A 115,343-nucleotide genomic window follows, 5' to 3' on the forward strand; every position below is an offset into this window, starting at 1 on the left:
CACATTGAAGAGAACGCTTTTAAGCAAGGCTACAAAATCATCTATTGCAGCACAGAGAACAAGCTTGACAAAACCCGGGAGTTGATTAAAATGTTCAGGGAACGGAATATTGACGGGTACATCATCTCCCCGCCGGAAGGAATAAAGGAGGATATCCAGTCGCTGTTGGATGACAACCTGCCGGTAGTTCTTTTTGACCGCCTTGTTCCGGGGCTTCTCACCAACCATGTCATGATTGACAATTTTGATGCGACCTACAAGGCCGTACATCACTTACTAGAGCAGGGCCATGAAAACATTGCCTTTGTAACCCTTGACTCCAATCAAACCCAGATGAGGGATCGGTTAGGCGGTTACCAAGAAGCTATGAAGGTTCATCAACTCAAAACCAGTATTCTGAAAGTAAGCTACCAAGAAACGTTTGAACAGCACTCTGACCAGATTGCTTCTTTCCTGAAAAAGCAAAAAGGGTTAGATGCGGTTTTGTTTGCCACCAACTACCTAGCCACCCGGGGCATTGACGCGTTAAACAAAGTAAATCTCAGCATCCCCACCGATATTGGAGTGGTCGCCTTTGATGACCTGGACTTCTTCAAGCTATACAAACCTACCATCACCGCTATCGCGCAGCCGATAGAGGAGATGTCGAAAAAGCTGATTGAGATTATCCTGAGAAAGCTAGAAGGTTTGCCGGAGGAGGAAAACAGGTCAGAGGTGGTTTTACCCACCAAGCTGATCATACGGAACTCGTCTGTCATTATTAGCCAAAACCCTTCCTGAATCCGAAGTACTCCCATAACGTTTTAAGCCTCATTTTACCAAAGGAGCCTGTAAATGGTTCCTACAAGGAAGAATTTTCGCGGGGTAGCTTTACCGCTGCGGCAGAAAAAGTAAGAACCGGGTACCTTGCCCTACCTGGCTGGTTACCTCCACGTGGCCGCCCATGGCATCAAGGTGGCTTTTGATAAGGAACAATCCCATGCCTCTTCCCTCCTGCTTGGTGTGGAAGCGCTTGTAGAGTTTAAAGACGTTTTCCTTTGCTTTATCCATGTCAAAGCCGGAGCCGTTGTCTGCGAAAGAGATGACCACTCCTTTCTCGGTGTAGCCGTAGCATTTGATGGTAATCTCCAAGCTTCGCTCTTCTGCCCTGTATTTAATGGCGTTGGAGAGTAGGTTGTAGAAAATGCTGTGCAGGTAGGCCTTGTTGGCTTTCACTCCAAGCCCTTCTTCCAAATCAATGATCACCTTCGCCCCGGAGGAGGCAAGTAACTCCTTACACGAGGAAAGGGCCTGATCTAACACACTGAGAAGGTCTACCCGTTCTAACTCTAGATTGCCTTTGCTGTCCCGGATGCCTAGGATGGTATTCACGTCTTTGAGCACGGCGTCCAGTTTCTCCACGCTTTGCCGGAGGAACAAAAGTGATTTCCCAAACAGGTCAGAGTCCCTTTCCATGTGCAGGAGCAGATCGGCTAACCCCAAGGCGTTGGCCACCGGCCCTCTTAGGTTATGGGAAATGATGTAGGAAAACTGCTGCAGATCGCTTTTCTGCCTATACAGGTCATTGGCTAGTTTGGAGAGCTCCAGTTCAGAGTTTTTCAAATCAGTGATGTCTGTCTGGACCACCACAAACCTGGTTATTTCTCCGCTGTCATCCAGCACCGGGCTTACCTCTACACTCACCCACACCCCCTCTCCATCCTTTTTGCGGTTCAGGATCTCAAAGAAGACGGGCTTTCCTTGAACCAGATCCTGCTCAATGGGGCCGTAAACAGTAGGGTCAGCGTCTGGGTGGTGCAGCAGTTCGGGTGGTCTTTTGCCAATTGACTCTTCCATGCTGTACCCGTGCAGCCTGGTAAAGCCTTCGTTCACCCATTCAATAACGCCGGTTTTATCGATGATAATGACGCCGCTGTTTGACTTGCTGGCTACCAACGAAAGTTTCTCTAGTTCATGCTGCGCGGTAATCTTGTCAGATACTTCATCAAAATAGATGGAAAGCCCTTCATCAGAGGGATAGGCCTTTACCTGGAACCACTTTTCGTGCGCCGTCAGGTAATGGGTAAACGCCACGGTCTTACCCGTTTCCAAAGCCTGTTGAAATTGATTGTAGGAGTCTGTTCCTACTTCCTCCGGGAAAAGCGACCACAGGTTTACGCCAATGTGCAGGTTCCTGTCAAATGGCAGCAGGCGTTCGGCTTCTTTGTTGAGGTAGGTAATGTGCCAGTTTCGGTCAACTGTCAGAAGCCCATCGGTGATACTTTCTAAAATGGTATTGAGTTTTTTGGCCTGCTGCTGGATGGTCTCGTAGGCAAGGGCCATAGAAGTGATGTCTTTGCCAATGGTCTGGGCACCTATGACTTCGCCGTTCACTACCACCGGGTACTTGATGGTGTCAAACACCCGCTTCTCGTTTCCTACCACCAACTCCAAGTTTCTTCTGAGAGTATTACCAGCCAAAACCTCTTGCAGGGCTTTCCTTGCCGCCAAAGCAACCTCCGGAGAAAAGAATGAGGCAGAGGGGCGGTTCACGGCCTCTTCAGGAGAGATGCCCCAAGTTTGGCAGAAACCTTTGTTCACCTCGGTGATCAACCCTTCCGGGTTCTCCAGGAATACAACATCTGGATTTTTCTCAAACAGCGCTTTATACTTTTGCTCACTCTCCTCCAGTTTGCGTCGGCCTTCTTCCAACTCAGTGATGTTGCGGGCTACGCAGTATAAGGTGTTGTCTTCTTCAGACCAGGCCGCCGACCACAGAATGTACACCACCGTTCCGTTTCTATGGATAAGCCGGTTTTCAAAGTTTCGGCGTTTTGTTCCGCTAATGGCTACCTGGATAGCAGCTTGCGTAGAATCAAAATCATCTGGGTGAAGCACTTCTGTAAAATGCCGGCCCGCCAACTCACCGGTTTCATAGCCCAGCATGTCGGCACTTGCCTCACTGGCATAGGTATAGAAGCCACTGCCGTTCAAGGTGCAAATCATGTCAAGCGAGACTTCCGCCAGCTTTTCCCATTTGATGGCACTGCCCTCTGCTTGCAATGATGGTATCACCTTATTGGTCACTTTCTTTCTATTTTTTACTTAAAGGTACAAAAATAGGGAGTTTCTAATACGTGACCAGCCTTATCACGGCATTAAAGGCGACATAATAGGGTTTGAGGAAATGAAGGGTTTTGCCAAAACCCTCTTAGGTTAGAAGTGGTTTTGCTTTACCGGCAACACTCAACCAAAAGTGAGGTAACGGATAATGAACAAGTTAGCCTCTGTTCCCAGAATCAAGCAGCCACTACCGATTCTTTGGGTTGCTTTATCTTGCTTTGGATGGAAAGCAGCCATCGCTCTGCCGCCAATTGACTATCAAAGATGGCCACCTTCACGTTCTGGACATCCAGCCTTGCTCCATAGTCGGCGGTCAGGTTGCTTTTGGGCGGTTTCACCCAGGCAAAGTAGGCGCAGGTAGTTTTGTCTAGTTCCAGAAAACCGATAGTAGCCGCCCAGATAGCGGTGGCTTTCCAGTGGGCCGTTACATTGGCGTTGTTATTCAGGATCATATTGCATCGCTCTTGCCCCAACATGTTTAGCAATAAGCGGCACCCATCCAGCACGTTTTGCTTGGTGACATCTCCCCACCAATCTACGTGGAGAATGTTTGTATCAGAATCCACCGAAATTGTAACGTAAGGCTCAATAAGCAAGACTGTTCTACCCATAACACCAAATAAATTAACGTGACCACTCCCTTAAAAAAGTGTTATTAAATATAAGATACTTTATTCAACACTTCAAAACTTATCCTGCTATTTCTATTCTTTGGCAAACCCCTAAAGTTGAACACTCTCTTTGAACCTAATTAGAGGTTCTTTTTCAGAAAACAGACCTTAAATAAGCCCTTGCAAATTCTTGCCAGGCTCCTGATTAACTTGAGATTAAGATGCCATTTTTCCCTCTAACCTCTTGTTTTCTTAATTACGTGGCAGAGAAAGCTTTGTCCTTCTGTTCTTAAAACCATTAAAATCTCTAGAGCTCTCCTTCTTAACAATTACATAACATACCAGTAATATTCAGGCAATACGACCGCTCTACTTTTGCACCAGAAAATGATTGCGCCTTCTGCCGAGACTACAGTTAGCTGCTTTTGTTTTTAGGAAAAATGCAAGAAGCAGGCCATTAGGCGGGCTTATCGCATACTTCCACCCTCTCAATCTTGTATTCTGACTAAATTCAGGAAAGAGCCTCAATAACTTTTTAACTTTTGACAACCGCTTTTTGCTTATGTTCTCACCCATAAACAAAAAAGTATCGACTCCTTATTTCAAGAAAATAAGTGCTATTGCTGCTTTTGTTCTTTCCGCTTCTATGTCACAGGCGCAGGTAACGGTTACTTCTGCTCAAGATTCAGTTGTAGCTCAGCCCAAAGCTCCTGAGGCGCCAAAATCACATTGGTACGATAAGATTTCCTTACGGGGATACGTACAAATACGTTATAACCGCCTGTTAGAAACCAACCCCAACCTAAAAACTGAATATGACCGCTCAGTTGGCGACAAGGGCGGTTTCCTGATCAGAAGGGCACGCATGGTGTTCAGCGGAAACGTGCACGAGCGGGTTTACATCTACATCCAGCCAGATTTTGCTTCCACCCCATCCGGAAGTTCCACCATCCACTTCGTCCAGCTGAGAGACGCCTATTTTGACTTATCGCTGGACAATAAAAAAGAATTCAGACTGCGGGTGGGCCAAAGCAAGATTCCTTACGGCTTTGAGAACATGCAGTCCAGCCAGAACCGGCTCACCCTTGACCGAGCCGATGCCTTGAACACCGCCCTGCCCAATGAGCGTGATTTAGGGGTAATGTTTTACTGGGCTCCGGAGCACATCAGAAAGAGATTTAGTGAACTGGCCAATGGTCGCTTGAAAGGTTCCGGTGATTACGGAGTATTTGGTTTGGGTATCTACAATGGCCAGACCGCCAACCGCCAGGAAGCTAATAACAACCAACACATCGTAGCCAGGCTCTCGTATCCTTTCGCGTTCAAGAACGGGCAGATTGTGGAACCCGGCATCCAGGCGTATACCGGGTTGTACACGGTTACCTCAGATCAGTTGAGCAGCAGCGCCATAAAAGGAGGCGACTTTGATGACAGCCGGGTAGCCGCCAGTTTGGTCGTGTATCCGCAGCCTTTCGGGTTTCAGGCCGAATACAACGTGGGCAGAGGCCCTGAGTTTGATCCCGCCACCAGCACCATCCAGACCAGATCGTTGAAGGGAGGTTACGCACAGGCCATGTATGCCTTCAAATTAGGTGAGCATAACTTGATTCCGTTTGTGAAAGCCCAGTATTATGATGGGGGCCGGAAAACAGAAACCGATGCCCGTTACAGCAAAGTCTACGAAACCGAGATTGGGGTAGAATGGCAACCGCTCGCCAATTTTGAGCTAGCCACCCAATACACCATCTCTGACCGGACCACCCGTGACGCCCGAAATCTGGACAACCGTCAACACGGACAATTTCTACGGGTACAAGCACAATTCAACTTTTAAGCCGAATACAAAAATCTGACGTAAAAACGTGAAAACTAATCCCATGAAATCAATCAAAACCCAAGTAAGCAGCTTCTTGATAGCTACATTATTTCTAGGAGCCTGCGGTGGTGGCGGAGACGCAAAAAAAGAAAACACAGAGGCTGACAAATCAGCTACTGGTGCCACTACCATCACCATTAAAGGGAGTGACACGGTTCTTCCGTTAGCACAGCAACAGGCTGAGAAGTACATGGGTACAAATAAAGGTGCTGCCATCACGGTAGTGGGCGGTGGTACTGGTGTGGGCCTATCAGCGCTACAAGAAGGCACCACAGATATCGCCATGGCTTCCCGCGGCTTGAAAACTGAGGAGAAACTGAAGCTGAAAGGTGCCAAGAAAGACGTGAAAGAAGCGCTTATTGCCTATGACGCCCTTTCTGTGATTGTGAACCCCAGCAACAAAGTTAACCAGCTGACCCGCGAGCAATTAGAGGGCATCTTCACCGGCAAGATCACCAACTGGAAAGAAGTAGGTGGTGCCGATGAGAAGATTGTAGCTTATTCGCGTGAGACTAGCTCTGGTACCTATGAGTTCTTCAAAGAGCACGTAATGGACAAAAAGAACTACGCTAACGGAATCCTTATGATGCCAGCTACTGGTTCCATTGTGCAATCGGTGAGCCAGACAAGCGGCGCCATTGGCTACATTGGCTTAGCGTATGAGAGCAAGGAAGTGAAATCATTGGCGGTGTCCTATGACCAAGGCAAGACCTTCGTGGCCCCTAGCGTGGAAGCTGCCAAAAACAAAACGTACCCTATCTCCCGTCCGCTGTTCTTCTTCTATGACGCCACGGCAGAAAGTAAAGTGAAACCGTTTGTAGATTACGTACTTTCAGACGAAGGTCAACAGACGGTACAGGCCATCGGGTACATTCCATTGAGCAAGTAATTTTTTAGCGCCTAATCCAACTCTCTTGAAACGGTACTTCCACAATTTTGGTGAAAGAGTAATAGAAGGGTTGATCACCCTCAGCGGCACGGTAACCAGTATTACTGTGCTGCTGATTGTGTTTTTCCTCTTCAAAGAAGGCTTGGGCGTTTTCAGCCAGACGCCGGTAGCGGAAGGGTCCGTGATCGCCGTGAACAAGCAAAACCCGGTGAAAGAGCTTTCTGCCGCCCAGGTGAAAGACATCTTTGACCAGGAAATTACCAATTGGAAACAGGTAGGTGGCTCCAATGCTCCCATCAAGCTGTTTGAGATTGATGACATCACGGATTACTACACCGAAGAACAGATTGGTGCCAACTTTGAATACCTGCCTCAGCGCTTGAACGAGCTGGTAGCCAAAGACCCCAACATCCTGGCTTTCTTCCCGGATGAATACTTGGCCAAAGACTTCGCTGGTCAGCGGATTGAACTTGACAACATCTCAGTAGGTGGATTTTTGGGCGGACGGGAATGGTATCCTACCATTCAACCGGCGGTGCAGTTAGGGGTTCTTTCTCTGATTCTGGGTACGCTTTGGGTAAGTTTAGGCGCCATTGCCATTGCCCTTCCGCTGGGTTTAGCCACCTCCATTTACCTGGCTGAAATTGCGAACCCTAAAGTCAGAAACTTCCTGAAACCGGTGATTGAGCTTTTGGCCGGTATCCCTTCGGTGGTGTATGGCTTCTTTGGATTGGTGGTGATTGTGCCGCTTATCCAGGATGTGTTTGGCTTGCCAGTGGGCGAAACTGCCTTGGCCGGTAGTATCATCCTGGGCATCATGGCCCTACCTACCATTATCTCGGTATCAGAAGATGCCATGCGCACCACGCCCCGGGCCATGAAAGAAGCCAGCTTGGCCTTAGGCGCCAATAAGTGGCAAACTATTTACCGGGTCATCATCCCTTATTCTATCTCGGGCATCTCAACGGCCGCCATTTTGGGTATTGGCCGTGCCATTGGCGAGACCATGGCCGTGCTCATGGTGACGGGTAACGCCTCGGTGATTCCGCATACGTTTCTGGAGCCGGTTCGAACCATTCCGGCGACCATTGCCGCAGAATTGGGCGAGGCGCCTCAGGGCGGCATTCACTACCAGGCGCTTTTCGCGCTGGGCTGTATCCTGTTCCTGATGACCCTGGCCATTAACCTGACGGTTGATTTAGTATCGGCTAAAAAGAAAGCAAACAGATAAGCCATGAGTTTCGGAGAAACATCATCTGCCCACAAAAGCAAAAAGCTTTCCCAAAGCATCGCTTTTTTCATCTTCCGGTTGCTCAGCTTTGCCGTGGTAGCCATCCTTCTTATCATTCTGGGCTTTATTCTGGTGCAGGGCATCTCGGTGATCAGCTGGGATTTCCTTACTGAGGCGCCTCGTGAGGGCATGACCGAGGGCGGTATTTTCCCGGCCATTGTGGGTACGCTCTGCCTGGTAGCGGGTAGCATGCTGTTTGCTTTCCCTATCGGTATTCTTTCGGGGATTTACATCAATGAGTACGCCAAAGACAGCTGGTTTAAGCGCTTCGTGAAACTTATGACCAACAATTTGGCGGGTATTCCTTCTATTGTCTTCGGATTGTTCGGGATGGCTTTGTTTGTAAACCAGTTTGGTTTCGGGGACTCCATTCTGGCGGGTTCCTTGACCTTGGGATTACTGGCTTTGCCGGTGGTGATCAGGACCACCGAGGAATCTTTGAAAGCCATTGACAATTCTTTCCGAATTGGCTCCTTAGCGCTAGGCGCCACCAAATGGCAGACCACTAGCCGGGTGGTGTTGCCCATGGCCTTCCCTAACATCATCACGGGTCTCATTCTCTCTATTGGCCGGGTTTCCGGCGAGACGGCACCTATCCTGTTTACCGTAGCCGCTTACTTTTTGCCAAAGCTACCCACCAGCATTTTTGACCAAGTGATGGCGTTGCCGTATCATTTGTACGTAATCTCCACCAGCGGCACAGACATTGAAGCTTCCCGCGCCATGGCGTACGGAACGGCCTTCGTCCTGATCATGATTGTGTTGCTGGCAAACTTGCTGGCGAACTGGTTACGCCGGTATTTCGGTAAAAAGGTAAAAATGAATTAATTTCCGTTTTGAGGTTCTTTTTCCCCTAAACAACCTTAAAACAAGTAATAGCTTCCCTCTGACCTGCCTTCTTTTAGATTGATATGAATAGTGTAGAAACCAAAGACGTTCACCTTTATTACGGCGACTTCCATGCCCTGAAAGGCATTACCATGGACATGAAGAAAAATCAGGTAACGGCATTCATTGGCCCCTCTGGTTGCGGTAAATCTACGTACCTGCGGTGCTTTAACCGCATGAACGATCTTATTGACGGCGTACGGATTGAAGGCGACATCTTGATTGACGGCGTAGACATCTACAAAACCAACATTCAGGTAGACGACCTGCGTAAGCACGTGGGCATGGTGTTCCAGAAGCCCAACCCGTTCCCGAAGTCTATTTTTGAGAACGTGGCTTACGGACTGCGGGTGAACGGCACCAAAGACAAGAAATTCATTGAGGAGCGGGTAGAGCGTTCTTTGCAGCAAGCCGCCCTCTGGGATGAGGTGAAAGACAAGCTGAAGAAATCGGCGTTTGAGTTATCCGGAGGTCAGCAACAACGCCTTTGCATTGCGCGGGCCTTGGCCATTGAGCCATCGGTGCTGCTGATGGACGAGCCTACCTCGGCCCTGGATCCGTTGTCAACCGCCAAAACCGAAGAACTCATTCACCAGTTAAAAGAAAATTACACCATTGTGATTGTTACCCACAACATGCAGCAGGCGGGCCGGGTAAGCGATTACACCGCCTTTTTCTACTTAGGCGAACTGGTGGAATACGCCAAAACCAAAACGCTCTTCACCAACCCCAAGGATCAACGCACCCAAAACTACATCACGGGTCGTTTTGGTTGATTAGCTTTAAGAATATGTTTTAGCGCCTGTTTCCGGAAAAGGTGCTTGAAACAAAAGAGATCGTTTACCGCTATTTTCGGATTAGCATCACAGGAGAAATCCTTTCGCTTAGTTACCTTCCTTTAGCAGAACCAGGTTATATATGAATCAATTAGATAAAGAACTTCTTCGGATTAAAACCAAGGTGGAGGAGATGTGGGATTTGGTAGATTTCCAGCTGGCTTCTGGCAAAGAGGCGCTGCTTACCTCCAATGAAGACTTGGCAAAGAAGGTGATCAAAAGCGGGAAGAAAGTGAATGGCTATGACATCAAGATTGACCGCATGTGCGAGAACATTTTCGCGCTGTTCAATCCGGTGGCGGTAGACTTACGCTGGGTGCTGGCTATCCTGAAAATAAACTCCAACCTGGAGCGCATTGGAGATTACGCCGAGAGCATTGCCCACATGCTGAAAGAAGCTAATCCGCCCATTGAGCCCACCCTTCTGGCCGAGAGCCGGTTCCTGGAAATGTACGACGCCTGTGAAAACATGCTCAGAAACGTGCGCCAAGCCTTTCTGGAAGAAAACACTGAACTAGCCCGGCAGGTGCTTAAGCAGGATAAACTCCTGAACAAGATACACGCGAAAACCGACAAGGTGCTGATGCGCTATTTTGAAACGCACCCAGATAACATCTACCAAAGCCTGAAGGTAGCCGGGATCATCAGAAAACTAGAGCGGATTGGGGACCACACCACCAACATTGCCGAAGAAATTGTATTCTACGTAGATGCCAAGGTGGTAAAGCACAAACAGAAAAAGAAGAAAAACAAAGGCACCGAATAAGTGGTCTAGGACTTGGCCCAGGTACAACGGGCTGATTCACCTCTAAGAGGCGGCTCCCCTTTTAGAGGTACTTTTCTAGAAACGCCTGTAAATCGGGTTATTGGCTTTGGCCTGAGCTGTATTACCTAGGCAGACGGCAAGCTAGGACCAGATACTAGATCATTCTAAAGGCTTGCTCTCGCGGTAGGTTACACCTGCTAGAAGCAGCTTGGCAGGAGGTCGGTCCCCGTAGAACTACGGCAACAACTGGTAGCCTGCTGCTGTCATTTCAAAACCTAACTGCTTGCGGTACATCGCTTTCAGGTACTCCAGTTTGGCATAAGCCAACTGAATCAACTGCTCTGGAGTCTGGAATCCGTCCTCTCTTTCCTCATAAAGCTGGCTTTGAGGAGTTATATTTTCCACTGCATCAACACTGTTCATTTTTATACTTGTTTAAGGCAGAAACATTGATTCTCGCATGATTACAGTGCAATTATAAAAGCTTCTTTGGGGCAAAATGGATATTTTAGTCCTAGTCCGCTCTGCTCCCGGTGAACCTGCCCAAAGAACCGTTGAATTGATAAATTACAATTCTGCTTTTTACAACCTTCATTGGTTTGCGGCCGCTTTCTAAAAGCCTTATTTTTGTATCCTCCTGCTGCATACAAAGCTGGTGAAGAATTTTATGCCGCTACTTCCCTCTCGCTTCCAGAACCGCCCCCGCCTTCTTTTCAACGGGCATCTACAAACCATTTTTCCCAGTACTATGCGCCGTAACCCGCCGGTGACGTACCTACGAGAAAGGATTGTCACCCCAGACCATGACTTCCTGGACCTTGACTGGTCAAAGATAGGCTCAGACACCCTGGTAGTTGTTTCGCATGGATTGGAGGGAGATACCCACCGGCCTTACATGACCGGGATGGTACAGGCCATGAACAAAGTGGGCTGGGATGCCCTGGCCTGGAATTTCAGGAGTTGCAGCGGCGAACCCAATCACTTGCTTCGGTCTTACCACATGGGGGCCATAGAGGATTTGGACCTAGTCGTGCGGCATGCGTTGAACCTGGGGTATAAAACCATTCATCTGATAGGATTCAGTATGGGAGGCAACCTCACGCTCAATTATCTGGCACAATGGTCTGACAAGATTCCCGCGCAGGTATCCCGGGCAGCGGTTTTTTCGGTGCCGTGCCATATGAAAAGCGCCTGCATCCAGTTGGCTAAGCCCGGTAACCGCATTTACATGAGGCGGTTTCTGAAATCACTGCACGAGAAGCTGAAACAAAAAGCCCTCCGGTTTGAGCTTGACCTTACGGGCTACGAGAAGATCACCACCTTTGAGGAGTTTGATGACAGGTACACCGCCCCTCTCCATGGCTTTAAGAACGCCGAAGACTACTATGAGCGCTGCAGTTCTGTGGCGCACCTGCACCGCATCCAGGTGCCTACCCTGTTGGTAAACGCCCTGAATGATCCCTTCCTGTCTAAGGAGTGTTTTCCCGTGGAACAGGCCCGGCAGAACCCTAACTTCTACCTGGAGATGCCCGAGGAGGGTGGTCACGTGGGCTTCTCCGAAGATTTCCTGAAAGGCCTTTATTATTCAGAGCGCCGCGCCGTGGAATTTTTGCAGGGGCACCTCTAAAAAATTTTCTTTTCGGGGCTCTTTTTTTTAAACCAGCGTCAAAACACCGGTTGACGGTGAAAATCGCCCTAGAACCCAAGAAAACTAAATTTCACAGGGAAAGAACTGAGGCTCAGAAGCATACCTACTACACCTGCTTGGGTTGCATTTTTTTAGATACTGTTCTATCATTGCAGGCGTTACCATAGGGGTCTTCAGTAAGTCAGGTGTCTACTGAATACTTTTTTGTTGAACGGAGGGGTAAGGTTAGAAACTCATTTTAGGAAAGAAGTTGAACGCTTTATCTTTGATTGATATTAAGATGCGCCTACAGAAGAAAGCTTTGAGCAACGTAACTAAAACATCTTCCCTTTTCCTTTTAAGCCTGACCCTGTTCCTGGGTTCCTGCGGAAAATCTTCCTACTCCACTTTCAGCAAACCAGATGAGAAGTACCGTTCTGCCAGAGAGATTGCAGAACTGAAGCGCAAAGAGCGCATGGAACGCCGCCGTTCCGGGTCTTCCGGCAAACCTGTCAAGGAAATCCACCTCTCCAGCCGGAGCAGAAAATCGCCCCGTTCTATTCATATCTCCGGCAGCAGCAATAGCAACCGGGCTGTCAGACGCGACATTGAGACCGTGATCAACACCGCCCGCTCTTATACGGGCACCCCTTACCAGTTGGGCGGCACTAGCCGCATTGGTATGGATTGCTCTGGCCTGCTTTGCACCTCTTTTCAGGAAATTGGCGTGCAATTGCCACGCACCTCTAATGAGCAAAGCCAGTTTGGTTCTACCGTTTCTCCTCAGGAGTTACAGGCCGGCGACCTGGTTTTCTTCAGCTCCTCTAAGAGTGCTTTCAACATAACGCACGTGGGCATGGTGACTGAGGTGAAAGGCCAGGCAGAGATCTGGTTTATTCATGCCTCCACCTCCTTGGGCGTGAAAGAAGACAACCTGTTTAGCCCTTATTACCAGAAAATATTTGTGAAGGCAGTACGCCCGTACATCTAAAATATCCTTTTTCTATAAAAGGTTCTTTTTGAAAAATCGCTAGAAGTACTACGTATTTTTACTAAACCCCTAATGAAGTCCTGAATAGGATAAGTGCTAATTAACAACTTTAAAAAAGCGTTAGCAAAACCTTAACTATAGGGTGTTAACCAGATTCCCTTCCCGCAACTTACTTTCAAATTGGGTTGCAAAATTAAAGAATTAAGTCTCTATCTTTGCGGCGTCAAATCACTGACCGCCAATAAAATGTTTTCCTCCTTCAGGAATTTTGCATTTTCTCCTCCCCCAAATTCTGTTGACATTCTTAATGTTAACTTAACAGTAGCCTTACCCTCTTTTCTTTTCACCTTTTCTATTTTTGCACAAAAAAAACCCTTTATGAAAAACCTGATTACCCGATTGATGCTCATCGTGGTGATGTGTTTGCCTATGCACCTTAGCTGGGGGCAGGGAGCAACAACTGCCTCTATGAATGGTGTCATTACCGATGCAAGTGGAGCTGGCCTGGCTGGTGCTACCATTGTGGCGGTACACACACCTTCTAACACCCAGTATGCGGCCAGCGCCGACGTAAACGGTCGGTATAACCTACAGAACATGCGTGTAGGTGGTCCTTACTCTATCACCTCTACGTATGTAGGTTACCAAGACCAAAAAAGAGAAAACGTATTCTTGTCTTTGGGTCAGAACCTGAAATTAGATTTCAATTTAGCCCAAAGCGCAGTTGGCTTGAGCGAAGTACAAGTAGTAGCTGATCGCGGTGCCGTGATCAACGCTGACCGTACCGGTGCCTCTACCAACGTGTCTCGTGAGCAGATTGAGCGCCTTCCTACCTTGAACCGCTCTTTGCAGGACTTCACCCGCCTTACGCCACAAGCCTCTGGTAACTCTATTGGTGGCGCCAACAACCGTTACAACAACATCACCATTGACGGTGCTGTGAACAATGACGTGTTTGGTTTGGCTGGTACAGGTACCCCAGGCGGTCAGGCTGGTACGCAGCCGATCTCTCTGGATGCCATTGACCAGATCCAAGTGGTATTGGCTCCTTACGATGTGAAGTTCGGTAACTTCACCGGTGGTGGTATCAACGCTGTTACCCGCTCTGGAACAAACAACGTGGAGGGTTCTGTGTACGCCTTCGGTCGTAATGAGCAAACTGTTGGCAAAGACCCAATCACTGACCAGAAAGCAGCTGACTTCAAAGACTACCAGACTGGTTTCCGCGTAGGTGGCCCAATCCTGAAAGACAAACTGTTCTTCTTCCTGAACGGTGAACTTACCCGCAGATCTGAGCCTCTTTTGAACAACTTAGGAGATGCCAGCTCTATTGTACCAGAAGCCGATGTGAGAACGATCTCTCAGACGTTGATCAACAAGTACGGATACGACCCAGGTACTTTTGGAAACATTGACCGTCGTACAGAAAGTAACAAACTTTTCGCCCGTTTAGACTGGAACATCACTGATCGTCATCAATTAACGCTTCGTCACAACTTCGTTGACGCGTTTGATGATAACATCACCCGTACCAACAGCACCTTCCGTTTCGGTAACAACGCTTATGAGTTCTCTAACGTGACGAACAGTACCGTAGCTGAGCTTAGAAGCCGTTTCTCTGAGAGCGTTTCTAACAGCTTATTAGTTGGTTACTCTAGAATCAGAGATACCCGCGACACGCCAGGCGCATTGTTCCCGCAAGTAACCATCCGGTTCAACAATAGCGGTTCAAACACCATCACTGCTGGTACTGAGCGTAGCTCGGCTTACAACGAACTGGATCAGGATATCTTAGAATTCACAGACAACCTGACTCTTTTCAAAGGAGCACACACCTTCACTTTCGGAACGCACAACGAGTTCTTCAGATTCAGAAACTTGTTCATCAACAACGGAACGGGTTACTACCAATTCAACAGCCTTCAGGATTTCTTAGACGAAAGACCTTTCCAGATTGAGCAAACCTATGTGAATGCCAATGCAGAGCCTGCCGCTAAGTTTGATGCAGCACAACTTGGCTTCTACGCACAGGATGAGATCTCTCTTACAGATAACTTCCGTGTAACTGTAGGTCTTCGTTTGGATATTCCGGTAATGCCAGACACCCCTGCCCGTAACGAGAAAGTGGAAACTGCTTTTGACAGATATCCAGAGTACACAGACTTGAGAACTGATGAAACGCCAAGCGGCCAGTTACTTTGGGCTCCACGGGTTGGCTTCAACTGGGATGTGAAAGGCGACAAAACTGTACAGTTGCGCGGTGGTACCGGTATCTTCACGGGTCGTGTACCGTTTGTATGGTTGTCAAACCAGTTCACCAACAATGGTATCACGTTCAGCACTCTGAACCTTCAAAACCAAACTGCTACTGGTCAATTTGAGACCAATATTGATGAGATCCGCAGCTTAGGAACTGCCGGTTCAACTGCTGAGATTAACCTTGTTACGTCAGATTTCAAGATCCCACAGACATTCCGTACTAACTTAGCGTTAGACTACACGCTTCCTTTTGGTATCATTGCTACCGTTGAAGGTATCTACACCAAAACTTTGAATGACATTGTGTACAAAGACATCAACTTGGTAAACCCACTTACCAGCTTGACTGGCCCAGACAGACGTCCATTGTATCCATCTTCTGCAAACAGAAGAATCAGCCCAGACTTCACTAACGTAATCTTGTTAGATAACACCAACAAAGGTTATAGCTACAACCTGACTGGTCAGTTACAGAAGAACTTCAACAACGGTATCAACACCATGGTTGCCTATACTTATGGCAAATCTGAAGACGTGAACAGCGGAACCAGCAGCACGGCTCGTTCTAACTGGCAGTTCAACCAAGTGGTTACTAACCCTAACAACCCGGAGCTTTCTTACTCCCGTTTTGACATCCGTCACCGCGTGATTGCTTCAGGAGGTTACACTATCAACTGGTTAAACAACTTCAGCACTTCTATCTCCCTGTTCTACGAAGGTCAGTCAGGTACTCCATTCACCTACCTGTATGCTCAAGACTTGAACAGTGATGGTAACACTGGTAATGACTTGATGTACGTTCCACGTAACAGAGAAGACATCACTTTAGTTGACTTGAAAAACAATGCCGGTGTAGTAACCCGCACGCCTGATCAGCAATGGGAAGACCTGAACGCTTTCATTGAAGGTGATGAGTACTTGAGAAGCCGTCGTGGTCAGTACACAGAGCGTAACGGTGCCCGTACTCCTTGGACACACCGTGTAGACCTTCGTGTAGCACAAGACATCTTCGCTAACTTGGGTGCTAAAAAACACACGTTGCAGTTAACCTTTGACGTGTTCAACGTAGGAAACGCCATCAACAAAGACTGGGGACGTAACTACTTTGTAAACAACGCAGCGGTTGAATTAGTAAGATTCTCTGCCCGCGATGCAAACAACCGTCCTTCTTTCACCTTCAACAAGCCAGCTGCAGATGTTTGGTCTTCGACCTTCTCTTCAAGATGGCAAGGACAAGTTGGTCTGCGTTACATCTTCCAATAATCACTTAACATCATCAAGCATAAAAAAGGCGGACCTTAGGTCCGCCTTTTTTATGCTCCCTACTTTAGCAAAGAGGGTGCCGCCCAGAGGCAAGCAGTTGGATAAACGTCTTAGGCCTACCCCTAACCCTTCTAGATTACTTTAAGCGCAAAAGCCAGGCAGAAGATAGCTGCCTGGCTTCTGCGCTTTAGGGTCATTTTCCCCAAATCAGCCCTAAAGCACAGTTAAACCTGATTCTACCTATTCTACTATTCAGGTAACACCTACTCACTTCCTGAGTTTCACTCTCCTTTTAAGGGCCTACTAGCCGAAATAAGTTTTCTACAGGCATCAACTTGTCTGTTCTGGCACCGTAAAGGAAACCATCTAACTATATGATATTCTTATAGTTATTATTCAAAATACGCTATATAAACGCTGTCCCTCTCCGGGTTTTCCAGACCTGGCCGCCTCCACTGCTTTTCCAAGGAGGAGTATTCTGCCGCAAGCTGCTCGCATTCTCTGCTAAACCCGGATTCGCTTTTCTTCTGCCTCGTTTTTCAGCAGTATTGACCAAACAATCCTTTTATGAAAAAACTTTGTACCCCCCTGTTATTGATTTTCCTGCTGTGTTTGTCGGTTCACGTTAGTTGGGGCCAAGGAGCCACCACCGCCTCCATGACCGGTGAAATCACTGACGCAAGTGGTGTTGGCCTGGCCGGTGCTACCATTGTGGCTGTCCATACGCCTTCCAATACCCAGTACGCCGCCAGCGCAAATGAAAATGGCCGGTACAACCTACAGAACATGCGGGTGGGTGGCCCTTACACCATCACGGCTACCTATATTGGTTACCAGGATCAGCGGCGCGAAAACATCTTTCTCTCATTGGGCCAGACCCTTAGACTGGATGTAAACCTTGCCGCCAGTGCCGTAGGCTTGAGCGAAGTACAGGTGGTTTCTGAACGAGGTGCCGTGATCAACGCAGACCGCACCGGGGCTGCCACCAATGTATCCCGCGAGCAGATTGAGCGCCTTCCTACCTTGAACCGTTCTTTGCAGGACTTCACCCGCCTTACCCCGCAGGCTTCCGGTAATTCACTAGGCGGCGCTAATAACCGTTACAACAACATCACCATTGACGGTGCCGTGAACAACGACGTGTTTGGTTTGGCGGGCAGCGGTACCCCGGGCGGCCAGGCCGGTACACAGCCGATCTCTCTGGATGCGATTGACCAGATCCAGGTAGTGTTGGCTCCCTATGACGTAAAGTTCGGGAACTTCACCGGGGGCGGGATCAACGCCGTAACTCGGTCTGGGACCAACATTGTAGAAGGTTCTGTGTATGCCTTCGGCCGAAATGAGAACACCGTGGGCAAAGACCCGGTAACAGAACAAGAAACTGCGGAGTTCAGGGACTATCAAACGGGTTTCCGGGTGGGAGGACCAATCATCAAAGACAAATTATTCTTCTTCCTGAACGGCGAGATTACCCGCCGCACCGAGCCCCTGTTGTTTAACCTGGGAGACGCAGGCTCCATTGTTCCTGCCACGGACGTCAGAAACATAGCAGACACTTTGCGCATCCGGTATGGGTTTGACCCGGGCACCTTGGGGCCCATCAATCGCCTGACGGAAAGCAACAAGATCTTCGGCCGGTTAGACTGGAACATCACCGATCGGCATCAACTAACGCTTCGGCATAACTTTGTAGATGCCTTTGATGAAAACATCACCCGCACTAACACTACGTTCCGGTTTGGCGGTAATGCTTACCAGTTCAATAGTACTACCAACAGTACGGTGGCAGAGTTACGCAGCCGTTTCTCTGAGACCCTTTCCAACAGCTTAATTGTGGGGTACTCCAGAATACGGGATAACCGCGAAACGCCAGGCGCTCTTTTCCCGCAGGTGACCATTCGGTTTCAGGGCAGTGGTAGCAATACCATCACCGCCGGTACTGAGCGGAGTTCGGCTTTCAACGAGCTGGACCAGGATATCTTTGAATTCACCGACAACTTGACCATTTTTAGAGGCCGCCATACCATTACTTTAGGTACGCACAATGAGTTCTTCAGCTTCCGGAACCTGTTCATCAACAACTACAACGCCTATTACCAGTTCAACAGCCCCGAAGACTTTTACGCCGGAAGGCCTTTCCAGATTGAGCAAACCTACTCTGCTGATCCCAACAACCCTACACCAGCCGCCGAGTTCAACGCCATGCAGTTAGGGTTTTATGCCCAGGATGAAATGGATGTGCTGCCTAATCTGCGGGTGACCTTAGGCTTGCGCCTGGATGTACCCGTAATGCCAGACACCCCCGGCCGAAACCCAGCCGTGGAAACTGCTTTTGAAAGCTACCCCGAGTACACAGACCTTAGAACAGATGAAACACCCAGCGGCCAGCTGTTATGGGCTCCTCGCTTAGGCTTCAACTGGGATGTAAGAGGCGATAAGACCATTCAGGTGCGCGGTGGTACGGGTATTTTCACGGGTAGGGTACCGTTTGTCTGGCTCTCTAACCAGTTTGTGAGCAATGGCCTTCTCTTTAATTCTTTGCTTCTCCGCAACCAGACGGCTCCTAACAGATTTGTAACCGACATCAACCAAATCAGAAATCTAGGGCCTGCTGTTAGCACCACGGAGATCAACCTTATCACCGATGACTTCAAGATACCCCAGACGTTCAGGACCAACCTGGCGGTAGACTACACCCTGCCATTGGGGATCATTGCCACCGTAGAGGGGATCTACTCCAAAACCATGAACGACATTGTGTACCGGGACATTAATCTCCTGGCGCCAACGGGCAACTTGACCGGGCCAGATCAGCGCCCTCTGTATTCCTCGGGCCGGGTCTCCTCTGCTTTCACCAACGTTATCTTGCTGGATAACACCAACCGAGGCTACACCTATACCATCACCGGTCAGTTGCAGAAGAACTTCAACAACGGCATCAACACCATGGTGGCTTATACCTACGGTCGGTCTGAGGACGTCAATAGCGGGGCCAGCAGTACTGCCCGGTCTAACTGGCAGTTCAACCAAGTGTATCGGAACCCGAACGACCCGGAACTCTCCTTCTCCCGGTTTGATATCCGGCACCGCATTATCTCCTCCGGAGGGTACACCTTTAAGTGGCTCAACAACTTCTCTACTTCTATCTCCGTGTTTTATGAAGGACAGTCTGGCCTACCCTTCACTTATTTGTATGCGGGTGACGTGAACAATGACGGTAGCAATGCCAATGACCTGCTCTACGTACCGCGCACCATTGAAGAAAGCGGACTGATAGACCTGACCACCTCGGCTGGCGTGGTGACCCGCACGGCAGCGCAGCAATGGACAGACCTGAATGCCTTCATTGAGAACGATGAATACCTGAGAACCCGGCGCGGCCAATTTGCTGAACGTAACGGCGCCCGCACCCCCTGGACTCACCGGGTGGACCTACGTCTGGCGCAGGATATCTTTGCCAACCTAGGGGGTAGAAACCACACGTTACAGTTAACCTTTGATGTTTTCAACGTGGGTAACTTATTCAACCAAGACTGGGGCCGCAATTACTTTGTCAACAACGCCGCAGTAGAATTGGTCCGGTTCCAGCGCCGTGATACGGAAAACCGTCCGCTCTTTACGTTCACCAACCCTACTGGCAATGTCTGGACTACTACCTTCTCCTCCAGATGGCAAGGGCAAGTAGGTTTGCGCTACATTTTCCAATAATCGCTTTAAGGCATCTTTCATAAAATCGGGGCGAAAACAGATTTTGTCCCGATTTTATTTTTTCAAAAAGATGCTGCCTGTCCTCACCTCGCGTATTAAATTAAACCGAAGTCACTCAATCACTTACCAACTCCTCAAGCCATTAAGGACTAAAGTGGGCTCACCTAGGTGCACATCAAAATAAAGAAATGGTCAGAAAAGATTTTGTAGTTATCAGAAAGGCTATTACTTTTGTAGCATCAAAACGGGGGATTAGCTCAGCTGGCTAGAGCGCTTGCATGGCATGCAAGAGGTCATCGGTTCGACTCCGATATTCTCCACACTGATTAAGAGGCACTTACGAGATAAAACTTGTAAGTGCCTTTTCTTTTGAATTACACGGTAGCCCACATAACTTTTAGACTGGCTGGAGATACTGCAAAACATCTTGGCTGGCCTGCTCCTTTTAGGACATTTTTCTTAAAATACTCCCAAAACCTAGCCTCTACATACAATACTCGGCTGTGTGGATAAATATATTAGCAAAATATAGCTATAAACTATATCTACTTACCTCATTTTGTTCGTAATTGCCAATATTTTTAGTAATTACAATTTGGTATGGAAGCAGCGATCATCCCCTTGCACCCCATTGAGGAGCAGCGATTCCTCGTCATCATAGACCAAGGCAACTCCTTACCCCTCTACACCACCACGGTGCAGGCCGGGTTCCCCAGTCCGGCCACTGATTACTCAGCGGAGCCCATTGACCTGAACACCTATGCCTCCAACCATCCCGCCTCCACGTTTTTAGTGAAGGTGGTGGGTGACTCCATGATTGGGGCGCACATCATGCCAGGCGACCTGGCCATTGTGAACCGGGAGATCAGGGCGACGAGCGGCATGGTGGTGCTGGCCTTTGTGGAGGGCGGGTACACCATCAAGCGGCTGGAGGTAAAGCCAGATGCGGCCTATCTGGTGTCGGAGAACGAGAAATACCCGCCTATCAAGATCGACTCGCCGGAGGGCGGGCTCATCTGGGGCGTGGTGGTGGGCATTCACCGTAAGTTCTAGGGCCATGACATCGCTCTTTGCGCTGGTAGACTGCAACAACTTCTACGCCTCCTGCGAGCGGCTCTTCCGGCCCTACCTGAACGGCCAACCCATTGTGGTGCTCTCCAACAACGATGGGTGCGTGATCGCGCGCAGCAACGAGGCCAAGGCCTTAGGCATTAAGATGGGAGCGCCCATGTTTGAGATCAGGGATTTAGCTCAGCAGGAAGGCATTCACGTGTTCAGCTCCAATTACGAGCTCTACGGTGACATGAGCCGGCGCGTGGTATTGGTACTCTCTGAGTACTCTCCCAACGTGGAGGTGTACAGCATTGACGAGTCTTTCCTGGACTTGGGCAATTTCAAGCACGTAGACATAGGGCAGCACGCCCGGGCAATCTGGGAGCGGGTACCCCGCGCCACAGGCATTCCTGTGGCAGTGGGCGTGGCTGCAACCAAGACCTTGGCAAAATTAGCCAATAGGCTGGCCAAGAAATCAAAGAAAGCCAACGGGGTGCTGGTGCTCACCGATCCCGTGCACATTGAGGCGGCCCTGAAAGCCACTGAGGTGGGAGACGTGTGGGGCGTGGGGAGAAGGTATGCGAAGAAACTGGCGCAGTACGGGGTGCACACCGCTTATGACCTCGCGCAACAGACAGACAGTTTCGTGAAGAAGCACTTGACCATTGTGGGCCTCAGGACCGTGAAAGAACTGAGGGGCGAGGCCTGCATTGAACTGGAGATGGTGCCGCCGGCCAAACAGAACATCTGCACTTCCCGGGGATTTGGAAGGCCAATGACGGAGCTAACCGATATTGAGGAGGCACTGGCCACCCACGCAGTACGCTGCTCCACCAAGCTCAGGAAGCAGAAAAGCTGTGCGGCAGCCTTCACGGTCTTTCTGGAGACCAGCCGCTTCATAGACAAATCTCAGACTTACTTCAACAGCCGCACGGTGAAACTGGACAGCCCCAGCAGCAGTGAGTTGGTCATTGTCTCCGCGGCTCTTAAGGCGCTCAGAGCCATCTTTCGGCCCGGTTATCGGTACAAGAAAACAGGCATCATTCTCTCAGGCATTGTACCAGCCAGTCAAGTACAGCAAAGCCTTTTTGAACCTACTTTCAGGAAAAGGGACCAAAACCTCATGGATACGCTGGACATCCTCAGAAATAGGTTCGGGTACAGTGCCATCAAATACGGCGTGCAGGGTACCAACGCCAATTGGCAGATGCAGACCAATAATCTCTCGCCCTGCTATACCACCAGGTTAGATGATTTGATTCAGGCCCGATGATCAGGTTGAGCGGCTTGGCTGGTTGTAGGTAGAGTCAGGATCAGTTCTAGGTGGGGAGAAAGCCTTTTTCCTTTCTGATCCGGATGGAGGCCATAAAACGCATTAGGGGTACTTCCACCAACTTGTAGAGAGGGATGCTCACCAGAACAGAGACGAAGGCACAGAGAAGAATAAACAGATCTGCCGAGATAAGTGTGGTACCTTCCAATGCTCTTATGTAAACAGGAAAGAGCAGGGTGTGCAGGAGGTAAGCCGAATAAGATGCGTTGCCTACCTGCGTTAGAAAGGAAGGAACTTGATACTGCTTTGCCTTTTCTAGAAGAACTACCCCAGTGAGCAAAAAGGCAGACGGCACACCCCAGACCAGCACTCTTGTAAGGGCAAGTCTATTATCGGCGATGATTAGCACTGCTTCGCTCACCTGATGGTACCCAGTAAAAATTGTTCCAACGCTGCCCACCGCCCCTAGTGCAATGAGACCCATGGGCAGCATGGCTGATGCAGAGGTAAATCTCTGGTAGATCATCCCTGCTCCTAACCCCAACACAAACTCAAGCAGAAGTGGACTAGTCATAAACCGGAGCATGGCTATTTCAGAACTCAGAACAGCTCCACAAGCTGCAAGAAGGCAGATAACCAGGACCAACCAGTAAAGCCTCCTTTGGTTAGGCAATAGCAGGGAGAGTCCCATTAAAAGGTAGAAGTAGATCTCAAACGAAAGCGACCAACCTACACTTAAAACAGGCACCACAAACTCTTTATCGTCAAGAAAAGGGAAAAACAAAAAGGACTTGGCAAGCGACAGGCTATCGGGTACTCTACCTTGAATGATCAATTTAAGAATCACTAGTAAAGTAAGCCCAAAGTACAAAGGGGTAATTCGTACTACCCGCTTGGTCAGAAAAGTTCTTAGGCTACCAACTCCAGCATAATTAGAGGTCACAATGGCCATGATAAACCCACTGATGACAAAGAATAAATCAAGGCCGATGGCACCCCAATTCTCCAGAAAATAAAACCTGGATTGATGGGCACTATGATTTCCAAATAGGGCATGAGAAAGATCTATGGAATGAGCATAGATAACCAAAAAGACCGCCAAAGCCCTAAGCATCTGCAAAGATTCAATCTTTCCTTTTTTCTTCATTAATCCATTAATAGTAGACCAGAAAGATAAAGCAATCTTTCTATAGAACGCCTCTGAAATCCTGCTTCGTTGAGAACTACCATCAGCGCTCCACAGAAAGCTATCACAAAGAGGGCCCCGTCTTGCTCTCTGAAATCAGTTTACAAGCAGCTAGGCAAGACCTCTTTAAGTGCTTACGGGCATAGAACCAAGGCCTGCACCACACGTACAGAACTGCAGGAACGCAACAAAATGCGTTCTCATTTGCACTGGTTACACCTATTCATATTCTAGCCTTGACAAAGCCATGTCTAAAAAGAAGAAAAAAGGACAAAAGCACCAAACGTTTTACAAAGCCGTAAAGCCGTACATTAAAGACAACCGGGTTGTGTTGGCGCTACTGGGCGCTGTGGGTGTGGGCGTAGCGTTAGCGAAAGCAATAGGACCAGACAGGGCCGGGAACCTTATAGACGGCATCACGGCAACCATGAAACACTTAACGCACCACAAACCAGAGGAAGAAAAAACCAAATCTCCCAAAAAAAGCAAATCTCTGAAAGAGGCAAATACTGACACAGCGGCCGTTGAAGTAAGTTAAACCATTCTAAAGCCGGTATAGCTATTAGTTTCTGTTACGGAGCAGAGGGTTGCCATACGCCGCTTCTTACGGCAATTCTCTCCGCCGGAAACCTAAAGCAAAGACTGGCGTAAGTTCTACTACAAGAGTAAACCACATTTTATCTGAGTATTTACCGAATCGTACAGATTCACTACAACTAAAACTATGTCAAAGGCTAAGAACAAGGACAAAAAGAACAAAGGGACGAAAGAAAATAAAAACAACAAGTCTCTGCTAAACGGAGTGAAATCCCTGACGAGTAACAAAAAAGTATTGTACTCCCTGTTAGGAGCGGCAGGTGCCGGAATCGCGATTGCAGCGTTAGGCAAAGACAGACGCCGTTCTATTACTGATTCTGTAACCAGTTCTGTACAAGGACTAGGCGGCACCTTAGGCCTGGGTGGTTCAGGTAATGGCAATACCTCAGGCAACGCTTCTGGCAATGGTTCAAATAAGCCTGCTGGCCAATAAATAGCTAAGGGGCGTATCAACTGCTTCTTCTTGCCCATATTTTGCAAAAGGCGAATCCTTATAAAATAGGGTTCGCCTTCTTTTTTGAGCAGTTTCAAGAAACTAGCTCTAAAACAAAGCCGCCCTTGCAGATGCAAGGGCGGCTTCTTTTTAGAGGAAAAGCAATGGCTATACGAACAAGCCTTCTACTGATAGGTAACGCTCACCAGTGTCATAGCAGAAGGTAAGGATACGGGCACCTGGTTCAACCTCGGCAATTTTCTGTGATACGGCCGCTAAAGAACCTCCGGAAGACACCCCAATAAAGAGTCCTTCTTCTCTGGCAGCCCGGCGGGCATACTCAAACGCATCTTTCGGGTCTACCTGAATCACACCATCCAGCACAGACATGTCCATGATCTTCGGGATGAACCCTGCTCCCACGCCTTGGATAGGGTGCGGACCAGGGGCGCCGCCGCTCAATACCGGAGATAAAGTAGGCTCTACGGCAAACACCTTCAGGTTAGGAAATTTCTGTTTCAGAACCTGGCCTACGCCGGTAATGTGCCCGCCGGTTCCTACACCGGTGATCATGTAATCAAACCCATCGGGGAAATCACGCAGAACTTCCTGCGCAGTGGTTTCTATGTGGATGCGGGTATTGGCTTCATTATCAAACTGCATGGGAATCCAGGCGTTCTCGTTTTGAGAGGCCAGTTCGTTGGCGCGCTCAATAGCGCCTTTCATGCCTTTCTCCCGTGGCGTCAGTTCTAAATGGGCACCGTAAGCAGCCATCAGACGGCGACGCTCAATAGACATAGACTCTGGCATGACCAAGGTAATTTCATAGCCTTTCACGGCCGCCACCATGGCCAAACCAACCCCGGTGTTTCCCGAAGTAGGTTCAATGATATGGCTATGGGGCTTTAACAGACCACGCTGCTCGGCGTCCTCAATCATAGACAGGGCAATCCGGTCTTTGATGCTTCCACCGGGATTGGCACGCTCCAGTTTCATCCAAACCTGGGCATCTGGGCCAAACAACTTGTTGATACGCACGACTGGGGTATCCCCAATGGTCTGTAATATGTTTTCTGCTTTCATATCGTGTGGTTTACGTTAGAACGAGTACCAGCTTCAAGCAATTTGCCTTGCCTTGGGCTTGGTACAAATGTAAAATTATTTTGATAACCCTAGTAAGATGCTAGACTAGATAGAGAAATCCAGGATGTCTTCTGGCGCCTCTGATCTGCTCACCTTTATCTGGGCGCGGTGATACAACCTTGAATAGGCTGGTACGCTCTCGGTGAGCCATACGTTACCACCAATAATGCTGTGCGCCCCAATGACCGTGTTACCGCCCAAAATAGTGGCCCCGGCGTAGATGATCACGTTGTCTTCCAGCGTAGGATGGCGTTTTAAATCCATCATATACTTGGCCACACTCAAGGCTCCCAGCGTCACGCCCTGGTACAACTTCACGTTTTTGCCGATGACGGTGGTCTCGCCGATGACAATGCCGGTACCATGGTCAATGCAGAACGGATAATCAATCTGCGCTCCTGGGTGGATGTCAATACCAGTGCGACTATGCGCGTATTCAGTTAAGATGCGCGGCAGCAAAGGAACTCCCTCTTGGTACAGCAAATGCGCGATGCGGTACACCGCGATGCCGTAAAAACCGGGGTACGACCTCATTACTTCCTCTATGTGCCGGGCCGCCGGGTCTTCCTGCAAGATAAACTGGGCATCAGAAATCAGGCGCTCGTGCAAATTAGGCAACTGGCTCATGAACCGGTCTACGGTCTCAGCGGCCGAGAACGCGCTGATATGCTGCACTCCTTCCAGCAAAGATTCCAGTTCCTGCTCCAGAAACGTGGCTTCTTGAGCCAGAGCCTGCGCATCTCTAAAAGGCTGCTCCGCTAACGGCGGAAACAGCATTTGCAGCAACCGGTTCAAAAACTGGCAGAGCAAACCGGTAGGTATGCGGAGCTGGTTCTGCTGGTGCAAACCCCATAACCGCTGTAAAAATGATTCTTCCATACTTCTCAACTACGAAAATATATTGGCGAGGGAAACAAAAAACCGATTCCATTTCGCAAACGGCAAAGGTAAAGCCCAATCGTCAGGATGAACAGCTCCTTTGGTACCCTAAAGGATAGCGCTCCCTTTTGCCGCTGTTTTCAGAAAACAAAACAAAAACCGTCTTAAAAGGATTTCCTTTAGGATAGAAGCAAGTACCTTTCACCGCATTTTAACTAAGGTCCTTTCCTTACGTTTTTACACCACGGGCGTAAGTAAAAGGCTTTCTAGTAAAACACCGCGTATGGCATTTTGGGATAATCTATTTGGCAAGAAAAAGAGACGCGAAGGGCAACCGCAGCTGTCGGTAAAGGAGCGGGTAAGTGCGCTTAAACATTTGCCGCCGTTCCTGAAAATGGTCTGGAAAACGAACCCGCGCATGGCCTTCATGAACGTAGTGCTGCGCCTGCTGCGGGCGGCCGTTCCGCTGGCCATGCTGTACGTGGGCCAGCTCATCATTGACGAAGTAGTACGCCTTACCCAGACCAACGACAAACTGCTGGGCTACCTGTTCACGCTCATCGCGGTTGAATTTGGGCTGGCGGTACTCTCTGACTTCCTGAACCGGGGCATTGCCTTGCTGGATGGCCTGTTAGGCGATTTGTTTGCGAACCAGTCCTCGGTGCGGCTCATGGAGCACGCCGCCGAGCTGGACCTGGACCAATTTGAGGATTCTGCTTTCTATGACAAACTAGAACGCGCCCGCCGCCAAACTCTGAGCCGAACCATTCTCATGAGCCAGGTCTTGGGCCAGATGCAGGACATTCTGACCATGATCTTCCTGGCCGCCGGTCTTATTGCCTTCTATCCGTGGCTGTTGCTGTTGCTGTTGGTGGCCGTATTGCCTGCTTTCCTGGGAGAGTCGCACTTCAACGAACGCAGCTACTCCCTGGTGCACGGCTGGACGCCTGAGCGCCGCGAACTAGATTACCTCCGCCAAACCGGCGCTAGCGATGACACCGCCAAAGAAGTCAAGATCTTCGGGCTGTCAGGCTTTCTGGTAGACCGTTTCCGTACACTTTCCAATCAGTTTTACAAAGACAACGAGAAACTGGCCATCCGGAGGGCCGGTTGGGGTAGCGTGTTTGCCGCCTTAGGCAGCGCCGGTTACTACGGAGCGTACGTGTACCTGCTCATGCAGACCGTGCAAGGACAGGTTTCTTTAGGACAATTGACGTTTCTCTCCGGCTCCTTCATGCGCTTGCGCGGATTGCTGGAGTCAGTGCTTAACCGGTTCACCAGCGTGGCCGAGGGTGCTTTGTACCTGCAAGATTTCTTTGATTTCTTTGAACTGCAACCCCGCATCCGGCGCATGGCTTCGGCCCCGGCTTTTCCGCGGCCTATCCAACACGGCTTCACCTTTGAAAACGTGGGCTTCCAGTACCGCAACTCCGAAAAATGGGCACTTCGTCACCTCAACTTCACCTTACATGCTGGTGAGAAACTGGCCTTAGTAGGCGAAAACGGCGCCGGCAAAACCACTATGGTGAAACTGCTTTCCCGCCTCTACGATCCTACCGAAGGACGGATTCTGCTGGACGGCATTGACCTACGCGAGTACGACCCCGCTGATTTGCGCCGGGAGATTGGCGTTATTTTCCAAGATTTCGTGCGGTTTCAGATGAGCGCGGGCACTAACATCGCCATCGGCCGGATTGAAGAAAAAGAGAACCGACCACGCATCCAGACTTCGGCGCAGCAAAGCCTGGCAGATACCGTCATCGCCAAACTCCCTGAGGGATATGACCAGATTATCGGCCGCCGGTTCAACAAGGGCGTGGATTTATCGGGTGGCGAGTGGCAGAAAATAGCCTTGGGAAGAGCGTACATGCGCGACGCCCAGCTCCTGATTTTGGATGAACCTACCGCTGCCCTTGACGCCCGCGCTGAGCACGAGGTCTTCCAACGCTTCGCGGAACTGACGCAGGGGAAAACTGCCGTGCTTATCTCCCACCGCTTCTCCACCGTCCGCATGGCCGACCGGATTTTGGTCATCGAGAACGGGCAATTTGTAGAAATGGGCTCCCACGAAGAACTCATCGCCAAAGGCACCCGCTACGCGGAGCTGTTTAGATTACAGGCCAAGGGATACTTGTAAAGAAGTTCTGAGTCTTGAGTTCTGAGTTGGAAAGTTTAGGAAAGTAAAGCTGGCTCACCCCATAGAAGGAGAAAACGTGGCATTTTCTTAAAAACGGCCCGAAAACAGTTAAGCTTCTACCCTCTTCGGAAACTTGCCAAGCACCACAAACAGGAACGCCAGGAAGCACAAGGCAGCGGCTCCCCAGAACACGTAAGGAATGGCCCCTATCTCGTTTCCATAAATCCAGCCAGAGGCAAAGGCACCGATGCCAATACCAGCTTCCAAAGCAATGTACACTGTGGCCATAGCGCGGCCGCGGCGCTCTGGGTGGCTCAAGTCGATGGCCCAGGCGTAGAGGGTGGGCGAGTTCATCCCGGTTCCGAAGCCGTACAACACGGCCGCTCCCAGGAACATGGCTTTGTTTTCGGCTAGTCCTAACGCCACCATGGACAACGCCATCAACAAGGTGGAGATACGCAGGATAAGCACCCGGCCGAAGCGGTCTGAAGCGCGGCCTGCCAGGAACCGCACGCCAATGGAAGAAACGGTATAGAAGGTAAAGAACAGTCCTTTGTTCTGGATGCCCAAATGCTCGCTGAAATCTGGCGTAACGGTGAGCACCGCGCCGTAGCAGAACAGCGTGAGCAACATCACAATGAAGGTGGGCATTACCCGCGGTTCAAAGATTTCATCCTTCTTGATGCGCAGCAAGCCCAGCTTAAATTTCTGCGGACTGGGTAGCGTTTCCTTCAGGTTCACCAAGACCAGAATAGACAACAAGGCCATGCCGGAGGAAGAATAAAAGAGCGCATTCAAAGAGAAATGCCGGCTGAACTCTCCGCCAATGGCTGGTCCGGCCGCCAAACCTAAACTTCCGGCCAAGCCGAAAATACCAATGGCGGCGCCTCTTCGCTCCAGCGGCACGATATCGGCAATATACGCTGCTTCGCCCGTGGGCGTAAAACCGGTGGAAAAGCCATGGATGAGCCGCAGCAGCAAAAACGCGAAAACGGTGGTGAGCAGCGGATACAGCAGGCTACACAAAATGCAGACCGCCACCCCAAAGTACATGACAGGCAAACGGCCCACGGTATCGGTGAGTTTGCCGCTGAAGGGGCGAGAGAGTCCGGCCGTAAGGGTAAACAACCCGATGATGTAGCCTTTGTAATCGGCGCCGCCCAGGTGGGTCAGGAAGTTGGGCAGCTCTGGGATGATCATGTTGAAACTGGCCGAAAAGAGAAACGAACTCAGGCACAGCATCCAGAAACGAAACGAGTAAGTAGTGGTAGCGGGGGCAGCGGTAATCATAATGGGCGCAAAGGTCTGCATTTTTAAGACAATCACTTCGTGTTTCTCCCCCATTTTCCCCAAAGCAGGACCAAAACAACATTTCATGTTTCTGCGGCCTAAAGGCTTTATCACAGACTCAGGACAGTTTTGTATCTTCCGTGCTCAAGTGCTCTTTATGAAAAAACACCTCAGAAACGCCGCTGCTTTAGTTCTATTGGCTGTCGCCTGCCGACAGCCCGCCCAGCAAAGTGCCACTAGTGGCATGAATAAATTCAGTGACGCGACCCTGCGCAAAATCTACACGCTCCAGGACGAACGCAAAACCCAGGACTTGCTTGCCTTCCTGAACCGCCCCGAAACCATGTACCGCCGCGAGGCTGCTTTGGCCTTCGGCTCGGTACAGGACAGCGTGGCAATCACGGCGCTAACGCCTTTGCTACAAGACCCGGAAGCGGAAGTAAGGAAAGCCACGGCGTATGCCTTGGGGCAGATTGGGAATGTGGCTGCGGAAAGTGCATTGATGGAAGCCTACCAGAAAGAACAACACGTACCTACCCGTGCCGAGATCCTAGAAGCCTGGGGCAAATGCGCCACGCAGAACGGACTGGACATGATCTCACGGTACACGGCCCAACCCGAGATGCAAGTCGCGCAAGCCTGGGCCATTTACCGGGCCGGACAACGCAAACTGAACTATGCGGGAGCCATCACCAAGGCTGCGGACCTTCTAAACTCAGGTCAGGAAGAGGCCCGTTTAGGCGCTGCCCATTTTCTAGGCCGCACTGCCAAAGTAGACCCAAGCCCAGCCAAAGCACAGGTCTTTAAAGTAGTGCAGCAAGACCCCAGTGCTAATGTACGCATGGCAGCGGCACTAGCTTTAGGCAAAATGACCGATACCGTGGGCATTGCCGCGGTTGTAAACAAAGTACTGAGCAAAGACGCTGATTACCGCGTGCGGATCAATGCGGTTCGTCCTTTGTACCAATTGCCCTACGCTGCCGTGCAAGCCGCCGCCTGGAACGCCTTGTCAGACAAACATCCACTGGTGGCCCTCAGCGCCGCCGAGTACCTGACCGCCAAAGCACCTGCCACAGAATCTGCAAGGTTGTTGGAAGCGGCCAACAAGCAGCAAGATTGGCGGGTACGGGCTACGTTGTTTGGCGCGGCGTTGGCCTCGGCTATTGCAGAGCAGAAAGGGGCCATGAGCCAGCAGATTCAGCAACGGTTTGCCGCCGCGAAGAACCCGTATGAAAAAGCAGCGCTGCTCACCGCCTTGAGCAAAGACCAGAGCCAGTTTTCCTTTATTGAGCAGCAGACGTTTAAAGCAGCCCATCCAGCCATCAGCACTTCGGGCATTGAAGCGTTGGTATCCATCAGAGGACAGAAAAACTTTGACACAAGGACAGCTTCTACCTTCAACCAGTTATTTCAACGGGCTATACAATCAGGTGATGTGGCCATGGTAGGCATTGCCGCCGGTGCCATCCGGAACCCTGACCTGAACATGAAGGATGCCTACGCCGACCGTTCTTTTCTGACTCAGGCTCGCGACAAACTCACCCTGCCCCGCGACATTGAAACCTACCTGGAACTGCAGAAAACGCTGGATTACCTGGAAGGCAAGACCTCCGCTCCAACTCCCGCTACTCCGTTCAGCCATCCTATCAACTGGGCCACTGTGAACAAGCTGCAGAAAAATCAGAAAGCTAGGTTAAAGACCTCTAAAGGCGAGATCACCTTTGAACTGCTGGTGGAAGACGCACCGGGCTCCGTGGCCAACTTTGTGGAGCTACTGGAGCAAAGCTTTTACAACGGCAAGAACTACCACCGCGTGGTGCCCAACTTCGTGGCCCAGGGCGGCTGTCCGCGCGGCGACGGCTGGGGCTCTACGGACTATGCCATCCGTTCTGAATTCGCAGACCTGAATTACCTGGAAGGTTACGTAGGCATGGCCTCGGCGGGCAAAGACACCGAGAGCTGCCAATGGTTCATCACCCACTCTCCCACCCCACACCTAGACGGCAAGTACACCATCTTCGCCCGCGTGGTGAAAGGAATGGACGTGGTGCATCAACTGAATATTGGGGATACCATTGAGAAGGTGGAGTTGGTGAAATAGAAGCAAGACACAAGTATTAGGTCGCAAGACTTCTTCACCTCTACTAATTCAAAATGGAAATCAATCTATTTGGCTTTATTAAATTCGGACAGAAAGTTCATATGGAACAACTCTACAAGAACGGAGTAATTTATATGAATCATTTAAGTGAGTTCGTGAAGATTGAGGATAACGAGTTAAGAGGCGATAAGCATGAAAGTCTTTCTGAAATCAAAAAGATAACTAACATTGAAATATCTCACAAGGGAAGAAAGATAGGTTATGCTGAGACGGGTAGACTCTCCCTATGGCATAATGAACTTAATGGGAATATTTATTCCATGTATGCCTTATACAAAACGCCTAGACCAGAAGAGATATTAATAGATAATAGGTGCAAAGATTTTGGGGATGCCTTTGTCATTATCACGAATGTTGAGGAATTTATTTCTAGGATTAAAAAAGAAGCGATCAATCAATCTGTTAAGGTAATATATGGCCCTGTTGATTATGTGAACACAAAGGAGTATTTAGGAAGTTGGTCTGTTTTCAAAAAGCCCTTAGAATATTCTTATCAACAGGAATTCCGCTTTTTCATACAGAACGACAACTCAAGCCCCTTTTGTCTCACTATTGGCTCTTTAGAAGATATCGCAATAATACTGAACAGTGATAGTCTAGATAAACTAACTTTTAGAAGAGGTTAAAAAGCACTACACCAACTATTTTTCACGTCTAATTATAAAACATAAAAAGCAGAAGCCTCTTCACTTGAAGAGGCTTCTGCTTTTTATGTTTTTACCCTTTTTCCCAAAAGTAGACTCTAAACCTTTACGCGGTTGGATGCAGCGGCACGTATACCACTTTTTTCGTTTCGAAGAACTCTTCCTGGAAATAACTGCTCAGATCAAACACCTCGTGTATCAATCCAGACTCAGCCAACTCTTCCGTCAAGTCGCCGCCTTTGAGGTAGTATAGTCCTTGGTTGGGCACTGATTCCTTTTTGTAGCTGAACTGAATCCACTGGTAAAAAGTAGCCAATCTTGCTACGGCACGGCTGACAATGAAGTCATATTTTTCATGTACCTGCTCAGCACGGGTGTGGGTTGCTTTCACGTTGTGCAGGCGCAGTTCCTGGGCAATCTCCTGCACCACATGAATCTTCTTGCCAATGGAATCTACCAAGTGAAACTTCACCTCAGGGAACAGAATGGCTAGGGGTAAACCTGGTAAGCCGCCGCCGGTTCCTACATCCATCACCGAGGTTCCCACCGGAAACTGCACCACTTTGGCAATACCCAGAGAATGCAACAGGTGGTTCACCATCAGATTATCCATGTCCTTTCGGGAAATCACGTTGATTTTGGAATTCCACTCCACATACAACTCGGCAAGGCGTGCAAACTGGTGCTGTTGCTCCTTGGTGAGTTCTGGGAAGTAGTGAACTAAGATATCGGTGGATGTTGGGTTCATAGGCTCAAAGATAAGGAAAGGAGTCCTGAGTTCTGAGTCTTGAGTCCTGAGTTAGAAATTGGCCTGTTCCCTTTTAGGTCTGTTATCTGGAAAAGAGGCTTAAAACTCAACTTGTCTCATAGTTCAAGTTTGAGCGAAGCGGTAACTTGGAGTAGCATTGACCGCCAGTTTGCAACTGGCGAAACACACTATTTGATTAGAACAAAAGCCAGTTACCAACTGGCACAAAGGCACCCGCAAGTTACCGCTGCGCTCAAACTTGCGGGATTTTTCTAGTTAGCAGCAACTTTTCCAAAACAGCTTTAAAACACAAAAAGCAGCCACATGGACTGCTTTTTGCTAACATTTCAATTTTAAAATCTTGGGCACGCTTGATCCTAGATCAGGTGCTTTTTGTTTTTCACCATGTCATACAGCAACTCGCGGGCGCGGTGCAGCTGGGCCTTTACGGTTCCAAGCGGGGCGCTGAGTTCGGTGGCAATCTCCTCGTAAGACAGCTCATCAAAGTAACGCAGGGTTACTAGGCGCTGGTACTTGTCGGGCAGCTTGCTCACGATGTACTGCATGATCTCAATCTTCTGGTTCTTGATGGCAGACTCCTGCGGGTTCAGGTTGTTGTCTTTGAAATCAATGGTGATCTCGTCGCCGTTATCGATCTTGATAGCCGAGTCAATGCTCATGGTCTTGATCTTGTTCTTCCGAATGAAGTCAATACAGTTGTTGGTGGCAATGCGGAACAGCCAGGTACTGAAGGCGTACTCCGGGTTGAATTTGTGCAGGTTGCGGAAGGCTTTTGCAAAAGCTTCAATGGTGAGGTCCTCCGCATCATCTGCGTTGCGCACCATCTTAAGAACCACGTGGTAAACCGGCTTTTTGTAGATCTGCATCAGCTCGGCGTAGGCCTTCTCATCTCCGTCTTCTACCGCTGACTGGATCAGTTTAAAATCGTGTTTCGCTTTCGCGGAGAATTGTTTATTTACTTCCATCTTACCTTTTTAGTCGTTAAAACAGAGATCCCGATCCCTATATAATTGAGGTAATACCCCAGTTCCAGAATCGGCAACAGCCACCAGGCCAAGGGTTCTCTCAGGCGGCGCGCTACTGGCAAATAAGTGCCGTAGAGACCGGCATACCTCACCCCAATAATGAGGCCAACCCATAACATCTGGTACTGTAACCCTAAAAGAACAAGTGATATTACATAAAATAGCCCATTTGACAAGACAAAAAGTCCGAGTCTGAACTGTTCCTTCTTTTGGTACTGCCGCCCTGCCGCCAAATGTCTCCGTTTTTGGCGCCACCAGTCGCGCCACCGGGTTTCCGGGGTGCTGTTTGTCTGGGCGCCTTGGTCAATGACAATCTGGACGGCAGAGTGTTTGGCAGCTTCCTGCACAAATAAATCATCGTCCCCTCCCAAGGACCTGATGTGGGAGGCAAAGCCTTTGTTACGTAAGAACGTTGATTTGGTATAAGCCAGATTCCTCCCCACTCCCATATATGCCTGGCCTCTCTTGGCAAACGACAGATACTGCATTGCCGTCAAGAAGGTTTCAAACCGGATCAAATGATTTAAGAATCCATATATCTGCATATACGGAGAAACGCCCAAAACGATGTCCTTTCCCCCTAAAAACCCGCTGGCCATTTGCTGCGCCCACTGGGTTGAGAGGGGCCGGCAATCGGCATCGGTGAGCAATAAGTGCTCATACTGAGCGGCTTTAATTCCCAGAAAAAGCGCATATTTTTTGGGGCTCATGAGGGCAGGCGTTTCTTTTATTTGCAGCAGGCGCACGTTGGGGTGTTCCAGGGCATATTCTTTCACTAGTACATGGGACCCGTCCCAGGAGCGATCGTCTATCACTATTATTTCTAACGGCGCCGGGTACTCTTGTTGTATCAAAAGCGGCAGTAATTCCTGCAGATTCTCTACTTCATTGTGGGCGGCTACCAAAATAGACAAAGGCGGCAACGCCGATGGGTTGATGTCCTGCTGCTCTTTATGGAAGGACAACGGCAGGAAATAATAGAGTCCATAAAATAGTTGCACCAGCACACAGGCAATCAGCAGGCAGAACAGAGCGGCAATAAGGTAAAATGTAAGATCCAAGGCGAAGAAAACTGAATCCAAAAATAGCACAAATTTCTGGGAGAGGCATACCTGCGGGGCGGCAGAACAAAAGGTTGTTTGTATCTTTGCTGTTTGGGGAAGCGCGGGTTCTTGATTGGCCTTTGCTTTCTTCTGTAAAGAAGGCTTCTCCAGCACTTTACCTATTGTCCATGACCTTTGATTTAGTAGCGCAAGATCCCGCTTCAAAAGCCCGTGCCGGTGTGTTGACCACCGCCCACGGCACCATACAAACCCCTATTTTCATGCCGGTGGGCACCGCCGGTACCGTAAAGGCCGTGCACCAGCGCGAGCTGAAAGAAGACGTAAAGGCCCAAATCATCCTAGGCAATACCTACCACCTGTACCTGCGCCCAGGCCTTAACGTGCTGGAGAAAGCAGGTGGTCTGCACAAATTCAACGGTTGGGATAGACCCATTCTCACCGATAGCGGCGGATACCAGGTGTTCTCCCTTTCAGGCACGCGCAAGATTATTGAAGATGGCGTGAAATTCCGCTCGCACATTGATGGGTCCAGCCATCTGTTCACTCCTGAGAACGTGATGGACACGCAGCGCACCATCGGCGCCGATATCATCATGGCTTTTGACGAGTGCACGCCTTATCCTTGTGACTACAACTACGCCCGTAACTCCTTGGAGCGCACGCACCGCTGGTTGCAGCGCTGCATTGACCGCTTTGACAGCACAGAAGGCAAGTACGGCTACGAGCAGACGTTGTTCCCTATCGTGCAAGGCAGCACCTACAAAGATTTGCGCATCCAGTCAGCGGAGACCATCGCGTCTAAAAACCGCCCCGGAAACGCCATTGGTGGCTTGTCGGTGGGTGAGCCCGCCGAGATGATGTACGAGATGACCGAGCTGGTCTGCGACATACTGCCCGCTGATAAACCGCGTTACCTCATGGGCGTGGGCACACCGGCCAATATTCTGGAGAACATTGCTTTGGGCGTTGATATGTTTGACTGCGTGCTACCAACCCGCAATGCAAGAAACGGGATGCTGTTCACCACGCAAGGTATCATCAACATCAGGAACGAACGCTGGAAAGAGGACTTCTCTCCTATTGATGCGGAACTGGGCGGCTACGTGAGCACGTTTTACTCTAAGGCGTACCTGCGTCACTTGATGCACGCCACCGAGATGCTGGGTGCCCAGATTGCCAGCGTGCACAACCTTACCTTTTACCTGTGGTTAGTGGGTCAGGCACGCGAGCAGATTCTGGCTGGAACGTTCCGGACCTGGAAAGACCAGATGGTGAAAAAGTTAATGACACGGTTATAAAACCAGAAAGTAGAAATTATGAATTAGAAATCAGGGATGCTAGCCTTTGGGTTGTCACTAACACTTTAGGCCATTCCTACTTTCTAATTTTGAATTCATAATTGAATAAGTGTGAAACTGAAACTCTTAGATAATTACATCCTCAAGAAGTTCCTGACCACGTTCGTGTTCGTGGTAATCATCCTGATTGCGGTGATCTGCGTGATTGACTTCGTGGAGAAGAATGATGACTTCATTCAGCACAATCTCTCCGTGAAGATCATTCTGGTAGATTACTACATGAACATGATTCCGCACTACATCAACATGTTGAGCCCCATAACGGTGTTTATTGCAACCGTGTTTGTGACGGCCAAGCTGGCGTCGCACACCGAGATTGTGGCCATTCTGAGCAGCGGGGTTTCGTTTAAGCGGATGCTAGTGCCCTACATCATCGGGTCAGTCATTATCGGGATTTTCATTTTCTTTTTCGCGTCGTACGTGATTCCTACGGCTAATAAAACGCGGGTGGCTTTTGAAATCAAGTACGTGAAGAACCCCTACACCTTTGAAGGCCGAAACGTGCACTTCCGCATCGGTCCAGACTCTTATGCGTACCTGGAAAGCTATAACAACCACGCCAACGTGGGCTACAAGTTCACCCTGGAAACCATCCGGAAGCAGGAGCTCATCAGAAAACTTTCCTCAGAATCTATCCGCTGGGACAGCACCAAACAGAAGTGGCACATGGATGCCTACACCCTGCGCACCTTCAACGGCGACAAGGAAACTGTGGTACAAGGTGGTGCTATTGACACCACGCTCAACCTGCTGCCCAAAGACTTTGCCAGCACCTACCGCCTCAAAGAGACCCTCACCAACGCCGAACTGAACAAGCTCATAGACGAAAAAATCCTGCGTGGCGCTACCGACGTGGAGATGTACATGACGGAGAAGTACGAGCGGATGAGCTATCCGTTCGCTATCACCGTACTCACCATCATTGGGGTTATCCTGAGCTCCCGGAAGGTACGCGGCGGGGTTGGTTTGCAGATAGCCCTGGGCTTTGTGCTCGCGTTTATCTTCATCATTTTCGTGATGATGAGCCGAAGTTTGGCCTCCGTGGGCGGTATTCCGCCGCAATTAGCGGCGTTCGTGCCGCTGGCGGTGTTTACAGTCATCGGCATCGTGCTCTACCGAACTGTTCCCCGATAATCTGATGTTCTTACGGCTTCTGGTACCGTCTTTATAGGCTGTGCCAGAAGCTTTTCTATTTAAGGGCTGTTTTCTCGAAAACTGGCTCAAAACCTATCATTTTTAATTTTTACTTCCTTTGCAAACCCCTCGGCTCAAAGATTTCTTGGAACTTCACTTCATCATTATACTTTGGGGTTTTACGGCCATTTTAGGAAAATTCATTTCTATTCCGGCAGTGGAACTGGTGTTTTACCGGACTATTCTGGCAGCAGTGGCTTTGGCAGTGGTCATCAAACTCCGGAAAGAATCGTTCAGGATAGGTCGGCGAAACATTGCCAAAATCCTGAGTGTGGGGTTCCTGATTGCCGCGCACTGGATTCTGTTTTTCGCCTCAGCACGGGTCTCTTCGGTGTCTATCTGTTTGGCGGGTATGGCAACGGCCAGCCTCTGGACGTCTATTTTAGAGCCGATTTTCACAAACAAGAAGATAAAACCCCATGAGGTGGCGCTGGCATTGCTCATTATTGTTGGGCTATACGTCATCTTCCGGTTCGAATTTGACCATGCGGTGGGAATTGCCATGGCCGTGGGATCGGCGTTTCTAGCCTCCTGCTTTACCATCATCAACAGCAAACTCACCAAGCAGCACGCCGCCACTACCATCACCTGCTACGAGATGGCCGGCGCTTGGGTAGCCACCTGCCTGTTCCTTCCCTTCTATCGTGAGTGGATGACCGATACCGGTGAATTACAGTTAACCTTGACGGGACTGGATGTGTTCAGCATTGGTATGTTAGGCCTGGTTTGCACGGTGTACGCGTACACGGCGGCCGTACGGCTCATGCAGAAATTCAGCGCCTACACCATGAACCTGACCGTGAACCTGGAGCCCGTATATGGCATCCTGTTGGCCTGGTTTATCTTCAAAGAAGGCGAAAAAATGTCTGCGGGCTTTTATTATGGAGCCGCGATCATCCTGTTCAGCGTGTTTCTGCACCCTATCTTGGAAAGTGTCCTGAACCGGCGACAGCGAAAATTAAAGGACGCCCTGCCAAACTGAGTACTCCTGGGGGAAAGGCAAAGGACCAGCAGGTGGCGTCCTAAACAAACCGTACATGGTAGACCCTGAGCCCGACATAGACGCGTACACAGCACCCATCTGGTATAATTGTGTTTTCAGGTCTGCCAGTATTTGGTATTTAGGGAACAGGCTTACCTCAAAATCATTCACCACCGCTTCTTTCCAGCTGGAGACATCCTGGGCGAGCAATGTTTTAAGGTCCTTTTCTGGAAAACGGGGCGAAACCCCGGCATAGGCTTCGGCGGTACTGATGGCCAAGTTTGGGTACACCAGCAACAGGTGCCACCCGGTTAAATTAGGTGAAATAGGCTCAAACACATCACCTTTCTTTACCGCCAGCACAGGTCTGTTTCTGATGAAGAACGCGCAATCGCTGCCTAATTGGCGGGCGTAATTTTCCAGTGCCTCCTCAGTCAAATCTAGCCCGAATTGCTGGTTCAAAATCTTGAGCGTAAAGGCCGCATCGGCGGAGCCGCCGCCTAAGCCCGCTCCCATAGGAATCACCTTATGCAGGTGCATTTGTATAGAGGGCAGGTCAAAGTCCCGGCGAAGCAGTTCGTATGCTTTCCAGCAGAGGTTGGCGGTGGGGTCGCCGGGCACCGGAAGGCCCGAGAGCGTGAAGGCAGATTCTGTGTCTGAGGGCAGAATTTCCAAAGCATCGGTCCAGCCTACGGGGTAAAAGCAGGAGACAAGGTTATGGAACCCATCGGGGCGTTTTTCTACCAGTTGCAGACCAAGGTTTATCTTCGCGTTCGGGAATTGAATCATAGGCGCAAATTAATAGAATATGCCCAGAGAATCGTACTTTCGTTTCAGCACTGGTTTTCCAAAATCAGAAGTAAAACAGGATTCTGTCAACCGTATTCTTTCTACCGGTTCCACTTTATGTCTTATTTGCCCCACGGGAAACGCCTCTTAGATCTTTTGTTGGCCGGCACTGCCTTGCTGCTGCTTTGGCCGGTGATGGTGCTGGTGGCGGTGGTGCTGTGGCTGGGCTTTGACGGGCACGTTCTCTTCCGGCAACAGCGGCCGGGTTTGCACGGAAAGCCGTTTCCGTTTTACAAGTTCGTGACTATGACGCAGGCGCGGGATAAGCACGGAAACCTTTTGCCTGATGCTCAACGCCTGACACCTCTGGGTAAATTCATCAGGAAAACCTCCTTAGACGAACTACCTCAGTTGCTGAATGTGTTACGAGGTCAGATGAGCATCATAGGTCCGCGTCCGCTGCTGATGGAGTACCTTCCGCTGTACTCGCCGGAGCAGGCGCGGCGGCACGAGGTAAAGCCCGGCATCACGGGTTGGGCGCAGGTCAATGGTCGCAATCTGTTGCGCTGGGAAGAGAAATTCAGGTATGACCTCTGGTACGTAGAGCATCTTTCTCTGCGGGTAGATGCGCTCATTTTGTGGCGCACCTTGAAGCACTTAGTAAAGCCTGAAGGCATCTCGGCCCCGGGCACAGCCACCATGGAGCGCTTCACCGGCTCCACCAACTCATCTTCCTCATGAATACTGGAAAACAGAAAATTGCGATTGTGGGTGCCGGCGGATTAGGCAGGGAAATCCTCATGCTGCTCCACCAGATAAACCACGTAACTCCCAAGTGGGAAATGATTGGGTTCTATGACGATGCTCCTCCGGCCACCCCTACCATCTGCGGCTGCCCTTACCTGGGCACGGTAGACGACCTAAACGATTGCAACCACCCGCTGAACGTGGTCATTGCCATCGGCAACTGCGCTGCCAAAACCGACGTGGCCGACCGGCTGATCAACCCCATGCTGCAGTTTCCGGTGCTCATCCATCCTTCGGTACAAATCCTGCCCGAGCAGAAAATCCACCTGAACGAGGGCGCCATCATCTGCCAGAACTGCATTCTCACCAACAACGTCACGTTGGGTCGGCATGTATTGCTGAACTTGGCCTGCACCATTGGCCACGACACGGTACTGGGAGACTTCTGCTCTCTTATGCCCCAGGTAGCGGTGAGCGGCGGTGTGAAATTAGGCATGGGCGTTTACGGCGGCACCAATAGTTGCATCCTGCAGAACCTGGAGGTAGGCGCCTTCACCGTCATTGGGGCGGGGGCTGTGGTCACCAAAGAACTACCCTGCTACTGCACCGCCGTGGGGGTACCGGCCCAGATCATCAAACAAACAGCATGAGTCAACCTTTGGATTTCATTTACCTTTCGCCCCCGCACATGGGCGGCACCGAACAACAATACATTCAACAGGCTTTTGATCAGAATTGGATTACCACGGCCGGGGCTAACGTTAATGGCTTTGAACGGGAACTAGCCACGTATACCGGGGTTTCTGCGGCAGCGGCTTTAGTTTCCGGAACTGCCGCTTTGCACTTGGCTTTGCTAGCTCTAGGCGTTGGCTCAGGCGATGAGGTTTTTTGTTCCACTTTCACGTTTGTCGCCAGCACCAACCCCATCCGGTACGTGGGCGCCACACCCGTTTTAATAGAAAGCGAACCTACTACCTGGAACCTCTGCCCTTCGGCTTTGGAGGATGCCCTAAAAGACCGTCAGAAGAAAGGAAAGTTACCTAAGGCGCTGGTGTTGGTGCACCTGTACGGTATGCCTTCGCGCATGCAGGAAATTCAGGAACTCACCTCTCAGTACGGGGTTCCTATTATTGAAGACGCCGCCGAAGCATTGGGTTCAAAATATCACGGGCAGTTTTTAGGCACTTTCGGGAAAGCGGGCGTTTTTTCGTTTAATGGCAATAAGATCATCACCACCTCGGGTGGCGGGGCATTGGTGTCTGATGATGCTGAAATGGTAGAGCAGGCCCGCTGGCTGGCTATGCAAGCCAAAGATAACCTGCCGTATTACCATCACACAGCTATGGGCTATAACTACCGCATGAGTAATGTCTCAGCGGGCATTGGCCGGGGGCAATTGGAAGTGCTGGAAGAGCGAATTCAGCAGAAAAGAAAGGTATTTGCTACCTACCGGCAGCTCTTGCAGGATGTGGAGGAATTGGAATGGCATTTAGAGCCGGAAGGATTCTACTCTAACCGTTGGCTCAGTTGTTTCACCATCAAGCAAAATAGCTCCATCACTCCAGAAGCGCTCCGTCTCCAGTTGCTAGCCGAGAACATTGAAAGCCGTCCACTATGGTATCCTATGCACTTGCAGCCTTTGTACCGCGATTGTGACTATTTTGGTGCCCATGTGAGCAATGACCTTTTTGCCCGGGGGCTATGCCTTCCTTCTGGCTCCAATTTATCCTATGCAGATCAGGAGCGGGTGGCAGCAGTGGTAAGGAAAGTGTTTAAAGCCTGATTTTAGGAAATAGGCTTAGAAACAAACCTTTTAGCTCATCATTGGGCAAGCACAGGTGATTGGCCCAAATAGGGGCTGCTTTGTCCAAAACAGCCGTAAAACAGAAAATCCTGCCCTGCCAGGGGCAGAACAGGATTTTCAAATACTTCAGAAAGCCAAAGACTATTTCTTGCCTTTTTTCTCCTCGGTTTGAGCGCTTTTCAGAGCTCTTGGGATGGTTACCGTAGCCACTGGGGAAAGTGGGTTCGTCAAGATAGTGTAGTCCGCAGGAGCGATCTTATTCACTTTGATTGACTTACCTAACTCCAGGTCAGAGATGTCCACCGCGATTGAATCTGGCAGGTTAGCTGGAAGAGCCTTCACGCGCAGTTTACGCAGTTTGGTAACCAGTTTACCACCGGCCATTACACCTGGTGAAGTACCCACGAAACGTACTGGAACATCAACTTTCACTTCTTTCTCGTCTTGCAATAAAAGGAAGTCCACGTGAAGCAACATTTCGTTTACTGGGTGGAACTGCAGGTCTTGCATGATGGCTTTGTAGTGTGTGCCTTCAATGTTCAAGTCTACTTGGTAAACATCTGGTGAGTAAACCAAGTCACGGAACAAGATAGCTGGAGAAGAGAAGTGAACTTGCTCTGCACCGCCGTACAACACACATGGAACTTGAGCTTCCTCACGAAGCGCTTTGGCTTCGGATTTACCGAGATTTGCTCTTTTAAACCCTATAATCTCTAAGCTTTGCATAAAAAATGAATATAAATAAAAATAAAAAAACTACTCTGTGATTCAGGCTCTCTTAGATAAACAGAGAAGAGATTGAATCGTGGGTCACTACGTTGCTGATGGCCCGGGCAAACAGATCAGAGAACGTAAGTACTTTGATCTTGGAGCTTTGGCGGCGTAGCGGAATGGTGTCTGAAATCACCAGCTCCTCTAGCACGGAGTTTTCAATGCGGTCAATGGCCGGACCAGACAATACCCCGTGGGTAGCAATGGCCCGTACGCTTTTCGCGCCTTTGTCACGCAACAACTCCGCCGCTTTGGTAATGGTTCCGGCAGTGTCTACCAAGTCATCCACCAACACCACGTCCATGCCATCCACATCACCAATCACCTGCATAGAGGCAATCTCATTGGCGCGTTTCCGGTGCTTGTCACAGACTACCATCTCTACCCCAAATACCTTTGCAAAGCTTCTGGTTCTTACCACCCCTCCCACATCTGGCGAGGCGAAGATCAGGTCCTGACCTAAGTCAAGGCTGCGCAGGTACGGCACAAAAATGGCCGAACCATCTAGGTGATCTACCGGAATGTCAAAGAAGCCTTGGATCTGACCGGCGTGTAAATCGCAGGTCATTAAGCGGTCAGCGCCTACGCACTGAATGGCGTTGGCCATCACTTTGGCTCCGATGGAAACCCGTGGCTTGTCTTTGCGGTCCTGGCGGGCATAGCCGTAATAAGGCATTACCACAATCACTTTGTGCGCCGAAGCTCTCTTGGCGGCATCCACCAGCAACATCAACTCAAATAAGTTATCTGCCGGCGGAAACGTAGATTGAATCAAAAATACTTCACAACCCCGCACAGACTCATTGAAGTGAACCGAAGTTTCTCCGTCTGAGAAATGTTGTACCGTCAGGTCGCCGAGGGGTAAGCCGTAGGCATCCGCGACTTTTTCAGCAAAGTATCTTGAGGCGGTGCCGGAGAAAATCTTAACCGTAGGATTCATGGGGAGAAGAGGTTGCCGAATGAAGTCGCAAAATTACTTTTAATTTTGGTAGGCTCAAACCAAGTTGCCAAAAATAAAAAGTACTTTTTCAGGAACGTACCAGTACATGTACTAATTCAGCCCCCCGATCCAGAAAACTGCCCCTAAACGGAGATTACTCTCCTTTTCCCAATTGCTCCCAGACTGCTTTAGGCGACGGGTCTTCATTAGCAGACAAACATGCTTAAGACAAGTAAAAAGAAAAAGCCCCTGTCTCTTTGCAGAAACAGGGGCTTTCAGGTTGTCCGACCAGGTTTCGAACCTGGACTCTTCTGAACCAAAATCAGACGTGTTGCCAGTTACACCATCGGACAATTTCCGCTGACAACCTGTTGTTGTCGTTTGGTGTTGCAAAGGTAGAAAAGAATTTATTCAGCGCAATACACCAAGCGAAAAATTTTTCAAAAATTTTATTCCATAATCCGCTCCAGCGCGGTGTCATAGCTGTTTTTGATCACCTGAATGGCATGGAACACCTCTCCGTCCACTTCGCAGTAGCGGGCAGTTACCTCACCAATTTTTTTGAAAGTCAAGCCGTTAGAAGATGCCAGGTTATCAAACGCCTCTTGCTGGGCAGGGCTTACGCTTACCACCACACGGCTCTGGCTCTCGCCAAATAAATAAGCATCTTTTCTGAAATTCTGGTCGGTAGAGATAGAGAAACCTAACTCGTTTGCCATCGCAGACTCCAATAACGTGATGTACAATCCGCCATCAGCGCAGTCATGAGCCGATTGGATTAACCTTTCTTCGATCAAAGCCTTTACCGTTTTCTGCAGCACCAGCTCTTTTTCTATGTCAAAGGCCGGGGCCGGAGAAAGTTTCACGCCATGGAAAGAATATAAGTATTCGCTGGAAGCAATGTCATTCACAGGGTCACCTAATAGATAGATGGCATCGCCCTCCTGCTGGAAAGCCAGGGTCATGGTGTTGGCTTTATCTTCCACAATCCCCAACATACCAATGGTAGGCGTAGGGAACACTGGACCTTCGTCTGAGGACTGATTGTAAAAGCTCACATTACCGCCGGTCACCGGGGTCCCGAAAGCGTTACAGGCTTTGCCCATGCCTTTGATGGCACCCACAAACTGCCAGTACACTTCTGGCACGTACGGATTCCCAAAGTTGAGGCAGTTGGTAATAGCCACCGGCTCACCGCCAGAACACACAATGTTACGGGCAGCTTCGGCCACGGCAATGGCAGTTCCTTGCTCTGGGTCTGCGTTCACGTAGCGGCTGTTACAGTCCACGGTAATAGCAAGGGCTTTGTCTGAACCTTTCACCTTTACAATACCGGCATCGGCAGGGCGGTTGGTGGTCAGCGTAGCCGTACCAATCATGGAGTCATATTGCTTGTACACCCAGCGCTTAGAAGCAATGTTGGGGTGCGTGGCCAGAAACTCGGCTACGGCTTTGTAATCGGTTGGCTCTTGCACAGAGTCAATCGTGAATTTCTGCGCTTCGGCGTAGTAGGCCGGTTCGCGGTATTCTCTATGGTATACCGGAGCGCCGCCACCTAAAACCAGGTCATCGGCAGGCACATCGGCTACCAGCTCACCTTTCACGTAGTAGCGCAGGCGCTTAGAGTCGGTTACTTCGCCAATCTGGGCACAAGACATATCCCATTTGTCGCAGATCTGGTAGATCAGGTCTTCAGAACCTTTCTCCATTACCACCAGCATACGCTCCTGGCTTTCTGACAACAGAATCTCGAACGGCTGCATGTTGGCTTGGCGCATAGGAACTTTGTCTAGCCAGATTTCCATGCCGCTTTCGCCTTTGGCGCTCATCTCAGAAGTAGAGCAGGTAATACCGGCAGCACCCATATCCTGCATCCCTACCACCTTGTTTGTGGCCAGAATCTCCAAAGTAGCCTCTAAAAGCAATTTCTCCTGGAAAGGGTCGCCTACTTGAACAGACGGCAAGTCGTTCACCGAGTCTTCGGTGATGTCCTTAGACGCGAAGGCCGCGCCGTGGATACCATCTTTACCGGTGGCAGAACCGATGATGAACACCGGGTTTCCGGCGCCGTGCGATGTAGCGCTAGCGGTCTTCCCTACCTCCACGATACCCGCCGAGAAGGCGTTAACCAGTGGGTTCACGTTGTAGCAGTCATCGAAGAACAGCTCGCCACCAACGGTTGGGATACCGAAAGCATTGCCATAATCTCCAATTCCTTTTACCACGCCTCTTAACAGACGCTTGGTTTTATCTGAATTCGGGTTCCCGAAACGCAGGGAGTTCAATTGGGCGATAGGCCGGGCACCCATGGTGAAGATATCGCGGTTGATACCGCCCACACCGGTGGCCGCACCTTGATAAGGCTCCAACGCCGATGGGTGGTTATGCGACTCAATTTTGAATGAGCAGGCCAAACCGCCCCCAATATCTACCAGACCCGCGTTCTCCTCGCCTGCTTTCGCCAGCATGCGTGGTGAATCTTTAGGCAAGGTCTTCAGCCAGACAATAGAGTTTTTGTAAGAGCAGTGCTCAGACCACATCACAGAGAAGATGCTGAGCTCAGTGAAATTGGGCGTGCGGCCTAATATTTCTTTGATACGATCGAATTCTTCAGGCAAAAGGCCCAGCTTCTGGGCGGTGTCAACGGTAGGCAAGGTCTGGGTTTCCAAGACGGATATTGGTTTGGTAAGACAGGGCAAAAATAAAGATTTCTTTTACAAGCCACTGCCATCTTTTAGCAAGGTTTTTAGCTTGTTTCCTAAAAATGAGGCAAAAACACACGAAAGAGCTCTTAAAGGCAGAAGTTGGGGCAAGAAATAGTCCTCCGGCAAACCAAGCAAAGCCGCAAAGCAATACCCATGGTTTAAGTAAAAGAGACAAGAAGCTATAAAACTAATACCTCATTAGAGCCATCCCAAACCTATACCCTTTTATTATAACCTGCCTAGCTGCCAATTTATGCATCTCCTTATACTTTGTGCTGGTTGCGGGTAAGAAGACAAGGGAGGCATTCCTTCCACGTACCGCACTTCAGGTTACCGGGTTTCTCAGACAGCATGCAGGGACCTGAAGTGTTTAAGGCGTGGTTTCCATAAATCAACCTCTAAACATAGGCCAAAATAAAACACTCAGAAAGGCACGTTACAGCCAAAACTTTTTAGGTACTTCTATGGAAATGAGGATAGAATGCCCTATTTTTGCAGCCTGAAAGAAGTGAGTATCTATCTAAATAATTATAAACCAACCAAATGGCGAATATTGGCAGAATTACCCAGGTGATCGGTCCGGTAGTGGACGTAAGCTTCTCGGGTGAGAATTCTAAGTTGCCCAACATCATGGATGCCCTGGTAGTGGTGAAAGAGAACGGTGCCCGCGTGGTACTGGAAACTCAGCAGCACTTAGGCGAAGACCGCGTGCGTACCATCGCGATGGACGCCACCGAAGGCTTAACCCGTGGCATGGAAGTAACTGACCTTGCGGCTCCTATCTCAATGCCTACCGGCGATAACGTGCTAGGCCGTCTGTTCAACGTAATTGGCGATGCCATTGACGGTATTCCGCAGCCTGCCAGCTTGGTAGACCTGCCCATTCACCGCAACGCACCGCGTTTCGAAGATCTTTCTACCTCTTCTGAGGTATTATATACCGGTATCAAAGTAATTGACCTGATTGAGCCTTACTCCAAAGGAGGTAAAATTGGTTTGTTCGGGGGTGCCGGGGTAGGTAAAACCGTATTGATCCAGGAGTTGATCAACAACATCGCCAAAGGCCACGGTGGTCTTTCTGTGTTTGCCGGTGTTGGTGAGCGTACCCGTGAAGGAAACGACTTGTTGCGTGAGATGATTGAATCTGGCATCGTGAAATACGGTGACGAGTTCATGGAGTCTATGGAGCACGGCGGATGGGATCTTTCCAAAGTTGACGCTAATGCGCTGAAAGACTCTAAAGCTACCTTCGTGTTCGGTCAGATGAACGAGCCGCCAGGGGCCCGCGCCCGTGTAGCCTTGTCTGGTTTGACCATTGCAGAGTCTTTCCGTGATGGAGATGGTACCGGTTCTGGCCGCGACATCCTTTTCTTCATTGACAACATCTTCCGTTTCACCCAGGCAGGTTCTGAGGTATCGGCTCTTTTAGGTCGTATGCCATCTGCGGTAGGGTACCAGCCAACTTTGGCTACGGAAATGGGTGCCATGCAAGAGCGTATCACGTCTACCAAGCGTGGTTCCATTACCTCTGTACAGGCCGTTTACGTACCTGCGGATGACTTGACTGACCCGGCTCCAGCGACCACCTTCGCTCACTTGGATGCTACCACTGTACTTTCTCGTAAAATCTCTGAGCTTGGTATCTACCCTGCGGTAGACCCTCTGGATTCTACTTCCCGTATCTTGACGGCCGATGTAGTAGGCGAAGAGCACTACAACACCGCCCAGCGCGTGAAAGAGATCCTGCAGCGTTACAAAGAATTGCAAGACATCATCGCCATCTTGGGTATGGACGAATTATCTGAAGAAGATAAATTAGTCGTACACAGAGCGCGTCGTGTGCAGCGTTTCTTGTCTCAGCCATTCCACGTTGCCGAGCAGTTCACCGGCTTGAAAGGCGTGTTGGTTGACATTAAAGACACCATCCGCGGTTTCAACGAAATCATGGACGGCAAGCACGACAACCTGCCTGAGGCCGCCTTCAACTTGGTAGGTACCATTGAAGATGCCGTTGCCAAAGGACAGAAAATGCTGGCCGAAGCGAAATAATATTCATTAGTTCTGAGTCTTGAGTTCTGAGTCCTGCGTCTGTGAAAAGATTTTGACTCAGAACTCAAGACTCAAGACTCAGAACTCCTAAGAAATGTATTTAGAAATCATCACCCCAGATAGAAGAGTATTTGAAGGCGACGTAACGTCAGTGAAGTTTCCGGGCATCAATGGTGGGTTTGAAGTGTTGAATAACCACGCTGCCCTTATCAGCGCCCTGGCCAACGGAGCAGTACGGATCACGCCTGCCACTGGTGCTCAAGTGGTGTTCCAGATTGACGGGGGAGTTGTGGAGGTGCTGGACAACAAGATCATTGTCCTGGCCGAAGCGGTAACCGCCTAACCATTTCCTGTTTTCACATTTGAAAGCCCGTTCTCTGCGCAAGAGGCGGGCTTTTGTTTTTAGGCTGCATTTCTGAAAACAAGCCTGAGACCTGCTTCTTACATTTGTTCCTTTCTGCTTACCTTTAAGATTGTTGATTGTTAATTGCTGATTGTTGTAGATAAAGCACCAATCATTCAAGAAAACCAACAATCAGCAATTAACAATCAACAATCAATTACCCGCACCGTGTCCATTTCGCCTAAGATCACACCCATTTACCAGACATCCGTGTTCACCTTTGAGGACCTGAACGCGCTGGAAACTTACTTCCAGGAACCTGGCCAGCATTACATGTACACCCGCTATGGTAACCCCAACAGCGAGGAACTGGCGCAAGAAGTAAACAAATTGGAGCGAGGCGCAGGCGCAGTGGTCACTTCCTCCGGCATGTCAGCGATCTTGACAGCGGTGCTGGTCTATGCCAAAGCCGGTGACCACGTGCTTTGCGCCGAGGAAATCTACGGCGGTTCCTCTTCCCTGCTCTCCAATGAACTCTCCCGCTTGGGCGTGGAAGTAAGCTACGTACCTACGGCAGATATTTACTCCTTAGAGGGCTACGTACGCGAAAACACCAAACTGCTGCTCGCGGAGACTATCAGCAATCCCATGATGATGGTAGTGGACCTGAGCCTATTGGCAAAGGAGTGCCAAAGCAACGGCATCAAACTGGTGGTGGACAACACTTTCGCTTCGCCGGTTCTTACCCGTCCGCTAGAATTAGGCGCTGACCTTGTCATCCACAGCGTCACCAAGTACTTATCGGGGCACAGTGACGTAACGGCGGGCGTCCTAATTGCCAAGGAAGCGGAGGATGCCGCCCGGGCAGGCCAGATCATGCGCACTTGGGGGCTTAATCTGAGCCCATTTGAAAGCTGGTTGGCGGCCCGAGGTCTAAAAACGCTCAAGCTAAGGATGCGGGAGCACTCAACTAACGGTTTGGCCTTGGCTCGCTTTCTGCAGCGACACCCCAAAGTACAGGCCGTCTTCTATCCTGGCTTACCCGAGCACCCGCAGCATGGCATCGCGCAGCAACAAGGAAAAGGTCTTTTCGGGGGAATGCTGTCGTTCAGGATCGCAGACGAGACCGAGGCCGTGAATCGTTTCATGAAAGCTTTGGCGCATATTCCCTTTGCCCCGTCCTTGGCAGGAGTCACCACGTCTATTTCTTATCCATTGGGCACCTCGCACCGTGGCCTTAGCCAGGAACAGCAGGAGAAAATGGGCATCACCGTGGGTCTGATCAGATTATCGGTGGGCATAGAGGATGCAGAGGAGTTGATCGCTGATCTGGAGCAGGGACTGGCGGCTATCTAAAAGCTCCTTTTTACGCTTATCCTCTAATTTACGCTTATCCTCTAATCTCCGCGCCACCCTAATTTAAATGGAACAATAACCTGTTCAGCTGCTTCAAGCCTACTCTTTAAAAAGTAGCCCCAAAACGTGACAGGCCTTACCTTTGCAGGATGTTTACACGTTTAGTCAACTGGCTTGGCAGAAAAGAGCCTGCTCAGCCAACAGATGACACTCCAATTGATATGAAATACTTACTCGTGGGCCTGGGCAACATTGGCCCGGAATACGCAGATACCCGGCACAACATCGGGTTTATGGTGTTGGATCACTTAGCTAAAAAGCATGACGTGTTCTTTGATACCGGCCGGCATTCGTTCGTGACCGAGTTCAAAACCAAAGGCAAGCACTTCACTTTGGTAAAACCTACCACCTTTATGAACCTGAGCGGCAAAGCGGTCGCTCATTGGCTGAGCGTTCTGAAGATCCCAGCGGAGCAGATGCTGGTGATCACCGATGACCTGGCTCTCCCCTTTGGCAAACTGCGGATGCGGGCCAAAGGCAGTGCGGGCGGACACAACGGGCTAAAACACATTGAGCAGACCTTGGGCAATAATGAGTACCCCCGCCTGCGCTTCGGGGTAGACTCGCAGTTCTCTAAAGGACGGCAGGTGGATTATGTGTTGAGCCCTTTCTCCCCGGATGAGCAGATTGACCTCCCCTCCCATATCGAGAAGGCCGCCGAGATGTGCCTTTCCTTCGGAACTATTGGTCTGGAACGCACCATGAATTTCTTCAACAAATAACCGCTTCCAGCAAAACAAAACGGCGTTTCAAGGATGCTTGTAAGAAAGCATCCTTGAAACGCCGTTTTGTTTATGAGGTTAGTTTGTGAGCTTTAGAAAGATCGTAGCAAGACTAAACTATTAGCCAAAATAGCGGCTTGTTCTTTCAGTCCCTTGAACCGCACCTGAAAAGATCCTTTTTCAGGTACCTGGTTCGCCTCTAACTTTTTATCAAGGGCCGTGATCTCCTCTAAAAGCTGCTCAAGTTGTTGCCCCATTCTATCTTGTAGTTTCTGAAGCTTCTCATTGGCCAAGGCAAGTTGCTCCTGCTCCCTTTGCCTATCCAAATAATTTGGTTTTAAATCGAAATGCAACATGATGTAACAAGCTTTTCGCTTGCAGGAAGTAAGTTGAAGTTAAGGGTAAGTAACAGCACTAAACTCAATGTCAGCCAAATGACCTTGATAAAACTAAGTCAATGAAGCCACGGGGATCTTTTACTCAGGGTAAGTTTTCCGGGAATCAGAATTCAAAAGCTAACCTTACTACACTCCCGAGCAACCTTTACCAAATATAAAAACTACTACATGCATACTACTTTTTACTCGATAGATCCATGTTTCCACTAGTTGGAGACTTTCCCCTGCCCGATGTAAGCTTTCGGATTAGCGGTATTTCTCTACTTTTGTGCCGCTAAAGTTCCTCATGACCCGCATCCTTCCTCTTTACCGAAACGCTTTTGGTGGCCTTTCCCGCGAAGCCTGGCTTCTAACCCTGGTGATTTTCATCAACCGGAGCGGGGCCATGGTGGTGCCGTTTTTGAGCGTGTACCTGACCGAGGCAATGGGCTTCAGTCTGAAGCAGGTAGGCTTGCTGCTGAGTATCTTTGGGATGGGTGCCGCAGTCGGAAACTTTCTGGGAGGCTGGCTAACCGATAGATGGGGGCACTTCAAGGTACAGGTGTTGAGCTTTTTCCTTTCCAGTGCCTGGTTCTTTGTCATGCTTTGGGTACAGCGGTTTGAGTTGCTGGCCGGCGGGCTTTTCCTGCTGAGTATCTTGATGGAGAGCTTGCGCCCTGCCAATGCGGCAGCGGTGAGCTCTTACTCTTCCGCAGAAACCGTCACCCGTGCTTTCTCCCTCAACCGGATGGCTATTAACCTGGGCTTCGCCATTGGCCCGGCGCTGGGCGGCCTTTTGGCTATGGTATCTTACCGATTGCTTTTCCTGGCAGACAGCCTCACCTGTCTGGCGGCTGGAGCTGTTTTCTTCTTCTTTTTCAAAAACCGGCCAGAAAGCCTCTTATTACCGGAGCAAAAAGACCACTCCCCCATCCCTGATGTACCATCTTCTGGGCAGCGCTCCCCCTACCAGGATGTCCTTTTTGTTTTCTTTACCATTTTGTGTTGCTGCTTTTTAGTGGCTTTTTCCCAGTTGTTTACCACCCTGCCGTTGTATTGGCAACAGGTACACCATCTGTCTAAGTTTGAAATAGGTTCTTTGCTAGCCTTTGATGGCATAGTGGTGTTTTTGTTGGAGATGGTGATTGTCTACCAAGTGGGCAAGGTGCATGGGCTCTGGAAAACAATTGTGGGTGGGTCATTGCTGTTGGCCCTAGCCTTTGCCCTCCTGAACGTAGCCACCGGTTTGCCAGTACTAGTTCTTTCGGTTTTGCTCTGGGGCCTTGCCGAGTTGCTGGCCTTGCCTTTTATGAGTACGCTTACCGTGTACCGGTCCAACCCCCAGAACCGAGGGGCCTACATGGGGCTTCATACTTTATCCTATTCGGTGGCGTTTATCCTGGGACCGTTAGCGGGCACCCACACCATTGACCACTTCGGGTTTGAGACCTTATGGTGGGGTTGCGGAGCCTTATGCGTCATGGCGGCGGCAGGCCTATATTTTGTGGTGCGCAGACTGCAGGCACACTAATTTCTACCAATTACCTTTTAGGGCATAAACAGGAAAAGCCGCTCTGTCTTTCACCTTTCGCAAGGGCTTACCTTTACAAAGACTTTGTCCTATCAAAACCGAAAGCTTGAGAAAGACTTAGGTACCGCAGAGCCACACCAAGGTTCATTTTAATTATTACCCCTAGAGTTTGTTTCATTTCTCTACTTTTGTGGCGCTCACCACCTCTATGAAACGGATCTTAGCTCTTTACGGCAACGCATTTGGCGGTCTCTCAAGGGAGGCCTGGCTTTTAGCGGCGGTTATGTTCATCAACCGGAGTGGCGCCATGGTGGTGCCGTTCTTAAGCGTGTACCTGACCGAGGCACTGGGCTTCAGCCTGAAACAAGTGGGCGTGCTGCTGAGTTTGTTTGGTGCGGGCTCTATGTGCGGCACGTTCCTGGGCGGTTGGCTAACTGATAAAGTAGGTCATTTCAAGGTGCAGTTCTTCAGCCTGATTCTGGGCGGTAGCTGGTTCTTTGTCATGCTCACTTTGGAGCAGTTTGAGTTGTTTGCCGGAGGTATTTTCCTGCTAAGCCTTCTAACCGAGTGCCTGCGGCCCGCCAACGCCTCCTCGGTGAGTTCCTACGCCCGACCCGAGAACGTGACCCGCGCTTTCTCTCTGAACCGGATGGCCATCAACCTGGGCTTTTCCATCGGTCCTGCATTGGGCGGAGTTCTGGCCACGGTCTCTTACCAATGGTTATTTATGGCCGATGGGTTGACGTGCCTTAGTGCCGGGGTGTTATTCTTCTTTTACTTTCGTCACAAGCAGGGCCACTCTCCTACACAATATGCGTCTCAGGAAGCCCAAACCTCGGTTCCTGCTACCCGCTCGCCCTACAGTGATGGCTTATTTCTGCTGTTTACGGTGCTTTGTTGCTGTTTTGCGGTAGCCTTCTTCCAGTTCTTCTCCACCATGCCGCTGTATTACCGGCAGGTTTACCGTTTATCAGAATTACAGATTGGGGCACTACTGGCGTTCAACGGCTTATTGGTGTTTCTATTAGAGATGATCATTGTGTACCTCATAGGGGATAAGCACGCGGTTTGGAAAATGATTGTGCTGGGTTTGCTCCTGTTGGCGTTGGCCTTTGTGTTGATTAACGTGGCCAAAGGGTTTACGGTACTGGCTATCTCCGTACTGCTGATGAGCCTTTCCGAGATCTTCGCCATGCCTTTCATGAGTACCCTCACCGTGCAGCGCTCGGGACCGCATAACCGGGGCTCCTACATGGGCCTATACAGCCTTTCCTATTCCGCTGCGCATATTATCGGTCCGTTTGTGGGTACCACCATCATTGCCAGTTTCGGGTTTGACACGTTGTGGTGGGGAGCTAGTGTGCTGTGCCTGGTGGCCGCGTTTGGGTTTTATCTGGTGGTAAAGCGGTTACAAGCGGCGTAAATCTGGTGGTTTAAGGATCGGCTTATTTTAAGAGGCTTTCCCTAAAATTGGAGGGTAAATAGAAAAGCCTTTTCTGCTTTCCAATCTTTTTTGGCATCTTTCACAAAATCTACGTTGAACTGGTCTATGAGAATTTCGGTCTCCTTCCTGCTGCTGTTAAGCCTTGCCTTAGCCGCCTGTAGTTCCCTTAAACCACGCGCAACAGATAAAGAAATGATGGTCTACGTAGGCACTTATGCCAAACCTGATGCCGAGAGCATCTTTGCTTACCGCTTGAACGAAGAAACAGGTGCTTTAACCAGGGCTCTGGCCGTGAAAGGCGGAGAGAACCCTTCCTTCCTTACCTTAGACGCTGACCGGAAGCACTTGTACGCCGTAAACGAGACTACCGAGTACGAAGGCCAGAAAAGCGGAGCTGTCAGCGCCTTTGCCATAGACCAGAAAACCGGCGACCTTACTTTCTTAAACCGTCAGCCCTCCTTGGGCGGGGCTCCCTGCTACATCAGCCTGGATCCTAAAAACAAGGTTGCTTTGGTAGCCAATTACGTAGGAGGCAACGTATCGGCTTTTCTTATTCAACCCGATGGCTGGTTAAGCGCTCCCACCGATATGGAACAGCACCAAGGCAAGGGACCTAAGCCGCAGCAGGATGCTGCCCACGCCCACTGCATCCTCCCTGACCCGGAAAACAAATTTGCGTTGGCGGTAGATTTGGGAATTGACCAGATCATCACCTATAAGGTAGACAAATCAGGAGGGAAACTGGAGCGTCGATCAGCGTTCACCGCCAAGCCTGGGGCCGGGCCGCGTCACCTTACCTTCCACCCCAACAACAAACGCTTTGCGTACGTGATCAATGAGCTGAATGGCACCCTCACTACCTTCACCTACAACCCGGACAACGGCACGCTAACCGAGGTAGAAACGGTTTCTACCCTGCCAGCTGATTACACCGGCAAAAACTCCTGCGCGGACATCCACGTCTCTGCCGATGGTCGGTTCCTGTACGGTTCTAACCGGGGACATAACAGCATTGTGGTTTTCGCCATAGATGCCAAGACAAACAAACTGACGCTGGTACAGCACATGGGCACCCAGATCAATTGGCCCCGTAACTTCACCTTCAGCCCGTCTGGCAGAACCATGCTGGTGGCCAACCAGAACTCCAACAGCATCACCACTTACAAGGTAGACACCCAAACCGGCAAACTGACCTACACGGGCAACTCCGCAGCGGTGCCTTCGCCGGTGTATGTGCAGGTAGTTCCAGCCTTTCCTGAAACCCCTGGGAAATAAGATGAAGGCCGTCGTGATTACAGCGCCTGGTGCGCCGGAGGTATTACAGATCCAGGAACGGGAAACGCCTGTGTTGGCTCCGCACCAGGTACTGGTGCGAGTCCACGCGGCCGGTATCAATCGGCCCGATGTAGCGCAACGCAAGGGACATTATCCACCTCCGCCGGGTGCATCGGTTGATATCCCAGGGTTAGAGATTGCCGGTATTATTGAAGCCTGCGGAGACCAAGTCACGCGCTGGAAGCCGGGAGACGCCATTTGCGCCTTACTGCCCGGTGGCGGCTACGCCGAATACGCCGTGGTAGACGCCTGCCATTGCTTGCCCCTACCCATAGGCTGGAGCTTTGAACAGGCTGCTTCCTTGCCCGAGACTGTGTTCACCGTTTGGCACAACGTCTTTCAAAGAGGACTGCTACAGCCCAGTGAGACCTTTCTGGTACATGGCGGCAGCAGCGGGATCGGGATTACAGCCATCCAGTTAGCCAAAGCTTGGGGTGCTACCGTGTACGCCACCGCTGGCACCGATGAGAAGTGCCGGGCCTGTGAAGAACTGGGTGCTGATAGGTGCATTAACTACAAAACCCAGGATTTTGAAGAGGAACTGAAAGCCCAGGGCGTGGACGTGATTCTGGACATGGTGGGCGGTGCTTACACCCCCAAGAACCTGAACCTGCTCAATCCCGATGGTCGACTGGTCTTCATCAATGCCATGCAAGGAGCCCAGGGCACTTTTGACGTACGGCAGGTCATGCAGAAGCGGCTTTCCATCACCGGCAGTACCCTGCGCCCCCGTGACAATGCGTTCAAGGCCTCGCTCACCGCGGCCATTGAGCAACACGTGTGGCCTCTGCTGGAAGCCGGTAAATTCAAACCCATCCTCTACAAAACGTTTGACCTGGCAGAAGCTGCCCAAGCCCATGCCCTTATGGAAAGCAGCGAGCATATCGGGAAGATTTTGCTTAAGGTGCAGGGGTAAAGAGAACCCAACCGATGGTCTGGGAGTAAAGAAAAATACGTTTCCCGTTTAAAACCTTTTTATTAAAAAGGACCTAAAAGCAGGAAGCCAGCTCTCTTTTTCCTGAATCATAATTTCTCCTTACTTTCGACCTTTTGTTTCACAAAAACTCTGCATGAATCTCCTGTTCCTTACTTTTGGTCCAAACATCAAAAACCACTACCAGGCAAATTTCGCCATTCTGTCGTTTTTGCCCTACCAACAGGAACTGAGCACCATTTACGTATACACAGATTACCCAGAGTACTATGCCCACCTAAAGGAAAAGGTACAGGTGGTCAAGGTGACGCAAGAGCAACTCACCGATTGGAAAGGACCGCATGATTTCTTTTGGCGCGTGAAGATCAAAGCCATAGAACAACTCATCTGCGACCACCCAGAGCAGGCCGTGATGTACGTTGATTCTGATGTTTTCCTCTACCAAAATCCCAAGAATCTCTGTGACCAACTACGCAACGGACGCGCGTTCATGCACCAAAAGGAAGGCAAGCTCTCTGAACTGACAAGCAAGACGGAAAGGCGAATGTGGCAGCAGGTACAGGAAATTGATTTGGGGGCATTTAAGCTCCATGACCAGCACGCCATGTGGAACGCCGGAGTGGTGACCATTCCCGTGCAGCAGAACCAAACCGCCATCAGCCTAGCCCTGCAAATCTGCGACCAGATGTGCACCCACCAAGTGACTCCCCGCCTGATTGAGCAGTTTGCCCTTTCAGTCGCCCTCCAAGAAACCTATGACCTGCACGAAGCCAAGCCCTGGCTTGCGCACTACTGGGGAAACAAAGACGAGTGGAATGAGCACATCAGCCATTTTTTCCTGGAGTCGCACTTGAAAGGCTTTACGGTGGCAGAAGATGTTGCTCGCCTGCAGCAGTTCCAATACAAAACATTAGCCCTGGTCACGCGCAATAAGAAAACCCGCGCCCGGCTTATGCAAGCCATTGACCTTCTGTTCCCGCCTAAAAACCAGGTGTATATTGAAGAGAAGGAGTAAAAGCAAAGGTGCGTTTTCCTCCCACTTCAAGTAAAGCAGGAGAGAAACGCACCTTTCTAAGTTAATCTATTCTTTTAAGTTAATCTATTCTTTCCTAGCTTACTCCCCCGCCGTTCACTACGGGTTTGGAAGGCTGCATAAAGGCTAGGCTGCCATCGGCGTTCTCGGCCATCAGGAGCATGCCTTGGCTCACGATGCCTTTGATCTCGCGTGGGGCCAGGTTCACCAAAACAGACACTTGCTGCCCAATGATCTCCTCTGGGTTAAAGTGCTCGGCAATACCGCTCACAATGGTGCGCTGGTCAATACCGGTGTCTACCTTTAATTTCAGGAGTTTTTTGGTTTTGGCTACTTTTTCAGCTTCCAGGATGGTGCCGATGCGGATATCAATCTTGGAGAAATCGTCAAAGGTGATGTCTTCTTTGGCAGGAGCAGCTACGGCATTGGCCAACTCGTTTTCCTTCTTCGTATTGAGCAGTTTCTGCACCTGAGCCTCAATCACGGCATCTTCTATTTTTTCAAACAGAAGGGCCGCCTCACCAATGGTGTGACCCGCCGCAAGAAGATCAGGGGAGCCGGCTTCGTTCCATTTACCTGGAGCATAGTTCAGCATGCGGGCCAGTTTACCGGCCGTTTCCGGTAAAAACGGCTCAGACAGAATAGCCAGGCTAGCCGAGATCTGCAGCGCGATGTTCATAATGGTTTCTACCCGCGTGGCATCGGTTTTAATCAGTTTCCAAGGCTCGGTATCAGCTAAGTATTTGTTCCCGAGACGGGCCAGGTTCATCAATTCGCTAAGTGCCTCTTTGAAGCGATACAGTTCCAGCGAGACAGCAATCTTCTCCGGGAAATCAGCCAACTGGGCCAGCACTTCCTCATCAAAAGGAGTCAATTCGCCACGCTGCGGAACAGCCCCGTTGTAGTATTTATGGGTAAGCACCACCGCCCGGTTGATGAAGTTCCCGAAGATGGCTAGCAGCTCGTTGTTGTTGCGGGCCTGGTAGTCTTTCCAGGTGAAATCGTTGTCCTTGGTCTCTGGGGCGTTGGCGCAAAGTACGTAGCGCAGCACATCAGCTTTGCCGGGCAGGTCTTGCATGTACTCGTGCAACCACACGGCCCAGTTGCGGGACGTGGAGATTTTGTTGCCTTCCAGGTTCAAGAACTCGTTGGCAGGCACGTTATCCGGTAGCACGTAGTCGCCGTGCGCCTTGAGCATGGCCGGGAAAATGATGCAGTGGAACACAATGTTGTCCTTCCCGATGAAGTGCACCAGTTTGGAGTCTTTGTCTTTCCAGTAGGTTTCCCAGTCTGGGGTAAGGTCTTTGGTAGCAGAGATGTATCCGATTGGTGCGTCAAACCACACGTACAGCACTTTGCCCTCGGCACCTTCTACCGGCACGGGCACGCCCCAGTCCAGGTCACGGGTTACGGCACGGGGTTGCAAACCCTGGTCGATCCAGCTTTTGCATTGGCCGTACACGTTGGTTTTCCAGTCGCCTTTGTGGCCTTCCACAATCCACTCGCGCAGCCAAGGCTCGTATTGATCCAAAGGTAGGTACCAGTGTTTGGTTTCGCGTAGCACCGGCGGTTCACCGCTTAACGTACTTTTAGGGTTGATGAGGTCAGTGGCATTTAAAGACGTTCCGCAGCTTTCGCATTGGTCGCCGTAGGCGTTCTCGTTTCCGCACTTGGGACAGGTACCTACAATGTAGCGGTCGGCCAGGAATTGTTGGGCTTTTTCGTCAAAGTATTGCTGGGTGGTCTGCTCAATGAACTTGCCTTCGTCATAAAGTTTGCGGAAGAACCCGGAGGCGATCTCGGCGTGCGTTTTAGACGAAGTGCGGGAATAGATATCGAAGGAGATATTGAAATCGGCGAAGGAGTTCTTGATGAGTTCGTGGTACTTGTCCACGGCTTGCTGCGGCGTGATGCCTTCTTTCTTCGCCCGGATGGTGATGGGCACACCATGTTCATCAGAACCACACACGAATTTCACATCGCGGCCGCGCGAACGCAGGTAACGGGCATAAATATCGGCGGGAATGTACACCCCGGCCAGGTGCCCAATGTGCACGGGTCCGTTGGCGTAGGGCAATGCCGCCGTGATGGTATATCTCTGGGGATAGGTTGTCTCAGCCATGTTCTTTTGTTGAAGAGGCAAATATAGCGAAAATGCAGGGAGGTTTGCTTCTTGGTTCTCCCCTCAAGAGGCCTACCCAAGGGGACTTGCTTTATACGAAAGCAAAGCGCCGCGACCTCTGGTGGAAGTCGCGGCGCTTTAATCTTGTTTTCAGGAAATTAGCCCGAAAACACTTTTCTCTTATTGCCCGGTAGTGGTACCCACCGTTGGCGGCATGGGCGGACGCCGGATGGTGTCTGGCGCTACCGGTTGCCGACCCGGTAAGATTCTCTGGCTCCTGACCGCCGGAGTCTGGTTACCCGGAGAATTGGGATTATTGTCTTCTATGTTCTTTTTCTGGTTTACCTGGCTGGCCTGGTTGTTCAGGTCGCGCGAGGTAGGCGTTGCCCGATAGGTACGCTGCGGCTCTGCCACCTCCAAGGCCGGGCTATCTCTGGACGAGGTACAGGCAATTGCCAAGGTGCCCCACAGAAAGCTTACCAATACGAAAGACGTTTTACGCCCCTTTTCCTCTAAACACCTCCAAAACGTCTGCATGATCTTCGGCTTAACGGGCGTTGCTTTGACTTAAGTCCTCATCATCCAACTCCTGTATGGCCTTGAAGCCTACGGGCGTTAACCGCAAACCGGCAGGGTCTGGCGTGGCATAGCCTTGGTTACGCAAATGTTCTTCGGCCCGCTTCTGCACATCCTGGTAATGGAGTTTCTCATCTTCCTGGTGCAGGAACGGGTAAATCTCATCCCATCCTAAAACTTCCTCGGCCTGGGTGCCTTTTACCTTGAAGGCTTTTAAAATCAAGTAGCCGGTATTCTCAATATTCTCGCTGTTGGAGCTAAGGTTCTCTAAATCCATAGTTTTGCGTGTTAAGGTCTGTGCTTTACAGTACGTCAACCCACCCGCAAAGGATTTAAGCAGCTTAGGCTCACTTCAGGTTAGCCAGGATACCATCCCAAAGGCGCAGGCGCATTTTCTGGCAAGCCACCGCTTCTTCACGGCACTCCTCCCATTTATGCTGGTCATCACCGCACAGCTCGGCCACCATTTTCATGGCTAGCGGCGAGTGCACCTCGTCGTCTAACTGGATGTGGCGGTCCATGTAAAATTGGAAAGTGTCCAGGGTGCCCGGGTAACGGCGGTTCAGGTCCCCGATGAGGCACCGGAACATGTCTGGGATCACGTCTTCGCGCCCAAAGGTGAAGGCTGCGGCAATGCGGTGCGGCTGTCCGCTCTGGATGATCTGGAAGGTGTGCTTCACAAACTCCCGCGTGTGGCCTGGTACCGGAAGGTTTTCCAACTGGGTGAAGACTGATTTGCCTTGGTGCAGACCGGCCATGAACTCATGGATGAGCCTGGTATCGGCGCCACATTCTTCCATTGCCCGCACGTACAACTCAAAATGGCTGATGGGGTGCCCTTCTGGGTCAACGTCTGTTTCCTCTTCCAGCACTATTTCATTGATAAGACGGCGGTTGGCGGGGTTGCCGTGCGGCGTCCATGGCACATCTACGCAGGTGAGGTGGCGCTGCAGGCTTTTAAGCAGGCTCATGAAATCCCATACGGCAAAGATGTGGTGTTCCATGAAGGTACGCAGGTCTGCCAGGTCGTAGATAGACTCGTAGAGCGGGTGTTGCATCAGAGCTGCGCGGTGAGGGCGTAACTCCTGCTGGAGCCAATTTATCTTTTCCTGGTAAATGGGCAGAAGCGATGCTGAGTATCCGGTTTTTTCCAAGATTACAGGCATGGTTTTAAGAATAGATATAGGTATAGAAACAGATTGACCGCGGATTTTCCTGTGCCGGCCCCCAAACATCCTCTTCTCCTCAGACACAGCTCTGGTTGGGTAAAGATAGGCTTGGAACGGGGAGATACGCAAAAAACATACGTTCGTTATAATATTATTTTGCCTGTTTTAGTACAAAAATGCACCCACCTTTTTTTGGGTATAAACAGTGTCTATTGAGCCATATAACAGAACACGTCACCTCCCTTCCTGCGGCTGTTTAGAGACCAGGCAAAACCAGAAAACCCCTATATTCCTGCACCAATTCTACTTAACTCCAAAGTTCACAAGAGAAACACACGTGTATAAGGGTATTTTTACTCTTGTATTTATAACATCTCAAACACCCCCACAGGAACTTAAGCAGCGGTTTGTTCTGTTCTCACCTACAAGCAAACACCCGTAACTGGTTGGGCAAAAGGCCTTTTTCATAATTAATATAGAAAAGCCTAAGAAAAACCCTACCTTTGCGGGCTGAAAACAACCTCTGAATGCAAAGTATCCGCAACATCGCGATTATTGCCCACGTGGACCACGGTAAGACCACGCTGGTAGACAAGATCATCCACGCCTCAAAGATTTTTGACGCACACCAACAGTTCGACGACCTGATCCTGGACAATAATGACCTGGAGCGGGAGCGCGGTATTACCATCGTTTCCAAAAACGTATCGGTTCGTTACAAAGATGTGAAAATCAACATCATTGATACGCCTGGTCACGCCGACTTTGGAGGTGAGGTAGAACGCGTATTGAAAATGGCCGACGGTGTTCTTTTGTTGGTAGACGCCTTTGAAGGCCCTATGCCACAGACCCGTTTCGTGCTAGGAAAAGCTATCTCTCTTGGCCTGAAGCCAATTGTGGTAGTAAACAAAGTAGACAAAGAGAACTGCCGTCCAGACGAAGTACACGAAATGGTATTCGACCTGATGTTCAACCTGGACGCCACCGAAGACCAATTGGACTTCGTGACCATCTACGGTTCCAGCAAAAATGGCTGGATGAGCACTGACTGGCAGCAACCAACCGATAACATCACGCCTCTTTTAGATGCGATCATTGAGGTGATTCCTCCGGCTCCTTCTGAAGAAGGCACGCCTCAGATGCAGATCACTTCTTTGGATTACTCTTCTTTCGTGGGCCGTATTGCCATTGGACGCGTGAAGCGCGGAACTTTGAGAGAAGGCGCCAACATGAGCCTTTGCAAGCGCGACGGTTCTATCAAGAAAGTAAAGATCAAAGAACTTCAGGTTTTTGAAGGCTTGGGCAAAGTGAAAGTTGAATCTGTGTCTGCCGGCGAAATCTGCGCCGTGACAGGTATTGAAGGCTTTGACATTGGCGATACCTTAGCTGATTTTGAGAATCCAGAGCCATTGGAGCGCATCTCTATTGATGAGCCAACCATGAACATGCTCTTCACCATCAACAACTCTCCTTTCTTCGGGAAAGAGGGTAAGTTTGTAACCTCTCGTCACTTGCGTGACCGTCTGTACAAAGAGACCGAGAAAAACCTGGCCCTGCGCGTAGACGAGACCGACAAAGAAGATACTTTCCTGGTGTACGGACGCGGTATCCTTCACTTGTCTGTACTGATTGAAACCATGCGCCGCGAAGGCTATGAGTTACAGGTAGGTCAGCCACAGGTAATCTTCAAAGAAGAGAACGGCCAGAAAATGGAGCCAATGGAGCACCTGGTAGTGGACGTTCCTGAGGAATCTGCCGGTAAAGTGATTGAATTGGTAACCCAGCGCAAAGGTGACCTTTTGATTATGGAGCCTAAGGGCGACCTGCAGCACTTGGAATTCAACATTCCGGCCCGTGGTCTGATTGGTCTGCGTAACAACGTTTTGACTGCCACTGCCGGTGAAGCTATCATGAACCACCGTTTCATCAGCTACGAGCCCTTCAAAGGTCCTATCCCGGGCCGTATTAACGGTTCTTTGATTGCGATGGAGAATGGCCCAGGTACTGCTTACTCTATTGACAAACTGCAGGACAGAGGTGTGTTCTTTGTGGAGCCGGGCGAAGATGTGTACATGGGTATGGTAATCGGCGAACACTCTCGTCAGAATGACCTGACCGTGAACATCCAGAAAGGAAAGCAGTTGACCAACATGCGTGCCTCTGGTTCTGACAACAACGTGAAGATTGTTCCTAAGAAACAATTCTCTTTGGAAGAAGCCATGGAGTACATCCAGAAAGATGAGCTGTTGGAGATCACCCCTAAGAGCATCAGAATGCGGAAAATCTACCTGGACGAGAACGAGCGTAAGCGCTACGGAAACGCCCAAGGATAAGGATCTTCCCTTTTATAAAAAAAGCCTTACTGCTACCAGCGGTAAGGCTTTTTTGTTTCCATTGGTGATTCATTTCTGCTCATGCTTTGTGCCCGATTTCGCTAAAACGGGTCCAAAGCAGAAAGACCTAGTCCATAGAGGTTGGAGGCAAACCTATTGGCCTCTCCATCAGCTTCACTTCTAATGAGGCTATGTGGTAGGTAAGCAGAATTTATAATGCAGATCTCATGGAGAGATAGGGGTTAGTTTGCGCTTGGGTGTCTATATAAGCGGCCAAGGTTCACAAACTATTGGCGACGAGTACTTAGTTGTTTCCATTCCATTTTAAATCTCACCCTTCATTCTCTTCTGTTATGAATAAAAGACTTTCTATGCTTGCCGGGGCTTTGGCCCTCTCCCTTCTTGTGCTTCCGGCACAGGCCCAGTTCAACATCGCTGACAAACTCAAAAGCAAAGTCAACGAAAAGATAGATGCCAAAATAAACAAAACGGCAGACCAGGTCACCAGCGGTAAAAAAGCAGCTAGTGGGGCGGCAAAAGAAAGCGAAGAAGCCACTAATGAAGAAACTGCTGCGGAGGGCACCTCGGCAGCCCCTGAGGCCAAGGCAAAAGTCTGGACCAAGTATGACTTTGTACCCGGAGACAAAGTGCTTTTCGCCGACAACCTCAAAGGCGAAGAAAACGGTGAATTCCCTTCCCGCTGGGACTTAAAAAACGGAAACGCGGAAGTGGCTTCCTTTGGCGGCACCGACGTCATTCACCTGGTGAGCAACGGTACCGCCATCAGCCCGCTGATGAAGACCGAGAACTATCTGCCCGAAACGTTTACCGTAGAGATGGACGTCTACTTTGACTCAGACAACCCCAACATGGCCTATGAAATTTACTTCCTGAGCGACGGGAACAAGTATAACGAGGCTACCAACGGCATGTTTTGGGACCCTATTGTTATTTCGCCGGAAGGGGTGCATTTTAAAAATTTCGGCTCGAATTCTGCCGAGCTAGAGGCGGCCGGCACCAAAAGCCAGTGGCGCCACGTGTCCATCGCCTTCAACAAACGCAGCATGAAGGTCTACCTGGACCAGCATCGTCTCATCAACATCCCTAACGTCACCGGCAAACCTGTTAACCTGAAGATAAAGTCAGACCGACGCATTGAAGGCAATGCCATGGTGAAAAACGTATTCATCGCCGAGGGCGGCAAAAAGCTCTATGACCAGATTTTGGCTACTGGTAAAATTGTAACCTATGGCGTGAAGTTTGACACCAATAAGGCCGAGATCAGGCCAGAGTCTGTGGGTACCCTTGCTGGCATTGTAAAGATGCTACAGGAACAACCAACCCTTAACCTGAGCGTGGATGGCCACACTGACACCGACGGCGACAACGCTGCTAATCTCAAACTTAGCCAACAACGCGCCGATGCCGTAAAAGCTTATTTAGTAAGCCAAGGCATTGACAAAGAGCGCTTGAAAGCTAAAGGTTTGGGAGAAACCATGCCTCTGGACAAAGGCACCAGTGCAGAAGCCAAGGCCAACAACAGAAGAGTAGAGTTTGTTAAAATATAATTACCCTTGCCCACTACCTACAACCAACATGTGCCATATAACCCGGAGGCGTTGTTTCTTTGCTTAGAATAACCTGAAAGCAAAAACATAGCTTCTGGTCCCTAACAAAAGAGCCCGCTACTATATAGTAGCGGGCTCTTTTGTTAGGGACAGCGGGTTAAGCGATAAAAGGAATTGTTCTTTGTTCCTGGCTGCTTTGCATGATATGTTCTATGACTTTGATCACATCTCGTGCTTGTTCTGGCTTTACCGCCAAGGGAGCTTCCCCATTGATTGCTTGGCACACGTTATCATAGAAGTTGCGGTAGTGGCCGGCCTCACTTTCTATCTTGCCCATAAAGTGCAGGCCTTGGTATTCGGTATTCAGGTGGCCCCAGATGTTTTCCGGCTCCACTCCCCAATCTGGGGTGAGGTGTGGCAGCAATCCGTCATTCAGGGCTTTCTCCTGCACATCCAACCCATACTTCAAAAAGGAGCCCTTGTCTCCGTACAGCGTGTACCTGGGGCTGGGCTCCCGCACCAACAAACCCGCTGATAAGGTCACTTTCAGTCCTTCGTAGAACAAGTTTGCTTCAAACTTATCTAGTACCGGACTGTGCGGCCGCTGGATTCGGACGTCAGCGGAGATGGCCTGCGGAGTTCCGAACAGCACCAACGCCTGGTCTATCAAGTGGGAACCCAGGTCAAAAACAATACCTGAACCGGGAGCGTCCACTTCTTTCCAGGTGTTGCCTTTGAGCGCGGGCCTAAACCGGTCAAAATGTGCCTTGTACTCCACTACATTCCCCAACACCCCACTCTGCAGTATTTTCTGCACGGTTTTAAAATCACTGTCCCAACGACGGTTTTGGTAAACTGTGAGCACCTTTTGCTGGTTTTGGGCCAGCTGGATCAACTCGTCTGCCTCGGCCACGGAAGGGGTAAAGGGTTTCTCCACCACCACATGTTTTCCGGCCAACAGGGCTTGCTTGGCTAGAGAGTAGTGGGAACTGTTAGGCGTAGCTACCACTACCAAATCTATGGAAGGGTCATTGATAATATCGTCTGCCTGGTTTGTGATCTGCGCTTGGGGGTACCGGCTCCGGGCAATCTGTATGTTCTCTTCCTTGGTCTCCCGAATCTTAGCCAATTGCAGGCCGGGCACCATCTGGATAAAAGGACCATGAAAAATGCGGCCCGCCATTCCAAACCCTATCAATCCTACTTGTATCATTTTAGGTGTTTCCTGTGTCATATGATCAATTTATTCTGGTGTGCGTGCCCTCCCCGTTGGTAAGCCTTTTTAAAGGTCGATTTCCTACAATTAGCCTAAAAACTAAATCTGCCTTGGGTAAAGAACAGCCTTTTTTCTCTTCGGAAAGCCTCAGAAAAGCAGGTGTAGCCTTGGCTAATGGTCAGTTTCTAAAGCAGTTAACTTAGAGAAGGCTTACCCTTGCAACCCTATTATTTCTACCAAAAGCTTTTTATTTGCTGCCGTTAAAAGAACGTTTAGAGGAAGGTGCTCGTAAATATACTTGGTACAAAAGCCCAAAGTGTAGATTTTAATCTCTACATTTGTTTATTATTTATTATCACATTAATGAAAAACGGTAAAGTAAAATTCTTTAATGACTCCAAAGGTTTTGGCTTCATTAAAGACGCAGACTCCAATGAGGAGTATTTCGTACACGTGTCTAACCTAGTGGACGAAATCAGAGAAAATGACGAAGTAACTTTTGAGCTGAAAGAAGGCCGCAAAGGTTTAAACGCTGTAAATGTAAAACTTGCTTAAGTTTTAAGATACATCAGTCCTCCAAAAGGGCCTCACTACATGTGAGGCCCTTTTTTGTTTATCTGATTGGCAGTTGTGACTCCACCCAAAGCCATATAAGCCAAACCTGCTACCTCTTTCTCCATCCCTGCTTTTTTATCGCTCGTTTTCCGGAAATCAACCTTAAACCAAGTCAAACTTAACCTAAGATTGAGTAGATTACGAGTTGAATGGCCATAGCAGGTACTTCCTTGCCACAGCCTCAATCCTTATTGAATTTACCTAATAGGCTTTCCTTTTAACACTGTATGTTCCTTCCTCATTTTAGCAGTAAAGCTCTTTTAATCGCTGCCCTTAGCTTTAGTTTCTTCGCCTGCTCTTCTCCTGAAAAGCAAACAAACCAGGAGGCGGAGGCATCCTCTACTCCTGTAGTCACTGCCGCTGCCAAAACAGATAAACCGTCTTCTCAAACGACTGAACCTTCTGTGGGGTCAACCGAAACAGCTCCCGCCACGGCTGCTACTATTCTGGCCCGTCCGCAGGTGCCCATTCTTTGCTACCACCAAATAAGGGAATGGAACTCACGCGACGGAAAAGTAGGGAAAGACTACATCGTGAAGCCTAATGATTTCAGGGCCCAAATGAAGATGCTAGCCGATAGTGGTTATCATACCATCCTACCCGATCAGTTGCAAGATTATCTCACCAAAGGCACTCCCCTACCATCTAAACCCATCATGCTCACCTTTGATGACACCAAGCTGGACCAGTACACCGTAGCCAAGCCCGAGCTGGACAAGTATGGTTTTAAAGGCGTGTTCTTTATCATGACCGTTTCCATTGGCCGCCCTAATTACATGACCAAAGAGCAGATCAAAGAGCTCTCAGATGCCGGACACGTGATTGGCTCCCACACCTATGACCACCACAACGTAAAGAAGTACGAAGAAAAAGATTGGATTACCCAAATAGAAAAACCCACAAAGCAACTGGAAGCCATCACCGGGAAACCCATTAAGTACTTCGCCTATCCCTTCGGGCTCTGGAGACCTGAGGCTATTCCTGAGTTAAAGAAGCGCGGATTTGACGCGGCGTATATCCTGGCCACCAAACGTGATGAGCAAGACCCGCTCTACACCATCCGGCGCATTATTGCCAGTGGCTATTGGAGCACCAAAGGCCTGCATAATAGTATTGCGAGAAGTTTTTAGGTCTTGAGAAAAGCTTATCCCAGAACTTAAGGAAAATATGGAATCCAGTAGTATGATATCTTACCAAGAAGTGCTTTCAAAAAAGGCAAGCACCCCAAAGATCTACTCTAAAAATTCTATTTGGGGCTTTTCTATTTTCTTTTCTCCTATGTTTTCGGGAGTACTCTTATACCAAAACTTGAAGGACATTGGGATGAAAAAGGAGGCAAATACAGTGCTACTCCTTTGTGTGCTTTACACTATCATGGCTATTTATATTGTTAATATTCCTGAAAAAACCCAAACCACGTGGTCCTACCTCTTCAACATTGCTGGCGGGTCTGTACTTACTGAGTACTTTTACAAAAAGTATTTTCCAAACTATTTACAGTATCTGAAAAAGACTATCTGGAAGCCTTTAATCATTTCTACTTTAATCATTATACCTTTTCTACTTGCTATAATTTTTGAATGGTAACAGGTTCTACAATCTAATGTAGAAGAATCCGCTAGCGCGAACTTGCCGCTCGTGTCCACAAATTGTGGCAATGCGCGCGGACACGAGCTGCAAGCGCGCGCCAGCGAAAAAGGGAAAAGGGTTTGGGGGCTGGTTTCATGAAAACAGCCCCCAAACCCTTTATTATATTAGGTGATTTCCTGCTCTTTGCTTAGCACTTTCCCAGCGCCTGCAGAATATCGTTCAAGATATCATCGGCGTACTCTAAGCCTACAGAGATCCTTATTAACCCAGGAGTGATGCTGACGGCTTGACGCTCCTCTTCAGTGAGTTTGGCGTGGGTGGTACTGGCTGGGTGCGAGGCGATGCTGCGAGTGTCTCCAAGGTTAGCGGTGAGCGACATGAGTTGCAGGCTGTCCAGGAACTTGCGGCCACTTTCCAGCCCGCCTTTCAGTTCAAAACAGAAAAGGCCGCCTCCGTTTTTCATTTGCTTTCTGGCAATCTCATATCTAGGGTGCGTGGGCAGGAACGGATACTTCACCCAATTCAGTTGAGGATGGTCCTGCAGCTTGGTAGCAATGGAGAGGGCGTTGGCCGCGTGGCGTTCCATGCGAACATCCAGCGTCTCCAGGCTCTTACTCAAGACCCAGGCATTAAACGGCGACAAGGCCGGACCTGAGCTGCGGCAGAAAAGATAAATGTCTTTGATTAGCTCCTTTTTACCTACGATTACGCCGCCCAGCACACGCCCCTGCCCATCAATCCACTTGGTGGCTGAGTGTACCACCAGGTCAGCGCCGTACTGGATGGGCAGTTGGTTTACTGGGGTGGCAAAGCAGTTGTCTACGTTGAAGATGATGTTGTGCTTCTTGGTCAGTTGCCCGGCCGCTTCCAGATCAATGATGTCTAACCCGGGATTGGTAGGCGTTTCAATGTAGAACATCTTCGTGTTCGGCCGGATGGCTGCTTCCCACTCCTCGGGTTTGTCGGCGGGCACGTAGGTGTACTCAATGCCGTACTTAGGCAAGTACTTGGTGATGATGGTATGCGTGCTCCCAAAGATGGAATTACAGGCCAGTAAATGATCACCCGCTTTCAACATCGCCATGAAGGAGGCAAACACCGCGCTCATCCCCGATGCCGTAGCGTAACCTGCCTCGGCGCCTTCCAATGCTACCATCTTATCAATGAACTCTTGCACTGAGGGGTTGCTGAACCGGCTGTAGATATTGTCATCGGTCTCATCGGCGAAAGCCGCTCGCATGTCCTCGGCGTTGTCAAATGCGAAACTGCTGGTCAGGAACATGGGCGTGGAGTGCTCCATTTCATTCGTGCGCTCCGTCTGGATGCGGATAGCCTTGGTAAGCGGGTGGTATTCCATTTTGTTAAGTGCTAGCGTTTGAAGGCGCTGATGTCCTCTTTTCATTTAAGGCATCGGCAAGGGTCTGTAATTTTCCCCCATTTGTTTTTAAGCGGAAATCAGGAAAATAGCCGTAAAGCCCGAAAATAATCTTTCTGGCTTACAGCTCAATAACTTAGCTTGAAAATTGGTTACGCAGAAACCCGCGCTTCCCAGGTAATCTCTGCCCCGGCTCTTCGCAAGGTCTCTGCTACAGAGCAGTATTTTTCCATGGACAACTCGCAGGCGCGCTCGGCTTTGGCCACGTCATGCGGACCCTGCATCTCAAACACCACGTGTACTTTCTTCCACAGCGAGGGTTCTTTGCCAGTTTCCCGCTCGCCGGTGATCTCCATCCGGAAAGCCGTCAGTTCCTGCCGTTGCTTTTTCAGGATCATGGCTACGTCTATACCGCTGCATCCGCCCAAAGCCATGAGCATCATCTGCATGGGACGGGCCCCAAAGTTAATTCCACCGCTCTCTGGGCTAGTATCGGTCCTAAGAACGTTTCCGTTGGCGTCTTTTGCCTCGAAGCCATAGTCGCCCCCCACCCGGTTCATCTCAATTCTTATCATTTTTATTACGATTTTACGCCTGTAGCCCTTTACTTTGTAAGTTATAAAGGTACTACATGAATTATTTTCAATATAACCAACCTTTTGAATTAGAAGGAGGGCAAACACTTCCAGAAATCACAGTGGCTTACCACACCTTTGGTAAGCTGAACGCAAATAAAAGCAATGTGGTCTGGATTTGCCATGCTCTTACCGCTAATTCCAACGTGTTGGATTGGTGGGACGGTATAGTGGGGGAAAGTAAGGTCATTGACCCTGAACAACATTTTATTGTATGCGCCAACATTCTGGGCTCTTGCTACGGTAGCACCGGCCCTCTGAGCACCAATCCCCAGACCGGGGCACCCTATTATAGTTCGTTCCCGCAGGTCACCATCCGCGACATGGTACGGGTCCACATCCTGCTGCGCGAACACCTGGGCTTGGAGAAAATCCATATTCTGGGAGGAGGCAGCTGTGGTGGCTTTCAAGTTTTGGAATGGGCGCTAGCAGAGCCTGAAGTCATAGATAACCTGTTTCTTTTGGCTACCGCCGCCGCTGAAAGCACCTGGAGCATAGGCATTCATACCACGCAGCGCCTCATGCTGGAAGCCGACGGTACTTGGGGAGAACCCAGCCCTACCGCGGGAAGTAAAGGCCTCAAAGCCGCTCGCGCCCTAGGCACGCTCACTTACCGCAACTACCAGATTCTGGCCCAAAACCAAACCGACCCAGACCCTGAGAAACTAGACAATTACCGCGTGTCTTCGTATTTGAATTACCAAGGCGATAAGTTGGTGAATCGCTTCAATGCCTACAGCTATTGGTTCCTGACCAAGGCCTTGGACAGCCACAATCTTTCCCGCAGACGCGGTGGCCGTTTAGAGCCTGTTTTAGCAGAAATACGCCAAAAAACGTTAATTATTGGCATCAGCAGTGATATCCTTTGCCCGGTGCAGGAGCAGCAGTTTCTAGCCCAGCATCTGCCCAATGCGTCTTATGTAGAGATTGACTCTAACTACGGTCACGATGGGTTTATCATTGAAGGTGAGAAGATTTCCCAGCATTTCTCCGCCTGGTACGCTGAGGTGCAGAAAGAAAACCAGGTTACTACGGGCTCTATCCTTTCGGTATAAACTTCAAACCCTATAAAGCGATTGGGGGCTGTTTTTAAGAAAACAGCCCCCAATCGCTTTATAGGGTTTTATTCTTTAGAACAGGCCTACGGCTTTCAGCAGGATGCGAAGGCTCCAGATAATCACCAACGATCCTACGGCAATGAACATGGTTTTCATGGGCAGCCTACCCGCCAGCCTTGCCGCAATAGGGGCCGCCAGCATTCCGCCTATTACCAACCCCACGATAACTTCTAGGTGGCTCAATCCTAGCATGGTGAAGAAGGTAAGCGCGCTGGCAAACGTCACAAAGAACTCGGTGATACTTACCGTCCCGATCACGAACCGCGGTGTGCGGCCTTTGGCAATGAGCGTGCTAGTCACCAGAGGCCCCCAACCGCCGCCGCCAAAGGAATCCAGGAAGCCGCCTGCTCCGGCCAATACTCCGGCCATCTTAATCTTCTTACGCTCTTTGTTTTTCTTGAAGGCCGTGTAGATGATTCGGGCGCCTAGCACTAGGGTATACGCCGCTAAGATAGGCCGCACGTAGTTTGCGTACTCCTCCCCTACTTTCGCCAAAAGCCAGGCCCCCACAATCGCGCCAATGACGCCGGGTACCAGTAGTACTTTGAACAACTTCCGGTTCACGTTCCCAAACTTGTAATGACTGAAGCCCGAGATTCCGCTGGAGAAGATCTCAGCAGTATGGATGCTACCGCTGATGGCTGGGAGGTTCACGCCCAAGGAAAGCAACACCGTGGTACTGGTCACGCCGTAGCCCATGCCCAAGGCCCCGTCTACCATCTGGGCCAGGAAACCTGCAAACACCATCCAGTAGAAGATAGGCTCAATGCCACTCACATAGGTAGAAACTTCCTCCATGGTAATGGCCGAAAACGCAAAACGCCCTAGAATCATAAAGAAAAACGCCAGCGCGGCACCGGAGGCAATCTTCTTCCAAGGCCTTTCTTTGCGGATGGGTGCGTTCTGCGGTCTTTCTTTCACCGCTAACACCTTGGTGATATCATTTAGCTGGTGCACTTTGGCCGCGAAATCGCCTTGCAGTCGGTTTCTGATCTGCTGTAGGTTGTCTAACACCTGGTCCAGTTCCTCAGGCAGAACCTCGTTAAACGTTTCCTTCAGGCGCTTGGCCATGGTAGGCGATTTGCCGTTGGTGGAGATGGCGATTTTCAGGTTCCCCTTCCGCACGACGGAGCTGAGGTAAAAATCGCACAGGTCAGGGGTATCGGCTACGTTCACCAGTTTGCCCTGCCGTTTGGCTTCTAGGCTGATGGCGCGGCTCACCTCACGGTCATTCACGGCCACAATCACAATATCGGCCCCGGCGACATCCTCCCCACTAAAAGCTTTGGGCACCAGGGAAATGTTATGGTTTTCCTGGGCCAATTGCAGCACCGCCTCATGGAACTGGATAGCTACTACTTTGATGGTGGCCTTGGGAGAGTTCTGCACCAAAGCCGTCAGTTTTTCCAGGCCCACATTGCCGCCGCCTACTACCAACACGCTTAGATGCTCCAGTTTCAGGAAAACCGGGAACAGGTCATTTTGCTCTTTGATTGTAGTAGTGGACATGGTCATTGTAAGTCTTGGGTTTGTAAAAAACAGTGGCGCGAGACTTGGGTCTCTTGAGGCAGGAAGAAATAAGGCGTAAGACCTACCTGCTGCTTCAGCCAAATGCACAAGGAATACAATCTTGGAGGAAGCATTAAATTAGTTTATTTATTGATGAACAGGAAATTATGCTACCACTTCTTTAGCAAAACTCTTCTCTACCTGAAGATTCTTCATTAAAAGAACACCATAGATGCCTTTTTGATCTTGTGTTACCTAGAAGGTGGCGTTTAGGGCCCGTTCTTTGAGAAACGGGTCCTAAACGCCTTTCCTGTTCTATGAAAGTTAGTTCAACAACGCACGGTAAGCGAAGTCTCCGAACCGTTCACCGGCTAATCGGTTTTGCTTGAAGAGCCCGAAGGCGGTATCCAATTCCTGCAAAATGGCGGCCTCGTCTAAGTTCTCTTTGTAGAGTTTGTTCAGGCGCTGGCCCTGCTCATCACCCCCCAGGTTGAGGTTATAATGGCCCGGAGCCGTACCCACAAACCCAATCTCAGAAAGCACTGAGCGGCCGCATCCGTTAGGGCATCCGGTCATTCTAATGATGATCTCTTCGTCTTGCAATCCGTGGTTTGCCAGTACGCCGTCAATCTTGGTGATCAGATCCGGCAGGTACCGCTGCGCCTCGGCCAAAGCCAACGGACAGGTAGGAAGAGCCACGCAGGCCATCGCGTTTTTGCGGATAACAGAGGCTGCCTCGGTATGCGGCACCACGTTGTGCTTCACCAGGATCTGCTCAATTTCAGCTTTGTTTTCCTCGGTGATGTCACTCAAGATCACGTTCTGGTTACAGGTAAACCGGAAGATGGCTTTGCCGGTCTGGGCTACCTCCAGCAGGGCAGATTTCAAGGCTGCCGTGGGCAGGTCTGTGATGCGGCCGTTTTCCACGAACACGGTGTAATGCCATGAGCCAGTGTAACTCTGCGCCCAGCCGTAATGATCTATCCGGGTTTCCAGAGCATAGGCACGTGCCGGTTCCAGCGGAAATCCGGTGCGTTTCTCCACCTCCTGACGGAACACGTCAAGCCCCATATTGTCAACGGTGTACTTCAGACGTGCCAGTTTACGGTCAGCGCGGTTCCCGAAATCACGTTGCACGGTCAGGACCTCGTACACCGCTTTGAACAGCTTCTCGTCAGACTCCTCGGTGCTCACAAAGCCAATCTCCGAGGCCAGACGTGGATAGGTCTCCGGGTTTCCGTGCGTAAAAGACAAGCCTCCACCCACGGCCAGGTTAAAGCCTTTCAGCTCCCCGTTCTCAATGATGGCGATAAGGCCTAAGTCCTGGGCAAATACATCAGAGTCATTGTTAGGCGGAATCACCAAACCGATCTTGAACTTGCGCGGAAGATAGCGGTCTTGGTACAACGGATCCTCTTCTTCTACCTTATCGTAGATTTTCTCTTCATCCAGCCACACATCATAATAAGAGCGGGTTTTAGGCAGCAGATATTCACTGATTCTATCAGCGTACTGGTAAATGCGCTCATGCAGGGGTGACTCCAGCGGGTTGGCAGAAGACACCACGTTGCGGTTCACATCACCACAAGCGGCAATAGAGTCTAAGCCAGCTTGGTTAAAGGCCTTGATAGTAGGCTTGGTTTTGGATTTCACAATCCCGTGCAACTGCAGGGTCTGGCGCGTGGTGATCTTGATCACGCCCGTTGAGTTCTCACCGGCAATGTTGTGCGTGGCAATATATTGCTCTGGGGTCATAACACCGCCGGGTAAGCGCAACCGGATCATGAACGAATACAAACGCTCTAACTTCTTAGCGGCTCTCTCCTCGCGACGGTCACGATCGTCCTGCATGTACATGCCATGGAACTTCACCAGCGCGGTATCATCCTCGCGGATGGCCCCCGTGATCTCGTCTTTCAGGCTTTCCTTCAGTGTGCCGCGCAAGCCTTGGCTCACCTCTTTTATTTTCTCTATAGGAGACAGATTCTTTTTCTCAGTTGACATGGTAACTGTCTTTTAGATGAACAGGAAAGCTCCTGCCATTGATTTTTGGTTTCTGCTTCTAACCTGTTTTCAGGTAAACAGGCTAGAAGCAGAGATTCATTTTCGCACCTTTCGCTGGCACAAGCCGGAGACTTTCGCCAGCATCAAAACGGTTTTCTAATACACGTCTTTCAGGTAGCGGCCTTCTTCTTTCATTTGCTCCAGGTACACGGCGGCCTCTTCTGGCGAGGAACCGGCACCCAGGCCGATGATCTGCAACAGCGTGTTCTCCACGTCTACGCTCATGGGTTCTTTGGCACCGCACACGTACACGTACGCACCGGAAGAAAGCCACTCATAGAAAGCGGTGGCGTTTTCCAGCATCTTGTGCTGCACGTACACTTTTTCTTTCTGATCACGGGAGAAAGCACCATTGAAGCGTGTCAAGATACCCGTTTCATACCAGCTCTGGATTTCGGTCTGATACAGGAAATCGGTCGCAAAATGCTGGTCTCCGAAGAAAAGCCAGTTGCGGCCCTCGGCACCAGTAGCATCACGCTCGGCCAGGAAAGAACGGAACGGCGCCACGCCGGTGCCTGGCCCAATCATGATCACGTCTTTGTCTGCGGCTGGCAGTTTGAACTGATTGTTCTTATGAATGTAAAACTCCAGTGGTTGGCCTTCTTTCTGCTCAGAAAGGTAATCTGAGCAATGTCCGCACAGCAGTTCGTCGTTGATTCTGAACTCATCGCGGGCAACCGTCACGTGAATTTCACCGGAGTGTGCTTCTAACGAAGAAGAAATAGAATATAGTCTTGGTGCGATGGGCTCCAGCACCTGCAACACCTCCTTAAACTGCTCGGCGTCTTTTACCGGGTAGATTCTTAAAAGGTCTAGCAAATCGATGCGGGTGGCTGGGATGTCCTGCTCCACCACCTCGGCATATTTTTTCACTACGCGCTCTGGCAGGTAGGTGATGTTCACTTTGTCATGCAACAACTCTCGTACGGTAGACTCGCCGTTACGGTGGGTCACCTTCTCGTCTGGCGAGATGCCTGTGATTTTCAGGATAGCCTCTACGGTAAAGGGCCGGTTTTTAGGAACCACCCCCAACGCGTCGCCAGGCTCGTAGGCCAGGTCTTCGGCTTCGATCTCAATGTGGTGGGTCAGCTTATTGGAGCCCACGTCATTCAGGACGATGTTGGACAGGATGGTTCCCTGGTAGATTTTCTTGCCAGCTTTTTTGGCAGGAGCCGGCGCGGTGGCTGGGGCTGATGCCGGAGCCGAGGAGCTGTTCAAAGTCTCCAACACGCTCTGGAACCAGGCGTTGGCTTCGTCCTCGTAATCTACGTCGCACTTCTGGATAGGCACCAACGGGCTACCACCCAAACGCTGCAGTTGGGCATCTACGTCTTCGCCGGCTTTGCAGAACAGCGGGTACGACGTATCGCCTAAAGCCAGCACGCTGTATTTCAGTTTGGGCAGCTTCTTATCAGTTTGGTGCACGTAATCGTAGAATTTCTGGGCGCCAGCGGGCGGATCTCCCTCACCTTGCGTGCTGATCACGGTCAGGAAGTATTCCTCCTTTTCCAAGTCATTCAGGCGGTACTGGTCCAGGCTCACCACACGGGCATTAATGCCGTTTTTCTTCGCTTTCCCAGCCAAGTCCGTGGCCACACGCTTTGAGTTACCGGTTTCGGTACCATAGGCAATGGTCACTCGGCCAATGGCAGGCTTAGACGCATCGGCAACGGCGGCTGGTGCGGGAGTGGTGCCCCCCTGGAAAGAAACCAGTGCCGACAAATAACCGCTCATCCAGATCAATTCTTCTTTAGATGATTGGCCAACCAGGTCCTGTAAGGCTTTTAGTTTAGCTTCTGCTAGCATAACTTTAAAATTATTGAAGTACCAAGCCCACTTGTTCAGTGACCGGTTTAAAGTAATATTCTCTACTTGGGTTGTTGGTGAACCACTTAAACTCTTGATGCAGGTTCACCACTTTGCCAATGATCACCAACGAGGGCGACACAAACGATTTGCCACCCAGGTTCTTTTCATAATCGTACAAACTACTGGTTTGCACGTGCTGCAGGGGTGTAGTGGCTTGCTCTACCACGGCCAGCTGCTTCTCCTCGGCAATACCGTGGCGCGTGAGTTTCTCCACCACCTCGGCTAACCGCTCTGACGACATGTAGAACACCAGCGTGTCCTCGGTCTGAGCCAGTTCCTGCCAGTAAGCATCGGTGAGTTTGCTGTAAGTGTAGAAGGTGAGGAAGCGAACGGCGGTGGAATGCTGACGGGCTGTTAGTGGAATTCCTGCATAAGCGGCGGCACCCAAGGCAGCCGTAATACCGGGGATAATCTCGTACTCAATCTCGTGGGCCACCAAGCTTTGCAGTTCATCCAACACGTTGGAGAAGATAGACACATCGCCGCCCTTCAGGCGCAACACATTTTTGCCCAGTAAGGCATACTCCACCAGCAGCTCGTTGATAGTAGCCTGCGGCGTAGTGCCGTGGCTGCGGCACTGCTTGCCCACGTACACGATCTCGGCCGAGGGTGCAGCGTAGGTTTCCAAGATCTCCTCGCTCACCAGGCGGTCCACCAGGATCACCTCGGCTTGGCGCAACGCTTTCACCGTCTTCACCGTGATCAGGTCAGGGTCACCGGGACCGGCTCCTGCAATGATCACTTTTCCTTTCTGCTGCGTTGCTTGCATGTTTGTATTTATCAGTCCGCCGGCTCTGGTAAAGGAACCGGCGGTAATGGTATTTTGACTGTTCTGTTTGAAGGCAGTTTTCTAGATTTCGGGCCAAAAAGGCTTTTCCTGCGGTTCGGTAGTGATCATACACGCTCCAACGGTCACGTTGCTGGTTTCGTCGATCAAGATGGCACCGCCGTTGGATCTTAGCTTCTGGTAAGCGTCAAACGCGATAGGCGAGGCCGTTTTAATGGTGGCTTTCACCACATCATTCAAACCAGCCGATACCGGAGATAGTTCTTTCTCCAGGGTGTTCACGTTCAATTTATATTCCAGTTCTTTCACCACGCAGCGCACGTTGCGGCTGTTGATCTGGAGCAGGTACCGGTTGCGCGGCGACAACGGCGTGTTGCTCATCCAGCACAGCACCACCTCAAATTCCTGGGCCACCTGTACCGGGGCATCCTGCTTCACGATCACGTCGCCACGGCTAATGTCCACGTCATCTGCCAGGTGCAACACAGCACTCTGCGGCGCAAACGCCTCAGTCACCTCTTTGCCGCCTACTTCCACTGCTGAGATGGTGCTTTCAATGCCCGAAGGTTGTACCACCACTTTGTCACCTTTGCGGTAGATGCCGCTGATGATTTTTCCGGCGTACCCACGATAATCGGGCAGCTCCTCCGTCTGAGGACGGATCACGTACTGCACCGGGAAACGGCCTTCGGTGAGGTTGATGTCTTCGTGCACTTCCACGGTCTCCAGCACGCGCAACAGGGATTCACCCTCGTACCACGGCATGGCCGAAGATTTCTCCACAATGTTGTCGCCGTTCAAGGCACTGATGGGTATGTAGGTCACATTTTTCAAGCCCAAAGAAGACGCCACTTGTGAATAGTCAATCACGATGTCGTTGTACTTGTCCTGGGAGAAATCCACCAGGTCCATCTTGTTAATAGCCACCACCACGTGCGGCAGGTTCAACAGGGACACAATGATGGAGTGACGGCGGGTTTGCTCTACCACCCCATGGCGGGCATCAATGAGGATGATGGCTAGGTCTGAGTTAGACGCGCCCGTCACCATGTTGCGGGTATACTGGATGTGGCCCGGGGTATCAGCGATGATGAACTTACGCTTAGGCGTGGAGAAGTACTTGTAGGCCACATCAATGGTGATGCCTTGCTCCCGCTCAGCACGCAGACCGTCGGTTAACAAGGCCAGGTCAACCTGACCCTCTTCGCGGTTTTTGGTGCTCCGCTCAATAGCTTCCAACTGGTCTACCATGATGGACTTACTGTCATACAGCAAACGCCCGATCAGTGTGCTTTTGCCATCGTCTACGCTCCCGGCGGTTAAAAATCTTAGAATATCCATTCTTGTAAGGAGTTCTGAGGTTTGAGTTCTGAGTATCGATTCAGTTTAGAAGCTGTTTTAAGAAAATCAGCTTCTAAACAGATCGGTGCTCTTCACCCAAGCACTCTTTCAATATCTATCATCGGCAGCATGCCGAAACTCTTCATTTATTCAACGTTGAGGCGGAGGTTAATAATTCTATCATTCCCTCCAACCCTCATTTACTAGAAGTAGCCGTTCTTTTTGCGGTCTTCCATGGCAGCCTCAGAAACGCGGTCGTCAATGCGGGTTTGACCGCGCTCGCTGGTGTTGGTGGCGATGATCTCGTTGATGATGTCGTCCAAGGTAGAGGCGCTGGACTCTACGGCGGCAGTACAGGTCATGTCGCCTACGGTACGGTAACGCACGGTTTTGCGGGAAACCACATCATTGTCATGCAGGGTGATGAACTCGTTAGTGGCTACCAAACGGCCATCAAACTCCAGCACTTCGCGCTCATGGGCGAAGTAGATAGACGGCAACTCAATCTTCTCGCGGCGGATGTAGTTCCAGATGTCCAGCTCGGTCCAGTTGCTGATCGGGAACACGCGCACGTTTTCGCCTTTGTTGATTTTGCCGTTGTAGGTGTTCCAAAGTTCGGGGCGCTGCAACTTAGGATCCCAGGAACCGAACTCGTCACGCACGGAGAAGATACGCTCCTTGGCGCGGGCTTTCTCCTCATCGCGGCGGGCTCCGCCAATGCAGGCGTCAAACTCAAACTCCTCAATGGTGTCCAACAAGGTGTAGGTCTGCAGGCCGTTGCGGCTAGGCAGTTTTCCTTTCTGCTCGGTGAGGCCTTTGGCTTTGATGGTGTCTTCCACGTTGCGCACAATCAGTTTCTCTCCAATGGAGCTGGCCAAGTAATCTCTGAAATCTAAGGCTTCCTGGAAGTTGTGGCCAGTGTCAATGTGCACCAACGGGAAAGGAAACTTGCCGGGTCTGAAGGCTTTCAATGCCAAATGCACCAACACAATAGAATCTTTTCCGCCGGAAAACAACAGGGCCGGACGCTCAAACTGACCTGCTACTTCTCTGAAGATGTGAATCGCTTCTGATTCCAGCTGGTCCAGGTAATCTAATTTATATGAACTCATAGGTACTATGTCTATTCTTTCTACTTGGCCAGTTCCGGGGCAACCGGAGCCGGCGATTCAGATACGTGTAAGCCACACTCTTTTTTGCTGCTGTCTTCCCACCACCAACGGCCGGCCCGGAAATCTTCGCCCGGTTGGATGGCGCGGGTACAAGGCGCGCAACCAATAGAGATAAAGCCTTTGTCATGCAGCTTATTGTAAGGAATATTGTACTGCTTAATGAAGGCCATCACTTCCTCGGTAGTCCAGTACAAAAGCGGGTGAAACTTGATAAGTTGGTTTCCCTCGTCCCACTCAAACTTTGGCAAGTCGCTGCGGCCCTGAGAGTGCTCGGCTCGGAGGCCGGTGATCCAGATAGAGTTGCCCTTCAAAGCCCGCTTCAACGGCTCCACTTTTCTGATGTGGCAGCAGTCTTTGCGGTTCTGGGTAGACTCATAAAATGAGTTAGGACCAGTGGAAGACACAAAATCCTCCAGCATCTCATTGTTAGGATAATAAGGCTTGATGCGGGTATTGTACGCCTCATTGGTGCGGCTCCATACCGAGTAGGTCTCGGGAAAAAGCCGGCCAGTATCCAATGTGAAAATGCTGATGGGGAACTGGTTTTCCAGGATCTGGTGGGAGATCACCTGGTCTTCAAAGCTGAAGCTTGAAGAAAACGTTACCTCATTAGGATAACGGTTGACCAAAAGCGCGAACGTTTGGTCTATGGTTAAGCCTTCTGTCTCTTGGATAAGTTGAGACACCTGCTCTTTTGATGAAGAGGCCATGGCAAGAAATAACTAAGTAAGAAAATTGAATGAAAGGTGCCGTATAGGCAATAGGTAGTTGGGTATCTCTAAGGGCTAGAGACAACAGCAGCATGAGCTGCAACAGCAGAAGCGCATTCGCTTTATGTGAGAAGAAAAGACCATGTAGTCTATTGTCTTAATTCTGGCTGTTAAAAGGTGACGCAAAGATAGGTAGCAAGCTTTACAAATCAAGTTTTCCTATCAATTTAGTAGAGTTTCAGACTTAAAAATCAGCAGGTTTCCCTGCCTTTTGTTTCAAACTCCGCTATAGAATCATCTAAGCCTTAACGCATTCTTAAATTACAGTGTTCCCTGTAGCTACATCTTTTTTGAAATTCAGCTTAATTAACGCTACGCAACCAAGGCCACGAGGTGCAAGGAACTACGGTATAAAAAAGAGCCAGGTAAAAAATGCCTAACTTCACCCCTTCACACCTTACCCCTGCATGCAGACCTTACAACAACTACAAGCCGGTGAACTCCTGGGCACCAGACGCTTGCAACTATCCTGTAGCTTAACCGAGTTTCCGCTCCAGATTTTAGACTTAGCCGATACCCTGGAGATTCTTGATCTGTCTGGCAACCAGCTCAGGCATCTGCCGGAAGGAGTTTCCAGCCTGAAAAACCTGAAAATTGCCTTTTTCTCTGACAACGATTTTACCGAGTTTCCGGCAGTGCTGGGCCATTGCCCCAAGTTGGAAATGATCGGGTTCAAGTCGTGTAAGATCCATACCGTTGCCGAGGGCGCTCTTCCTCCCCTCACCCGCTGGCTTATTCTCACCAACAACCAGATTTCGGAACTACCCCGTTCTATTGGTACCTGCAGCCGCATGCAAAAGCTGATGCTGGCCGGAAACAACCTCAAGCGATTACCCGAAGAACTGAGCAATTGCCAGAACCTGGAACTGCTACGCCTCTCAGCCAATGAACTCACAGAGCTCCCTAATTGGCTTTTCACTCTGCCGCGTTTGTCCTGGTTGGCGATCTCGGGAAACCCTTGTACCCGGCACCAGCAGGTGGTAGCAAATCTGCCTGAGGTCCCGTGGGGCGAACTGGTGCTGGAAGAAGTCTTGGGGCAAGGCGCTTCTGGCATCATCTCCAAGGCAACGTGGCAAGGGGCATCCCCCGTTTCTGGCCCGGTTGCGGTAAAAGTGTTTAAAGGCGAAGTCACCAGTGATGGCCTGCCTGAGGATGAAATGCAAGCCTGCATGGCTGCCGGTTCTCACCCCAATTTGGTGCAGGTACTCGGGAAGATAACTGATCATCCGGCGCAGAAACAAGGCTTGGTGTTGGAGCTGATCCCAGACGGGTACCGGAACCTGGGCATTACCCCCAGTTTTGAGTCCTGCACTCGCGATGTATACCCAGAAGGCACTCATTTTCCGCTACAGGAGGTTATCCAGATTGCCAAGGGGATTGCCTCGGTTGCCGTCCAGTTGCACGCGCGGGGCATCATGCACGGCGATCTCTACGCCCACAATACTCTGGTTGACGAAACAGGGCATCCCCTTTTCGGGGATTTCGGGGCTGCCACCATCTACGACAAAACAGATTCTGAAAGGGCCGCTGCCTTGGAGCGCATAGAAGCAAGGGCTTTTGGCTGCCTCCTGGAAGACTTGCTGGACCATCTTTCCAATGAAAGAACGAATCAGGAAGTGGTTACGGCATTGCTACAGCTGAAAGAAGACTGTATGCAGCCAGCCGTTCTGCAACGGCCAGATTTTGAAACCATTTTGAGCAGAATTGAGCAAGCTGCAGGTAAACCAATGCCATAACAAACCTGAACCGCGGAAGCATTTTCAGACACCTTCCGGTTTATAAAATGTCACTTTGCAAACGCTATTGCCACCGCTTTTTGAAATAAGCTTCTCCTGATTTATGGCCTGTTTTCCAGAAAATGGCTTGAAATCAGGAGAAGAGAAGGAAGTGTGTAAAAATTAGGAAACCTCTATACCTCCAAAACGGTACACGGTAAATCGAGCACCGGCAGGCAATCCCGGTGCCAAAAGCAAACCGTATGGCGAAGCACACCTATGACATGGGGCTTATTGGCAACTGCGCTTACCTGGCCCTTATCCACAAAGACACCAATATTGAATGGCTCTGCTGGCCTCGTTTTGACAGCAGCTTTGTATTCGGTCCCTTAATGGACCGCAAAAAAGGGGGAGAATACTCCATCAAGCCCGATGCTGAAAATTATACATCGCATCAGTATTATATGGAGAACACCAACATCCTGTGCACCGAAATCACCTGCCAGGATGGTTCTTATCGCGTCACCGATTTTGCCCCTAGATTCCGGCAAAACCAGCGCTACTACAAACCTTTGATGCTGATCAGGAAAGTGGAGCCACTCTCTGGTTCGCCCCGCATCAAAGCCACTTGCCGCCCCGTGGGCAATTACGGCGAGTTTCCGCTGAGCAGAAGACGCAGCAGCAACCATATCGCGTTCCTGGGCTTGGACGAAGAAGTCCGCCTGACCACCAATGCCTCTTTGAGCTACATTCTGGAAGACCAGTTCTTTGTTTTGAACGAGACGCTGTACTTCGTGCTTACCTATGGCGCGCCGCTGGAGGCCAACCTGGAAAGCACCGCCGAGGCCTTCCTGAGCCAGACCAAACGGTACTGGCGCAATTGGGTGAAGAACACCAGTATCAGCAATTTCTTCCAGGAGCAGGTGATCCGTTCGGCCTTGGCTTTGAAAATCCACCAGTACGAAGACACCGGTGCCATTATTGCCTCGCCTACCACCAGTTTGCCGGAGCACCCGGGCAGCGGCCGTAACTGGGATTACCGTTTCTGCTGGATGCGGGACACCTACTACATCCTCAACGCGTTCAACAACATCGGGCACTTTGAGGAGATGGAGCGCTATTTCCATTTCATTGCCAACATCACCGCCAAGGACACCCAACGGTACCAACCGTTGTATTCTATCAGCGGCCAAAGCAAACTCACCGAGATTGAACTGGAACTGGAAGGTTACCTGGGCAACAACCGCCCTGTGCGGATAGGTAATGACGCTTACACGCACATCCAGAACGATGTTTACGGCCAGATTCTGGTAGCCCTGCTCCCGCTGTATGTAGACCGCCGTTTCAATGACGCAGAGCGGATAGAATCTAAAAAACTGATCACCAAAACACTGGAGAAAATACAACAGACCATGAACGAGCCCGATGCCGGTTTGTGGGAGTTCCGTGATTTTGCCCAGTACCATTGCTATACGTACCTGTTCCATTGGGCCGGGGCCTCAGCTGCCCGCAGTGCCGCCCACTACATGGGCGATGAGCAACTAGGCCAGTTGGCCTCCCAACTGATGGAGGAAGCCGCCGCTAAAATTGAGGAGTGTTTTGACCCGGCTCAGGGCGTGTACACCCAGGCCATTGGCAAAACGCACATGGATGCCAGTACGCTGCAGCTCATCATGATGCACTACCTTGATCCTGCCTCTGAAAGAGCCAAAACGCACCTGGAGGCCATGGAGAAAGAACTCAAAACCCCAGAAGGTCTGTTCTACCGCTACAAACACGCCGATGATTTTGGGGTGCCGCAAAGCACGTTCCTCATCTGCGCGTTCTGGTACATTGAGGCGCTGGCTTGCGTAGGCCGCATAGAGGAAGCAACCGCGGAGTTTGAGAACATTCTTAAATACACCAACCACCTGGGCTTACTCAGCGAAGACGTAGACTCCAAAGACGGTAGCCAATGGGGTAACTTCCCGCAGGCGTACAGCCACGTGGGTTTATTGAACGCCGCATACCGCATCTCTAAACGCCTAGATAAACCTTCGTTCCTGTTATAGAATAGGCTTTAATAAAACAAGAAAGGCTTACCACTCTGGTAAGCCTTTCTTGTTTTATAGGGTTTGGTGCTAGTTTTCTGAAAACATGCGCAAAGCCATCTTTAGCGGAGGCTACTCTTCCACGGCACACATGGCCTGCAACAGTTTCCGGACTTCTTTGGAGTTGTTTAGGTTGAACCGGGCCAAAGAGCGTTTGCTGCCCACCTTGATGGTGTACGCCTCTTTGGGCATGATTCTGAACATGTCTTCATCGGTGCGGTCATCGCCAATGCCTAGCAGGAAATCATGCGGGTGCTCTTCCAACCAACCCAGGGTGGCCAGTCCTTTGTTCACCTCTACATTTTTAATCTCCAGCACTTTATCGCCTTCCATCACTTGTAGGTTGATATTGGAGGCCAGGTACTGAAGGTGGTTTTTCAGTTCGCGCGACCGCAATTCACCTAGCCCCGGATCTACTTTTCGGTAATGCCACACCAATGAAAAGTCTTTTTCCTCAATGAAAGAACCGGGGGTCCGGCTTACCAACAGTTCTAGAATGGGCCTGATCTCGGTTTTCCAGTCACTGGTGAGATGGTGCAGCATTTGCCACTCCTGCCCTTGGGTTCTGGCCCACACGCCGTGCTCGGCAATAATGTCAACTTCTAGGTGACCCAACCATTCCTCTAAGGTGGCCCGGTCACGGCCACTGATGATCACTACTTTGTTATGTTCTTCCTGGGCCAGGCAGCCTAACACCTGCAGCAATTCACGGTCTGGCTTGGCGTGCTTGGGGTTGTTGGTGAACGACGTGAGCGTCCCGTCATAATCCAGGAAAAGAATGCGTTGCGAGGCATTGGAATAGGCTTCCAGCAACTCGCTGCGCTCTTCCTCAGACAGGTACTCGGTGGCCAGGCTCATCTGCTTGAGTTTGATGTAATCCAGGCGGTTCATGAAAATACTGACCCAGTGGTGGATGTCATAGCGTTGCAAGATCTCCTGCATGTGCTGCATTCTGAGTTTCTGCTCCTCCTCGGGCATGACCATGGCTTCCTGCATCGCTAGCACCATCGCGCCCAAATCATTGGGGTTGATGAGGATGGCATCAGACAATTCTTTGGCGGCACCGGCCATCTCACTTAAAATCAGGACCCCGCTCTGGTCAAGCTTGCTGGCCACAAATTCTTTGCAGACCAGGTTCATGCCATCGCGCATAGGTGTTACCAAGGCAATATCCGCCAAGGCATACAGCGCCGAGAGTTCCTCTAAAGGGAAGGAGCGGTAGAAGTACTGAATGGGGTTCCAGGTGATGGTGCGGTAAGAGCTGTTGATGCGACCCACCAGTTCATCAATGGTTTCCTTCAGTTCGCGGTACTGCTCCACCTGGTCGCGGGAAGGGACCACCAGCATAAACAAGGTCACTTTCTCCCGAAATTCTGGGTGCTCCTGCAACAGCAACTCAAACCCTTTGAGGCGCTGCGGAATACCTTTGGAGTAATCCAATCGGTCAATAGACAACATCACCTTTTGGTCATGCAAGGCCTCGCGGTATTCGGCCAGCTTTTCTTTCATTTCCTCTGAGGCCGCTAGGGAAGCATATTTCTCGTAGTCAATGCCCATTGGGAAGGCATCTACCATAATCTGGCGGTTACCATTGTCAATGATGCTCTGGGATGAACTCCAGCCCACAATGCGGCTCACCGAACTCAGGAAGTGGCGGGCATCGTCAAACGTGTGGAAGCCCACCAAGTCAGCCCCCAGCATGCCTTTCAAAATCTGTTCGCGCCAGGGCAACAACCTGAACACTTCATACGACGGAAACGGAATGTGCTGGAAAAACCCGATGGTGCTGTCTGGCAACGCCTCCCTGAGCAGGGCTGGTAACAGGAGCAATTGGTAATCATGCACCCAGATGGTGTCACCGGGCTCGGCGTGCTCCATCACAGCCTGGCAGAACTTAGCGTTCACCTGCTGGTAAGCTTCCCAAAAGGTGTCATCGTAGACCGCATATTGGCTGAAATAATGAAAAGAGGGCCAAAGCGTCTCGTTGCTGAACCCCTCGTAAAAATCCCGGATTTCGCTTTCGGTCAGGAAAACGGGCCGCATGCTTTGCTCAGGAAGGTCTTTGGACACCTGCTCCTGCTCGGCCTCATCGGTGAAAAACGTGCCGGGCCAGCCAATCCAGATGTTGTCATCCGTTTTGTAGATAGATCCTAATCCGGTGGCCAGACCTCCTTCACTGGTTTCATAGGTAAGTCCTTCTTCTGTACGCTGTACTTTGATAGGAAGCCGGTTAGAGATGATTATGGTCTTGGGCATACGTCTGGATTTAGTTGTAAGCAAATCATAAAGAACCGGGCACCTTCGGTTTTGAAGGCCTAGGTTCTCCTGTAAAGAGTTCTCTATTTACTCCCTTTTAGCCGGTTAGGTTGGTTAGCCTTTCCTCAAAACCCGGTTCAAAGGAGGTGTCTAAGGGTAACCTTTCACCCTAAGAGCGGGTAGAAAAGAACTTGCATTCGCATTTATTATGAAGTTCTTTAATGACCTGGTAGCTGACCTAACCCATTTGTTCAGAGACCACTTACCCCAAATCTTACAAGGGACAGGTATTGTTGTAGGCGCCCTTTTAGCGGGTGGTTTTGCAAAATGGCTCCTATTCAGGTTTCTTTCTGCGTACAACCGGCGTTTCCCCCGGTTCTGGATTGCCGGTTTTCTGCGCCACCTGGACCGTCCCCTTTGCTACTTTCTCCCGCTGTTGATTTTATCCACGTTTTTGCCGGTGGTGCCCCTGCGCCCCGATGCGTTGGAGGTCTTCCGGAGGATTGTGGAGATTTCACTTACCTGTGCCTTCGCCTGGACCCTGATTGGCTGCGTGTACGTGGTGCAATACAGAATCAGGCACAAGTACCAACTAGACAAAGCCGATAACTTCAAAGAGCGGAAACTTTACACCCAGCTCCAGTTTGTGAAGAAAGTGGTCATCATCACCATTGTGTTCTTCACCATCTGTCTGATCTTGATGAGTTTCCCTACCGTGCGGAAGATTGGTACCGGTTTGGTGACCTCGGCGGGTATTGCCGGAGTGATCCTAGGTTTTGCGGCGCAGCGGTCCATCGGGAACTTGCTGGCCGGCTTCCAGATTGCCTTTACCCAACCTATTAGAATTGACGATGTGCTGGTGGTGGAGAACGAATGGGGCAAGGTGGAGGAAATCACCCTCACCTACGTGGTGCTGCGCATCTGGGACCAACGGCGGCTCATTCTCCCTTTGAACTACTTTATTGAAAAACCCTTTCAAAACTGGACCCGCACCTCGGTAGAACTGCTGGGCACCGTTTTCATTTACCTGGACTACACCGCTCCTCTGGAAGAAATGCGGAAAGAACTTACCCGCCTGTTGCCCCAGAACCATTTGTGGGACGGACGGGTGGGCATTCTGCAAGTCACCGATTTCAAGGAGCGCACCATGGAAGTGCGTATTCTGGTGAGCGCCGCCGATTCTGGCAGCGCCTTTGACCTGCGCTGTTGGGTACGCGAAAAGATGGTCACGTTCCTGCAGCAGAACCACCCCGAAAGCTTACCAGTTACCCGCACCGCTGGCGTGGCGGAAAGTCCTAAGTTGCCGTTTGTCCCCATGGAGGAAGCCTCCCAGTAAAAGCCACAGCTTCCGTTTAGAACCTATTATCTGTTAAACAAGCCCTAAACGGAAGCTGTGATACTGCATTTAAGAAGTGTTTTGCGCAGGGTGGCTCTTAATCTTTGTATGGGTCATACACATCCTCCCCTGCCATGGCCACACCAAGCGGCTTGAGGGTGTGAAGTATTTTGATGGTATTGCCCTGGTGCTTGAGCACGTCTTCCAGTTTCTTATAAGCCTCAGGCGCCTCATCAGCGCCGGCGCCGCGCAGTTCAATGCCTTTGGCTTTCATGCGCTGCTGCACCGCGTCAAAGTCAACCAATCCCGGTGACACCACGGTTTTGCGTTTCACGCCTTTCTTGTCCCTAATCCATTTTGTTTTACCGGCAGCAGCGCGTCTGCTGAGCAAACGACCCGCGCCGTGTACGGTAGAATATAAGCCTCGGATAGAAAGCTCGCTTTCCACGCCTTCTATAATAACCGAGTTGTCAAACATGTTAGCGCCGATAAAACCTTTCTGCCCCGGGAATGCGGGCGTGCAGCCTTTGCGCACCACCCAGTAATTCTCGCCCTGGTGCTTCTCAAACCACGCAAAGTTGTGGTGGTTGTGGATAATTTCGGTGGCTTTTCCGCCCAGAATATGCAGGACTTGATCTACCACTACATCGCGCCCCGCGTAGGCGTACTCGCCCGCCAAAGACATAGCAGCAATGTAATCCTGTCCCAGCTCTGAGTCGATGTCAAACAGGATGGGTGGCGCATCCATGGAGCTTTCCTTGGCTTTGTCAAAGAAACTAAGTCCCTGACTCAACGCAATAAACCCCGAAGCCGTCTTGTGCCCAAAGCCCCTGGACCCGAAGTGCACGCCTACCCACAGATAGCCTTTTTCGTCTTCAAACAAATCAATGAAGTGATTGCCGCTGCCCACCGTGCCTAGTTGCTCGGTGGCTACTTTGCGCAGTTCCCGCTGTGGCTTGAACTCGGCTTTCTTGATGTGCTCCAACACCGGATGGTCAATGCGTTTGGGATTGGGCCGCCCCACGCCAAACCCAATGGTTTTCACTATTTCATCCATGATCCGGGAAACGTTCACATCAGAAGCCATGATATCGGTGCGCACGGCTTTGTTTCCGCAGCCAATGTCAAACCCCACCCCAGATAAGGAAACCTTGTTTTTGTACGCCACGGCTCCTCCGATGGGGTGCGCGTAACCGTAATGGGCATCGGCGGTGAGCACCCCAATGTCTTCTTCGCTCACGCAGCGTTTTAACTGATCAATAGCGCTCTGGTCAATGATCTCTTCCCCAAAAACAGTGATGTTGTCTTGCACAATAGCCATGGTCCTACAAATTGGTGGTACAGGCTATACGTGAAAAGGGCGTTGCGTTTTTTACCTGTTTTTTGGGAAAGGAGTGAAAAATAGATAATGCCTCTCCTCTCTTGCCTCTCTCCTATTGTCATCTTGTAAAGATTTTGTGGGCGAACGGTAGTAGCGCTTGTGCGGAGTCAATCTAATTCGCCACAAGGTCCTTTCAAGATGACAAATGGAATGGGCCAGATACAGTGCATAAAGGATCTATCTCAATGGATAGTGAAGAAATAGTCCCGAACCCTTTTGAGAGAGTGAATTTGTTTCAATGTCAATGAATCCTGAGGGTCTTTAACATACTCAACCTGTACAAAAACATTTTTTGCACTCTTTATTCCCGTATGCCTGAAAATGTAAGTACTCTTTGGCTTTTGTTTATCTAAAATTAGTTGAATAGTATCCTTGCCATCAACGATGAAGGGTTTCACATTCTTAATAGCTGTTCGTGATGTAGAATCCTCTTTGCTGGTGAAGTTTATTTCCAGAAGGTCATTGCTATAATAGGGAGCATAACACTCAAAGGCATATCTATTACCTTTCACTAAGAGATTAGTCTGTTTCTGGGCATTCTGGGGAATAAACATGTGATTGGACACCAAACAACCTGTACAATAAACCAAAAGTGAAAGCGAGAGAACTCCAAAGGCAAGTTTTACAAGTATGTTATCCATTCCCAAGCAAGGTGGTTTCGAGCACAATTTCTCCAAAATAGCTTAAAAACAAAGAAGCCCCACCAAAAGGCAGGGCTTCTAATTATCCATTATTCTAGGAGATTACTTCTTCGCAGGCAATTCTTTCAGTAGCACTTCTACTGCCTTCTCTATTTGCTGGTCACGTCCTTGCGCTACCAGGGCGGGGTCATTAGCTATGAGGTAATCTGGCTCCAGTTGGGCGTTCTCCAGGAACTTGCCGCCACTGAGCGTGCGGTAGCCTACTTGCGGAATCCCGAAAACCATGGTGGGGTCAATCAGGGTTTCCCACCACACGAAGGTACCGGTTCCGGCCACGGGCATGCCCACGGTTTTACCGATGCCCAGTTCTTTGTAGAGTACCGGGAAGATGTGCGCGTCTGAGTAGTTGCTTTCGTTCATCACCACAATAGACGGACGAGTCCATTTGTTGCGAGGCTCGTCTGAGAGGTTCTGGCCGCGCGGGATGAACTCGGCGTACTGCTTGGTGTTCAGGAAGCTGATAAGGTCATCGTGCAGGTTTCCGCCGCCATTGGAGCGGGTGTCTACCACCAGCGCCTCTTTGGTCGCGTTTTTACCCAAAGCATCCTCATACACCGTGCGGTAGCTGGCATCGTTCATGCCCCGGATGTGCACATAACCCAAGCGACCGCCTGATAAACGATCCACTTCCTTGCGGCGGCTCTCCACCCAACGCTGGTACAGCAACTCGCTCAACTCCGTGCCCGAGATCGGCTTTGCCGTTTCTTCCCAACGCTGCTTCGTTTTCTCGTTGTACAGAGACACCAATGTGTACTTACCCGATTTGCGGTTCAAAAGCTGGTCTACATCGGTGTTGTCTTCAATAGGCTGACCGTCAATTTTCTCGATGATGATGCCCGGCTTCACTTTGGAGCTGGCGCGGTCAAACGGACTCAGGTTGATGACTTCCTTCACTTTCAAGCCCGGACCGGTGTATTGCTCGTCATAGAACAAACCCAACGAAGCTGTCGCGTCTGGGTTGGCCGAGCGATGGCTGTAGCGACCGCCGGTGTGGGAGGCATTCAGTTCGCCTAGCAATTCGCTCAGCACATCGGCGAAGTCATAGTTGTTGGCTACATGCGGCAGGAACTGGCGGTAGTTCTCGGTGTAAAACTTCCAGTCTACGCCGTGCAGGTCTTTCACGTAGAATTTCTTGTCCAACTGCCGGATCACGTGATCATACATATAGGCACGCTCAGCGGCAGCGTTCAGGTTCATCTCGCCGTTCACCTTGAGGGTCTCCTGCTTGCCGTTCTCGGTGTCTACTTTCAGGATTTTGCCTTCGGTTAACACAAACAGGTTCTTGCCGTCTTTGCTCATGACCATGTCTCCGCCGCGGGCACCCAGTTTGGCCAGCAGTTTGGTGTCATTGTCGCGCAGGTTGGTCACCCATAGGTCATAGCCTTTCTCAAAGCGGCTCAGGTAGAACATGCGGTCGCCTTTATCCGTCACCACGGCATCGGCTAAGTCTGAAGAGGTAGCCGTCAGACGGGCTTTGCGCTGGGGAAGGTTGTCCAGCTCCAGCGTCATACCAGCCGGAGCAAGAGTTTTAGCAGTTTCTCCTTTTTTGCCTTTCTTCTTGGGGTCAGTTTTGTCTGTTGAAGCACCGCCTGCCGCAGCTTCACGCTTCTCTAGGTCTTCTAACAAAGTGAAGTCTTCTTTGCTCAGTTTGAAACGGTCAAAACCGTCCTGCGTGGTGAAGAGGGCATAGATGTCGCCAGTACCCGAGTTGTTTCCGTTTCCACGCAGACCTTCGCGGTTAGAGTAGAAGGTGATCATTTTACCACCCATCATCCACTGCGGACTGTTCTCATAGTAGCCACTTTGGGTCAGGTTGATGATCTCGCCTTTGCCACTGGCTGAAATCAAACCTACTTCGCTCAGCCACTGCTTCGGCTGGTTGTACTGTACCAGGAACCACTTCCCGTCTGGTGACCACTCAAAGTACTGGTCTCCGTCTGAGTAGGAATAGTTGTTGGCATTGCCCAGAATGGTGCGCACCTGCTTGCTGGCTTTGTTCACCACTTTCAGGGTTACGCGTTCTTCCAGGTACGCCACTTCTTTGCCATCTGGTGAATACGCTGGCTGGAATTCCTCGGCTGCCGTAGCAATCACGGGCTCTTCTTTCAGCACCGTGGAAGCATAGAAGTACGGTTCGGCGCTGCGTACCAGGCTGGTTTCATAGATGTTCCAGCTGCCATTGCGCTCACTGGCATACAGGATTTTGCGGCCATCTGGCGAGAAGCTGACGCTCCGCTCCTGCTCCGGCGTGCTGGTGATGCGGCGGGTAATGCCCCCATCTACCGATGACACGAACACCTCACCCCGGTTCACAAACACGACTTCCTTACCGTTAGGCGATACCTCCATCTCGGTCATGCCACCGGAAATGGGCAGTACAGTCTCGGGGTTGGAGCGGATATCTGAATACAGCTGAATGGCTACTTTCTGCGGCTGCGCGCCCGGCTTGAGGGTGTAAATCTCGCCGTTGTAGGTAAACGACAGCACGCCATCTTTAGAACCGCTCAAGTGACGTACCGGGTGTTTGCTGAAATTGGTGACCGCGGCGCTCTGCTTCGGATTCTGCAAACTCATCTTGCGCACGTTGAACGTGCCGTTGGGCTGCTCACTTAGATAATACACCTCTTGTCCATTGGCGGTAAACACCGGCTGACGGTCCTCGCCCACGTTATCGGTGAGTTTGGTATGCTGCTTGGTTTTGGTGTTGTACGTCCAGATATCACGGGCAGTGGACGAGGTCTGGTGCTTCCGGAAATTGTTCTCCAAGCTTTTTTTGTCTTGGTAGATCAGCACATCGCCAGAAGCGTTGTATTTGGCAGCTTCGGCAGGCGTGGTCAGGACCATGGCATTTCGGCCACCACCCAGAGAAACGCTGTATAACTCAGGAAAGGTCGCCGAAGGGAACATGGTATTGGGGGCGGCATCTATTCTAGCAGAGGAGAAGATCACGTTCTTCCCGTCTGGGGTAAAGTCTGAGGGCACATCACTTGATGAGTGAAACGTGAGGCGTTTACTTTCGCCACCTTGGGCAGGCATGACAAACACGTCAAAGTTGCCGTAGCGGTCAGAAGCATAGGCAATGGATTTTCCGTCCGGAGACCAGACCGGCATGTACTCGTAGCCTTCGTGCATAGTGAGGGGCGTGGCGTTACCGCCGGCCGCGGCTACTTTGTACAGGTCACCTTTGTAACTGAAGACAATGGTCTGGCCATCGGGCGAGATCGCCGGGGTGTTAAGCCAGAGAGGGGTTTGGGTTTGGGCCATGGCTCCCAAGCTACCTGCGCAGCAAAGGGCCAAAATGGCTAGAAACCTCTTTTTCATGATGTAAGCGGTTGTTTGTTAGATTGGAATACTAAATGTAAGCAATGTTCCCGCTTATTCAAAAGAAGCACGGTTTAGGCTTATTTTTCAGGAAAATAGTTGGAGTATAACCTTTGTTTTGAAGGTGTTTTTAGGAAAACAGCCTTGAAATAGATAGGCGCAATTTTATTGAGTGTAGGGGCAATCCCTTGTGGTTGCCCTAACATAAGCAAATGTAGTGGGCAACCACAAGGGATTGCCCCTACAACATCAGGAATGCGTGTGGACACGAGCTGGAGGCTCGCGCCAGCGGATCTGCAACTCCGAGTCAAAGAAATTAATATTCATCTGAAACAAGGAAGCCGTTTTACCTCTGTTTTCAGAAAATCAGTGGTAAAACGGCTTTCAGAACCTGACTCAGAACTACAGACTCAGGACTCCCTTTAAAAATTTCCTTTCAAGCCTTCCTGGAAACAGTGGCGGCAGCGGGCTTCGTAGGAATCAGTTTCGCCCAGGAGAACTTTCTCTTTGGAGGCGGCTTTCCGGAAGGAGTAAGAGGCGATGTCGCCGCACTGCACGCAAATGGCGTGTACTTTGGTCACGTACTCGGCTACGCCCATTAAAGCCGGCATCGGGCCGAAGGGTTTGCCCAGGTAATCCATATCCAAACCGGCAACAATGACCCGGGTTCCCGAATTGGCGAGTTGTACGCAGACCTCGGTGATGGCCTCGTCAAAGAATTGGGCCTCGTCTATTCCCAAGACATCGCAGCCGCTGCCCAGCAGGAGCATGTCGTTGGCGAACTGGATGGGGGTGGAACGGATGCTGGTGGCATTATGCGAGACTACGTCTACCTCGTGGTAGCGGGTGTCAATGGCGGGCTTGAAGATCTCCACGCACTGTTTGGCAATTTTGGCGCGGTTAAGCCGCCGGATTAATTCTTCGGTTTTGCCCGAGAACATAGAACCGCAAATCACTTCTATCCAACCGCGCTTCTGGGTCTGTTGGCGGTTTCCCACCCTTGGTTCTATGAACATAACTTCTACTGAATGATTGAAAAACTGCGTAATTGGGGAAATAGGTGCGCCCAATCACAAAACGAAGGTACTAGCCCCCTCCCCTTTCCTAATGAACAATTTTTCCACACAGTTATCCAATAGCCTGTCAGTCAACATTTTGAATGATTAAGAAATGAATTTAGTGTGAGAATAGGTGTATTTGAAAATTTGAAGAAGTGCTGATTGGCCATGATGTTGGGCTACATCTCCAGATTACAAATAACCCTATCCATGCACCCCACCTCGCATTTCGTCAATTCACTTGGTATAAGAAATGTGCGGGAGCTTCGTTTGATGGGGAACGCGACAGGTAACGGGACCAGTGAGCTGCGCCTGACAGGTGAGGCGTTCATTGGGTTTGAGGCGGCCGTTGTTGCGGAAACGGGTCTCAGGGGCAGTATCTGGGGCTAGATTCTCGGCGCCTTCCAGCACTATCATGCGGCAGGAAGTGCATCGGCCTTTAGCGCCGCAAGCGTGCATCCAGTCTATCTGGGCGGCTTGCAGGGCCGCCAGAACCGTTTGGCCTGGGGCTACGTTCACCACAATTCCGTCCAGATTAGAAACCGTTAATTCGGCCATATTTCGCTATATTTACGAGCGTATGCTTCCTCCAATGAAAGACAAATATAATCAAATACGCCTGGCCCAGTACAGCCAGGCCCTTGCCCAACGCCTCAGCGAAGAACATTTTGCTCATCATGAGAACGTTACCGCTCAACAACTGATTTCCTTTACGCCTATCAAACAGGTGAACCTGTACATGATCAGAGAGCTGCTCACGCTCTGGAACCATGAGATGGCCAATCTACGCAGCCCGTACTTTGATTTTGAACACCCCGAGGTGAAAGATGCCTTGGTGCAGTTCATGAACGTACTCTCCCGGAAAATTTCCATCAAGCGCCCGCACTTTGAGCCTTTGTTGCTCAAGTCTATCCAAGATACGCTACGCACCGTGTTGGAGCCGGTGGCCGTGTTTGAGGAGAAATTCATGCGCATGGATGACCTATCAGTGGCCAAGTTGCAGGAAACACTTAAGTACCAGGATGTAGACAAAGACCTGTACCGCCGATTTCTGGACACCTTGTCTGACAGCCAACTGGACCGCCAACAAATCTCCTCGCAGCTGAACCGGTTCCTGGCTGAGCATGAAGGAGAGCGCACAACAGTGAACGAACTGGTAGCCCGGTTCAATGAACTGCAACCCTTACGGACCGATGAACTGCTCACGCCTGTAGCTGCTCCTGCTCCGGCCCCTATGGTTGCCGCCAGCACTCAGGTAGCTACTCCGCAACCAAGTTTCCGGCCAACGCTGAACACTGAGGTCAAGCTGAACGAGCGCCTGCAAACTGAGCAAAGACCCAGCCTGAACGAGCGCCTGAAACAACCTCTGGTTGCTTCCATGGCCGACCGCCAACAGGATCAGAAAATCGGTTCTCTGAAGGAGGCTATCTCCATCAACCAGCGGTTTGCTTTCATCAACGAACTGTTTGAGGGCGACAACATGGCCTACCATGCCGTGATCAAGCAACTGGATGAGTACGACAACTCAGACCAAGCCAAACGTTACCTGGTGCAGGACGTAGGCAGCAAATACAACTGGAGCCGCAAAGAGGAACACGTGCAGAAACTCACCAAGCTGATTGAGCGCAAATTTGCTTAAGCTTTTCTGCCTCTTTTTTTAAAAACATAGGTAGAACGCCCGCCTCTGCAGAAGAGGCGGGCGTTTTGCTTTTAGGTCTTTCCCTTTGGAACCTCGCACATCCATACTCTCGGTTATCTAAATCAACCACTACGCCAAGTTCTAATAGCAGCCGAATGACTTGTCAGCGGCAGTCCCTAGAAAGAGACTAATCGGTAAAAAGAGTCACTTCAATCATAAATGAAGAACCCCTTTCGGGCCTGTTTTGTTGAAACAGGCCCGAAAGGGGTTTGTTCTTGATACTTGCTACCTGATAACCTACTCACATTACCCGCGGCCTAAATCCAGTTTCCGGTGGGCATCAATAGCCAGCAGGATGAAGAGCAGAATAGTGAACGACCATAAGGAAGACCCACCGTAACTGAAGAACGGCAATGGGATTCCTACTACCGGGGCCAGCCCGATGGTCATGCCAATGTTCACCAGAAAGTGGAAGAAGATGATAGACGCCACGCAATACCCGTAAGTACGGCCAAACACTGAACGTTGCCGCTCGGCCACGAAGATGATGCGCGTGAGCAGACCGATGAACAGGCCAATAATGACAAGGCTGCCCAGCCAGCCGTGTTCCTCGCCCACGGTACAGAAGATAAAGTCGGTGCTTTGCTCGGGCACGAAGTCAAACTTGGTTTGCGTCCCCTCCAGAAACCCTTTCCCGAAGAACCCGCCCGAGCCGATAGCTATCTTGGACTGCGTCACGTTCCAGCCCACGCCCAAAGGATCAATCTCGGGGTCAACCAGTACCTTGATCCGGTTTTGCTGGTGCTCCTGCAAAATGTTATCAATGAAATACGTTACGCTGAACACTACTGCCAGAACCGCCACCCAGATGCCAATATAGGTAGGCATGTACCGCTTGATCCGGTGGAAGTTCAGCCACATGTAGGCGCCCATCAGCACCGTAATGATACCAGCCAGGTACCACTGCGGAATGAGGAGCGTGAGTACGAATACAAAGACCGCCACTGCGCCAATAATCAAGATCAAGGGCGACATGCCTTCCCGGAAGAAGGCCAGGGTGAAGGCGGCAAACACCAGCGCAGATCCTGTTTCGTTCTGCAGGATGATGATCATAGGTGGTAGCAAGGCCAATCCGGCTAGCTTGGCCTGGTCTTTCCAGTTCTGCTGCCGCAAGTTGATGCTGCTCATGAACCGGGAGACCGCCAGTGCCGTGGCAAACTTGGCAAACTCAGCGGGCTGCAACCGCACCGATTCTGTGATCACCAACCAGGAGCGCGAACCTTTGATCGGCGAAGCCAACACCAACGTACCCAGCAGGATGAGGATCACAAACCAATAAATTCCATAGGCCAAAGAATCATAGGCTTTGTAATCAATGGCAAACAGCATGATGATGATCACCACCGAGGTGCCGATCCAAGCCAGCTGCTTCCCGGAGTTCAGGGTGAAGTCAAAGATGCTTGTCACGTTCTCGGGATTGTATACCGCGGCATAGATGTTCATCCAACCCAGAATAACCATTAGCCCATACAGCCCAACGGTAATCCAATCAATGTTTTGTGTGAGTTTATAGGAATTCCGCATGTGTTATCCGTTAATCACCCCACTTATAAAAACTACCCGTGATAATGTCATTCTCCCAACGCTTCCGGCTAATGGTTCTAATGGTATCGGTTAAGTATTTCTCCACCACCAAACTGGCCATAGGGGCCGCCGCAATGGCACCGCTACCCGCGTTCTCCACATACACCGCAATCGCAATCTTAGGGTTGTCCTTTGGCGCGAAGGCGATGAACACCGAGTGGTCTTTCCCGTGGGGGTTCTGCACCGTACCTGTTTTCCCGCAGAGCACCACCCCAATGTGATTTAACCGGGCGAAGCGGGCGGTACCGGTTTCCACTACTTTCTGCATGCCCTCCACCACTGGCGGAAAGTGCCTTGGGTCCACCGAGGTGTAGTGCTTCACCGAATACTCAGGGAGCGGTTTACCTTTCTCTCCCACTGAGCGCACAATGTGCGGCGTGTAGTAATACCCTCGGTTGGCTAAAATGGCCGCAAAATTGGCCATCTGCAAGGGAGTCACCCCCGTCTCGCCTTGCCCAATGCTGACAGAGTAAATGGTCGGGAATTTCCAGCCTTTGGCACCGTAGATTTTGTCATAGAACTGCGCATTGGGCATCAATCCCTTCTTCTCGTTGGGTAGGTCAATGCCTAACTTGGAAGCAAACCCGAAACTCTTGATGTGCTTGTTCCAGGCATCCAAGCCCAGTTTGGTGTCTTTGTAGACATTGCTGGATCTGCCCCTGCTCACCACTGACCGGAATACCTGGTAAAAGTAAGGGTTGCAGGATTGCTCAATAGCGATGCCCAGATTAGCCGGATACGGGTGCCGGTGCGAACATCTCACAAGGGACCAATTACAGGCGTAACCCGTTTCTGGGGTGAGGGTTCCCTCTTGCAACGCAATCAGCGCCTGCGCCAATTTAAAGATAGACCCCGGAGGGTACGTAGCCATAAGTGGCCGGTTAAACAAGGGTTTTACCGGGTCTCTGAGCAAGCGCATGTAGTTGTTGCCTAACTCCTTACCAGTTAATTGCGAAGGGTCATAATAAGGGGCAGAAACCAGGGCCAAGATTTCACCGGTGCTGGGCTCAATGGCCACAATGCTGCCGGTCTTCCCCTCCATCATTTTCTCGGCGTATTCCTGCAGTTTGAGGTCAATGGTGGTTACCAGGTTCTGGCCGGCTTGGGAGAGCGTGTCATAGGCTCCGTTCTTGAACGATCCTTTCTCAATCCCGCGCACGTTCACCATGGTGTATTTCACCCCACGTTTGCCCATGAGGTATTGCTCATACTCCCGCTCCAGCCCGCTGATGCCTAGATAATCCCCTTGCCGATAGCCTTTATAAGCAGTATCCTCCAATTGCCGAGGACTGATTTCGCCGATGTAGCCCAAACCATGCGCCAGGCTTTTGTGTGGATATCCCCGCACGGTACGTGCATTGATGTAGAACCCTGGAAAATCCACCAGATTGTCCTGAATGGCGGCAAACTCAGTGTTGGTGAGGCGTTGCAGAAACGGCGAGGGTCGTACGTAGGAATAGGCCTTGGCGGCTTTGATTTTCTCCCGGTACTCGGGCAAGGTCATTCCCACCAGTTGGCAGAATTTGAGCGTGTCAATGGCTTTGGCTTCTTTTGGCACCACCATCAAGTCGTAGACCGGGGTGTTTTCTACCAGTAATTTGCCAGTGCGGTCATAGACCAATCCCCTGAACGGATACTGCACCACCCTCCGTAACGCGTTGGTCTCGGCAGCGGTCTTATAGCTTCCGTCCAGTACCTGTATGTAGAAAAGTTTGATGAGATAAACCGCCCCAATTGCTATAAAGATTGCTTGGATTACGTATTTGCGGCCTTCTAAGTATTTCATCTAAAACCTCTTGCCCTTCGCTCGAAAAATAACATTTGAAAGATCACCAGCACCGTTCCGGTGAACAGTGTACTGGCCACTATCTTGGCTAACGTAAAACCGATCAGTTTAAATCCGTTGAGCTCCAGAAAAAACAGGGTGAAATGGTGCACAAAGATGAGCGTAAGCCCATAGGTAAGAAACCAGCGCCACCCCATAGAAGGCAAACTGGCGTGGTCAGACACTTCGTAGCCATCTCTGGGCGTGATCAGTTTCAACATGGAAGGTCTCAAATACGCCATCAGCACGGTAGAGGCCGCATGCACCCCAGACGTGTCATAGAACAAGTCAATGGTGAATCCGCAGATAAAGCCCAGCAGTAGCAGTAGCACCTTGTCCATCTCAATGGGAAGGAACAGGATGAACCCGATGTACACAAAGCAGAACCCGGTTTCAAACAGCACCAGGTTGCGCATGAGCAGCACCTGCAGGCTCATCAGCAGCACAAACTGGATTAAATGGATGAACCTGAAACTATTCATTGCCTTCGGTTATGCCTGATCTGATCAGCAAGCTGTCAAGTTCCGGCTTGCGTTTGTTTTCCACTACGTACACGTAAGACAGTTTTTCAAAGTCCACGCTGAGCCCCACCAAAATGGTGTAAAAGCTTTTGTCCAGCTCTTTGCGCACGCTGATCACGCGGCCCACCAAAATGCCGGGAGGGTAAATACCGCCTGCCCCGGAAGTCACCACAGAATCACCCTTGAAGATTTTTTCGCTCAACGGAATATAATGCAGACTGGCCGTTTTGGGGTTCTCCGTGTCCCAGCGGATGGAGCCTAAGCTTTTGTTCCGCTTGAGTTTCACTGAAATCAAAGTCTGGGAGTGCAACAGGGACGTAACCGTGGCATAGTGCTTAGAGACCGCCTTCACCCTTCCTACAATCCCGTTGGCGGTTAAAACACCCATGCCAGGCTGAATTCCAGCATCGGAGCCCACGTTGAGCGCCAAGTGATTGTTCAGCCCCCGCACCGAGTTACTGGTCACCCGGGCCGGACGATACGTGAACACCAATGGCCCCAATGAATCTACCGGAGCCACAAGAGAATCGTTAGGCCCTCTTGGAGCAGGAGTTGGAGGTAGGCTCGCAAACAGTGAATCTCTGGGGGTACCCAGGCTGTCATTTAACTGCTGTTCCTGCATCTGGGTGATCTGGGCCCTTAACCGGGCGTTCTCCAGGGCCAGGCTCTGGTTCACTTCCGTCAGGCGGAAATAGTCAGATACCTGGCTCTGCAGTTCCAGCACCCGCCCCACGTAATAGTTGGAAGACTGGTAAAAGGCAGCACTATGATAGGTGTTACTCCGGTACAGCAGGTAGATGGAAACCCCCTCTAAAAGCAAAAACACCAGGAAAGCCCTAATCCGGAAGATGAAAATAAATAGTTTCCGCATGGGCGCGTGCGCTTAGCTCAACAGCACGTTGCGGAAGCCATCAATGTTTTTCACGGCAGCTCCAGTGCCCCGCACCACAGCTCTTAATGGATCTTCGGCAATGTGAATAGGCAATTTGGTCTTAGCAGCTAGGCGTTTATCCAAGCCTCTCAGCAGGGCTCCCCCTCCAATAAGGTGAATCCCGTTGTCATAGATATCCGCGGAAAGTTCTGGTGGCGCAATCTCCAGAGCCTTAAGAACAGCCTCTTCAATCTTTGAAACTGATTTATCCAGTGCAATGGCGATCTCCTGGTAAGTTACCTTGATCACCTTAGGAATACCGGTCATCAAGTCACGGCCTCTGATCTCGAAGTCAGCCGGCGGGTTGTCCAGTTCGGTGAGTACCGCTCCCACTTCAATCTTGATCCGCTCAGCAGAACGCTCGCCAATCAATAGGTTGTGCTGGCGGCGCATGTGGTCTAGAATGTCTTTATTAAACACGTCACCCGCTACCCGGATAGACTGGTCGCACACGATACCAGACAAGGCGATTACCGCGATTTCAGTGGTACCACCCCCTATGTCTACCACCATGGTACCCACGGGTTGCTCTACGTCAATACCAATCCCGATAGCGGCAGCCATTGGCTCCTGGATCATCCAAACCTCGCGGGCGTCGGCGTGCTCAGCAGAGTCTTTCACCGCGCGCTTTTCCACTTCAGTAATACCAGACGGAATGCAGATTACCATGCGGTACGAGGGCTGAAACAAGCGCTTCTTGCCTTTGTCAATCATCTTGATCATCCCCCTGATCATCATCTCGGCGGCCGTAAAGTCAGCGATTACGCCATCTTTCAAGGGGCGTACCGTCTTGATGTTTTCGTGGGTTTTCTCGTGCATCTGCATCGCTTCGCGACCCACAGCCAACACTTTGTTGGTTCTGCGGTCTAAGGCAATGATAGAAGGTTCGTCTACGACAATTTTATCATTATGAATGATGAGGGTATTGGCTGTACCCAAATCAATCGCTATATCAGAAGTGAAAAAGTTAAATAATCCCATTATTCGTCAGTGGTGCGGTCTCCGTCAGAACGCTATATATGAAATCTATTTTCGCTACAAGGTACTACAATGGCGCAAAATTACGTATTTCCCGCTAATAATTACGCTTGAGCATGAGACAGTTCTGTTTTCTGCCTTTTTAAAGAAAAAGAGCCTATAATTAACTTCCTTTTGCTCCTTCTCTACTGTCTTTAGCCTTATACTGGCAGCGCAAACCCTTAGACGTACCCGACAAGAGAATAGTGACAAAAACTACTGCAAGCCTAGGCAAGGCACCCCCCCGAAATTTGCAAAATCCTGTTTTACACCTCCTTGCGTTTAAACTCTGTTTAAGCAAAAAGATGCCATAAACAGAAAGCCCGGTTGCTTCTGGAGCAGCCGGGCTTTCTGTTTATGGCTAGAGACTAAGCTTAGTGTTTGAAGTGACGCACGCCGGTCATGACCATGGCTATGTTGCGGGCGTTACAAGCGTCAATCGAGTCTTGGTCTTTGATGGACCCTCCTGGCTGCACCACGGCGGTGATACCGGCTTCGGCGGCGATCTCCACGCAGTCTGGGAAGGGGAAGAACGCGTCTGAAGCCATCACGGCTCCCTCTAAGTCAAACCCAAACCCTCTAGCTTTTTCAATGGCCTGGCGCAGGGCATCTACGCGGGAGGTCTGTCCCACGCCGCTCGCCAGCAATTGATTTCCACGGGCCAGCACAATGGTGTTGGACTTGGTGTGCTTACACACTTTCAGGGCAAACTCCAACCCCTGCACTTCTTCGGCCGAAGGCTCGCGTTGGGTGGCGGTTTTGAAATCGGCGCCGGTCTCAATGGCCAGGTCCTTGTCTTGCTCAATCACGCCATTCAGGAGCGTTTTGAACAGCTTGGTGGGCAATGCCACTGGCATTTGGCGCAGCAGTATGCGGTTTTTCTTTGATCTTAAGAGTTCCAAAGCATCAGCATCGAACTCAGGCGCGATGAGTACCTCAAAGAACAGTTTGTTCAATTCCTGGGCGGTAGCCAGATCAACGGTTTTGTTCACGATGATCACCCCTCCGAAAGCCGAGATGGGGTCGCAGGCCAAGGCGTTCACGTAGGCCTGGTGCAAAGAATCTGCCACGGCCACGCCGCAGGCATTGGTGTGTTTCAGGATGGCTACGGCCGGTTGGTCAGCGAACTCGGCCATGAGCAACACGGCGGCGTCCACGTCTACCAGGTTGTTGTAAGACAGCTCTTTTCCATTCAGTTTGTCAAAAAGAGCCTCTAAATCGCCGTAGAAGTAGCCTTTCTGGTGAGGGTTCTCGCCGTAACGCAGCGTTTGGCTAGTGCGCTCGCTTTGTTTGAAAGCCGGGGCCAACTCCTGTTCCTGGCTCAGGTAATTGAAGATGTGGGTATCGTAGTGCGAGGAGATGTCAAAAGCTTTGGCAGCGAAACGCTTGCGGTCACTCAGGTCGGTGCTGCCTTCTTTGGTTTGCAGCAACTCTACCACCTCGCCGTACTGCTCACGCGAAGACACGATCAACACATCCTGAAAGTTCTTGGCCGCGGCACGGATCAAAGAAATCCCCCCGATGTCAATTTTCTCAATCACGTCTTCCTCCGCCGCACCAGACGCTACGGTTTCCTCAAACGGGTACAAATCCACAATCACCAGGTCCAACGCGGGAATTTCAAACTGCTGCACTTCCTGCTGGTCTTGCTCGTGGTTCCGGCGGTGCAAAATTCCCCCGAAGATTTTTGGGTGCAGGGTTTTCACACGCCCGCCAAAGATGGAAGGATAATCGGTGACGCTGTCCACGGCTACCACCTCGGCGCCCAAGCCCTCCAGGAACGACTGGGTACCGCCGGTAGAATAGAACGTAACGCCTTGTTTCTGCAACTCACGCACCAGCGGCTCTAAGCCATCTTTGTAGTACACCGAGATAAGGGCAGATTTGATTTTAACGGAATTCATATGATTAGCGAAAAATGTAGGTTCTCGTTTAAAAAGTTATTGTCTCCACACCTGCAGGTTTTTCAGGTCCAGGTAATAAGCATTCTCCTTGATGAAGTCAAAGTTGAGGGCCCCGTCATACAGGATATCTTTCACGGTGGCGGGCGCAGACAGCGCTTTGCGGTTCACCATCAAGGGGAGGTTCTCCAACTGAGTTCCGGGGACCGCGGAAGTGTTAAGTCCTAACGCTTGCACTGCGGAAGGAGAGACCAGAAGATTGTCCAGGTTTCCGGAGTCAAACAGAAACCAAAGCTTCTTGCCCGGGGCTTGCACTTCTAAGAATAGACTGAGTTCATTGCCGGCCAACCCGTTGGCAAAGCGACTGTTAAACTGAGTAAGGTTTTTCTTTTTCTGATCAAAAGCTTTCTCCTGCTCTATCGTGAGGCGTTCTTGCCGAAGGTCAAGGCCCAGGATCTTGCCTTGGAAGGTTTTAAGGGAGATCACGCCATCTAAGCGGGGCAAGCCGGCGGGCAGAATCTTCATCAGGTCCCATACGGCCACCTGCGGTTGAAACAAACGCTGGCCGTTCAAGACCAACTCCACGCTATCGCACTTCTGGAAAATAACTTTCTCGCCGGTCATCCGGTAAGCAGAGAGTTGTCCGTAAGGCGTTTTGTTTAGAGCCTTGGCTATTTCCGGGGAGATGATGGTTTCTCCGCCGCCGGTGTCAAACAGAAAACGATAAGGTTTGCCTTGCACCACCACCTGGACGGCCTTCAGGTTTCCGGCGTACTTTTCAAGGGGAATAACCGCTTGGGAGAAGGCCCGCAGTTGACACACCAACACCAGCAAGAGCAGGAGAAAGGGTTGTGTCAGTTGCTTCATCTGTTTAGCAGGGTTAAGCGATGGGCGTTTGGGAGCTGTTTTTGTCAGAAGTCAGCAGTTCCTCCACTACGCGGGGCAGGTGCCGGTGCTCCAGGGTAAGCACCCGGGCAGCCAGGGTTTCGCAGGTGTCATCGGCCTGAACAGGGCAACGCTCCTGGAAAATGGGCACTCCCTCGTCATAATGCTCGTTCACATAATGAATAGTGATGCCGGTCTCCGCTTCCTGCGCGTTAATTACGGCCTGGTGCACGTGCTGGCCGTGCATGCCTTTGCCGCCAAACTTGGGCAGCAACGCCGGGTGGATGTTGATGATCTTATTGGGGAAAGCCTGCACAAACGACGCTGGCAAAAGCCAAAGGAACCCAGCCAGCACAATCAGGTCTGGCTCGTAAGCCTGGACCTGCGCCTGCACCTCGCCGCTTTTCAGGGCAGCGCGGTCAAACACTGCGGTAGGCACGCCAAAGTTCTGGGCCCGTTGCAGGGCAAACGCGTCTGGGTTGTTGGAGAAAAGCGCCACCACCTGAATCTGCGGATGGTGTTCAAACTGCTCCAGCAGGCGCTGGGCATTGCTCCCGGAGCCGGAAGCGAAAATAACGAGGTTCTTTTTCTTTGCGGAGGTACCCAAAACTGCCTGTGCTGTCAATGGAAGAGCAAAGATAGTGTTTCTGGGCTACTTTTCGGCAAACAGGCTAAAATCGTTTGAAACGCACCAGTAAAGACTTGTTTTGAGTTGTTCTTTGATAGCCTTAATTCTGTTTAGGAGCTCATTTTTGTGAATCCGCATCAAAACAGAAGCATAATTTATCGGAGCCGTGGTTTCATAGTTGTTTACACAAAACCTGCTGAAAACCCTTTCTTATGACTTCAACTGCCTCACATTGGTAGGCACTTGCTTGTTTTGGATAGGCTGATGTGGCTGTACCCGGGGCTTCTTCTCGGTCAGGTACTTCCAATAGCGCTTGGGCATATGCCGGAGGTGCAGCTTCTTGTTTTTCCGTTCTGGGATGTTCACGTGGTCAAAATACGCCTGCCATAGTTGCTGGTACAAAGGCTCCACCTGGGTGAGAATATCAGGTGACAACTGCCCTTTCCTGAGACTCAACGGCGTTTCCTCCAGCGACACAATGTTCACATGCCCCAGGTCATAATAAGCCCCGTACTGCCGGTGTACATCATAGATGAGCCAGGTCTGGTCGGCGTAACGTTTCTCAAAGTGCGGCACCACTAACGGTAGCACGTTGAAATCGGGGCTAATGGGCGCAATGAACAAACCGTCCTGCGTACGCTGAAACCGGATGAATGCTTCCATGCGGTGTTTCTCACGGTGCATCTGCTTGCCTACTACGACCATTTTCTGCACGTACGGGTTAGCGAAGTTCTCTTCCACGCCCTCTTTGGAACTAGAGAAGACCAGGCGCACAAACTGGAAAATCAGCATCTCAAATCCGGGCTGCTCCCAGAGATAGGCTTTGTACACGTTTTCCCAGGCGGCTCTTGACAGCTTTTTACCTAAACCTTCCCAAACTCGCCGCGCCTTTTCTTCCTGCGTGGGCACAAAATGGTGCGTCGCAAAGATACCTGGCGGGGCCTCCCCTTCTTTGCCAATCTGGGTAGGCCATTCTTTGCGCTCATACGCTTCAAACACCACCGTCAGGAGGCCTTCAAAGGAGCCGTCATAGGTATAAAAGTGCATGCCGCTTTAAGAAATTAGGACGCGATGCGGATTGAAGAACGTCTGCCGTTGTTTTCATTGCGCTGGGCCGACAATTGGCGCAGATACGGCACCAAAGTGCTGAGTTTGCAACGGAAAGATACAGGAGCTACGGTTTGGCGGTTGGCTACAGATGGCATAATGGGTAATAATGTATGAGGTTTAACAAAAACGATACTTTTTCTTTTGTGCGGAGGAAGGCGTTGAATACTTTGCCCGTTTAGCCCGCCTGCTGGAACAGATCCAATTGGCTGCCCCACAGATTGGCCCGGCTCCCCTTCTCCCCGAAAATGATTCTTCTCCGGATGGCTTCTTCGTCCCATTCTCTCGTTTCCAAACTGCGCCCACCGCAGGTGATAAAATACTTGGCTCGTTTCAACACTACCCCAATCTGGCGCAGGTGCTCCCAGGTAAGGGAGGCAAACCGGCGGGCCGCCACTATCTTCTTCGCTGATTTAATCCCGATGCCCGGCACCCGCAAGATCATCTCGTAATCGGCGGTGTTGATCTCCAGCGGGAACACGTGCCGGTTTCGCAGCGCCCAGGCTAGTTTGGGATCAATCTGTAGGTCCAGTTGCGGATTCTGCTCGTCCAGTAGTTCATTCACCCCGAAACCGTAAAGCCGCACCAACCAGTCGGCCTGGTACAGCCGGTTTTCCCGGATAATGGGCGGCGTACTGATGAGGGGCAGACGGCTGTCGGTCACAACCGGAACGTAGCCCGAATAGTACACCCGCTTAAGGTTGAAGTTCTGGTAAAGCCCATCGGCGAGGGTCAGGATCTGGCGGTCACTCTCTGGACTAGCGCCCACAATCAACTGCGTACTCTGCCCTGCTGGCGCAAATGAAGGCGTAGATTTGAACAGCTTCTTCTCTTCTTTCACCAGCACCAGTTGGTCTTTGATGTGGCCCATGGGCGTCAGCACCTCCTTGAAGTTCTTCTCCGGCGCCAGAGACTGCAGGCTTTGCTCAGTAGGCAGTTCAATGTTCACGCTCAACCTATCGGCGTACAGGCCAGCCTCCTTCACCAACTCCTCGCTGGCGCCCGGAATGGTTTTGAGGTGGATGTAACCATTGAACTTATGCTCCAGGCGCAGCTTCTTGGCCACGCGCACCAGGCGCTCCATGGTATAATCAGCGTTCTTGAAGATACCCGAGCTCAGAAACAGACCTTCTATGTAATTGCGGCGGTAGAAGTTGATGGTCAGGTCTACCACCTCCTGCACCGTGAAAGCGGCGCGCTTCACATCATTGCTTTTGCGCGACACGCAGTAAGCGCAATCGAAGATGCAGAAGTTGGTAAGCAATATTTTTAGCAAAGACACGCACCGGCCGTCTTCGGTATAACTGTGGCAAATACCCATGCCTTCGGCGTTGCCTAATCCTTTCCCCTCGTTCTTGCGTTTGCCGCCGCTGGAAGAGCAGGAAACGTCGTATTTAGCAGAATCTGCCAAAATACTTAGTTTTTCTAGTAGCGGAGTTTGCATGTGCTATGCGTTTTAAGTCCTTGAATACGTTAGCAAGATACAGCTCACAAGACAAATAAACTAAATTTTTTAGCCACAATTTATCAACACGGGTGTGGATAAAGCTAATTTCAATAGCATTACCCCGCTCAGTATTGTTCTCCGTGGAATTTGCCGTATTTTAGGGATGGAGTATTAGGTATGAACCCGGCCGAGAGATTTCTGACACACGTACGACTGCTATTCCTGCTAGCTTTAGCGGGGTGGGGTAGCTGCGTTTGTGCGGTTGCCCAGGAGACCACGCCAGTGCCCGCTCAGGTGCAGGAAGACACCACCAATACCAAGAACCTGCTAGAATCCCTTAAGCGCATCAGTCAGAAGAAGACCCTGGTGGGCCGAGCGGTAAAAGCTTTGGTGGTCTTTAAACCCAGGCGGGTAGATGGCCCCATTGAGAACGCCCTTCTCCCACCCGCCCACGAGCAGCATAACTATAAAGTGGTGCGCAGCATCTACTTTAAGCGCCTGGATGCCTTCGGGTTTTCCATCAACGACACCCTGGCCCAACCCGACAACAGCCTGGAACGCTTAGGCAACGCCTTGCACATGCGCACCAAATTAGGCCTTCTCCGGAACCAGATCCTCTTCAAGGAAAATGATTTGCTAGAGCCTTTGGCGCTATCAGAATCTGAGCGTTTGCTGCGCCAAACCGATTACCTCCTGGATGCCCGGGTAATGGTCAATGACTCCACCTCTACCCGGGATAGCGTAGACATTGTGATCATCACCAAAGACGTGTTCAGCATCAGTGGCTCGGGCTCGGCTAGCACCTCGGGCACCCGATTGGCCTTGCGCGACATCAACTTCATGGGCGTGGGCCACCAGATCAGGACCAATTACCGCTTTGGGTTATCAGAGCCCCAGCCTTGGCAGTTCACGGGAAGTTATTTTATCCAGAACATCTCGCACTCCTTTATCTCAGCGGAGCTTATTTACCAGAACACCCATTATTACAAGCAGCAAAGCCTGGGGTTTCGGCGCGACTTCTACACCACCAACACGAAATATGCTGGCGGGGCTTCTGCTGCCTGGTACCAAACCCTGGTCCCCGATTACTACGAACAGGACGAGGAAGAGGCCCCTGATGGGTTCATTGAGCACATTCCGTTAGATTACAACATTCAGGATTTTTGGATCGGGCGCGCTTTCCGGCTCAAGTCCTATGACCTGGCTCAGGATAACCCCAGCCGGCTTATCACAGCGGTCAGGTTCATGAACATCAAGTACACCCAAGGGAGCGGGCCCACCCTGCAGAGCGCCCGTTTGTACCTCACCGCGTTTGGGTACAGTTTCAGGAGATATTATAAAGACCAGTACCTTTTCGGATTTGGCCGTACCGAGGACATCCCGGCCGGAAACCTCCTGGCCCTGACCGCCGGGTTTGAAGACGGCGCCATTAAGAACCGTTTGTACCTGGGTATCAAAGGCGCTTTCGGGAAATACCAGCCCAACTTTGGCTACCTGTACGGTGGCCTGGAATACGGCAGTTACCGGCACCTGAACTCCTGGGAACAAGGCGTGCTTACCTCCGAAGCTTTGTACTTCACTCCCCTGTACCGGCTAAGGAACTGGCGCTGGCGGCACTTTTTATGGAACAGAACCTCCCTGGGCATGCGCCGCCCCGATTTATTTGCGCTGGACATTGACCAGGAAGATGGCATCAGGGGGTTCAGTTCAGGCCAGGTGCGGGGTTACCGGAAGTTTGTGCTGAACTATGAGACCAACTTCTTCACGCCGCTTACCCTGCTTGGTTTCAGGCTTGCCATCATTGGCTTCGCTGATATGGCTTGGCTTACCAGTGTTGAAAACAAATCGCCGCTGAAGGAAAAGCCCTACACTGGTTTTGGCCTTGGTTTGAGATTCCGGAACGAATTCCTGCCCATCAACACCATTCAGGTTCTGCTGGGGTATTACCCGCGACTCCCTGAAATTAATGGCCAGCAAGACTTTAAGCTGTTCCAGACCACTCGGCAGTACTATGATTTCAATGATTTGCGGTTTACCCAACCCCTGATTTCAGAGTTCAGGTAGCCTTTTCTACTCTCTAGCTTTATCGGTTCAGAATTTTAACCAACTCTTGCAAACAGTATAACTTTAAAAAGCTTATATTGTCAAATACAAAGAGTCCAAGCTCCTCCCTTTGTAAAGGAAAGCTGAAAAAGAGGTTTAAATTCTAACGCACTAGAAATTGAAGCTTTTCCCCTATTTACCCAGGTCCGTCTTCCTGTGCCTTCTGTTTTTGTGGTCTTTTTCTGAAACCGGGGCCCAAACTACCTCCAACAAAGGCCGCGACTTTTGGGTGGGGTACATGGCCCACGTACAGAATGAGTCTGGCCCTAACCCTCCGCAGGGCATCTCCAGCATGAACTTGTATGTTACCTCAGACGTGAACACCAACGTACGGGTAACGGTTGGCCAAGGTGGGCCCGCCTCTTACCAGGTCACCGCCAATTCGGTCACGGTAATTCCCATAAGTCCCGATGTAGCGTACGTGGGCTCTAGCGAAGTTATTGAAAACAAAGCCATTCACGTCACCTCAGATGCGCCAGTAGTAGTGTATTCCCACATCTACCATTTAAATAAATCTGGGGCCACGCTGGTGCTACCCACCAATACGCTGGGTAGGTCTTACCATGCCATCAGCTACAACCAGACCCAGTACCTGGATGCCCGGGCGGCCTCCCAACTCATGGTAGTAGCCTTGGAAGACAATACCACCATTGAGATTACCCCGACCGCGCCTACGCTGGGCGGGAAACCGGCCGGCAGAACCTTCTCCCCTTCCAGGCCTTTGATGAAAGGCGAAGTGTACCAGGTCCGTTCCATGCAGGACCTTACCGGCACCAAGATCGAATCGGTGGATTCTGGCATTGGAACCTGCAAGCGGATAGCGGTATTCTCGGGTAGTTCTTACACGGCCATTCCGGAGCCCTACACCTGCTCTGACCAGTTCAGCGGAGACAATCTATATCAGCAGTTGTATCCGGTGAGCGCCTGGGGAAAGAACTTCGTGACGGTACCCTTCAAAAGCCGCACCTCCGGCGAGATTTACCGGATTTTAGCCTCCAAAGACAACACCGTTATTGCGGTGAATGGCAGCTCGGTTACCCGAGGCATCGGTCAGTACTATGAATTTGAGAACACCATCCCCAACTACATCACCGCCTCTGAACCGGTGCAGGTAACCCAGTACACCAAATCCCAGATGTGCGACGGCGTTCCCAGCGATCCTGAGATGGTACTGATTAATCCGGTAGAACAGACCCTGAAAGACATCACGCTTTTCTCGTCCAGGTTCTTCCAGATCTCCAGCCACTATATTAACGTGACCATGAAGACCGCCGACATCGGCAGTTTCCGGCTAGACGGTCAGCCCGTAGTGTTCACCCCTGTCCCCGCCAACCCTGCTTATTCTTATGCCCAGAACACCGTTGCTGCGGGCAACCATACGCTTACCGCCGATAGCGGCTTTAATGCCTTGGCTTATGGTTTAGGGAACTTTGAATCGTATGCCTACTCAGCGGGCGCCAATGTGACCAACCTGAACCAGAACATCACCGTGGCCTCTGACAGCATCTGCGAGGGACGCAGCATTAAGTTCAAAGGATTTGCCATTTACGAGCCCTTGGCTTGGAAGTGGTATTTTGGTGACGGCAGCACTTCCACCGAACAGAATCCCTCGCATATGTTTGCCCGCCCAGGACAGTACTCCGTCTCGCTGGTGACCACCAAGTCTAACGGCAACGATTGTGATTCACAGGATTCCACATCCATTGACGTGCAGGTTTTCCCTACCCCCGAGGCTGGCTTCTCTTATGACGTAGCCTGCTCCAATGATAGTACCCGTTTCCGGGATGAGAGCAAGGTAACCACAGGCGAAAGCGTCACAGAATGGCGCTGGGACTTTGGCGATGGTACCACTTCCAAGGAGCAGCATCCCGCCCACAAGTTTAAATCTCCTGGCACGTACCAGGTGAAGCTTTCTATTACCACCAAGAACTTTTGCGTGGCAGACTCTACCCGGCAAGTCACCATTTTTGCACCGCCGGTAGCCAGGTTTACCGCCTCCCAAACTTGTGACCAAGGGACCATGACCTTCCAAGACCAAGCTACCGTAGCCCAAGGAAGCGTCAACCGATGGGAGTGGGATTTCGGCGACGGCACTCCGCGCAGCACGCAGCAGAATCCCAACCATGCCTTTGCCCAAACAGGTACTTACACGGTTAAACTGAAGGTATTTTCAGAACAGGGCTGCAGCGACTCTACCCAACAGCGGGTGGTGGTAAACCCCAAACCAGTAGCGGCCTTCACCCTGCCAGACCTTTGCGTTCGCGACGAAGCCGCTTTCCAAAATCAATCTACTATTCCATCGGGCACCCTGACTTATAAATGGGATTTCGGGGATGGCACCACCTCCACCGCCCAGGCACCTAAACACAGATATACAGCCGAAGGAGAATACACCGTGAAACTAGTGGTCACGTCAGACAAAGGGTGCCAGGACAGCATCTCCCATGCTTACGTCATCAGTGGAGCGGTGCCGGTGCCAGGTTTCACTGCTTCCTCCTTTTGCCAGGAGCAGGGGGTGAGTTTCCAGGATGCCAGCACCATCAGTTTTGGGAAGATCATCCGACGCCGGTGGACCTTTGGCGACGGTACCACCTCAGAGGAAATCAATCCCAGTCATTTATACGCCACTTCCGGCACCTACCAAGTGGAACTGCGGGTTTGGTCAGGGATAGTCTGCTCCGAAGCCATCACCAAAACCATTGTCGTTCTTCCCAACCCGGCGGCAAGCTTTACCTCTAGTAATGTTTGCGAGGGCACCCCTGCCCGGTTCACTAACACCACCCAAGCCCGGGGCAGCGGTGCGCTCACCTATATCTGGAACTTTGGTGACGGCACCACTTCCACCGAGTTTAGCCCAACGCATCAGTATGCGGCCCCCGGTACTTACACGGTGTCGTTGGCGGTGAAAGGGGCGAACACCTGCGAACAGACGTTTACTTCCACCCTAACTGTTTACCCCACTCCCAAAGCCGATTTCTCCCCCACCGTGGGCTGTGTAACTGACATTGTTACTTTCCAGGACATGAGCAGCCTAGCGGGTGGTAGGCTTACCACTTGGTCCTGGGATCTGGGGGACGGAACCACCGCCAATACCCAACACCCCACCCACAAGTACGCCAAAGAAGGAACTTACCAGGTCCGGCTGACGGTGACTTCTGACCTTGGCTGCACGCACACCATCACCAAGGCCCTTACAATTTCCCCAGCCCCGTTCGCGCAAGCCGGGCCAGATCAATTGATCTGCGGCGGTACTTCGGCCCAACTGGCAGCCAACACGCCGGCTCCCGCCACTGGCCTGTGGACGGTGGTCCAGGGCACAGGCGGCACTTTCTCCAACGCTGCCAGTCCCACGGCCACGTTCAGAGGCACCATGGGCACCAACTACATCCTACGGTGGACAGTGAGCAATGGCCCTTGCGTCAATGCCATAGATGAGGTGGAGATAAAGCTGCAGCCTACTCCCTTGGCCAACGCGGGGCGAGACATCTTACTTGTTGAGGGCGAGAGCATTCCTTTGGAGGGGAGCGGAGAGGGCAAACTCATATGGAGTCCGGCCACGGGTTTAAACAACCCCAACATCGCCAATCCCCTTGCCTCCCCTGCGGTGACAACCAAGTACTACTTAAGTGCCCTATCCGCCGCGGGGTGCCCCAATTTAGACAGCATGGTAGTGACCGTTATTAAACGGCTGCAGATCCCTACCGCGTTCTCGCCTAATGGCGATGGCTCCAATGACACTTGGGTTCTGGAAGGCATACAGGATTACCCCAACC

89 protein-coding genes and 2 tRNA genes (2 of these 91 cut by a window edge) are annotated in these 115,343 nt (G+C 50.7%); 45 read left to right on the plus strand and 46 right to left on the minus strand.

Translation table 11 applies throughout. The features are described from left to right. A protein-coding gene (locus ACW9SV_RS02770) for a LacI family DNA-binding transcriptional regulator (RefSeq protein ID WP_479555211.1) crosses the window boundary here: on the plus strand, nucleotides 1-780 show its 3' portion. Its footprint begins 255 nt before the window's first position; only the last 780 of its 1,035 coding nucleotides appear in the window; its start codon lies off the left edge, out of view; the stop codon is at nucleotides 778-780. A 90-nt stretch (nucleotides 781-870) separates the two neighbouring features. On the opposite strand, the gene ACW9SV_RS02775 is transcribed toward ACW9SV_RS02770, so the two are convergent. Both ACW9SV_RS02775 and ACW9SV_RS02780 read right to left on the minus strand, forming a co-directional pair. Further along, nucleotides 871-3,054, minus strand: a complete 2,184-nt coding sequence (locus tag ACW9SV_RS02775) for a PAS domain-containing sensor histidine kinase (protein WP_479555212.1) — start codon at nucleotides 3,052-3,054, stop codon at nucleotides 871-873. 224 nt (nucleotides 3,055-3,278) lie between these two features. Further along, entirely contained in the window at nucleotides 3,279-3,713 is a 435-nt protein-coding gene (locus tag ACW9SV_RS02780; protein ID WP_479555213.1) for a hypothetical protein, read from the minus strand. Between the two features lie 562 nt (nucleotides 3,714-4,275). Here ACW9SV_RS02780 and ACW9SV_RS02785 point away from each other — a divergent pair. The 6 genes from ACW9SV_RS02785 to phoU all read left to right on the plus strand — a co-directional run bounded on the left by ACW9SV_RS02785 (nucleotide 4,276) and on the right by phoU (nucleotide 10,259). Beyond that, complete coding sequence (locus ACW9SV_RS02785) at nucleotides 4,276-5,547, plus strand: porin (RefSeq protein WP_479555214.1); 1,272 nt, start codon at nucleotides 4,276-4,278, stop codon at nucleotides 5,545-5,547. Nucleotides 5,548-5,590: 43 nt separating this feature from the next. Then, the gene (locus ACW9SV_RS02790; protein ID WP_479555215.1) at nucleotides 5,591-6,478 is read left to right on the plus strand and encodes a phosphate ABC transporter substrate-binding protein; all 888 of its coding nucleotides are present in this window, start codon (nucleotides 5,591-5,593) and stop codon (nucleotides 6,476-6,478) included. 25 nt (nucleotides 6,479-6,503) lie between these two features. Continuing rightward, nucleotides 6,504-7,709, plus strand: coding sequence for a phosphate ABC transporter permease subunit PstC (gene pstC / locus ACW9SV_RS02795; protein WP_479555216.1), 1,206 nt, complete (start codon nucleotides 6,504-6,506; stop codon nucleotides 7,707-7,709). 3 nt (nucleotides 7,710-7,712) lie between these two features. Further along, on the plus strand, nucleotides 7,713-8,597 hold the full coding sequence (gene pstA / locus ACW9SV_RS02800) for a phosphate ABC transporter permease PstA (RefSeq protein ID WP_479555217.1): 885 nt from the start codon (nucleotides 7,713-7,715) through the stop codon (nucleotides 8,595-8,597). 83 nt (nucleotides 8,598-8,680) lie between these two features. Continuing rightward, entirely contained in the window at nucleotides 8,681-9,433 is a 753-nt protein-coding gene (pstB, locus tag ACW9SV_RS02805; protein ID WP_479555218.1) for a phosphate ABC transporter ATP-binding protein PstB, read from the plus strand. Between the two features lie 142 nt (nucleotides 9,434-9,575). Beyond that, on the plus strand, nucleotides 9,576-10,259 hold the full coding sequence (gene phoU, locus ACW9SV_RS02810) for a phosphate signaling complex protein PhoU (protein WP_479555219.1): 684 nt from the start codon (nucleotides 9,576-9,578) through the stop codon (nucleotides 10,257-10,259). A gap of 234 nt (nucleotides 10,260-10,493) precedes the next feature. Here phoU and ACW9SV_RS02815 read toward each other — a convergent pair whose 3' ends face one another. Continuing rightward, the gene (locus ACW9SV_RS02815) at nucleotides 10,494-10,682 is read right to left on the minus strand and encodes a hypothetical protein (protein WP_479555220.1); all 189 of its coding nucleotides are present in this window, start codon (nucleotides 10,680-10,682) and stop codon (nucleotides 10,494-10,496) included. A 244-nt stretch (nucleotides 10,683-10,926) separates the two neighbouring features. Between ACW9SV_RS02815 and ACW9SV_RS02820 the strand changes: the two genes are divergently transcribed. The 7 genes from ACW9SV_RS02820 (at nucleotide 10,927) to ACW9SV_RS02850 (ending at nucleotide 22,433) form a co-directional block, all read left to right on the plus strand. Beyond that, nucleotides 10,927-11,886 (plus strand): YheT family hydrolase, encoded by a 960-nt coding sequence (locus ACW9SV_RS02820; RefSeq protein WP_479555221.1) that lies wholly within the window; start codon nucleotides 10,927-10,929, stop codon nucleotides 11,884-11,886. A 286-nt stretch (nucleotides 11,887-12,172) separates the two neighbouring features. Further along, a complete protein-coding gene (locus ACW9SV_RS02825) occupies nucleotides 12,173-12,877 on the plus strand; it encodes a C40 family peptidase (RefSeq protein ID WP_479555222.1) in 705 nt (234 codons plus the stop codon). Between the two features lie 378 nt (nucleotides 12,878-13,255). After that, nucleotides 13,256-16,399: a TonB-dependent receptor gene (locus tag ACW9SV_RS02830; RefSeq protein ID WP_479555223.1), complete on the plus strand. Its 3,144-nt coding sequence runs from the start codon at nucleotides 13,256-13,258 to the stop codon at nucleotides 16,397-16,399. Nucleotides 16,400-16,966: 567 nt separating this feature from the next. After that, entirely contained in the window at nucleotides 16,967-20,107 is a 3,141-nt protein-coding gene (locus tag ACW9SV_RS02835) for a TonB-dependent receptor (RefSeq protein ID WP_479555224.1), read from the plus strand. Nucleotides 20,108-20,353: 246 nt separating this feature from the next. Next, nucleotides 20,354-20,427 (plus strand) — tRNA-Ala (locus ACW9SV_RS02840). Between the two features lie 280 nt (nucleotides 20,428-20,707). Further along, nucleotides 20,708-21,160, plus strand: coding sequence for a LexA family protein (locus tag ACW9SV_RS02845; RefSeq protein ID WP_479555225.1), 453 nt, complete (start codon nucleotides 20,708-20,710; stop codon nucleotides 21,158-21,160). A gap of 4 nt (nucleotides 21,161-21,164) precedes the next feature. Next, nucleotides 21,165-22,433 carry a Y-family DNA polymerase gene (locus tag ACW9SV_RS02850; RefSeq protein ID WP_479555226.1) on the plus strand — a complete coding sequence of 423 codons (1,269 nt, stop codon included), beginning with the start codon at nucleotides 21,165-21,167 and terminating at the stop codon, nucleotides 22,431-22,433. Between the two features lie 46 nt (nucleotides 22,434-22,479). Here the strand turns inward: ACW9SV_RS02850 and ACW9SV_RS02855 are convergent, their stop codons facing one another. Next, nucleotides 22,480-23,580 (minus strand): acyltransferase family protein, encoded by a 1,101-nt coding sequence (locus ACW9SV_RS02855; RefSeq protein ID WP_479555227.1) that lies wholly within the window; start codon nucleotides 23,578-23,580, stop codon nucleotides 22,480-22,482. A gap of 286 nt (nucleotides 23,581-23,866) precedes the next feature. Here ACW9SV_RS02855 and ACW9SV_RS02860 point away from each other — a divergent pair, with 286 nt between their 5' ends. Both ACW9SV_RS02860 and ACW9SV_RS02865 read left to right on the plus strand, forming a co-directional pair. Beyond that, entirely contained in the window at nucleotides 23,867-24,157 is a 291-nt protein-coding gene (locus ACW9SV_RS02860; RefSeq protein WP_479555228.1) for a hypothetical protein, read from the plus strand. Nucleotides 24,158-24,343: 186 nt separating this feature from the next. Further along, nucleotides 24,344-24,649 carry a hypothetical protein gene (locus ACW9SV_RS02865; RefSeq protein ID WP_479555229.1) on the plus strand — a complete coding sequence of 102 codons (306 nt, stop codon included), beginning with the start codon at nucleotides 24,344-24,346 and terminating at the stop codon, nucleotides 24,647-24,649. Between the two features lie 168 nt (nucleotides 24,650-24,817). On the opposite strand, the gene cysK is transcribed toward ACW9SV_RS02865, so the two are convergent. Both cysK and ACW9SV_RS02875 read right to left on the minus strand, forming a co-directional pair. Beyond that, on the minus strand, nucleotides 24,818-25,732 hold the full coding sequence (cysK, locus tag ACW9SV_RS02870) for a cysteine synthase A (RefSeq protein WP_479555230.1): 915 nt from the start codon (nucleotides 25,730-25,732) through the stop codon (nucleotides 24,818-24,820). Between the two features lie 105 nt (nucleotides 25,733-25,837). Further along, entirely contained in the window at nucleotides 25,838-26,671 is an 834-nt protein-coding gene (locus ACW9SV_RS02875; RefSeq protein ID WP_479555231.1) for a serine O-acetyltransferase, read from the minus strand. A 283-nt stretch (nucleotides 26,672-26,954) separates the two neighbouring features. Between ACW9SV_RS02875 and ACW9SV_RS02880 the strand changes: the two genes are divergently transcribed. Next, nucleotides 26,955-28,808, plus strand: coding sequence for an ABC transporter ATP-binding protein (locus tag ACW9SV_RS02880; RefSeq protein ID WP_479555232.1), 1,854 nt, complete (start codon nucleotides 26,955-26,957; stop codon nucleotides 28,806-28,808). A gap of 108 nt (nucleotides 28,809-28,916) precedes the next feature. Here the strand turns inward: ACW9SV_RS02880 and ACW9SV_RS02885 are convergent, their stop codons facing one another. Further along, a complete protein-coding gene (locus tag ACW9SV_RS02885) occupies nucleotides 28,917-30,185 on the minus strand; it encodes an MFS transporter (protein WP_479555233.1) in 1,269 nt (422 codons plus the stop codon). Nucleotides 30,186-30,255: 70 nt separating this feature from the next. On the opposite strand from ACW9SV_RS02885, the gene ACW9SV_RS02890 reads away from it, so the two are divergent. Then, a complete protein-coding gene (locus ACW9SV_RS02890) occupies nucleotides 30,256-32,199 on the plus strand; it encodes a peptidylprolyl isomerase (protein WP_479555234.1) in 1,944 nt (647 codons plus the stop codon). A gap of 101 nt (nucleotides 32,200-32,300) precedes the next feature. Next, entirely contained in the window at nucleotides 32,301-32,885 is a 585-nt protein-coding gene (locus ACW9SV_RS02895) for a hypothetical protein (protein WP_479555235.1), read from the plus strand. 124 nt (nucleotides 32,886-33,009) lie between these two features. On the opposite strand, the gene rsmG is transcribed toward ACW9SV_RS02895, so the two are convergent. From rsmG to ACW9SV_RS02910, 3 genes are all read right to left on the minus strand, one after another. Further along, the gene (gene rsmG / locus ACW9SV_RS02900; RefSeq protein ID WP_479555236.1) at nucleotides 33,010-33,651 is read right to left on the minus strand and encodes a 16S rRNA (guanine(527)-N(7))-methyltransferase RsmG; all 642 of its coding nucleotides are present in this window, start codon (nucleotides 33,649-33,651) and stop codon (nucleotides 33,010-33,012) included. A 377-nt stretch (nucleotides 33,652-34,028) separates the two neighbouring features. After that, nucleotides 34,029-34,637: an RNA polymerase sigma factor gene (locus tag ACW9SV_RS02905; RefSeq protein ID WP_062542709.1), complete on the minus strand. Its 609-nt coding sequence runs from the start codon at nucleotides 34,635-34,637 to the stop codon at nucleotides 34,029-34,031. After that, nucleotides 34,628-35,758 (minus strand): glycosyltransferase, encoded by a 1,131-nt coding sequence (locus ACW9SV_RS02910; protein WP_479555237.1) that lies wholly within the window; start codon nucleotides 35,756-35,758, stop codon nucleotides 34,628-34,630. The genes ACW9SV_RS02905 and ACW9SV_RS02910 overlap by 10 nt, the downstream gene beginning before the upstream one ends. Before the next feature lie 170 nt (nucleotides 35,759-35,928). Here ACW9SV_RS02910 and tgt point away from each other — a divergent pair, with 170 nt between their 5' ends. The 3 genes from tgt to ACW9SV_RS02925 all read left to right on the plus strand — a co-directional run bounded on the left by tgt (nucleotide 35,929) and on the right by ACW9SV_RS02925 (nucleotide 39,295). Beyond that, nucleotides 35,929-37,059 (plus strand): tRNA guanosine(34) transglycosylase Tgt, encoded by a 1,131-nt coding sequence (gene tgt / locus ACW9SV_RS02915; protein WP_479555238.1) that lies wholly within the window; start codon nucleotides 35,929-35,931, stop codon nucleotides 37,057-37,059. Between the two features lie 117 nt (nucleotides 37,060-37,176). Further along, nucleotides 37,177-38,253: an LptF/LptG family permease gene (locus ACW9SV_RS02920; RefSeq protein WP_479556506.1), complete on the plus strand. Its 1,077-nt coding sequence runs from the start codon at nucleotides 37,177-37,179 to the stop codon at nucleotides 38,251-38,253. Nucleotides 38,254-38,398: 145 nt separating this feature from the next. After that, on the plus strand, nucleotides 38,399-39,295 hold the full coding sequence (locus ACW9SV_RS02925; protein ID WP_479555239.1) for a DMT family transporter: 897 nt from the start codon (nucleotides 38,399-38,401) through the stop codon (nucleotides 39,293-39,295). Here the strand turns inward: ACW9SV_RS02925 and ispE are convergent. Then, on the minus strand, nucleotides 39,272-40,084 hold the full coding sequence (gene ispE / locus ACW9SV_RS02930; protein ID WP_479555240.1) for a 4-(cytidine 5'-diphospho)-2-C-methyl-D-erythritol kinase: 813 nt from the start codon (nucleotides 40,082-40,084) through the stop codon (nucleotides 39,272-39,274). The two genes, ACW9SV_RS02925 and ispE, sit on opposite strands and share 24 nt — an antisense overlap. A 117-nt stretch (nucleotides 40,085-40,201) precedes the next feature. Here ispE and ACW9SV_RS02935 point away from each other — a divergent pair, with 117 nt between their 5' ends. The 3 genes from ACW9SV_RS02935 to ACW9SV_RS02945 are packed head-to-tail and all read left to right on the plus strand — an operon-like array spanning nucleotide 40,202 to nucleotide 42,614. Beyond that, nucleotides 40,202-40,825, plus strand: coding sequence for a sugar transferase (locus ACW9SV_RS02935; protein WP_479555241.1), 624 nt, complete (start codon nucleotides 40,202-40,204; stop codon nucleotides 40,823-40,825). Then, nucleotides 40,822-41,481, plus strand: a complete 660-nt coding sequence (locus tag ACW9SV_RS02940; protein ID WP_479555242.1) for an acetyltransferase — start codon at nucleotides 40,822-40,824, stop codon at nucleotides 41,479-41,481. The genes ACW9SV_RS02935 and ACW9SV_RS02940 overlap by 4 nt, the downstream gene beginning before the upstream one ends. Beyond that, complete coding sequence (locus ACW9SV_RS02945) at nucleotides 41,478-42,614, plus strand: DegT/DnrJ/EryC1/StrS family aminotransferase (protein ID WP_479555243.1); 1,137 nt, start codon at nucleotides 41,478-41,480, stop codon at nucleotides 42,612-42,614. Before ACW9SV_RS02940 ends, ACW9SV_RS02945 begins: the two co-directional genes overlap by 4 nt. A 162-nt stretch (nucleotides 42,615-42,776) precedes the next feature. Here ACW9SV_RS02945 and ACW9SV_RS02950 read toward each other — a convergent pair whose 3' ends face one another. From ACW9SV_RS02950 to purL, 4 genes are all read right to left on the minus strand, one after another. Next, nucleotides 42,777-43,361, minus strand: a complete 585-nt coding sequence (locus tag ACW9SV_RS02950) for a 50S ribosomal protein L25/general stress protein Ctc (RefSeq protein WP_479555244.1) — start codon at nucleotides 43,359-43,361, stop codon at nucleotides 42,777-42,779. Nucleotides 43,362-43,413: 52 nt separating this feature from the next. Next, nucleotides 43,414-44,346 (minus strand): ribose-phosphate pyrophosphokinase, encoded by a 933-nt coding sequence (locus ACW9SV_RS02955; protein ID WP_479555245.1) that lies wholly within the window; start codon nucleotides 44,344-44,346, stop codon nucleotides 43,414-43,416. A 280-nt stretch (nucleotides 44,347-44,626) separates the two neighbouring features. Further along, nucleotides 44,627-44,699: transfer RNA gene (locus ACW9SV_RS02960), tRNA-Gln, on the minus strand. 96 nt (nucleotides 44,700-44,795) lie between these two features. Continuing rightward, nucleotides 44,796-47,015, minus strand: a complete 2,220-nt coding sequence (gene purL / locus ACW9SV_RS02965) for a phosphoribosylformylglycinamidine synthase subunit PurL (RefSeq protein WP_479555246.1) — start codon at nucleotides 47,013-47,015, stop codon at nucleotides 44,796-44,798. Between the two features lie 579 nt (nucleotides 47,016-47,594). On the opposite strand from purL, the gene atpD reads away from it, so the two are divergent. The 4 genes from atpD (at nucleotide 47,595) to pth (ending at nucleotide 51,581) form a co-directional block, all read left to right on the plus strand. Further along, on the plus strand, nucleotides 47,595-49,100 hold the full coding sequence (gene atpD / locus ACW9SV_RS02970; RefSeq protein ID WP_479555247.1) for a F0F1 ATP synthase subunit beta: 1,506 nt from the start codon (nucleotides 47,595-47,597) through the stop codon (nucleotides 49,098-49,100). A 94-nt stretch (nucleotides 49,101-49,194) separates the two neighbouring features. Further along, a complete protein-coding gene (gene atpC, locus ACW9SV_RS02975) occupies nucleotides 49,195-49,443 on the plus strand; it encodes an ATP synthase F1 subunit epsilon (protein ID WP_479555248.1) in 249 nt (82 codons plus the stop codon). Nucleotides 49,444-49,587: 144 nt separating this feature from the next. Next, entirely contained in the window at nucleotides 49,588-50,799 is a 1,212-nt protein-coding gene (locus ACW9SV_RS02980) for a trans-sulfuration enzyme family protein (RefSeq protein ID WP_479555249.1), read from the plus strand. Between the two features lie 221 nt (nucleotides 50,800-51,020). Beyond that, entirely contained in the window at nucleotides 51,021-51,581 is a 561-nt protein-coding gene (gene pth / locus ACW9SV_RS02985) for an aminoacyl-tRNA hydrolase (protein WP_479555250.1), read from the plus strand. A gap of 92 nt (nucleotides 51,582-51,673) precedes the next feature. Here the strand turns inward: pth and ACW9SV_RS02990 are convergent, their stop codons facing one another. Then, the gene (locus ACW9SV_RS02990; RefSeq protein ID WP_479555251.1) at nucleotides 51,674-51,907 is read right to left on the minus strand and encodes a hypothetical protein; all 234 of its coding nucleotides are present in this window, start codon (nucleotides 51,905-51,907) and stop codon (nucleotides 51,674-51,676) included. A gap of 358 nt (nucleotides 51,908-52,265) precedes the next feature. Between ACW9SV_RS02990 and ACW9SV_RS02995 the strand changes: the two genes are divergently transcribed. From ACW9SV_RS02995 to ACW9SV_RS03015, 5 genes are all read left to right on the plus strand, one after another. Continuing rightward, nucleotides 52,266-53,489 carry an MFS transporter gene (locus ACW9SV_RS02995; protein ID WP_479555252.1) on the plus strand — a complete coding sequence of 408 codons (1,224 nt, stop codon included), beginning with the start codon at nucleotides 52,266-52,268 and terminating at the stop codon, nucleotides 53,487-53,489. A 208-nt stretch (nucleotides 53,490-53,697) separates the two neighbouring features. Beyond that, the gene (locus tag ACW9SV_RS03000; RefSeq protein ID WP_479555253.1) at nucleotides 53,698-54,912 is read left to right on the plus strand and encodes an MFS transporter; all 1,215 of its coding nucleotides are present in this window, start codon (nucleotides 53,698-53,700) and stop codon (nucleotides 54,910-54,912) included. A 126-nt stretch (nucleotides 54,913-55,038) separates the two neighbouring features. Continuing rightward, on the plus strand, nucleotides 55,039-56,208 hold the full coding sequence (locus ACW9SV_RS03005) for a lactonase family protein (protein WP_479555254.1): 1,170 nt from the start codon (nucleotides 55,039-55,041) through the stop codon (nucleotides 56,206-56,208). Between the two features lies 1 nt (nucleotide 56,209). Further along, nucleotides 56,210-57,184 carry an NAD(P)H-quinone oxidoreductase gene (locus tag ACW9SV_RS03010; protein ID WP_479555255.1) on the plus strand — a complete coding sequence of 325 codons (975 nt, stop codon included), beginning with the start codon at nucleotides 56,210-56,212 and terminating at the stop codon, nucleotides 57,182-57,184. 154 nt (nucleotides 57,185-57,338) lie between these two features. Further along, nucleotides 57,339-58,217 (plus strand): hypothetical protein, encoded by an 879-nt coding sequence (locus tag ACW9SV_RS03015; RefSeq protein ID WP_479555256.1) that lies wholly within the window; start codon nucleotides 57,339-57,341, stop codon nucleotides 58,215-58,217. 94 nt (nucleotides 58,218-58,311) lie between these two features. Here ACW9SV_RS03015 and metG read toward each other — a convergent pair whose 3' ends face one another. From metG to ACW9SV_RS03035, 4 genes are all read right to left on the minus strand, one after another. Further along, complete coding sequence (gene metG, locus ACW9SV_RS03020) at nucleotides 58,312-60,357, minus strand: methionine--tRNA ligase (protein WP_479555257.1); 2,046 nt, start codon at nucleotides 60,355-60,357, stop codon at nucleotides 58,312-58,314. 180 nt (nucleotides 60,358-60,537) lie between these two features. Continuing rightward, nucleotides 60,538-60,894, minus strand: coding sequence for a hypothetical protein (locus ACW9SV_RS03025; RefSeq protein ID WP_479555258.1), 357 nt, complete (start codon nucleotides 60,892-60,894; stop codon nucleotides 60,538-60,540). Nucleotides 60,895-60,904: 10 nt separating this feature from the next. Continuing rightward, entirely contained in the window at nucleotides 60,905-61,210 is a 306-nt protein-coding gene (locus tag ACW9SV_RS03030) for a hypothetical protein (RefSeq protein ID WP_479555259.1), read from the minus strand. 70 nt (nucleotides 61,211-61,280) lie between these two features. Further along, a complete protein-coding gene (locus ACW9SV_RS03035) occupies nucleotides 61,281-62,099 on the minus strand; it encodes a DUF3050 domain-containing protein (protein ID WP_479555260.1) in 819 nt (272 codons plus the stop codon). 530 nt (nucleotides 62,100-62,629) lie between these two features. Here ACW9SV_RS03035 and typA point away from each other — a divergent pair. Further along, entirely contained in the window at nucleotides 62,630-64,435 is a 1,806-nt protein-coding gene (typA, locus tag ACW9SV_RS03040; RefSeq protein WP_479555261.1) for a translational GTPase TypA, read from the plus strand. Nucleotides 64,436-64,788: 353 nt separating this feature from the next. Then, entirely contained in the window at nucleotides 64,789-66,003 is a 1,215-nt protein-coding gene (locus tag ACW9SV_RS03045) for an OmpA family protein (RefSeq protein WP_479555262.1), read from the plus strand. Between the two features lie 157 nt (nucleotides 66,004-66,160). Here ACW9SV_RS03045 and ACW9SV_RS03050 read toward each other — a convergent pair whose 3' ends face one another. Continuing rightward, nucleotides 66,161-67,216: an oxidoreductase gene (locus ACW9SV_RS03050; RefSeq protein WP_479555263.1), complete on the minus strand. Its 1,056-nt coding sequence runs from the start codon at nucleotides 67,214-67,216 to the stop codon at nucleotides 66,161-66,163. 366 nt (nucleotides 67,217-67,582) lie between these two features. On the opposite strand from ACW9SV_RS03050, the gene ACW9SV_RS03055 reads away from it, so the two are divergent. Next, nucleotides 67,583-67,774, plus strand: a complete 192-nt coding sequence (locus ACW9SV_RS03055; protein ID WP_062542753.1) for a cold-shock protein — start codon at nucleotides 67,583-67,585, stop codon at nucleotides 67,772-67,774. A gap of 287 nt (nucleotides 67,775-68,061) precedes the next feature. Next, nucleotides 68,062-68,964: a polysaccharide deacetylase family protein gene (locus tag ACW9SV_RS03060; RefSeq protein WP_479555264.1), complete on the plus strand. Its 903-nt coding sequence runs from the start codon at nucleotides 68,062-68,064 to the stop codon at nucleotides 68,962-68,964. A gap of 647 nt (nucleotides 68,965-69,611) precedes the next feature. Here ACW9SV_RS03060 and ACW9SV_RS03065 read toward each other — a convergent pair. Beyond that, nucleotides 69,612-70,781 (minus strand): trans-sulfuration enzyme family protein, encoded by a 1,170-nt coding sequence (locus ACW9SV_RS03065; protein WP_479555265.1) that lies wholly within the window; start codon nucleotides 70,779-70,781, stop codon nucleotides 69,612-69,614. Nucleotides 70,782-70,951: 170 nt separating this feature from the next. Further along, the gene (locus tag ACW9SV_RS03070) at nucleotides 70,952-71,374 is read right to left on the minus strand and encodes an OsmC family protein (RefSeq protein ID WP_479555266.1); all 423 of its coding nucleotides are present in this window, start codon (nucleotides 71,372-71,374) and stop codon (nucleotides 70,952-70,954) included. Nucleotides 71,375-71,430: 56 nt separating this feature from the next. Here ACW9SV_RS03070 and metX point away from each other — a divergent pair, with 56 nt between their 5' ends. Beyond that, nucleotides 71,431-72,489, plus strand: a complete 1,059-nt coding sequence (gene metX / locus ACW9SV_RS03075; protein ID WP_479555267.1) for a homoserine O-acetyltransferase MetX — start codon at nucleotides 71,431-71,433, stop codon at nucleotides 72,487-72,489. Nucleotides 72,490-72,564: 75 nt separating this feature from the next. Here metX and ACW9SV_RS03080 read toward each other — a convergent pair whose 3' ends face one another. From ACW9SV_RS03080 to ACW9SV_RS03110, 7 genes are all read right to left on the minus strand, one after another. After that, entirely contained in the window at nucleotides 72,565-74,061 is a 1,497-nt protein-coding gene (locus ACW9SV_RS03080; RefSeq protein ID WP_479555268.1) for a TSUP family transporter, read from the minus strand. A gap of 324 nt (nucleotides 74,062-74,385) precedes the next feature. Then, nucleotides 74,386-76,065 (minus strand): assimilatory sulfite reductase (NADPH) hemoprotein subunit, encoded by a 1,680-nt coding sequence (gene cysI / locus ACW9SV_RS03085; protein WP_479555269.1) that lies wholly within the window; start codon nucleotides 76,063-76,065, stop codon nucleotides 74,386-74,388. Nucleotides 76,066-76,221: 156 nt separating this feature from the next. After that, the gene (locus ACW9SV_RS03090; protein ID WP_479555270.1) at nucleotides 76,222-77,931 is read right to left on the minus strand and encodes a diflavin oxidoreductase; all 1,710 of its coding nucleotides are present in this window, start codon (nucleotides 77,929-77,931) and stop codon (nucleotides 76,222-76,224) included. Between the two features lie 10 nt (nucleotides 77,932-77,941). After that, a complete protein-coding gene (cobA, locus tag ACW9SV_RS03095) occupies nucleotides 77,942-78,763 on the minus strand; it encodes a uroporphyrinogen-III C-methyltransferase (RefSeq protein ID WP_479555271.1) in 822 nt (273 codons plus the stop codon). 81 nt (nucleotides 78,764-78,844) lie between these two features. Further along, complete coding sequence (locus tag ACW9SV_RS03100) at nucleotides 78,845-80,122, minus strand: sulfate adenylyltransferase subunit 1 (protein WP_479555272.1); 1,278 nt, start codon at nucleotides 80,120-80,122, stop codon at nucleotides 78,845-78,847. A gap of 203 nt (nucleotides 80,123-80,325) precedes the next feature. Further along, nucleotides 80,326-81,234 (minus strand): sulfate adenylyltransferase subunit CysD, encoded by a 909-nt coding sequence (gene cysD, locus ACW9SV_RS03105; RefSeq protein ID WP_479555273.1) that lies wholly within the window; start codon nucleotides 81,232-81,234, stop codon nucleotides 80,326-80,328. A gap of 20 nt (nucleotides 81,235-81,254) precedes the next feature. Then, nucleotides 81,255-82,004 carry a phosphoadenylyl-sulfate reductase gene (locus ACW9SV_RS03110; protein WP_479555274.1) on the minus strand — a complete coding sequence of 250 codons (750 nt, stop codon included), beginning with the start codon at nucleotides 82,002-82,004 and terminating at the stop codon, nucleotides 81,255-81,257. 467 nt (nucleotides 82,005-82,471) lie between these two features. On the opposite strand from ACW9SV_RS03110, the gene ACW9SV_RS03115 reads away from it, so the two are divergent. Continuing rightward, nucleotides 82,472-83,800, plus strand: a complete 1,329-nt coding sequence (locus tag ACW9SV_RS03115; protein ID WP_479555275.1) for a leucine-rich repeat-containing protein kinase family protein — start codon at nucleotides 82,472-82,474, stop codon at nucleotides 83,798-83,800. Between the two features lie 242 nt (nucleotides 83,801-84,042). Beyond that, nucleotides 84,043-85,830, plus strand: coding sequence for a glycoside hydrolase family 15 protein (locus tag ACW9SV_RS03120; protein ID WP_479555276.1), 1,788 nt, complete (start codon nucleotides 84,043-84,045; stop codon nucleotides 85,828-85,830). A gap of 111 nt (nucleotides 85,831-85,941) precedes the next feature. On the opposite strand, the gene ACW9SV_RS03125 is transcribed toward ACW9SV_RS03120, so the two are convergent. Further along, entirely contained in the window at nucleotides 85,942-88,125 is a 2,184-nt protein-coding gene (locus ACW9SV_RS03125; protein WP_479555277.1) for a bifunctional alpha,alpha-trehalose-phosphate synthase (UDP-forming)/trehalose-phosphatase, read from the minus strand. A gap of 208 nt (nucleotides 88,126-88,333) precedes the next feature. On the opposite strand from ACW9SV_RS03125, the gene ACW9SV_RS03130 reads away from it, so the two are divergent. Then, on the plus strand, nucleotides 88,334-89,461 hold the full coding sequence (locus tag ACW9SV_RS03130; RefSeq protein ID WP_479555278.1) for a mechanosensitive ion channel family protein: 1,128 nt from the start codon (nucleotides 88,334-88,336) through the stop codon (nucleotides 89,459-89,461). A 97-nt stretch (nucleotides 89,462-89,558) separates the two neighbouring features. On the opposite strand, the gene ACW9SV_RS03135 is transcribed toward ACW9SV_RS03130, so the two are convergent. The 4 genes from ACW9SV_RS03135 to ACW9SV_RS03150 all read right to left on the minus strand — a co-directional run bounded on the left by ACW9SV_RS03135 (nucleotide 89,559) and on the right by ACW9SV_RS03150 (nucleotide 96,480). After that, nucleotides 89,559-90,782, minus strand: a complete 1,224-nt coding sequence (locus tag ACW9SV_RS03135) for an RtcB family protein (protein ID WP_479555279.1) — start codon at nucleotides 90,780-90,782, stop codon at nucleotides 89,559-89,561. An 803-nt stretch (nucleotides 90,783-91,585) separates the two neighbouring features. Continuing rightward, on the minus strand, nucleotides 91,586-94,864 hold the full coding sequence (locus ACW9SV_RS03140; protein ID WP_479555280.1) for a S41 family peptidase: 3,279 nt from the start codon (nucleotides 94,862-94,864) through the stop codon (nucleotides 91,586-91,588). Between the two features lie 422 nt (nucleotides 94,865-95,286). Further along, on the minus strand, nucleotides 95,287-95,880 hold the full coding sequence (locus tag ACW9SV_RS03145; RefSeq protein ID WP_479555281.1) for a thymidine kinase: 594 nt from the start codon (nucleotides 95,878-95,880) through the stop codon (nucleotides 95,287-95,289). A 279-nt stretch (nucleotides 95,881-96,159) separates the two neighbouring features. Beyond that, complete coding sequence (locus ACW9SV_RS03150; protein WP_479555282.1) at nucleotides 96,160-96,480, minus strand: 2Fe-2S iron-sulfur cluster-binding protein; 321 nt, start codon at nucleotides 96,478-96,480, stop codon at nucleotides 96,160-96,162. Between the two features lie 34 nt (nucleotides 96,481-96,514). Between ACW9SV_RS03150 and ACW9SV_RS03155 the strand changes: the two genes are divergently transcribed. After that, nucleotides 96,515-97,561 (plus strand): hypothetical protein, encoded by a 1,047-nt coding sequence (locus ACW9SV_RS03155; RefSeq protein ID WP_479555283.1) that lies wholly within the window; start codon nucleotides 96,515-96,517, stop codon nucleotides 97,559-97,561. A gap of 306 nt (nucleotides 97,562-97,867) precedes the next feature. On the opposite strand, the gene rodA is transcribed toward ACW9SV_RS03155, so the two are convergent. From rodA to ACW9SV_RS03210, 11 genes are all read right to left on the minus strand, one after another. Further along, the gene (gene rodA, locus ACW9SV_RS03160; protein WP_479555284.1) at nucleotides 97,868-99,145 is read right to left on the minus strand and encodes a rod shape-determining protein RodA; all 1,278 of its coding nucleotides are present in this window, start codon (nucleotides 99,143-99,145) and stop codon (nucleotides 97,868-97,870) included. Between the two features lie 10 nt (nucleotides 99,146-99,155). Continuing rightward, nucleotides 99,156-100,991: a penicillin-binding protein 2 gene (gene mrdA, locus ACW9SV_RS03165; RefSeq protein WP_479555285.1), complete on the minus strand. Its 1,836-nt coding sequence runs from the start codon at nucleotides 100,989-100,991 to the stop codon at nucleotides 99,156-99,158. Then, nucleotides 100,988-101,512, minus strand: coding sequence for a hypothetical protein (locus ACW9SV_RS03170; RefSeq protein WP_479555286.1), 525 nt, complete (start codon nucleotides 101,510-101,512; stop codon nucleotides 100,988-100,990). Before ACW9SV_RS03170 ends, mrdA begins: the two co-directional genes overlap by 4 nt. Continuing rightward, nucleotides 101,505-102,422: a rod shape-determining protein MreC gene (gene mreC / locus ACW9SV_RS03175; RefSeq protein ID WP_479555287.1), complete on the minus strand. Its 918-nt coding sequence runs from the start codon at nucleotides 102,420-102,422 to the stop codon at nucleotides 101,505-101,507. The genes ACW9SV_RS03170 and mreC overlap by 8 nt, the downstream gene beginning before the upstream one ends. Nucleotides 102,423-102,434: 12 nt before the next feature. Then, nucleotides 102,435-103,463 (minus strand): rod shape-determining protein, encoded by a 1,029-nt coding sequence (locus ACW9SV_RS03180; protein WP_479555288.1) that lies wholly within the window; start codon nucleotides 103,461-103,463, stop codon nucleotides 102,435-102,437. 410 nt (nucleotides 103,464-103,873) lie between these two features. Continuing rightward, nucleotides 103,874-105,403 carry a bifunctional phosphoribosylaminoimidazolecarboxamide formyltransferase/IMP cyclohydrolase gene (gene purH / locus ACW9SV_RS03185; protein ID WP_479555289.1) on the minus strand — a complete coding sequence of 510 codons (1,530 nt, stop codon included), beginning with the start codon at nucleotides 105,401-105,403 and terminating at the stop codon, nucleotides 103,874-103,876. Nucleotides 105,404-105,439: 36 nt separating this feature from the next. Further along, the gene (locus ACW9SV_RS03190; protein WP_479555290.1) at nucleotides 105,440-106,267 is read right to left on the minus strand and encodes an aspartyl protease family protein; all 828 of its coding nucleotides are present in this window, start codon (nucleotides 106,265-106,267) and stop codon (nucleotides 105,440-105,442) included. Nucleotides 106,268-106,280: 13 nt separating this feature from the next. Then, on the minus strand, nucleotides 106,281-106,892 hold the full coding sequence (gene purN, locus ACW9SV_RS03195) for a phosphoribosylglycinamide formyltransferase (protein ID WP_479555291.1): 612 nt from the start codon (nucleotides 106,890-106,892) through the stop codon (nucleotides 106,281-106,283). Nucleotides 106,893-107,123: 231 nt separating this feature from the next. After that, entirely contained in the window at nucleotides 107,124-107,960 is an 837-nt protein-coding gene (locus ACW9SV_RS03200; protein WP_479555292.1) for a TIGR03915 family putative DNA repair protein, read from the minus strand. A gap of 14 nt (nucleotides 107,961-107,974) precedes the next feature. Further along, a complete protein-coding gene (locus ACW9SV_RS03205) occupies nucleotides 107,975-108,118 on the minus strand; it encodes a hypothetical protein (RefSeq protein ID WP_479555293.1) in 144 nt (47 codons plus the stop codon). Between the two features lie 80 nt (nucleotides 108,119-108,198). Further along, nucleotides 108,199-109,464, minus strand: a complete 1,266-nt coding sequence (locus tag ACW9SV_RS03210; RefSeq protein ID WP_479555294.1) for a putative DNA modification/repair radical SAM protein — start codon at nucleotides 109,462-109,464, stop codon at nucleotides 108,199-108,201. Nucleotides 109,465-109,644: 180 nt separating this feature from the next. Here ACW9SV_RS03210 and ACW9SV_RS03215 point away from each other — a divergent pair, with 180 nt between their 5' ends. Continuing rightward, nucleotides 109,645-111,531, plus strand: coding sequence for a BamA/TamA family outer membrane protein (locus tag ACW9SV_RS03215; RefSeq protein ID WP_479555295.1), 1,887 nt, complete (start codon nucleotides 109,645-109,647; stop codon nucleotides 111,529-111,531). A 157-nt stretch (nucleotides 111,532-111,688) separates the two neighbouring features. Continuing rightward, nucleotides 111,689-115,343, plus strand: partial view of a PKD domain-containing protein gene (locus ACW9SV_RS03220; protein ID WP_479555296.1) — the 5' portion only. It continues 176 nt past the right edge of the window; the window shows 3,655 of its 3,831 coding nt (coding positions 1-3,655); it begins with the start codon at nucleotides 111,689-111,691; its stop codon lies off the right edge, out of view.

Source organism: Rufibacter sp. JT20002 (assembly GCF_056491185.1).

Coding starts and splice junctions, on each gene's coding strand:
- ACW9SV_RS02780 (WP_479555213.1), bottom strand. CDS start 3,713: ATGGGTAGAACAGTCTTGCTTATTGAGCCTTACGTTACAATTTCGGTG.
- ACW9SV_RS02785 (WP_479555214.1), top strand. CDS start 4,276: ATGTTCTCACCCATAAACAAAAAAGTATCGACTCCTTATTTCAAGAAA.
- ACW9SV_RS02790 (WP_479555215.1), top strand. CDS start 5,591: ATGAAATCAATCAAAACCCAAGTAAGCAGCTTCTTGATAGCTACATTA.
- pstA (WP_479555217.1), top strand. CDS start 7,713: ATGAGTTTCGGAGAAACATCATCTGCCCACAAAAGCAAAAAGCTTTCC.
- pstB (WP_479555218.1), top strand. CDS start 8,681: ATGAATAGTGTAGAAACCAAAGACGTTCACCTTTATTACGGCGACTTC.
- phoU (WP_479555219.1), top strand. CDS start 9,576: ATGAATCAATTAGATAAAGAACTTCTTCGGATTAAAACCAAGGTGGAG.
- ACW9SV_RS02815 (WP_479555220.1), bottom strand. CDS start 10,682: ATGAACAGTGTTGATGCAGTGGAAAATATAACTCCTCAAAGCCAGCTT.
- ACW9SV_RS02820 (WP_479555221.1), top strand. CDS start 10,927: ATGCCGCTACTTCCCTCTCGCTTCCAGAACCGCCCCCGCCTTCTTTTC.
- ACW9SV_RS02830 (WP_479555223.1), top strand. CDS start 13,256: ATGAAAAACCTGATTACCCGATTGATGCTCATCGTGGTGATGTGTTTG.
- ACW9SV_RS02835 (WP_479555224.1), top strand. CDS start 16,967: ATGAAAAAACTTTGTACCCCCCTGTTATTGATTTTCCTGCTGTGTTTG.
- ACW9SV_RS02845 (WP_479555225.1), top strand. CDS start 20,708: ATGGAAGCAGCGATCATCCCCTTGCACCCCATTGAGGAGCAGCGATTC.
- ACW9SV_RS02850 (WP_479555226.1), top strand. CDS start 21,165: ATGACATCGCTCTTTGCGCTGGTAGACTGCAACAACTTCTACGCCTCC.
- ACW9SV_RS02855 (WP_479555227.1), bottom strand. CDS start 23,580: ATGAAGAAAAAAGGAAAGATTGAATCTTTGCAGATGCTTAGGGCTTTG.
- ACW9SV_RS02860 (WP_479555228.1), top strand. CDS start 23,867: ATGTCTAAAAAGAAGAAAAAAGGACAAAAGCACCAAACGTTTTACAAA.
- ACW9SV_RS02865 (WP_479555229.1), top strand. CDS start 24,344: ATGTCAAAGGCTAAGAACAAGGACAAAAAGAACAAAGGGACGAAAGAA.
- cysK (WP_479555230.1), bottom strand. CDS start 25,732: ATGAAAGCAGAAAACATATTACAGACCATTGGGGATACCCCAGTCGTG.
- ACW9SV_RS02875 (WP_479555231.1), bottom strand. CDS start 26,671: ATGGAAGAATCATTTTTACAGCGGTTATGGGGTTTGCACCAGCAGAAC.
- ACW9SV_RS02880 (WP_479555232.1), top strand. CDS start 26,955: ATGGCATTTTGGGATAATCTATTTGGCAAGAAAAAGAGACGCGAAGGG.
- ACW9SV_RS02885 (WP_479555233.1), bottom strand. CDS start 30,185: ATGAAATGTTGTTTTGGTCCTGCTTTGGGGAAAATGGGGGAGAAACAC.
- ACW9SV_RS02890 (WP_479555234.1), top strand. CDS start 30,256: ATGAAAAAACACCTCAGAAACGCCGCTGCTTTAGTTCTATTGGCTGTC.
- ACW9SV_RS02895 (WP_479555235.1), top strand. CDS start 32,301: ATGGAACAACTCTACAAGAACGGAGTAATTTATATGAATCATTTAAGT.
- rsmG (WP_479555236.1), bottom strand. CDS start 33,651: ATGAACCCAACATCCACCGATATCTTAGTTCACTACTTCCCAGAACTC.
- ACW9SV_RS02905 (WP_062542709.1), bottom strand. CDS start 34,637: ATGGAAGTAAATAAACAATTCTCCGCGAAAGCGAAACACGATTTTAAA.
- tgt (WP_479555238.1), top strand. CDS start 35,929: ATGACCTTTGATTTAGTAGCGCAAGATCCCGCTTCAAAAGCCCGTGCC.
- ispE (WP_479555240.1), bottom strand. CDS start 40,084: ATGATTCAATTCCCGAACGCGAAGATAAACCTTGGTCTGCAACTGGTA.
- ACW9SV_RS02935 (WP_479555241.1), top strand. CDS start 40,202: ATGTCTTATTTGCCCCACGGGAAACGCCTCTTAGATCTTTTGTTGGCC.
- ACW9SV_RS02940 (WP_479555242.1), top strand. CDS start 40,822: ATGAATACTGGAAAACAGAAAATTGCGATTGTGGGTGCCGGCGGATTA.
- ACW9SV_RS02945 (WP_479555243.1), top strand. CDS start 41,478: ATGAGTCAACCTTTGGATTTCATTTACCTTTCGCCCCCGCACATGGGC.
- ACW9SV_RS02950 (WP_479555244.1), bottom strand. CDS start 43,361: ATGCAAAGCTTAGAGATTATAGGGTTTAAAAGAGCAAATCTCGGTAAA.
- ACW9SV_RS02955 (WP_479555245.1), bottom strand. CDS start 44,346: ATGAATCCTACGGTTAAGATTTTCTCCGGCACCGCCTCAAGATACTTT.
- atpD (WP_479555247.1), top strand. CDS start 47,595: ATGGCGAATATTGGCAGAATTACCCAGGTGATCGGTCCGGTAGTGGAC.
- atpC (WP_479555248.1), top strand. CDS start 49,195: ATGTATTTAGAAATCATCACCCCAGATAGAAGAGTATTTGAAGGCGAC.
- pth (WP_479555250.1), top strand. CDS start 51,021: ATGAAATACTTACTCGTGGGCCTGGGCAACATTGGCCCGGAATACGCA.
- ACW9SV_RS02995 (WP_479555252.1), top strand. CDS start 52,266: ATGACCCGCATCCTTCCTCTTTACCGAAACGCTTTTGGTGGCCTTTCC.
- ACW9SV_RS03000 (WP_479555253.1), top strand. CDS start 53,698: ATGAAACGGATCTTAGCTCTTTACGGCAACGCATTTGGCGGTCTCTCA.
- ACW9SV_RS03005 (WP_479555254.1), top strand. CDS start 55,039: ATGAGAATTTCGGTCTCCTTCCTGCTGCTGTTAAGCCTTGCCTTAGCC.
- ACW9SV_RS03010 (WP_479555255.1), top strand. CDS start 56,210: ATGAAGGCCGTCGTGATTACAGCGCCTGGTGCGCCGGAGGTATTACAG.
- ACW9SV_RS03015 (WP_479555256.1), top strand. CDS start 57,339: ATGAATCTCCTGTTCCTTACTTTTGGTCCAAACATCAAAAACCACTAC.
- metG (WP_479555257.1), bottom strand. CDS start 60,357: ATGGCTGAGACAACCTATCCCCAGAGATATACCATCACGGCGGCATTG.
- ACW9SV_RS03025 (WP_479555258.1), bottom strand. CDS start 60,894: ATGCAGACGTTTTGGAGGTGTTTAGAGGAAAAGGGGCGTAAAACGTCT.
- ACW9SV_RS03030 (WP_479555259.1), bottom strand. CDS start 61,210: ATGGATTTAGAGAACCTTAGCTCCAACAGCGAGAATATTGAGAATACC.
- ACW9SV_RS03035 (WP_479555260.1), bottom strand. CDS start 62,099: ATGCCTGTAATCTTGGAAAAAACCGGATACTCAGCATCGCTTCTGCCC.
- typA (WP_479555261.1), top strand. CDS start 62,630: ATGCAAAGTATCCGCAACATCGCGATTATTGCCCACGTGGACCACGGT.
- ACW9SV_RS03045 (WP_479555262.1), top strand. CDS start 64,789: ATGAATAAAAGACTTTCTATGCTTGCCGGGGCTTTGGCCCTCTCCCTT.
- ACW9SV_RS03050 (WP_479555263.1), bottom strand. CDS start 67,216: ATGATACAAGTAGGATTGATAGGGTTTGGAATGGCGGGCCGCATTTTT.
- ACW9SV_RS03055 (WP_062542753.1), top strand. CDS start 67,583: ATGAAAAACGGTAAAGTAAAATTCTTTAATGACTCCAAAGGTTTTGGC.
- ACW9SV_RS03060 (WP_479555264.1), top strand. CDS start 68,062: ATGTTCCTTCCTCATTTTAGCAGTAAAGCTCTTTTAATCGCTGCCCTT.
- ACW9SV_RS03065 (WP_479555265.1), bottom strand. CDS start 70,781: ATGGAATACCACCCGCTTACCAAGGCTATCCGCATCCAGACGGAGCGC.
- ACW9SV_RS03070 (WP_479555266.1), bottom strand. CDS start 71,374: ATGATAAGAATTGAGATGAACCGGGTGGGGGGCGACTATGGCTTCGAG.
- metX (WP_479555267.1), top strand. CDS start 71,431: ATGAATTATTTTCAATATAACCAACCTTTTGAATTAGAAGGAGGGCAA.
- ACW9SV_RS03080 (WP_479555268.1), bottom strand. CDS start 74,061: ATGTCCACTACTACAATCAAAGAGCAAAATGACCTGTTCCCGGTTTTC.
- cysI (WP_479555269.1), bottom strand. CDS start 76,065: ATGTCAACTGAGAAAAAGAATCTGTCTCCTATAGAGAAAATAAAAGAG.
- ACW9SV_RS03090 (WP_479555270.1), bottom strand. CDS start 77,931: ATGCTAGCAGAAGCTAAACTAAAAGCCTTACAGGACCTGGTTGGCCAA.
- cobA (WP_479555271.1), bottom strand. CDS start 78,763: ATGCAAGCAACGCAGCAGAAAGGAAAAGTGATCATTGCAGGAGCCGGT.
- ACW9SV_RS03100 (WP_479555272.1), bottom strand. CDS start 80,122: ATGGATATTCTAAGATTTTTAACCGCCGGGAGCGTAGACGATGGCAAA.
- cysD (WP_479555273.1), bottom strand. CDS start 81,234: ATGAGTTCATATAAATTAGATTACCTGGACCAGCTGGAATCAGAAGCG.
- ACW9SV_RS03110 (WP_479555274.1), bottom strand. CDS start 82,004: ATGGCCTCTTCATCAAAAGAGCAGGTGTCTCAACTTATCCAAGAGACA.
- ACW9SV_RS03115 (WP_479555275.1), top strand. CDS start 82,472: ATGCAGACCTTACAACAACTACAAGCCGGTGAACTCCTGGGCACCAGA.
- ACW9SV_RS03120 (WP_479555276.1), top strand. CDS start 84,043: ATGGCGAAGCACACCTATGACATGGGGCTTATTGGCAACTGCGCTTAC.
- ACW9SV_RS03125 (WP_479555277.1), bottom strand. CDS start 88,125: ATGCCCAAGACCATAATCATCTCTAACCGGCTTCCTATCAAAGTACAG.
- ACW9SV_RS03130 (WP_479555278.1), top strand. CDS start 88,334: ATGAAGTTCTTTAATGACCTGGTAGCTGACCTAACCCATTTGTTCAGA.
- ACW9SV_RS03135 (WP_479555279.1), bottom strand. CDS start 90,782: ATGGCTATTGTGCAAGACAACATCACTGTTTTTGGGGAAGAGATCATT.
- ACW9SV_RS03140 (WP_479555280.1), bottom strand. CDS start 94,864: ATGAAAAAGAGGTTTCTAGCCATTTTGGCCCTTTGCTGCGCAGGTAGC.
- ACW9SV_RS03145 (WP_479555281.1), bottom strand. CDS start 95,880: ATGTTCATAGAACCAAGGGTGGGAAACCGCCAACAGACCCAGAAGCGC.
- ACW9SV_RS03150 (WP_479555282.1), bottom strand. CDS start 96,480: ATGGCCGAATTAACGGTTTCTAATCTGGACGGAATTGTGGTGAACGTA.
- ACW9SV_RS03155 (WP_479555283.1), top strand. CDS start 96,515: ATGAAAGACAAATATAATCAAATACGCCTGGCCCAGTACAGCCAGGCC.
- rodA (WP_479555284.1), bottom strand. CDS start 99,145: ATGCGGAATTCCTATAAACTCACACAAAACATTGATTGGATTACCGTT.
- mrdA (WP_479555285.1), bottom strand. CDS start 100,991: ATGAAATACTTAGAAGGCCGCAAATACGTAATCCAAGCAATCTTTATA.
- ACW9SV_RS03170 (WP_479555286.1), bottom strand. CDS start 101,512: ATGAATAGTTTCAGGTTCATCCATTTAATCCAGTTTGTGCTGCTGATG.
- mreC (WP_479555287.1), bottom strand. CDS start 102,422: ATGCGGAAACTATTTATTTTCATCTTCCGGATTAGGGCTTTCCTGGTG.
- ACW9SV_RS03180 (WP_479555288.1), bottom strand. CDS start 103,463: ATGGGATTATTTAACTTTTTCACTTCTGATATAGCGATTGATTTGGGT.
- purH (WP_479555289.1), bottom strand. CDS start 105,403: ATGAATTCCGTTAAAATCAAATCTGCCCTTATCTCGGTGTACTACAAA.
- ACW9SV_RS03190 (WP_479555290.1), bottom strand. CDS start 106,267: ATGAAGCAACTGACACAACCCTTTCTCCTGCTCTTGCTGGTGTTGGTG.
- ACW9SV_RS03200 (WP_479555292.1), bottom strand. CDS start 107,960: ATGCACTTTTATACCTATGACGGCTCCTTTGAAGGCCTCCTGACGGTG.
- ACW9SV_RS03205 (WP_479555293.1), bottom strand. CDS start 108,118: ATGCCATCTGTAGCCAACCGCCAAACCGTAGCTCCTGTATCTTTCCGT.
- ACW9SV_RS03210 (WP_479555294.1), bottom strand. CDS start 109,464: ATGCAAACTCCGCTACTAGAAAAACTAAGTATTTTGGCAGATTCTGCT.
- ACW9SV_RS03215 (WP_479555295.1), top strand. CDS start 109,645: ATGAACCCGGCCGAGAGATTTCTGACACACGTACGACTGCTATTCCTG.